The sequence below is a fragment of the Helicobacter sp. T3_23-1059 genome, from assembly GCF_053654515.1.
Genome location: NZ_JBSIUV010000003.1, coordinates 1 through 109,959, shown reverse-complemented (window position 1 = coordinate 109,959; position 109,959 = coordinate 1). Strand labels below are relative to the sequence as shown.

General features: G+C 37.3%; 101 protein-coding genes, 1 other RNA gene, 6 pseudogenes and 1 CRISPR repeat array. Of the genes and pseudogenes, 41 read left to right on the top strand and 67 right to left on the bottom strand.

Going from position 1 to position 109,959, the window contains the following annotated elements:
- Window positions 1-112: 112 nt before the first annotated feature.
- The gene (locus ACWIX0_RS01785) at window positions 113-865 is read right to left on the bottom strand and encodes an outer membrane beta-barrel protein (RefSeq protein ID WP_454171431.1); all 753 of its coding nucleotides are present in this window, start codon (window positions 863-865) and stop codon (window positions 113-115) included.
- Between the two features lie 461 nt (window positions 866-1,326).
- A complete protein-coding gene (locus tag ACWIX0_RS01780) occupies window positions 1,327-2,250 on the bottom strand; it encodes a menaquinone biosynthesis family protein (protein ID WP_454171429.1) in 924 nt (307 codons plus the stop codon).
- A 310-nt stretch (window positions 2,251-2,560) separates the two neighbouring features.
- Between ACWIX0_RS01780 and metK the strand changes: the two genes are divergently transcribed.
- From metK to ACWIX0_RS01750, 6 genes and pseudogenes are all read left to right on the top strand, one after another.
- Entirely contained in the window at window positions 2,561-3,724 is a 1,164-nt protein-coding gene (metK, locus tag ACWIX0_RS01775; protein WP_454171427.1) for a methionine adenosyltransferase, read from the top strand.
- Window positions 3,725-4,113: 389 nt separating this feature from the next.
- Window positions 4,114-4,710, top strand: coding sequence for a beta-ketoacyl synthase N-terminal-like domain-containing protein (locus ACWIX0_RS01770; RefSeq protein ID WP_454171425.1), 597 nt, complete (start codon window positions 4,114-4,116; stop codon window positions 4,708-4,710).
- Window positions 4,698-5,279 carry a hypothetical protein gene (locus ACWIX0_RS01765; RefSeq protein ID WP_454171423.1) on the top strand — a complete coding sequence of 194 codons (582 nt, stop codon included), beginning with the start codon at window positions 4,698-4,700 and terminating at the stop codon, window positions 5,277-5,279. The genes ACWIX0_RS01770 and ACWIX0_RS01765 overlap by 13 nt, the downstream gene beginning before the upstream one ends.
- 160 nt (window positions 5,280-5,439) lie before the next feature.
- Window positions 5,440-5,529, top strand: a pseudogene (locus ACWIX0_RS01760) (IS1595 family transposase); the annotation flags it as partial.
- Between the two features lie 339 nt (window positions 5,530-5,868).
- A complete protein-coding gene (locus ACWIX0_RS01755; protein WP_454171421.1) occupies window positions 5,869-6,660 on the top strand; it encodes a radical SAM/SPASM domain-containing protein in 792 nt (263 codons plus the stop codon).
- Window positions 6,661-6,687: 27 nt separating this feature from the next.
- The gene (locus ACWIX0_RS01750; protein WP_454171419.1) at window positions 6,688-7,527 is read left to right on the top strand and encodes an FkbM family methyltransferase; all 840 of its coding nucleotides are present in this window, start codon (window positions 6,688-6,690) and stop codon (window positions 7,525-7,527) included.
- A 42-nt stretch (window positions 7,528-7,569) separates the two neighbouring features.
- On the opposite strand, the gene ACWIX0_RS01745 is transcribed toward ACWIX0_RS01750, so the two are convergent.
- From ACWIX0_RS01745 to ACWIX0_RS01640, 22 genes are all read right to left on the bottom strand, one after another.
- Window positions 7,570-7,899 (bottom strand): PIG-L deacetylase family protein, encoded by a 330-nt coding sequence (locus ACWIX0_RS01745; protein WP_454171418.1) that lies wholly within the window; start codon window positions 7,897-7,899, stop codon window positions 7,570-7,572.
- 39 nt (window positions 7,900-7,938) lie between these two features.
- A complete protein-coding gene (locus ACWIX0_RS01740; RefSeq protein WP_454171417.1) occupies window positions 7,939-8,088 on the bottom strand; it encodes a hypothetical protein in 150 nt (49 codons plus the stop codon).
- Between the two features lie 37 nt (window positions 8,089-8,125).
- A complete protein-coding gene (locus tag ACWIX0_RS01735) occupies window positions 8,126-8,284 on the bottom strand; it encodes a PIG-L deacetylase family protein (protein WP_454171415.1) in 159 nt (52 codons plus the stop codon).
- 2 nt (window positions 8,285-8,286) lie between these two features.
- Window positions 8,287-8,742 carry a hypothetical protein gene (locus ACWIX0_RS01730; protein ID WP_454171414.1) on the bottom strand — a complete coding sequence of 152 codons (456 nt, stop codon included), beginning with the start codon at window positions 8,740-8,742 and terminating at the stop codon, window positions 8,287-8,289.
- Window positions 8,705-9,133 carry a capsular polysaccharide synthesis protein gene (locus tag ACWIX0_RS01725; protein WP_454171412.1) on the bottom strand — a complete coding sequence of 143 codons (429 nt, stop codon included), beginning with the start codon at window positions 9,131-9,133 and terminating at the stop codon, window positions 8,705-8,707. Before ACWIX0_RS01725 ends, ACWIX0_RS01730 begins: the two co-directional genes overlap by 38 nt.
- 9 nt (window positions 9,134-9,142) lie before the next feature.
- Window positions 9,143-9,976: a capsular polysaccharide synthesis protein gene (locus ACWIX0_RS01720; protein ID WP_454171439.1), complete on the bottom strand. Its 834-nt coding sequence runs from the start codon at window positions 9,974-9,976 to the stop codon at window positions 9,143-9,145.
- Window positions 9,977-10,051: 75 nt separating this feature from the next.
- Window positions 10,052-11,050: a hypothetical protein gene (locus ACWIX0_RS01715; protein WP_454171410.1), complete on the bottom strand. Its 999-nt coding sequence runs from the start codon at window positions 11,048-11,050 to the stop codon at window positions 10,052-10,054.
- Window positions 11,051-11,131: 81 nt separating this feature from the next.
- A complete protein-coding gene (locus tag ACWIX0_RS01710) occupies window positions 11,132-12,121 on the bottom strand; it encodes a radical SAM protein (RefSeq protein ID WP_454171408.1) in 990 nt (329 codons plus the stop codon).
- A 61-nt stretch (window positions 12,122-12,182) separates the two neighbouring features.
- Complete coding sequence (locus tag ACWIX0_RS01705; protein ID WP_454171406.1) at window positions 12,183-14,513, bottom strand: FkbM family methyltransferase; 2,331 nt, start codon at window positions 14,511-14,513, stop codon at window positions 12,183-12,185.
- Between the two features lie 17 nt (window positions 14,514-14,530).
- On the bottom strand, window positions 14,531-15,256 hold the full coding sequence (locus ACWIX0_RS01700) for a methyltransferase domain-containing protein (protein ID WP_454171404.1): 726 nt from the start codon (window positions 15,254-15,256) through the stop codon (window positions 14,531-14,533).
- 12 nt (window positions 15,257-15,268) lie between these two features.
- Window positions 15,269-16,369 carry an aldo/keto reductase family protein gene (locus tag ACWIX0_RS01695; RefSeq protein ID WP_454171403.1) on the bottom strand — a complete coding sequence of 367 codons (1,101 nt, stop codon included), beginning with the start codon at window positions 16,367-16,369 and terminating at the stop codon, window positions 15,269-15,271.
- 60 nt (window positions 16,370-16,429) lie between these two features.
- Complete coding sequence (locus ACWIX0_RS01690; protein ID WP_454171401.1) at window positions 16,430-16,714, bottom strand: hypothetical protein; 285 nt, start codon at window positions 16,712-16,714, stop codon at window positions 16,430-16,432.
- A gap of 23 nt (window positions 16,715-16,737) precedes the next feature.
- Window positions 16,738-17,169 (bottom strand): protein-export chaperone SecB, encoded by a 432-nt coding sequence (locus tag ACWIX0_RS01685; RefSeq protein ID WP_454171399.1) that lies wholly within the window; start codon window positions 17,167-17,169, stop codon window positions 16,738-16,740.
- Window positions 17,129-17,773: a hypothetical protein gene (locus tag ACWIX0_RS01680; protein ID WP_454171397.1), complete on the bottom strand. Its 645-nt coding sequence runs from the start codon at window positions 17,771-17,773 to the stop codon at window positions 17,129-17,131. The genes ACWIX0_RS01685 and ACWIX0_RS01680 overlap by 41 nt, the downstream gene beginning before the upstream one ends.
- Before the next feature lie 26 nt (window positions 17,774-17,799).
- On the bottom strand, window positions 17,800-18,234 hold the full coding sequence (locus ACWIX0_RS01675; protein WP_454171395.1) for a hypothetical protein: 435 nt from the start codon (window positions 18,232-18,234) through the stop codon (window positions 17,800-17,802).
- Window positions 18,235-18,387: 153 nt separating this feature from the next.
- Window positions 18,388-20,502 carry a glycosyltransferase gene (locus ACWIX0_RS01670; RefSeq protein ID WP_454171393.1) on the bottom strand — a complete coding sequence of 705 codons (2,115 nt, stop codon included), beginning with the start codon at window positions 20,500-20,502 and terminating at the stop codon, window positions 18,388-18,390.
- Window positions 20,495-21,496: a glycosyltransferase family 2 protein gene (locus tag ACWIX0_RS01665; RefSeq protein WP_454171391.1), complete on the bottom strand. Its 1,002-nt coding sequence runs from the start codon at window positions 21,494-21,496 to the stop codon at window positions 20,495-20,497. The genes ACWIX0_RS01670 and ACWIX0_RS01665 overlap by 8 nt, the downstream gene beginning before the upstream one ends.
- Window positions 21,489-22,493 (bottom strand): glycosyltransferase family 2 protein, encoded by a 1,005-nt coding sequence (locus ACWIX0_RS01660; protein ID WP_454171389.1) that lies wholly within the window; start codon window positions 22,491-22,493, stop codon window positions 21,489-21,491. The genes ACWIX0_RS01665 and ACWIX0_RS01660 overlap by 8 nt, the downstream gene beginning before the upstream one ends.
- Entirely contained in the window at window positions 22,486-24,012 is a 1,527-nt protein-coding gene (locus ACWIX0_RS01655) for a caspase family protein (RefSeq protein WP_454171387.1), read from the bottom strand. The genes ACWIX0_RS01660 and ACWIX0_RS01655 overlap by 8 nt, the downstream gene beginning before the upstream one ends.
- A gap of 25 nt (window positions 24,013-24,037) precedes the next feature.
- Window positions 24,038-24,517, bottom strand: a complete 480-nt coding sequence (locus ACWIX0_RS01650; RefSeq protein ID WP_454171385.1) for a hypothetical protein — start codon at window positions 24,515-24,517, stop codon at window positions 24,038-24,040.
- Window positions 24,514-26,052 (bottom strand): hypothetical protein, encoded by a 1,539-nt coding sequence (locus ACWIX0_RS01645; RefSeq protein WP_454171384.1) that lies wholly within the window; start codon window positions 26,050-26,052, stop codon window positions 24,514-24,516. The genes ACWIX0_RS01650 and ACWIX0_RS01645 overlap by 4 nt, the downstream gene beginning before the upstream one ends.
- Window positions 26,049-27,173 carry a nucleotidyltransferase family protein gene (locus tag ACWIX0_RS01640; protein ID WP_454171382.1) on the bottom strand — a complete coding sequence of 375 codons (1,125 nt, stop codon included), beginning with the start codon at window positions 27,171-27,173 and terminating at the stop codon, window positions 26,049-26,051. Before ACWIX0_RS01640 ends, ACWIX0_RS01645 begins: the two co-directional genes overlap by 4 nt.
- A 261-nt stretch (window positions 27,174-27,434) precedes the next feature.
- Between ACWIX0_RS01640 and ACWIX0_RS01635 the strand changes: the two are divergent.
- Window positions 27,435-28,237 (top strand): annotated as a pseudogene (locus ACWIX0_RS01635) (transposase); the annotation flags it as partial.
- Window positions 28,238-28,259: 22 nt separating this feature from the next.
- On the opposite strand, the gene folP reads toward ACWIX0_RS01635, so the two are convergent.
- From folP to ACWIX0_RS01610, 5 genes are all read right to left on the bottom strand, one after another.
- Window positions 28,260-29,576, bottom strand: coding sequence for a dihydropteroate synthase (gene folP / locus ACWIX0_RS01630; protein WP_454171380.1), 1,317 nt, complete (start codon window positions 29,574-29,576; stop codon window positions 28,260-28,262).
- Window positions 29,577-29,629: 53 nt separating this feature from the next.
- Window positions 29,630-30,253: a DNA polymerase III subunit delta' gene (locus tag ACWIX0_RS01625; RefSeq protein WP_454171378.1), complete on the bottom strand. Its 624-nt coding sequence runs from the start codon at window positions 30,251-30,253 to the stop codon at window positions 29,630-29,632.
- Between the two features lie 56 nt (window positions 30,254-30,309).
- Entirely contained in the window at window positions 30,310-30,864 is a 555-nt protein-coding gene (locus ACWIX0_RS01620; RefSeq protein WP_454171376.1) for a HobA family DNA replication regulator, read from the bottom strand.
- A 136-nt stretch (window positions 30,865-31,000) separates the two neighbouring features.
- Complete coding sequence (locus ACWIX0_RS01615) at window positions 31,001-32,314, bottom strand: aspartate kinase (RefSeq protein ID WP_454171375.1); 1,314 nt, start codon at window positions 32,312-32,314, stop codon at window positions 31,001-31,003.
- Window positions 32,314-32,778 (bottom strand): RNA pyrophosphohydrolase, encoded by a 465-nt coding sequence (locus ACWIX0_RS01610; protein WP_454171373.1) that lies wholly within the window; start codon window positions 32,776-32,778, stop codon window positions 32,314-32,316. The genes ACWIX0_RS01615 and ACWIX0_RS01610 overlap by 1 nt, the downstream gene beginning before the upstream one ends.
- Before the next feature lie 420 nt (window positions 32,779-33,198).
- Between ACWIX0_RS01610 and flgB the strand changes: the two genes are divergently transcribed.
- From flgB to ACWIX0_RS01540, 14 genes and pseudogenes are all read left to right on the top strand, one after another.
- The gene (flgB, locus tag ACWIX0_RS01605; RefSeq protein WP_454171371.1) at window positions 33,199-33,648 is read left to right on the top strand and encodes a flagellar basal body rod protein FlgB; all 450 of its coding nucleotides are present in this window, start codon (window positions 33,199-33,201) and stop codon (window positions 33,646-33,648) included.
- Window positions 33,649-33,705: 57 nt separating this feature from the next.
- The gene (flgC, locus tag ACWIX0_RS01600) at window positions 33,706-34,200 is read left to right on the top strand and encodes a flagellar basal body rod protein FlgC (RefSeq protein ID WP_454171369.1); all 495 of its coding nucleotides are present in this window, start codon (window positions 33,706-33,708) and stop codon (window positions 34,198-34,200) included.
- A 72-nt stretch (window positions 34,201-34,272) separates the two neighbouring features.
- Entirely contained in the window at window positions 34,273-34,578 is a 306-nt protein-coding gene (gene fliE, locus ACWIX0_RS01595; RefSeq protein ID WP_454171367.1) for a flagellar hook-basal body complex protein FliE, read from the top strand.
- Window positions 34,579-34,709: 131 nt separating this feature from the next.
- Entirely contained in the window at window positions 34,710-36,647 is a 1,938-nt protein-coding gene (locus tag ACWIX0_RS01590) for a peptidoglycan D,D-transpeptidase FtsI family protein (RefSeq protein ID WP_454171365.1), read from the top strand.
- Between the two features lie 52 nt (window positions 36,648-36,699).
- Window positions 36,700-37,620: a hypothetical protein gene (locus ACWIX0_RS01585; protein WP_454171363.1), complete on the top strand. Its 921-nt coding sequence runs from the start codon at window positions 36,700-36,702 to the stop codon at window positions 37,618-37,620.
- Window positions 37,621-37,751: 131 nt separating this feature from the next.
- Complete coding sequence (locus tag ACWIX0_RS01580) at window positions 37,752-38,699, top strand: hypothetical protein (RefSeq protein WP_454171361.1); 948 nt, start codon at window positions 37,752-37,754, stop codon at window positions 38,697-38,699.
- Window positions 38,700-38,810: 111 nt separating this feature from the next.
- Entirely contained in the window at window positions 38,811-39,224 is a 414-nt protein-coding gene (locus ACWIX0_RS01575) for a hypothetical protein (RefSeq protein WP_454171359.1), read from the top strand.
- A gap of 361 nt (window positions 39,225-39,585) precedes the next feature.
- Window positions 39,586-39,744: pseudogene (locus ACWIX0_RS01570) on the top strand (cytochrome C biogenesis protein); the annotation flags it as partial.
- 796 nt (window positions 39,745-40,540) lie between these two features.
- On the top strand, window positions 40,541-41,785 hold the full coding sequence (locus tag ACWIX0_RS01565; RefSeq protein ID WP_454171357.1) for an amidohydrolase family protein: 1,245 nt from the start codon (window positions 40,541-40,543) through the stop codon (window positions 41,783-41,785).
- Between the two features lie 333 nt (window positions 41,786-42,118).
- The gene (gene motA, locus ACWIX0_RS01560; RefSeq protein ID WP_454171355.1) at window positions 42,119-42,889 is read left to right on the top strand and encodes a flagellar motor stator protein MotA; all 771 of its coding nucleotides are present in this window, start codon (window positions 42,119-42,121) and stop codon (window positions 42,887-42,889) included.
- Window positions 42,890-42,965: 76 nt separating this feature from the next.
- A complete protein-coding gene (locus tag ACWIX0_RS01555) occupies window positions 42,966-43,775 on the top strand; it encodes a flagellar motor protein MotB (RefSeq protein ID WP_454171353.1) in 810 nt (269 codons plus the stop codon).
- A gap of 61 nt (window positions 43,776-43,836) precedes the next feature.
- Window positions 43,837-44,040 carry a hypothetical protein gene (locus ACWIX0_RS01550; RefSeq protein ID WP_454171351.1) on the top strand — a complete coding sequence of 68 codons (204 nt, stop codon included), beginning with the start codon at window positions 43,837-43,839 and terminating at the stop codon, window positions 44,038-44,040.
- A 299-nt stretch (window positions 44,041-44,339) separates the two neighbouring features.
- The gene (locus tag ACWIX0_RS01545; RefSeq protein WP_454171349.1) at window positions 44,340-44,486 is read left to right on the top strand and encodes a hypothetical protein; all 147 of its coding nucleotides are present in this window, start codon (window positions 44,340-44,342) and stop codon (window positions 44,484-44,486) included.
- On the top strand, window positions 44,443-47,700 hold the full coding sequence (locus ACWIX0_RS01540; RefSeq protein WP_454171347.1) for a TonB-dependent receptor plug domain-containing protein: 3,258 nt from the start codon (window positions 44,443-44,445) through the stop codon (window positions 47,698-47,700). Before ACWIX0_RS01545 ends, ACWIX0_RS01540 begins: the two co-directional genes overlap by 44 nt.
- 145 nt (window positions 47,701-47,845) lie before the next feature.
- Here ACWIX0_RS01540 and ACWIX0_RS01535 read toward each other — a convergent pair whose 3' ends face one another.
- The 9 genes from ACWIX0_RS01535 to ACWIX0_RS01495 all read right to left on the bottom strand — a co-directional run bounded on the left by ACWIX0_RS01535 (window position 47,846) and on the right by ACWIX0_RS01495 (window position 57,553).
- Window positions 47,846-49,270, bottom strand: coding sequence for an SH3 domain-containing protein (locus ACWIX0_RS01535; protein ID WP_454171345.1), 1,425 nt, complete (start codon window positions 49,268-49,270; stop codon window positions 47,846-47,848).
- Between the two features lie 4 nt (window positions 49,271-49,274).
- The gene (locus ACWIX0_RS01530; RefSeq protein ID WP_454171343.1) at window positions 49,275-49,661 is read right to left on the bottom strand and encodes an arsenate reductase family protein; all 387 of its coding nucleotides are present in this window, start codon (window positions 49,659-49,661) and stop codon (window positions 49,275-49,277) included.
- On the bottom strand, window positions 49,658-50,212 hold the full coding sequence (locus tag ACWIX0_RS01525) for a low molecular weight protein-tyrosine-phosphatase (RefSeq protein WP_454171341.1): 555 nt from the start codon (window positions 50,210-50,212) through the stop codon (window positions 49,658-49,660). Before ACWIX0_RS01525 ends, ACWIX0_RS01530 begins: the two co-directional genes overlap by 4 nt.
- Complete coding sequence (locus tag ACWIX0_RS01520) at window positions 50,184-51,089, bottom strand: hypothetical protein (RefSeq protein ID WP_454171339.1); 906 nt, start codon at window positions 51,087-51,089, stop codon at window positions 50,184-50,186. Before ACWIX0_RS01520 ends, ACWIX0_RS01525 begins: the two co-directional genes overlap by 29 nt.
- A gap of 53 nt (window positions 51,090-51,142) precedes the next feature.
- A complete protein-coding gene (locus tag ACWIX0_RS01515) occupies window positions 51,143-52,555 on the bottom strand; it encodes an N-acetylmuramoyl-L-alanine amidase (RefSeq protein WP_454171337.1) in 1,413 nt (470 codons plus the stop codon).
- Between the two features lie 3 nt (window positions 52,556-52,558).
- Window positions 52,559-53,650, bottom strand: coding sequence for a nitronate monooxygenase (locus ACWIX0_RS01510; RefSeq protein WP_454171335.1), 1,092 nt, complete (start codon window positions 53,648-53,650; stop codon window positions 52,559-52,561).
- Between the two features lie 18 nt (window positions 53,651-53,668).
- Window positions 53,669-54,907, bottom strand: coding sequence for a tyrosine--tRNA ligase (gene tyrS / locus ACWIX0_RS01505; RefSeq protein ID WP_454171437.1), 1,239 nt, complete (start codon window positions 54,905-54,907; stop codon window positions 53,669-53,671).
- Between the two features lie 101 nt (window positions 54,908-55,008).
- A complete protein-coding gene (locus ACWIX0_RS01500) occupies window positions 55,009-57,156 on the bottom strand; it encodes a RelA/SpoT family protein (RefSeq protein ID WP_454171333.1) in 2,148 nt (715 codons plus the stop codon).
- Window positions 57,157-57,310: 154 nt separating this feature from the next.
- Window positions 57,311-57,553 (bottom strand): DNA-directed RNA polymerase subunit omega, encoded by a 243-nt coding sequence (locus tag ACWIX0_RS01495; RefSeq protein WP_454171331.1) that lies wholly within the window; start codon window positions 57,551-57,553, stop codon window positions 57,311-57,313.
- Between the two features lie 232 nt (window positions 57,554-57,785).
- Here ACWIX0_RS01495 and ACWIX0_RS01490 point away from each other — a divergent pair, with 232 nt between their 5' ends.
- Window positions 57,786-59,285 (top strand): CCA tRNA nucleotidyltransferase, encoded by a 1,500-nt coding sequence (locus ACWIX0_RS01490; protein ID WP_454171329.1) that lies wholly within the window; start codon window positions 57,786-57,788, stop codon window positions 59,283-59,285.
- Window positions 59,286-60,107 (top strand): ribonuclease HII, encoded by an 822-nt coding sequence (locus ACWIX0_RS01485; RefSeq protein WP_454171327.1) that lies wholly within the window; start codon window positions 59,286-59,288, stop codon window positions 60,105-60,107.
- Between the two features lie 162 nt (window positions 60,108-60,269).
- Here the strand turns inward: ACWIX0_RS01485 and ACWIX0_RS01480 are convergent, their stop codons facing one another.
- The 8 genes from ACWIX0_RS01480 to ACWIX0_RS01445 all read right to left on the bottom strand — a co-directional run bounded on the left by ACWIX0_RS01480 (window position 60,270) and on the right by ACWIX0_RS01445 (window position 66,437).
- On the bottom strand, window positions 60,270-60,560 hold the full coding sequence (locus ACWIX0_RS01480; RefSeq protein ID WP_454171325.1) for a type II toxin-antitoxin system YafQ family toxin: 291 nt from the start codon (window positions 60,558-60,560) through the stop codon (window positions 60,270-60,272).
- Window positions 60,557-60,844 (bottom strand): hypothetical protein, encoded by a 288-nt coding sequence (locus ACWIX0_RS01475; protein ID WP_454171323.1) that lies wholly within the window; start codon window positions 60,842-60,844, stop codon window positions 60,557-60,559. Before ACWIX0_RS01475 ends, ACWIX0_RS01480 begins: the two co-directional genes overlap by 4 nt.
- A 414-nt stretch (window positions 60,845-61,258) precedes the next feature.
- Window positions 61,259-61,825 carry a hypothetical protein gene (locus ACWIX0_RS01470; protein ID WP_454171321.1) on the bottom strand — a complete coding sequence of 189 codons (567 nt, stop codon included), beginning with the start codon at window positions 61,823-61,825 and terminating at the stop codon, window positions 61,259-61,261.
- 11 nt (window positions 61,826-61,836) lie between these two features.
- Window positions 61,837-63,474: a hypothetical protein gene (locus tag ACWIX0_RS01465; protein WP_454171319.1), complete on the bottom strand. Its 1,638-nt coding sequence runs from the start codon at window positions 63,472-63,474 to the stop codon at window positions 61,837-61,839.
- Between the two features lie 22 nt (window positions 63,475-63,496).
- Window positions 63,497-63,952, bottom strand: a complete 456-nt coding sequence (locus ACWIX0_RS01460) for a hypothetical protein (RefSeq protein WP_454171317.1) — start codon at window positions 63,950-63,952, stop codon at window positions 63,497-63,499.
- Window positions 63,953-64,265: 313 nt separating this feature from the next.
- A complete protein-coding gene (locus ACWIX0_RS01455) occupies window positions 64,266-64,850 on the bottom strand; it encodes a hypothetical protein (RefSeq protein WP_454171315.1) in 585 nt (194 codons plus the stop codon).
- A 66-nt stretch (window positions 64,851-64,916) separates the two neighbouring features.
- Entirely contained in the window at window positions 64,917-65,912 is a 996-nt protein-coding gene (locus ACWIX0_RS01450; protein ID WP_454171314.1) for a tetratricopeptide repeat protein, read from the bottom strand.
- Between the two features lie 21 nt (window positions 65,913-65,933).
- On the bottom strand, window positions 65,934-66,437 hold the full coding sequence (locus tag ACWIX0_RS01445) for a hypothetical protein (protein ID WP_454171312.1): 504 nt from the start codon (window positions 66,435-66,437) through the stop codon (window positions 65,934-65,936).
- A gap of 425 nt (window positions 66,438-66,862) precedes the next feature.
- Between ACWIX0_RS01445 and ACWIX0_RS01440 the strand changes: the two genes are divergently transcribed.
- Entirely contained in the window at window positions 66,863-67,978 is a 1,116-nt protein-coding gene (locus tag ACWIX0_RS01440) for a Cj0069 family protein (protein WP_454150780.1), read from the top strand.
- Between the two features lie 16 nt (window positions 67,979-67,994).
- Here the strand turns inward: ACWIX0_RS01440 and ACWIX0_RS01435 are convergent, their stop codons facing one another.
- Genes ACWIX0_RS01435 through ACWIX0_RS01425 form a run of 3 tightly spaced genes read right to left on the bottom strand, consistent with a single transcriptional unit; the run spans window position 67,995 to window position 71,005 of the window.
- A complete protein-coding gene (locus tag ACWIX0_RS01435) occupies window positions 67,995-68,342 on the bottom strand; it encodes a RidA family protein (protein ID WP_454171310.1) in 348 nt (115 codons plus the stop codon).
- Between the two features lie 16 nt (window positions 68,343-68,358).
- Entirely contained in the window at window positions 68,359-69,645 is a 1,287-nt protein-coding gene (locus ACWIX0_RS01430; RefSeq protein WP_454171308.1) for an MFS transporter, read from the bottom strand.
- A 22-nt stretch (window positions 69,646-69,667) separates the two neighbouring features.
- Window positions 69,668-71,005 carry an NAD(P)/FAD-dependent oxidoreductase gene (locus ACWIX0_RS01425; RefSeq protein ID WP_454171306.1) on the bottom strand — a complete coding sequence of 446 codons (1,338 nt, stop codon included), beginning with the start codon at window positions 71,003-71,005 and terminating at the stop codon, window positions 69,668-69,670.
- 632 nt (window positions 71,006-71,637) lie between these two features.
- Between ACWIX0_RS01425 and ACWIX0_RS01420 the strand changes: the two genes are divergently transcribed.
- Window positions 71,638-71,877, top strand: a complete 240-nt coding sequence (locus ACWIX0_RS01420; protein ID WP_454171304.1) for a hypothetical protein — start codon at window positions 71,638-71,640, stop codon at window positions 71,875-71,877.
- Here the strand turns inward: ACWIX0_RS01420 and ACWIX0_RS01415 are convergent.
- The 9 genes from ACWIX0_RS01415 to ACWIX0_RS01375 all read right to left on the bottom strand — a co-directional run bounded on the left by ACWIX0_RS01415 (window position 71,849) and on the right by ACWIX0_RS01375 (window position 81,964).
- Window positions 71,849-71,974: a hypothetical protein gene (locus ACWIX0_RS01415; RefSeq protein WP_454171302.1), complete on the bottom strand. Its 126-nt coding sequence runs from the start codon at window positions 71,972-71,974 to the stop codon at window positions 71,849-71,851. The genes ACWIX0_RS01420 and ACWIX0_RS01415 overlap by 29 nt on opposite strands.
- A 46-nt stretch (window positions 71,975-72,020) precedes the next feature.
- A complete protein-coding gene (locus ACWIX0_RS01410; RefSeq protein ID WP_454171300.1) occupies window positions 72,021-73,793 on the bottom strand; it encodes an McrC family protein in 1,773 nt (590 codons plus the stop codon).
- The gene (locus ACWIX0_RS01405; protein WP_454171298.1) at window positions 73,786-75,558 is read right to left on the bottom strand and encodes an McrB family protein; all 1,773 of its coding nucleotides are present in this window, start codon (window positions 75,556-75,558) and stop codon (window positions 73,786-73,788) included. Before ACWIX0_RS01405 ends, ACWIX0_RS01410 begins: the two co-directional genes overlap by 8 nt.
- A gap of 163 nt (window positions 75,559-75,721) precedes the next feature.
- Complete coding sequence (locus ACWIX0_RS01400; protein ID WP_454171296.1) at window positions 75,722-76,438, bottom strand: hypothetical protein; 717 nt, start codon at window positions 76,436-76,438, stop codon at window positions 75,722-75,724.
- A 376-nt stretch (window positions 76,439-76,814) separates the two neighbouring features.
- Complete coding sequence (locus ACWIX0_RS01395) at window positions 76,815-77,573, bottom strand: fumarate reductase iron-sulfur subunit (protein WP_454171294.1); 759 nt, start codon at window positions 77,571-77,573, stop codon at window positions 76,815-76,817.
- On the bottom strand, window positions 77,573-79,543 hold the full coding sequence (locus tag ACWIX0_RS01390) for a fumarate reductase flavoprotein subunit (protein ID WP_454171293.1): 1,971 nt from the start codon (window positions 79,541-79,543) through the stop codon (window positions 77,573-77,575). The genes ACWIX0_RS01395 and ACWIX0_RS01390 overlap by 1 nt, the downstream gene beginning before the upstream one ends.
- A 1-nt stretch (window position 79,544) precedes the next feature.
- On the bottom strand, window positions 79,545-80,315 hold the full coding sequence (locus ACWIX0_RS01385) for a fumarate reductase cytochrome b subunit (protein ID WP_454171291.1): 771 nt from the start codon (window positions 80,313-80,315) through the stop codon (window positions 79,545-79,547).
- A gap of 634 nt (window positions 80,316-80,949) precedes the next feature.
- Window positions 80,950-81,047, bottom strand: an RNA gene (ffs, locus tag ACWIX0_RS01380) — signal recognition particle sRNA small type.
- A 740-nt stretch (window positions 81,048-81,787) separates the two neighbouring features.
- A complete protein-coding gene (locus ACWIX0_RS01375) occupies window positions 81,788-81,964 on the bottom strand; it encodes a hypothetical protein (RefSeq protein ID WP_454171290.1) in 177 nt (58 codons plus the stop codon).
- 291 nt (window positions 81,965-82,255) lie between these two features.
- On the opposite strand from ACWIX0_RS01375, the gene ACWIX0_RS01370 reads away from it, so the two are divergent.
- The 4 genes from ACWIX0_RS01370 (at window position 82,256) to acpS (ending at window position 84,494) form a co-directional block, all read left to right on the top strand.
- On the top strand, window positions 82,256-82,612 hold the full coding sequence (locus ACWIX0_RS01370) for a hypothetical protein (protein WP_454171288.1): 357 nt from the start codon (window positions 82,256-82,258) through the stop codon (window positions 82,610-82,612).
- A complete protein-coding gene (locus ACWIX0_RS01365; RefSeq protein ID WP_454171286.1) occupies window positions 82,569-83,354 on the top strand; it encodes an RsmD family RNA methyltransferase in 786 nt (261 codons plus the stop codon). Before ACWIX0_RS01370 ends, ACWIX0_RS01365 begins: the two co-directional genes overlap by 44 nt.
- A 24-nt stretch (window positions 83,355-83,378) precedes the next feature.
- The gene (locus ACWIX0_RS01360) at window positions 83,379-83,933 is read left to right on the top strand and encodes a flagellar basal body-associated FliL family protein (protein WP_454171284.1); all 555 of its coding nucleotides are present in this window, start codon (window positions 83,379-83,381) and stop codon (window positions 83,931-83,933) included.
- A 201-nt stretch (window positions 83,934-84,134) separates the two neighbouring features.
- A complete protein-coding gene (gene acpS, locus ACWIX0_RS01355) occupies window positions 84,135-84,494 on the top strand; it encodes a holo-ACP synthase (protein ID WP_454171435.1) in 360 nt (119 codons plus the stop codon).
- A 138-nt stretch (window positions 84,495-84,632) separates the two neighbouring features.
- Here the strand turns inward: acpS and ACWIX0_RS01350 are convergent.
- Window positions 84,633-85,349 (bottom strand): annotated as a pseudogene (locus ACWIX0_RS01350) (IS1595 family transposase).
- A gap of 110 nt (window positions 85,350-85,459) precedes the next feature.
- Between ACWIX0_RS01350 and ACWIX0_RS01345 the strand changes: the two are divergent.
- Window positions 85,460-86,068, top strand: a complete 609-nt coding sequence (locus tag ACWIX0_RS01345; RefSeq protein WP_454171282.1) for an alpha/beta fold hydrolase — start codon at window positions 85,460-85,462, stop codon at window positions 86,066-86,068.
- On the opposite strand, the pseudogene ACWIX0_RS01340 reads toward ACWIX0_RS01345, so the two are convergent.
- The 3 genes and pseudogenes from ACWIX0_RS01340 to ACWIX0_RS01330 form a co-directional block, all read right to left on the bottom strand.
- Window positions 86,055-86,820, bottom strand: a pseudogene (locus ACWIX0_RS01340) (IS1595 family transposase). The gene ACWIX0_RS01345 and the pseudogene ACWIX0_RS01340 sit on opposite strands and share 14 nt — an antisense overlap.
- Before the next feature lie 328 nt (window positions 86,821-87,148).
- Window positions 87,149-90,154: direct repeats of the CRISPR family, unit length 36 nt; unit sequence ATTTTAGCATAAGAGAATTTAACAAGCGACTAAAAC.
- A 764-nt stretch (window positions 90,155-90,918) separates the two neighbouring features.
- Complete coding sequence (locus ACWIX0_RS01335; protein WP_454171281.1) at window positions 90,919-91,710, bottom strand: SDR family NAD(P)-dependent oxidoreductase; 792 nt, start codon at window positions 91,708-91,710, stop codon at window positions 90,919-90,921.
- A 100-nt stretch (window positions 91,711-91,810) separates the two neighbouring features.
- Complete coding sequence (locus tag ACWIX0_RS01330; RefSeq protein WP_454171279.1) at window positions 91,811-92,089, bottom strand: hypothetical protein; 279 nt, start codon at window positions 92,087-92,089, stop codon at window positions 91,811-91,813.
- Between the two features lie 512 nt (window positions 92,090-92,601).
- Between ACWIX0_RS01330 and ACWIX0_RS01325 the strand changes: the two are divergent.
- The 6 genes and pseudogenes from ACWIX0_RS01325 to ACWIX0_RS01300 form a co-directional block, all read left to right on the top strand.
- Window positions 92,602-92,790 (top strand): annotated as a pseudogene (locus ACWIX0_RS01325) (J domain-containing protein); the annotation flags it as partial.
- 3 nt (window positions 92,791-92,793) lie between these two features.
- Window positions 92,794-93,828 carry a J domain-containing protein gene (locus ACWIX0_RS01320; RefSeq protein ID WP_454171433.1) on the top strand — a complete coding sequence of 345 codons (1,035 nt, stop codon included), beginning with the start codon at window positions 92,794-92,796 and terminating at the stop codon, window positions 93,826-93,828.
- A 50-nt stretch (window positions 93,829-93,878) separates the two neighbouring features.
- Window positions 93,879-94,922 (top strand): NAD(+)/NADH kinase, encoded by a 1,044-nt coding sequence (locus tag ACWIX0_RS01315; protein ID WP_454171277.1) that lies wholly within the window; start codon window positions 93,879-93,881, stop codon window positions 94,920-94,922.
- A 250-nt stretch (window positions 94,923-95,172) separates the two neighbouring features.
- A complete protein-coding gene (locus ACWIX0_RS01310) occupies window positions 95,173-96,819 on the top strand; it encodes an AAA family ATPase (RefSeq protein WP_454171275.1) in 1,647 nt (548 codons plus the stop codon).
- 52 nt (window positions 96,820-96,871) lie between these two features.
- Window positions 96,872-98,353: an NFACT family protein gene (locus ACWIX0_RS01305; RefSeq protein WP_454171273.1), complete on the top strand. Its 1,482-nt coding sequence runs from the start codon at window positions 96,872-96,874 to the stop codon at window positions 98,351-98,353.
- 103 nt (window positions 98,354-98,456) lie between these two features.
- Window positions 98,457-98,798, top strand: a complete 342-nt coding sequence (locus ACWIX0_RS01300) for a hypothetical protein (RefSeq protein WP_454171271.1) — start codon at window positions 98,457-98,459, stop codon at window positions 98,796-98,798.
- Between the two features lie 178 nt (window positions 98,799-98,976).
- Here the strand turns inward: ACWIX0_RS01300 and ACWIX0_RS01295 are convergent, their stop codons facing one another.
- The gene (locus ACWIX0_RS01295; protein WP_454171269.1) at window positions 98,977-99,297 is read right to left on the bottom strand and encodes a hypothetical protein; all 321 of its coding nucleotides are present in this window, start codon (window positions 99,295-99,297) and stop codon (window positions 98,977-98,979) included.
- Between the two features lie 377 nt (window positions 99,298-99,674).
- On the opposite strand from ACWIX0_RS01295, the gene feoB reads away from it, so the two are divergent.
- From feoB to ACWIX0_RS01275, 4 genes are all read left to right on the top strand, one after another.
- Window positions 99,675-102,092, top strand: a complete 2,418-nt coding sequence (feoB, locus tag ACWIX0_RS01290; protein WP_454171268.1) for a ferrous iron transport protein B — start codon at window positions 99,675-99,677, stop codon at window positions 102,090-102,092.
- A 60-nt stretch (window positions 102,093-102,152) separates the two neighbouring features.
- Window positions 102,153-102,755 carry an rRNA maturation RNase YbeY gene (gene ybeY / locus ACWIX0_RS01285; protein WP_454171266.1) on the top strand — a complete coding sequence of 201 codons (603 nt, stop codon included), beginning with the start codon at window positions 102,153-102,155 and terminating at the stop codon, window positions 102,753-102,755.
- 66 nt (window positions 102,756-102,821) lie between these two features.
- Entirely contained in the window at window positions 102,822-102,992 is a 171-nt protein-coding gene (locus ACWIX0_RS01280; RefSeq protein WP_454171264.1) for a hypothetical protein, read from the top strand.
- Window positions 102,993-103,272: 280 nt separating this feature from the next.
- On the top strand, window positions 103,273-103,473 hold the full coding sequence (locus tag ACWIX0_RS01275) for a hypothetical protein (protein ID WP_454171262.1): 201 nt from the start codon (window positions 103,273-103,275) through the stop codon (window positions 103,471-103,473).
- A 554-nt stretch (window positions 103,474-104,027) separates the two neighbouring features.
- Here the strand turns inward: ACWIX0_RS01275 and ACWIX0_RS01270 are convergent.
- The 3 genes from ACWIX0_RS01270 to ACWIX0_RS01260 all read right to left on the bottom strand — a co-directional run bounded on the left by ACWIX0_RS01270 (window position 104,028) and on the right by ACWIX0_RS01260 (window position 106,518).
- On the bottom strand, window positions 104,028-105,725 hold the full coding sequence (locus ACWIX0_RS01270) for a phosphoethanolamine transferase (protein WP_454171260.1): 1,698 nt from the start codon (window positions 105,723-105,725) through the stop codon (window positions 104,028-104,030).
- 282 nt (window positions 105,726-106,007) lie between these two features.
- On the bottom strand, window positions 106,008-106,202 hold the full coding sequence (locus ACWIX0_RS01265; RefSeq protein ID WP_454171258.1) for a hypothetical protein: 195 nt from the start codon (window positions 106,200-106,202) through the stop codon (window positions 106,008-106,010).
- 85 nt (window positions 106,203-106,287) lie between these two features.
- Complete coding sequence (locus tag ACWIX0_RS01260; protein WP_454171256.1) at window positions 106,288-106,518, bottom strand: hypothetical protein; 231 nt, start codon at window positions 106,516-106,518, stop codon at window positions 106,288-106,290.
- A 111-nt stretch (window positions 106,519-106,629) separates the two neighbouring features.
- Here ACWIX0_RS01260 and ACWIX0_RS01255 point away from each other — a divergent pair, with 111 nt between their 5' ends.
- Complete coding sequence (locus ACWIX0_RS01255; RefSeq protein ID WP_454171254.1) at window positions 106,630-106,758, top strand: hypothetical protein; 129 nt, start codon at window positions 106,630-106,632, stop codon at window positions 106,756-106,758.
- 484 nt (window positions 106,759-107,242) lie between these two features.
- On the opposite strand, the gene ACWIX0_RS01250 is transcribed toward ACWIX0_RS01255, so the two are convergent.
- A partial coding sequence (locus tag ACWIX0_RS01250) for a hypothetical protein (protein ID WP_454171252.1) occupies window positions 107,243-109,959 on the bottom strand: 2,717 nt, incomplete at its 5' end.

The following is a 109,959-nucleotide window of genomic DNA, read 5'->3' as shown; positions in this document are numbered from 1 at the left end:
AAATATTTTTTCATTTTTCGCTTGCAGGGGTAGTTTGCGCTTATAAGGCTAGCACGACACTGCGCACAAAATCTTTGTCATTTTTAAGCGTAAGGACAAAGATTTAAGCGATTTAAAAGCTAACCACATAGCGCAAACTAATGCTATATGGATTATGCAGATTGTCTTTGCGAAATTCTCGCTCTGTGTTATAGCCTTCTTGCGCATTTGTGGCACTTTTGTTTAGTATCGTTGTAGCGACAAATGGCACTCGTGCCACTAGCTCTATGCCGTGATATTTAGCGATATTTGCCCTTAGTCCCACATTTAGCGCGACATCAAACCCTGTTTTATTTAGCTTCCAGCCATATCCATCGCTATCGATAAATTTTTGATAATCATCTATGCTTTTTCCTAGCCAAGTGTTTGCGCCAAGCCCAAGCCCTACAAACCCACCAAAATCAATCTTTTCTAGCGATATAAAATTCCCCAAAAAATCCACATTCACACCATAATTTAGCATTGTCGCGCTTACTTTTTTCCATTGATTTGCTACATTTTCTTTAGTAGTCAAAGAGGGGTGCATAGCAGAGATATTTGCATAAGCCCTTAAGCCAAGTTTTGGCGTGAAAAAATGTTTATAACCAACGATAAATCCGTATTTTACGCCTCCGCCGTCATATTTGGTAGTCCAACTGCTATTATATGTTTGAGCTGTGCCTATGACCGTCTCACTATATGAGACATAATCTCGCACGCTAGCCCCACCATATCCTACTTCAGCTCCTATGATGACTCCGCTTTGCTCTGCTAACGCGCTTTGACTAGCCAGCGCGCTTGCCACGCTTGATGCTATGGCTATTTTTAAAATTTTTGACATATTCATTGTCATTTCTCCTTACTTAGATTTTTTTGTTTTTTTTTCAAATTTTCAAAAAAACAAGTGCGTATTTTACCCCCCCCCCTTTTTAAATTTTGCTTAAAAGCAAAAAAAAAAATTTTAAATTTTTAAAAAAATCTTGTTTTGTAAGAAATTATGAGAGGTTTTATGAATGTTTGAAAATGTAAAAAAAAGGGGGGAAGGTTTTGCAAGAAAGATTTTGTAAAAAAGATTTTATAAGAATGTTTTTTGGCATTATGAATGGCTAGAATCTAAGATATTTTAGATTCTATTGTGTGGTTTTTGTTGTTATTACAGGGAAGTTATTGCAAGTAAAGTGGTTGTTTAAGTAAGGCATTTACGCAAAACAAAAGCAAAGCAAAGAAAAGAAAAGTAATTATGCAAAATCAGAGCATTTTACCCAAAGCAAGGCGGTTACTCAAAATCAAAACATTTACGCAAAGTGCTTAGCTATTTCGCAAATCCACATATTCACGCGGGATAAAAAACTCCTCCGCATTTATCGCTTTGTCGTATCTGCCGTGTTTGTAGCCAAGCGCAAAAAGCACATTTAGTGCTAAAATCTGCTTTTTGCTTAATGAGATAGATTCTGCATTTGCGTAAAGATTTAGATAGGTGTCTAGTTTGTCGGCATTTACGCGGATAAGATTGCGTCCTAAAAGCATAGAGCAAAGCAAGGGTTTATTATTTGTGGCGATTTGCACGGCTTTTGTGAGGATAGATTCTACCTCTATGGCACGATTTAGCGGGAGGGAGCGGCGCAGAGCCATACCGCCTAGTGGCAGTGGCAGACATTCATTTTCGCTCAAATCCTTTTGCTCCCACAGCCCCTCTAAATCCTTTGCAAAGGACTCTTTTGCGATGTCGTTTGATAGATTGTGCCATATATCCCATATTTCACACTCCACTTCTAGCTCATCGCTAAAATCTAAAATCGATTCGTGGATTAGCACGCCTGCATCGACTTCGCCATTTAGCACAGCTGATTCTATCTCTAAAAAATTTTTATACACTACGCGGGCTTGCGGATAAGCTATGCCAAAAAGTAGCGCGTTTGTGGTGTATTTGCCACTTAGGGCGACTTTGAAATTATGCTTTAGTTGTTTGTCTTTGCGTCTTACTAGCTTTGGTCCATAGCCATTGCCAAAGCTAACCGCCGTGCGCAAAAGCGCGTAAGATTCTCTCACAAGCGGATATAGCCCAAAAGAAATCGCACTCACATCATAGATTTCATCGATTGTAGCGCGGTTTAGGCTTTCTATATCTAGCGCGATATTTTCGTATTTGACATTTGTATCCACCCACCCAAACTTTATCGCATAATACATAAAAATATCATCAGCATCGGGGCTATGAGCGATTTGTATCATTTTGCTTCCTTTTTGTAGATTTTGGTGTAGATTTTTTGCGTGGATTTTGGTATGGATTTTTGCGAGCGCACATTTTGCAAGCGCATAAAATTGTGGATTCTAGCATAAGTTTTTATACAAAATCTAAAAGCGATATGTTGTAGATTTTTTGCGCAAACTCATATTGTGTTTGTGCATTTTATTTATAAAATTTGGTTAGCATTACGGGCAAAAGTTTGAAAAAAATGATAAACACAATATGAGTTTGTTATTTTTTATGATACTTTTTGGCAAATGTTATGCTAAAAACCAATAAAAAAGGAGAATCCAAATGGCGACAAAATCTTTTCTTTTCACAAGCGAGTCCGTTACAGAGGGACACCCAGACAAAATGGCTGACCAAATCAGCGATGCGGTGTTAGACTATATCATAGGGCGCGATAAAAGTGCGCGTGTGGCGTGCGAAACGCTACTAAGCAATGGATTTTGCGTCATTGCAGGTGAGCTAAAGACGAGCATTTACGCACCTATGCAAGACATCGCGCGTGAAGTAGTGCAAGACATCGGCTACACAGACGCGCTATATGGCTTTGACTACAAGTCCTGTGCGGTGCTAAATGGCATAGGCGAGCAAAGCCCTGATATAAATCAAGGCGTGGATAGGGAAGATGGCGAAATCGGTGCTGGCGACCAAGGGCTTATGTTTGGCTATGCGTGTAGGGAGACGCCTAGCCTTATGCCACTGCCTATTTGGCTCTCACACCGCTTGACAGAAGGTTTGGCAGCAAAGCGCAAGGACGGCACTCTGCCGTTTCTCCGACCTGATGGCAAATCTCAAGTAACCGTGCGCTATGAAAATGGCGTGCCAAAAGCGATTGATACGATTGTGATTTCTACACAACATAGCCCTGAGACTGCGCAAAATCACTTAAAAGACGCCGTGATAGAGGAAATCGTCCAAAAAGTCCTGCCACGCGAATATCTAAGCGATAATATCCGCTACTTTGTCAATCCCACAGGCAAATTTGTCATCGGCGGACCGCAAGGCGATGCGGGGCTTACAGGACGCAAGATTATCGTGGATACTTATGGCGGGAGCTGTCCGCACGGAGGCGGTGCATTTAGCGGTAAAGACCCTAGCAAAGTCGATAGAAGCGCGGCGTATGCGGCTCGCTATGTGGCAAAAAATCTCGTGGCAAGTGGTGTATGCGACAAAGCGGTGGTGCAACTCGCTTATGCTATCGGCGTGGTAGAGCCTGTATCGATTTTGGTAGATACGCAAGGCACGGGTAAAGTGGAAGATTCTGTGCTGACTGAATGCGTGAAAAACACCTTTCGCCTCACACCAAAAGGCATAATTGAATCGCTTGACTTGCTTCGCCCAATCTATCGCAAAACCGCAGCGTATGGACACTTTGGACGCGAACTAAGTGAATTTAGCTGGGAAAAAACCGACAAAATCGAAGCAATAAGGGATTTTTGTAAGATTAAATAATATTTATTAGCTTAATTTAGCCGTTTAAAATGGCATTTAAAAAGGGTAGGTTGCATTTTGTTGCATTTTGTTGAGTTTTGTCAAATTTTATTGCATTTTAATGTAGGGGTGGCATTTGTTTGATTTGCATTTATCCACTTTTTGATTTGTTGTGATTGTTTTTTTTGTATAATGCGTGGTTTTTGTTTTTGATTAAAATTTATCCTAAGATTTTGCAAAATTTTAGGATAAAAATTTTGGGCAACATTTATTTAAAAAAATGATAAGGAATAGACAATGACAAAAAGGCAGGAATGGCAAGAAATATTTAGGATTCCAAAATGGGTACAAATTTCTTTGGTAGTGTTTAGTGCTTTGGCGATTGTGCTTTTGGCAAGTCGTGGGCGCAGATGAGAGACAATCTAGCAAAGGGCAAAAACGCGACTACTTACATAAAAGAGTGGGAAATCCACAAAGAATTGCGCTCAAAACTTGCTTGCCCGATAAAAAACTACGCTCCGCCAAGTCATTGGAGCAGGAAACAAATGCGAAGCTGTGGCACAATCTCTCTTTATGCCATAGAAGCCGCAGGGCTAGCATTGCAAAGCGCAGGATTAGCCCAAAATGGCGAAATAAACCAAGAATGCCAAAACGGCTCTATGGGCGTAGCAAGTGGCTCTAGCACGGGTAGCACAGATTCTACACTTCAGCTAGCAAAAATGTTTTTAGGATTGCCTCATAATTGCAATGCCAATACTTACATAAAATGTATGCCCCACACTACCGCTGCAAATATCGCTATTTTTTATGGGCTAAATGGGCGCGTTATCCCCACTTCGTGTGCGTGTGCTAGCGGGAGTGTCGCCATAGGGCAGGCGTATGAGGCGATAAAATTTGGGCTTATAGATTCTATGATAGCAGGGGAGCTGAAGAGCTATGCCCTAGTCAAGCCTACACTTTTGATTTTCTCTACGCGACAAGTCAAAAAAACGATATGCCTAAGCTAACCCCCGCACCTTTTGATAGTGCGAGAGATGGGCTAGTCATAGGAGAGGGGGCGGGATATGTCGTGCTAGAGAGTGAATCTAGCTTACAAAAACGAGGAGGAGTGCCTATCGCTGAAGTGGTGGGATTTGGCAGCAATTGTGATGGGGCGCATAGCACCCACCCACAAAGTGAAACGATGAAGCAAGCAATGCTAATGTCCCTAAAAGATGCGAGGCTAAGCCCTAACCAAATAGGCTATGTAAATGCCCACGCTACCGCTACGCAATGGGGAGATATAGCCGAAGCAAAAGCGACAAATGAAGTCTTTGGGGAATCTATCCCCATTAGCTCGCTAAAAAGCTATCTAGGGCATACGCTTGGGGCGTGCGGTAGCATAGAGAGTATCGCTAGTATAGAGATGATGAGGGATAATCTTTTTTATCCTACGATAAATTTGAAAGAGGTGGATAAATCTTGCGCTTCTTTGGGGTATTTGCGCGAACCAAAATCAATAAACACAGATTTTGTGATGAATAATAATTTTGCATTTGGCGGGATAAATACTTCGCTGATTTTTAAAAGAGTGTGAGAAAATCTCAAAAAACGCAAGACGAGATAAAAATAGATGAACGCAGGGATTTTGATATAGATTTTGGGCACAAAGAGAGTGTGAGGCAAAATAGATAGAGAAGCAGGCAAAAACCATTGTTTTTTTACTTCCATATACTCGTAAGGTAAGCCGTTAGATAAAGGATCATTATCGAGTCAAGCACTCTAAAAATGAGTTTAAAAAAGGCAAAAATCATATCAAAGGCATTCAAAGCTTGTGTAGTTATGATTAACATAGGCTTACTAAATTTAGTGGAATCAAAAAAGAGAATTTATTGCTTCACTTTACTTTTAAGTTTGAGTATGTTATAATCCCATGTTTCATCTTTGTGTTTTTGAAAAATTAAGGAGCTATTGATATTATTGATATTGTTGAAAACGCACGAGACAAAGTCAAAAAATATGCAAGGTGGATACCTATAAGCAAATATAGGCGTGATTTTAGGAACACAATATTAGAAGCTTTGGATAAATCCCAATATATAGCTTTGGGACAATATGCTAACCTTATAACGCCCCCCCCCCCCAATAATGATAGATAGCTAAAAAAGCAAATTTTCAAGCAAAATGTGCGTATAATCGAAATAGAAATCGCATCTTTTTGTAATCGTAAATGTTGGTTTTGTCCTAATTCTCTTATCGATAGGAAGTCTCAAAGCATAGAATTACCAGAGGCAACTTATCTAAAACTCATAAATAATCTAGCAGAAATTGATTATGATAAATTGTTTAATTTTCATCGCTTTAATGAGCCTTTGGCAAATAAAGATTTAATTTTAAAGCGCGTAAAACAGGCTAGAAGTGCACTGCCACGCGCAAAGCTTGGGATTTATACCAATGGCGATTATTTAGATAGAGCATATTTAGACGCGCTACGCGATGCAGGTGTTACACTCATAGTAATGTCTTATTATTTTGAGAAAAATAAACAATTTGATATTAAGAGCGTAGAGACAGCAATGGAGGCAAAAGCGCGTAAATTAGGGCTACAATACAAAATTACCCGCAATGATATAGCAAGATATGAATTAAAACTACTCTATAAAGGCATAGACATAATCTACCAATGCTGGAATCCAGACGCAGAGATGGTAAATCGCGCTGGGACATTGGAATCTAACAAAAAGAAACGAACATATCCTTGCTATGCGCCGTTGCACGAGATTTATATCGATTACAATGGACTTGTGATGCCCTGTTGTAATATGCGTAGCGATGAAAAATCTCATCAAAATTTTATACTTGGCGATGCAAATAAAAGTGATATATTTGACTTATTTATGAATGAACGCTTTATAAAAATGCGCAAAGATTTGATGAGCAATGTGCCTAAATACGCACCTTGTGAATATTGCACATAAACACATTTTAAAATAAAAGGATGGATTATGTTTAAAAAAGTAAATCATAGCAATGGTAGGCGCGAGATTTTCTTTTGTAATAAGAAAATTTTTGAGTATGTGAAAAGCACAAAATTTGCTAATTTTGTTGAGGGTAGATTCAATCAAACTATTTCAAAACAAGACTTAAATGTATTTTATGATGTAATGAGAAAAAATCATAGATTAGATTCTAATCAAAGTTTTTATGCGTTTAGATTCTTATTAAATCGAGCCCATATTGCCTATAAATACCACAAAATTTTCTATGATTTTTATTTGCGTTGCCAAAATGGCGAATCGCTAATTTTCATCGATGGCGGTTGCCATAATGGCGTTTTTAGCGATATTGCCCTTGCTTGTGGCGGAAGTGTCTATGCCTTTGAGCCAAATGTCTATCTTTGCGCGTTTTTGCGCAATCTCTACAAAGACAATCCGCGTTTTATTTTGAGTGAATCTGCGATTGCGACTAAAAATGCGAAAACAATTTTTTATACTTTGCTTGATGATATGGTAAGTCAAGGTGCAAGTATCGTGGAGTTTGGGACAAATTATTGCGAAGAGACACAAGAGAGTAGTGGCTATGAAGTGGAGATGATTGATTTTTGTGCGTTTGTGCGTGAGATTGTCGCAAAGCACGGCAAGATTCACTTTATAAAGCTAGATATTGAAGGCGCGGAATTTGAAGTGTTAGACGCCTTTATCGCGCAAGATTTGCATAAAAATGTCGAGTATATTATGGTAGAAACCCACGAGCGATTGTTTGACAATCCAAATGCGAAAATATCCGCATTAAAGGCACAAATCGCGGATAAAAATATCACAAATATTTATTTGGATTGGGAATAAAATTTCTAATTACATTTTAAATTAGCAAATGATTTTCTTTTGCTATTTGTATTTTTTTATCCTAATTTTTATCCCAAGAAATTTTACAAACACTCTTTTTTCAGTCCTTACGATACAAAAGCCAAATTTTTGAGCAAAAGTTTGCTCCATCAAAAACGCTTTTGCATATTGCAATCCAACGCGTAAGCCTCGATAATGATTTAACGATATGGCTTTGTTTGCATAGTCGTTGTGTTTGATTTGGCTTTTATAATGCGAAATTAACTCACGCTTTTTCTCTACAATATCACTAATATCTAAATACAAGTTTGGATTTGGCAATGGCGACCACACTTCATAGGCAATTATCTTTGTCTTTTGCCAAAATCTCAAAATCCGCTTTACACAAGACAAAATAGGGTGATGGTCTATTTACATCTCATAGCCATTTGGCACAAAAACATAGTCATATTGCTTTAAATTTAGAGTATCGATTTTGTCTAAATTTTTATGCACTTCCCTATCTTTTATCATCAAATTGCGATAGGTTTTGATTTTGGCAAAAGTCATCGTTTCTTGCAACTCTTTAAGCCTTGTCGCAATGATAGATTATTCACTATCATTTTTGCCCCCCCCCCTTGCCACCATCGGTCAAAACTACGACTTCAAAATTATTTGGATATTTTAGCAATAATCCACCACAGCCGATACTCTCATCATCTGCGTGTGGGGCTAAAACTAAGCATTTGTCATTTGGTTTTATTGTTATAAAGTCCATTTTTATTCCTTCTTTAAGATGATTTTCAAAATGTTTGCAAGTGTATTGTCTTGCTCTAAAAATTCTTTTTCGCTCATTGTGAGAAATTTTTGTGGAGTCCAAGAATTATGCAGTAAGATTATGCCTTTTGTCTCTTTCATCACTTCTAGCGAAAAATCATTTTCAAAATAAAAATGTTGATAATTTCTAATAATATATTGCGAATCTTTGAGATATTCATTTTCTGGCAAAGCATTGATTTTATCTCTATTGATTTTCACATATCCATTTTTTGTTTTCAAATATCTACTCAACAAGCTATTACCGATATAATCCCACTGCCCAAGCCTTTTTGCTATGCGGTGTTTTTTGCGATTTACTAAACGCCATAAAATTTTGTGAAATTTGGTTATTTTTAGCCTATGAATCTTTAATGCGATTTTAATATCTATAAGCCAAGATTTTAGTATGTAGTTCACCCCCCCCCCCCCCAATAGTTGCTTTGATAAATGCCAAATGAGAATCAATCATCACAACTTCTGTTTGAATCTCTAAAATCTTTCTTATATCATTTGAAGTAATAATAGTATCCGAATCTAGCCAAAGCCCACCATATCGGTGCAAAAGCGCACACCTTATCGCATCAGCCTGCATAGGCAAAGAAAAATCACTATACAAAATCTCATCAAAAAATCCCCTCCCAAGCCATCTATCAAGCGTAGAGTAATCTACAATGATTATTTCATATTCGGGCAAAAATTTGCGCCAAGTTTCTATGCAAAATTTGATATAAGGGGGCATATTTTGGGATGGTTCCCAAAAGGTAAAAATCCTTTTGTGTTGATTTTGCTGTGTGCTTACTGCGTCCAAATCTGTTCCTTATATATTTTCAGATAATAATTTTGACAAAGTATTATTTTGTCGCAAAATCTCATCTCTTGTGAAAGTGGCGTATTTTCTAGGCATCCACGAGTGATTTAAGATGATTAGTCCATTATTATTTGCTTTTGCGTAGTCGCTAAAATCATTTTTGATATAAAAATGATTAAATCCTTCGCTAGGATATTTTTCAAATTTTCTGCGATTGCATTGTCTATCCCACAAAATATCAGGGTGGGTTTTTGACTCTGCTATGCTTATGTTGTTTAGTAAATTTTTGTTTTTTGTTTTGAGTAGTTTTCTTAGAATCCTATTGCTAAGATACTCCCAATCAAGCATATTGCGCGTTTGGTAAGGAAAATATTTGAAATAAAAGTCAAATAAATGCTTATATTTAAAAAGATTAAATCTAATCCCACGAATCCATTTTTTTAGGATTTTGGCGTGTTGTTTGGCTTTTATGCAAGCTATCCTATACTCAAATATATTTAGCTCAGCTCTATCATCAAAAAGATTCTCTATATTTGGGCTTGTAGCGATAGTGGAAGCATCTAGCCAAATCCCGCCATATCTTTCAAGCACGGCGGCTCTAATGGCGTGAGATTGCTGAAAAATGGTAAATTTTTCAAACAAAATCTTGTCGTAAAAATCTTTGCCAATATACTCATCTAAATTTGAATAATCCAAAATGATAATCTCATAGTCTGGCAAGTGCTTTTTCCAGCTATCAATGCACATTTTGATATACTCAGGCATTTTGTTTTTGTCAGCCCAAAATGTGAAAATTGTTGGTTTCATTGTTTTCTCCTTGACACTAATATAACTAATCGAAATTTTAGCATTATTTGATTTATATTAGCTTAATGGCACAACAAAACGACACACGATACAACTAAATTATCTAAAAATTTACAAGATTTTCTTTTTAAGCTTAATCCTTAGCCCAAATAGCGTAACAACCTTGCGGACAATATTTTCATTTTGCTCATTTTTGACTGAAAATAGCCTTTCAAAGATATTGTTATATTTTACTTTTTTGCATACGCCGTAATTGCCTATATCCCAAATATGCACAAAATCCATACTTTGATAAAAATTTGAAAAAGTAGAAACAAAATCAAGCCCACCACATCGGCAGTTTGCTATAAGAAATCTACATTTTGATAGCATAACCATAGATGCTAGATATTCCATACCTAGTCTATAGTTATGATTTTCACGCCCTATTTTTACTTCCGCTAAAAACTTCGTATCCGCATTTTTATATCGTCTATACATATATTGTGTATTTGGTAGCATTAAGTCGCCAAACTCTTTTTTAAATTTATCATAAACATCCAAATCCTCCGTAGCGACATATATTTTTGTGTAGCCAAATTTTTCTTTGAGTTCTTTTGCTTCTTTGATGAGTTGTTCTGGTGTGGCAGGTATTTTGTGTGCAAATGGGCGTTTATATACATAGTCCGTTCCCCTACACAAAATCCCAAGCACTTTTTCATCTTTGCCAATTTTACCAAATGCTCTAATTATATTTTTATCGACAAAGGATTTTGCTTCATCGCTCAAACCAAAATACTTACCGATAATAGCTTTATGCGGAAAATTATCCGCTTCATCTTTTTTTCTAGGCACTTTTATAGGGACATATTCGCCTCTTATGAAATAATCTTGTGTAAAAATTCTAATTTGAGCATTATCTTTTATCCTTGCAATGTTATCAAGATTTACCCCGCAAGGTTGCTTGAAATAATACTCCCAAACATTATCTTTAAATTTTCGTCCATCTTTGAAATATTGATTGTCGTGGTGTTGCATATCAATTATTGGCGTATATCCAAGCCTTATTGCCTCCGCAATCATATTTATACCGACACTAAAAATCCACGCCAATCCACTATCATAATACACCCAAGGGATAATTACTCCATAAGTTTTATGGCAGGCATCATCTCGCCCCCCCCCCCAATTTCAGTAGCTATTATGTTATTTCTATCCATTTTTTGCCACCTCTTGAATCGCAGGATTTATTTTCTCATCAGACAAAATACAATGCCCACACGCATCATAAGTGTCGTTTTGATAAAACTTTATCAAATCCTCTTTTAGATTCGTAGAATTTACTATATCGATAAAGTCTTTAAAATCAAAAAGTCCTAACTCCCTAGCCCCAGCACTTTTTGAGCAAATATCTAGCTTACCATTCATCACGCAGTTGCATTGTGAGCGAAAACACTTTTTTATCTTGTGTCTTGTTGCTTCATCGCTACTTTTTTGTTTGGCAAAGCCTTTTTCGCTTACCCATTCTTTGTTTTCAGCCATTTGAAACTTTATGTCGTTTTGTTTTAGCGTCTCTTTTATTTCATCATATTTGAGAATCTTTTTTAGATTTTCATTTATCGAATAATCACTCAAAGAAACATAGCATTTTTTATTGTTTGATTTTAGGGATTGTAGAAGTTTATCTTTTAGCCTCATCGTGCCATTGCTTATCACTTGCACAATAAAGATTTTTTCTTGCTTACAAGCATAGTCTATCATTTGTGGCAAATGTGGATTTAGTAGTGTTTCACCGCCTAGTATGACAAAATGGCGGATTAGATTCACATTCCCCCCCCCCCCATTATTGTCAAGAAGTCTGTCTAAATATAGCTTAAAATCCTCAAAAGACATATCTATATGACAAGATGAATTAAATGAAGGTATCAAAGCGCAGCAATCTTTGCATTTTAGTGTGCATTTTGTAGTGATACAAAACTCTACTTGGGGGATATTTAAAATCCCTTTGTTGTAGAAATCATCACATTCTTCCTTGCAATAGTTTTGCAAAATCTCATTTTTTTTCATAGGATTTATGAATCTACCCTCTTTAAAAAATAAAAATTTATGCATCTCCATTCCGAGTCTTTGTCGCGCGTTTTCTTGTATGTATCGTTTGAAAAATACATCATCTATGTTGTATTGTGCCATTAGTTTTTCCATAGCTTTATCCTTAAAATTTTAGTTGTTGCCACAAAAGCCAAAAATTATAACAAAATATTTGTTAATTGTCTATCTTGTTTATTTCACACACTAGCAAAGTCTCAACTGCTATGGGACCACTATTTTGCACACCTTGAAATAAGCTAAAATCATAGCCTAGATTCCAACCTTCAATCATTGGCTTTATTTTGTAAAAATCATCATAATTATGATAAATGCTGATAAGCAAAATCGGGCGTTGTGATTTTATCGTTTCTTTCGCACCTTTTAAGAAGTTTTGCTCAAAACCCTCAATATCGACTTTGATAAGCCCTACTTGTATATTATGTTGCGCCACATATTTATCCAAAGTTGTTATTTGGACTATTTCATTGCCATTTTGACAGATAGCATTTTCGCAACTTTTCAAAAGATTATCGTTAGATTGGATTTTTAGCTCACATTCTTTGTCTCCAAGCCCTAGATTTTCTATCTTAACATTTTGTGTATTATTTAGTTTGATAGTTTGCAAAGCCATTTCATAGTTGATTTTAGAAGGCTCAAATGAATAAATAGGATTGTTTGGAAAATCTGCTCGAAACACTATCACACTATCAGCAATATGACAGCCGACATCGATGATGGCTTTGTCTTGTATTGCACTTTTAGTTTTTAGCGTATCGATGCCGTGTTTGTAATAAAACACCGAAGATTCAAAGAGATTCACGGGCAATTTATAGTCCTTGTAGCAAAAATAATGTTCTCTTTTTTGTATGGATTTTTCAAACTCTTTGACTTTTTCAAGTTGAGCTAATTCTTGTTTTGTGTAAATTTCGCGAATCGGAATCATCTTTTTGCCATAGCATTTTTCAACCTTTTGGACTATGTTAAATGGGTCGTTTAGATTTTTGGTAAGATTTTTTACATTTATATTATGTGTATAATCGTTTATATGAGCGCGAGAAAAAGAAGCAGTGCGAAAGTGTAACACAAAGCGAGAGATTAGATAGTGTCTATTCCCCCCCCCCCCAACGATATTAGCACTAGTAGAATTTGCTTTGATTCTATTTTTTAGTAGCGCAGCATAGTCTTTATACTCTTTTTGCTTATGCGTCTTGCCAAAGTTTGTAAGGTGAATCCTACGAAGCGCAGAGACAAAATCTAACTTTTTAATTTTTAGATTATGGTTAGTCATTTTTGATTGCCAATCGATGATTTCACCAGCCATTATAGATTCATCAAATAACCCAATTATCTCAAAAACTTGTCTTTTGATAAGCGCACAAGAGCCAAGACGCCCAAAATAAGGTTCTTTTTTTATGATTGTTTTTTCTTGCTCTTCTTTTGGGATTTCGGGTGAGATAAAATCTTTTGTTTTTGTCATTACAGCCATTAGCTCACTATCGATTTCAAATTCTTTTAGCATTGTTTGCAAAGCATTTGGCGTAAGCAAATCATCGTGGTCGCAAAACATCACAAATTCCCCACCACCATTGCTATCTATATATCTTAATGCGGTGTTTTTTGCTATGACTTGCCCTTTGTTGTGCTCGTGTTTGATAACTATACAGCCTAGATTTTGGGCTATATCAGCTGTATTATCCGTAGAGCCATCATCCACTACGATGATTTGTGTCTCTATATTTTGACTTTTTATCGAATCTATTGCTTCTTTTATGTAGTTTGCCCCGTTTTTTACGGGGATTATTATGGATATGAGGGGATTATTTTTGCTTTTTTGCCAAGAGTTTTGCGCGGAGGATTGCGGAGTAGTCTTTGTTTTCTTGGTTTTGCATTGTCCTGCCCATATTTGTGGTATGGAGTCGGCGCATCGTTGTGATAAAATCAAGCTTTTTAGTCTTAAATCCCCCCCCCCATTAGCATTATCACATCTTAGTAAAAAATCTACACCCTGCCCTGTTTGTAGAGATTCATCAAATCCACCTACCGCTTCAAATATGGTTTTTCTAAACAAAAAAGCACCTGTCAAAAGCCCACCATAAGGCTCTTTTCGTGGTTTTAGTTTGACTTTTTCATTTTGTGGCAATTCAGGCGAGATAAAATCTACTAATTTACCTTGCGTATATCCAAGCGTATCATCACTTACCAACTCATCATATAGCGTTTTTAGCGCATTATCACTCATCACATCATCGTGGTCAAGGAATAATATAAAACCACCTTTGGCATTTTTTAGCCCTACATTTCGCGCAGTTGATAAACCAGAATGTGCTATGCTATATACCCTAGCTCCGCTTTGTTTGGCAAGATTTGCCGTGCCATCAGTAGAGCCATCATCTACGACTATTATTTCGGTATCCATTTCTTGCCGTTTCACGCTATCGATAGCTTCTTTTAGATAATTTGTCCCATTTTGACAAGGGATTATGACGGATATTAGATTGTCGTTCATTGTGCTAGTCCTTATTACTATTTGGTTACAACAAAATAAAAATCATCGCAGGATTGGCATTTTGCTTCAATAGCTTCCAGCTCATCATTAGTCAATTCCCCCCCCCCCTCATAGGTAGCAGAATCAATCATCTTTATATTAAAAGATTTACTATAAATATCTAAAAAATCTTGTCCAAATTTACGCAAATGGTCAGCTTGTCCGTAATATTTGATTCTATCCTCGTCCGTTGTCTTGGAATCATCACATAAATCATTTGGATAATACGGAATCGAGGCTATAATTATGCCATCTTGCTTTAATACCCTTAAATTTTCTTGCAACAATTTTATGGGATTAGGCACATGCTCTAATATATGATTATGAATAATAATGTCAAATGAATCATTTTCATAAGTTAGGTTGCAACCATCTTGCTTGTCGATATTTTTGATATATGGATAGTTTTTAGGCTCCAAATCACAAGCAGTATAAGCTAAATTTGGATTTTTAGATATTTTGTCATATATACACTTTTCAGGTGCAAAATGTAATACCCTTAATGGTTTATCCGTATTTAAAAAAAGATTTTCATACACGAAATACAAAAATCTTTGTCTTTCAAATGAAGCGCATAAGGCACACATTTTTATCCCAGCTTTGATATTTTTGGGAGAAATTGTCATTCGATTGCAGTAAGGACAAAAAAACATATTTTTGTTTGCTTTATGTTTTTGTATGATTTCCACAGGTATAATAGGCATTTTAGCTCCTTATTAAAGAAAATCTTTGGGGATTAGTGTAAAATCGTTAGGGTATTTTGATTCTTGGCTATATCTAGCCCTCCGATAATACATCTTGAAATTACAAAACTTCTTGGGTAAAAATAGTGGAATTAACTTAAAAAACCATATCTTGTAAATGTTGGTAGAAATATCAATAGAAACTATTGTAACCTTAAATAACTTAATTTTCACTTTATAAACCTCTTTTCTATTCCAGTCAGCGCGTCTCCAAACATTAAACTTATCATCTGGCAACCCCCATTCCGCAGAAACGGGATGAGAATTTAACTCATCTAGTATGGCAACCTCTTCATCTGAAATATCAAAATCCATTATGTCTAAATTAGATTTTATGTGTTGCATATTTGAACTTTTTGTAATTGGAACAACCCCCCCCCTTAAACAATATTTTAACAATATCTGCATTGGAGTTTTGTTGTATCGATTGGCGATTTCGATGACTTTTTTATTATCGCGTAAATTGTTACCGCCTACATAAAAACCTTGCAAAAAAATCCCATTTTTTTTGCAAAAATCCACAACTTCACGCTGTTGCCATTGGGCTGAATACTCTATTTGATTTACGCAAGGCTTTATTTTGGCAGTTTTAAATAATTCTGTCAAATGATGAATCATAAAATTTGACACGCCAATATGTTTTATTTTGCCACATTTGACCATATATTCCATTGCACACCAAGCTTGTGCGTTTAAATCTTTCCAGCTATCATCCGGCGTTACTCTTGGCAAGTGGATTAAAAATAAATCAATATAATCTAGCTGAAGTTTTTGCAAACTTTCATTTATATATTTTATGGTATTTTCATAAGTATTGACACGATGAGAACTCAGCTTTGTGGTAATAAAAAGATCATCTCTAGTTGCGATTTTATCCTCAATGACTTTTTTTATTGCCATCCCCAATTCTTGTTCATTATAATAAGACTGCGCTCCGTCAATGGCTCGAAAACCACACTTTATGGCATTATAAACATTATTCACTGCTTCTTCGCCTGAAATGTGTAGCATTCCATATATATTCGTTGGGAAATTTTTGATTCCCTCCAAAGTATTTTTTATTTGACTATTCATTTTACACTCCATATTAAAATTTGACTCAACCCACCTTAAGCGGATTCTTTATTATCATTTTTAACAAAGTTTATACAAAAACCTACTTTTGAATTTTGACTTTATGCCTAAATTTTGCCTTATCTCACTAACAATGCCAAAAGACGATGAAAATGGGCATTTTAGCGCGTTATCACTTTTCTCAGTTACTAGTGAAAAGTGATTTGCCTTATCGCCAAAGATAAAATACTTCACTTCATCGACCTTGTGCGCGTTTAGCTCGGCAAACTCCACACTATCAACTCCACTAAATGGTATTTCTACTATAACTTTATACGCTCTTTGGATATGGGCTGACAAGTTCATCAAATCTCTTTTTTGTTAAAATTTTAGCTATCTTTGTGCTTGACATCGACTTTGAAATTTTCAAAGTTCAGTGGTGGCAAATCAAGCGGAGGTAACTTTGCCATAACGGTCATTTGAGCTACCAAAGGGCGCAAGTAAGAATACATTATCGCCACCATATTATTAAGAAATTTTTCATTGAAATTAGACTCAACTCCAATCACACCGACTATGGCAGACTTGATATAAAATATTTCTTGCTCTCCTTGTAAAAACGAAATATCTATGTTTGATTGAATTATGTAAGTGTTTTTATCTTTTTCTGCAATAGCACCAACCCCTTGTTTTATCTCAATCGACTTACCTTTGCCAAGTTTCCCAACTTGTTTAAATTTAAATTCTCCCACTTGAATGGTTTTTATTTGAAACGCATTGCTAGGCTGCGCTTGTGAAATAGCCCTTTTTGCCTTGTCCATTTGCAACTCCTTTATCTATTTTGTAGATATTTTTAGATACATTGTCAATTTTATCAACTTGTGGTAAATGCAAAATATTGAGAATATTATTACATAGCGTAACACTATCTTTAATTTGTTGAATTGCAATATTTTCTACAAATTCTCGTTTATTTTCAATATTTTTAGTACCAACATATAAATTATCATCAACTTTATATTGGTTATCCATTATTTCATTTGTTAGTTTTTCTATATATTCGTCTATACTTTTATTTTTGATTGTAAAGAAAGTATCTTTCTCTGGCAATACTTCATTAGACAAATCTATATATAACATTTCTTGTATAATTGCCTTGTCCCAATCAATCAAATCAAGCAAAAATATCTTATCTGATTTTTGAATAAAACTATCTATACTTAATTTTCCTTCTATGATTTGAATCAAAGAATAGCTATCGCATTTTGCTAAAATATATTTATAGTCCCTATCATTATAGCATAAAGCCAAATACCTTATATTATTGTCATCTAAACATACGAATATAAAAGGTATGTCTAGTCTAGCTAATTCTTGCTCCATAAATATATTTCCAAAGTCATTTATGCTTACCCAATGTTCCATCACTTTTTCCTTTCTATGAAATTCTACTACACAAACTCAAAATCTCCTACTACATCGGCTTTTTCAAACAAAAACCAATCTATATGCTCTTTCTTTTTATTTACAAGTATGGGACCATTTCTAAATTTCAAAGTTCCTTTTGCTATTTTGCTCTCACCTTTATCTATTCGACTCTTTAAATTTGTTACTTTTTCAAGCAATTTTTGTTCAGTAAAAAAACAAGAGCAACTAAACATTGTAAGTGCAACTTTTTTGGGTGGATTTCCAAATTTTCCACCTTGTTTTTGCGCTTGTGAATAAAAATCACTTTTTTCAATATATTGTTTGGTTTCACTAACATTCACTGCCCTATAAGCCTTAACAGCCTTGTATATGTATTGGATACTTGATTTGACCTCAGCTTTTTCATTCATAAACGCATCTCGCAAAACACTAGAAAATCTATCGCAATACTTTTTCAACTTCTTTGTCCCTAACTTAAAAAGTAGAAATATATTGAGAAATTATAATTTTAATTTAATTAAAAGTCAAGTAAATCATATTTTATGCTTTATATTTTATCCTATCAATTCACAAAGACTCAATCTAATCCACCACTTAAGGCAGGTTGAGCCTTATTTTTTTAGAGATTCAAAATAAGATTCTCTAGTTTCAATCAACAAATCAATAACCTCTTCGATTTCGCAAGGCTTGTTCGTTTTGAAGTTATAATAACAGCTAAACATAATATAAGCTATATAAAAAACTTCTTCTAATGTCCTTTTTTGTGTCCTCCTTGCAAGTTTTTGATTGTCAATAGTTAGACCCCAATTTGCATAAAACGGCAAACCAAAAGTATGGACTTCTTTTCCGCACATCAACGCTTCAAAACCAAATTGTGATGTGCAAACATAGACTTTATCTACATATTCAATCATTGAAATAGGATTTATCATATCGGTAATTCGGTAAATATTATCTTTTGTTTGAATGTTTTGATAATAGCATTGTGGCCTTAAAGATTTTTCACTCAAAGTATCAGGGTGGGTTTTAATTAAAATATCTGCATTAGGATTTTCTTTAATCGCAGTATCTAGCATTAACTTAAATGTATCATAATCAGCACCACCTTTGATAATCGAATAATCAGCATAGGATTGGTCAATAACTAAAACTTTTTTTACTCCATCTCTGCCAAATTTAGGTTTATAGATTGGCTGATTATTGTATTTTGTGATTTTATTGTCTATTATTTTTTTGATTATTTTCCTTGCTCGCTTTATCTGTAAATCATCTATCTTAAAATCAGAATTTAAAACCAACTCCATACGACTTAATCGAGTCGAATCATAATAAGCAGTCAAATCATCTACAATATATCCAATTCCTGTGATATATTCTTGATGAAACTTGCTAAAACTACTTGCTACATTAACAATGCAATGCAAAAAAGATGTTTCTACTATATACAAGTCTTTTTGATTGTGGATTTTTGCCAAAATGCCTTTTAAATCTTTAATCCCCCATAAAAAATTGCTATTATTTAGCAACTTTTGCAAATGATATTTAGGCTGTGTTTCTATTAATATTTTGATCAATACTTCTTTTAGCTCATTGATGTTACAAGGATTTTTTGCTCGTTTTTCATATAAAGTGTCCAAATATTTATCAACCAATATTGATTGCTCTTCTTGTTCTGTTTTTCGATTTTTAATTAGGAAATTTCGTATTATATTGTGTCGTTCTTCTTTAGATAAATGATGTTGAACATTTTTTTCTAAATTTTCAAATGTCTGTCTATTTTTATAATAACCAAAATCCATTTTAATTGAATTTAATTTATTTCGACTCCTTTTTATTCTAAAAATATGAATGTGCCTCAATAATTTTTTGCTTTCATTTTCATTTAATGTATGACAAATTAAATATTGATAAAATGGTGTCATAGTTGCATAGTGCCAAAATAATTTATGGTTTGGCATCAAGTGTTCTATTTCATAATTAGTGGCAATCTGCCAAGGTTTATAATTGCCAACAAAGTGACATATTATTAACTCCTCACTATCTATTTTTATTTCCATAAAATATTTATTTAAGAAATTATACTTTATTGGCAATTCTTTATATTGATTGTTATTAAAAAACAGATTTAGGACATCTTGGTCTGCCATTTGTATTCTATCTTTATTTTCAATTACATTTTGTAAGATAAGGTTCGATACATTATTTTCTCTCCATTTTTTAATATTTATTAGCAATACTCCTGCATTAAAATATTTGTGAGTTTCCGTTAATTGCAAATATCGTCGCCTATCAATATTAAAGCTATTTTCACCATATACTTCCCAAACAGCTCCAATCATATAATCATCTAAAGATTCATTATACAATGTGGCAATATCTCCACATACTATAATATCCACATCTAAATAAATACATTTATCGATGTTTGGTTTTAAATTCGGGATTAACAATCTATTATATGTTGATATTGTTACATATTGTGAAGCATTTTGATATTCTATATCTTTAAATTCTTTTTCTACATCAATCCTTATAAACTCAATCTCAAAGTTGCTAAATTGTTTTTTTAGCTCACAGATTTTGGCTTGATTTTCCTGTGTAATTCCGCCATCTAAGATATAAAATTCGCAAAATGACTTTGTGTTATCACATATACTTGCGATTGTCGTGGCGACAAATGGAGCATAGTTATTATCGCTTGATAAAAATATGGGGATATTAGGCATTTGCACCCCTTTTTGTTGCTCTAAGTCTAGCAAATATCATTTTTTTATGGTAATTGGTTTGCAATGCGGATTCATCATCGTTTAGCACAGCATTAAAAAATTCTAATTCTATCTCATTGTATAAATTGTGATTTGCAAATACCTTATCTTTGATTCTTAAAAAATAATTTTTTAGCTCTTTGATAAGTGCTATTTTTTCATCTAAACTACCAACGATATTCAGCAAAACAAACAACTTAATATTTGCAGTTTTTAATAAACCTTTTTGCTCCAAATCATCTACCACTTTATGAAAAATTTTTAACAAGTCATAGTTATGATGAAGTCGATTTGATTTGAAATTTTCCATTATGCTGCCTTCCCTTGCCACATAGTGATATGCCCCCCCCCCCCTCATTACATAGACTTTGTCTAATTGTGCCAAAGTTATCGCCTGAAAATACATATCTTCTATGACATATCCTTGTGGGAATCTCGCGTTTATGCTATCTAAAAATGATTTTTTCCATAAATACGCGCAAGCATTCCAAATCACATTCCACACGCATTCATTAGCTGGTAAAAAAACATTAGAAATGTTGTTTTTTGTCAATTCTGGCATGTGTTGAGATTCTCTACCATTTATTTTATAGAGTATGTTAGTATTTAGGACGACTTTTGCATTATTTTTTACCGCTTCGCTTACCATTTTTTCTATATAGTCTAAATCTATCCAATCATCGCTATCGATAAAATAAACATACTCGCCACTTGCTACTTCTAGCCCTGAGTTTCTAGCGGCGGATAGTCCGCCGTTTTGCTTTCTATCTACGATGCGGATTCGGCTATCTTTGGTGGCGTATCTTTGGCAGATTTTTAGGCTATCATCGGGGGAGCAGTCATTTACACAGATAATTTCTAAATCTTTGTAAGTTTGATGGCACACGCTATCTAGGCATTTTGGCAAATATCGCTCGACATTGTAGATGGGGATTATTATGGAGACTTTAGACATTTTTATCCTTTGTCATATAAGATTCTCTTATCAAGGAAAATATTCTTTTATTGTGTAATTGTTTAACAAATCTTATATACAGACTCAAATCATCTGTTGCCAAAATTTTCGCAACTTTTGTGTATAACTCGCTATCATTTAGTTTATTTTCAATTACCAAAGAGAAAATATCATTTTTAAATCCCGCATAGAATTTTTCCTGCAAAGATTCATCTAATTCTAAAATAAACGGCACACAATCACCAAAAAATCTCATTGCTACCAAACTATAATCATTCATTGATAATTCTACGCTACTTATAAATTCAAACACCATTTTATGATACGCGAGAAAACTCTGCATAATTCTCTCATTTTTTTTGCTTTTAGTTATAGAATCATTATTGTGTCGATAATGATAAAATGTCCCATCTGCAATGCTTAATTTATTTGTATAGTAGCTTGATTGCAATGGCAACATTCTGTCTTCACCATATATCAATCCATTAGTAAATCTTATTGCGTATTTATTTAGCAAGTGTCTATTATATATTGCCAAAGTAAAAAGTTCAGAAAAAACCATTTTATTTTTACTAACTTGCTGTAAAAAATTATCAACTAATATATTTTTTTGCCTTGTTCCATTTTCATTTTCTATGTAGCATCCCCCTATGGCAACTTCCGCGCCTGTTTCTACTGCCTTGTTATAAAGTTTCTCATAAAAATCCAAGTCTATATAATCATCACTATCCACAAAGCCTATATACTCGCCCTTTGCTTCATCTATGGCGGTGTTTCTAGCCACAGCTACGCCTTTGTTTTGTGCTAAATTTATGAGTTTGATTCGATTATCTTTTTGGGCGTATTCTTGTAAGATGTGTAGTGAATTATCAGTGGAGCAATCATTCACACAAATGATTTCTATATCTTGCAAAGTTTGATTACAAACACTATCAAGGCATTTACGCAAATACTTTTCGGTGTTATAGACGGGGATAATGACGGATATTTTAGGCATTATTTGATTTCCGTGCGTTAGTTTTTTTATCTATTGTCTCATCTTGTTGGATATTAGCATTAGCAATTATTTTATCTATATCAACTTTAATTTCTTGGTAGTATGTTCGTAAAATATCTTTTATTAAACTATCTATTTTATCTCTTTCTCCAAAGGTGCAAACATTTTTTATCCAATCCTTTGTTTTTAAATTATCCCAGCTATCCCAACTATTCCTATCACATTTTATTAAATTGCTATATAAAACAATATTGATATCATTATGCAAAGTTACAATATTAACAATATATCTACTCAAAACATTTAAATTTTTTTTAGGAATAAATGTTACAGAGACACCTATTGGTGTAATATCATCGTTTGCCGAAAAACCACTGACAACTTTTCTAACCTTTTCTACTTCTTTTTCGACATATTCTTGGTTTATTTCTGCCCAAATATTATAATACGACCCAAACAAGTTGTTGCGCTTTTTTGGTTTGGGAACCATTTCAATGGTTTTATATTTTTCATCTTTATATGTAATATTTATGAAAAATTTTTCTTTATTTTTTTCTACTTCGTTGTATAACTTTTCTATATTTTTGACACAAGAATAATTATTGTATGGTTTAATATCAAACTCGTATAGATTAGTTTCGATACATTTTTTTATAGATTCTTCTTTAAATATATTGCTGATAATACTTTTTGCTTCATCTTTGGTAATATAATTTTTAGACAAAGATTTAAGGATTTTAGCCTCATCGACTTTGTCGTTTTCTTTTGCTGTATCTATTGTATTGCTATTTATTTTTGAATTTGATTTAGATTTTTCTTTAATTATTTTTAAATCTGGTAAAAAAATTTCAGTAGCATCTGCTTGACTAACAAAAAAAGGTGTTTGCTCTTGGTTTTGAAAAAAGTCAGCTATATAACTTTTAACATCTCTATAGCGAATGGAATTTTCGGTATGATTTAGTATTGAATCTATAATAGCAACCGTAAATTTACTTCCATCTTTATCGCCATAAGAAGATTGATTGCTTAATGATGAAAAGAAAAAATACAACTTATTAAAACTATGTTTTTCTTTCTCAAAATATTGTTTGATTATATCTGCATCTTTGTCTTTAATATATTGTTGCCCAGAATGACAAGCATCTATAATTTTCACTAACAATTTAGCATTTAAGCTTTTGAGCATATCATCAAGTTCATCATTCGATAAACTTGTGGTTTCATATCTTTTTTCGTCAAAATTGATAGGCAAATAAGAAAATTGTTTATTAAAAGTGCCGTGCCCTGTGTAATAAAACAGCAAATCATCTATTTTTTGATTGCTTTTTTGATTGTCTTGGATAAAACCTGCTAATTCCTCTTTTAATTTTTCACTTTTATAATTTTCAAATACTTTAATTTCAAATTTTTTGCTTAATTCTAATACTTGTCGCATTAGGCTAATATCCTTATTGCAACAAGGCAACTTATCCAAACTTTCATAGTCAGAATTACCAATCAGAATTGCGATATTTTTCATTCCACCCACTCAAATCTAAAAATTATCATTCACTATCTTCCATTTTCTTTTCGCGTTCTGCCGTTTGTTCTTTGGTATAGCCGATAGAGTCTTTTTCTGGTGTCCAGCCTGTGTCCTCTTTTACCTCGTGGATAGGGTCTGCTAGAAGTAGCTCTTGGGCGTCATCGTATTCTTTGACATCAAGTTCGTATTTATCCTCTTTGGCGATAGCTTCATCTAGCTTGACTTCTGCGCTCGAATCTGCGCTAGATTCTACCAAAATACCATAGCTTAGCATAGAATCTACAAATTTTTTGAGATTGTTTTCAAAGTCTGCGGGGATATTTGGGATTTTTTTAGCTACCTCTAATATAGCCTCCATACTTGCCCCAGCGACTAGATTTTCATATACTTGTGTGCCAAAGGCGTTTAGCCCATAGTAGATACCTGTCTCAGAGTTGATGATGATAGCGATACCATCGGTTACATCTGCAAACATTTTTTCGTCATTTAGCATATAGCTCATTTTGATTCTCCTTTATTTGTGGCATTTGGAGTGATTAGCTCTATCGTGCCAAGTTTTTCGTGTTTTAAAAAAGAGATATTGTAGTGATTTTCGGTTAAAAAGTCAAATTTGATATTTGGCTCGTTATTTTGGCTTGTTTGTGGGGCTTTGCTACTAAGCAATCCAAGCGAATGTAGCTCGTGGGCTAATTTATCCACTTGCCATTTGATATTGTGCTTTGTGGCGATTTTAGATTCTATCGCACTTATGATTGCTTCTTTTGAAACGCCTTTGATGAGATTTTCATAGATATTTGTGGCGGTTTGATTCATCGTGTAAATGATTCCATTCTCGCTATCGATGATATTTGCTATATCAAAGGTAATGTCTATGAGCCATTTTTCTAGCTTTATGTTTGATTTTTGGCGTTTGTAGTGGGTGATAAAATCACGCAAACACTGCGTATTTTGCGCTATGTCGCTACAAAGATTGATTTTGTAAAATTCAAAGTCTTTTACCATATCGATGAGTTTGAGTATGGTGGCGCGGTCGTTAATATCTTGCACTTGGGATACTGTGGATTGGATAAGCTGGGTGATAGCGCGTCCTTTTTCTTGTGAATCACATAAACAAATCGAAGGCTTTGAATCAGCGACTATCTCAGGAAATACGCAGACTTCTATGGGATATTTGCGCCGAAATTGCTGGTGGTATTTGGCGATATTGATGACATATTTGTCTTTTCTGGCGTTGTTTGAGACAAAGCGAGTGCCTTCTAGCTTCTCATATAGCTCGTTATACATTCTAGGGGAGAGTGTGATTATCGAGTATATGGGGTGTGTATATAGAGATTTGCCATCTTTTTCTAGCACGAGATAATCATCTGAAACATACTCAAAGCCCTCCATCATCGATAAAACCGCTAGTGTGGATTTGCCCCGCTGTCCTCTAGCACAAAGCAAAATGCCCTTATCGTCTATGCCTACAACTGCGCCGTGAGCTAGGTTTGAAGTCAGCGTGCGTAGAATTTTGTTAAAGATTTGGACAAAGATATGTCCTTGTTTGATAAACTCTTCTGGCTCTAAATTTTGCGCTCCATAAAAGTATGTATTTGTATCTCTGTCAAAAAGATTGACAAAGGTATCGTGTATATCCATAAGCGGAATCGTATGCGAATAGTTCTCATCAAAAACTGACACGGCTATATGTTTTTGTTTTGAATAAATCATATCTATGCGCAATCTCATATTTTTCTTTGGGTCAAATTCTTTATCTAGCATTTTTGCAAATTCATTGACATTGTTTTCTTGCCATAGCACTATGGTGGCATCATAATTTGGTGCAGAATCTTTAAATTCACTAAAATCTTTAAGCGTGTAAGTGAGCTGTTTTTGCATAAGTGGCGTAAAGTTTTTTGAATAGTTTAATATCTGCACGATTTTAGTGCCTAAATCTACAAATTTTGTCTCAACTAGTGAAAAATTTGCCTCAATGTGCTTGTTTATGCGCTCAGTCCATTCTTTTAGCTTCTCTTGGCTAAGGTTTTTGATAATCATCGCCTTTTCGTCCTTTCTCGTTGATTTAGTAAAAATTCCTTTGTTTTGATAAAATCTTTGTTTGCTATATATTTGCAAAACTTATAATATAGCTTTATTTTAGCATAAGAATATAACGATATTTTACCCTGAGCGATAAAGCTAAATTTGATTTTGCGCACCACTTTTTGTAAAGCGCGAAAATATCTAGTAAATAAAATACCTATACAAAATTTTGTTATATTCTCTTGGTAAAATTCTTGTGGAATTAAATCTGGGATAATGGTATTGATAAATTTTGCACCAAAGCCAACAAAGCTTTCTGTTTGAGTAATTTTGGCATTTTGCGACACTATGTTGAAATCAAAATGTGGCTGTTCTAATAAGTATTTGCAATCAAATAGCACATATAAAGTACTCGCTTTGCTTGTGTTATCTCGTAGATTTTTAGATAGATTGATAAGAGATAAAAAAAACAAATCTTCATTGCTTGGGATTAAAACATCTAATCCATTTATTTTTGCTTGTTTAGCTCTTTTTAGCAAATATTTGTTTAGGCGTTCTCCTTTTCCATTGTCTATATTTACCCACCTATGTATATCCAAAACCCCCGCTTCTGAATCTGGCTCATGTATATCGATAGAATGTGGCTCTAATGACATTCTATACCCCATTTTTTGGATAATCTCATAAGATTTGATAAAATCTCGCCCAAAAGTAAGAATATCTATATCGCCCATCGCTCTTGACAAATCTGGTCTTAAACACTTCATTGCAAAGCCTTTTAAAACCATCATTTCAATGTTATTTTCTTTGAAAATCTTGCCAATTTTAATAAATTCAGATATTAGCTTTAAATTTTGAAATCTATAAAAATTCAATAAGCCTTTTAGTCGCGGTGTTTCATAAGCGGTAAATTTAAGATAAGGATGCATTTTTGCAAAATATGCCAACAACAACGCTTTGTAACTACCAGCTACTTCAATGTCATAAGTGGGCAAGAATTTATCGACTTGTTCTTGGGTAGGATTTGGAGAAAAAATCAAATGAAGTAAATCTAAATCATTCTTAGATAGTCTACTAGATATATAAAACTCAATTAAGTCAATGTCTGCCTGTCTAATTCGAGTAACATTTGTCATACCACGCTTGCCTCACTTTTTTTCAAACATTAAAAACAATTTAGAAAGCTGAAATTTTACCACATTTTGTAAAAGATTTGGTTACACAACTGTATTACATAACAACAATACACCTATAAGAGTATGCCTCAATCCAACTTAATCTCAAACAAAGGAGTCTTAAGTTATGATGTCAGCGATAAAAAACAAGTATATTGATACACATAAAAACCTTTGCAAGAATTTAAGAGGCTAAGAGAATCAAAAACAAGATAGATTTAAAAAAAGATTCTTAAATATATTTCTACTTCGCTTACATTCGTAGCTTTTGCAAGAAGTCTTGATATTGAAGCCATTAAAATTGCAAAATTAAGCAACATTTCTCGCCAAAGTGTCAATAAAATCATCAATCAAATCCGCATTTTAATCGCCAAAGAATATGAGAAAACTTCTAAAATGCAAGGTGAAATTGAAGTTGATGAAAGCAACCTTTTGATATAGATTTTGGGTGCTAAAAGAGTGAGAGGCAAAAGAGGGCGTGTAGCAGATAAGAAAACTTCTGTATTTTTGCTTTATTTTGCTTACAACTGCAAGCAAAAGGTATGCTAAAACGAAATAATTGTGTTTATACTCAAATTGTAAAACATTGCTTGGCAGAGGAGCTTTTGCCTATAATAAGGGATTTAAGCAATATAAGTGAAACAGAATTTTATAGTGATTATTGGGGGGCTTATGATGGATTAGTAGATTTCTTTGCTTTGCTTACAACTGCAAGCAAAAGTGGCAAAAGCACATTATCGAGTCAAACACTCAAAAAATGAGTTTGCAAAAGGCAAAAATCATATAAATGGCATTGAGAATGTTTTTGCTTCGCTTTTGCTCGCAAATGTAAGCAAAATTGGCTATGCAAAACATAGATTTGCTAAATTTATGGGAATCAAAAAAGAGAATTTCTTGCTTCACTTAAAAGAAACAGAATTTAGATACAAGGCTAGCAGTAGCATTGAAATGTCAAAATACAAAAGCAAGATTTGTATAAAATCTTGCTGAAAATGATAAGAAAACAACCGCTTAAGTTGGATTGAGCTATAACAAAATATATTTAAATCAATCTACAAACGCCTGTCCATCATAAAATGCGCTAAAAATCTTTAGCATATCGATATGCTCGCTAAAATCGTGTGTGCGGATAATATCTGCGCCATTTTGCAACGCTAGCAACGATATAGCCAAACTCCCGCTTAATCGCTCGCTAGGATTTTGCCTGCCTGTGATTTCGCCTATGCTACTTTTGCGACTAGCACCGATTAAAATCTCAAACCCAAAATGCTTAAAATGCGCTAGATTTTGGATAAGGGCGAGATTTTGTGCGTGGGATTTTGCAAAGCCAAATCCTATATCTAGCACAATTCTGCTTGCGTTTGCTTTTTCTAGCTCATCGATTTTGCGTGAAAAAAACTCATCGATTTCGCTAAGCAAATGTTGATAATGCGTATGGCTAGCCATATCTTTTGGCGTGCCTCTTGCGTGCATTAGCACCACTTGGGCGTTGTAATGTTTGATTACTTCAAACATTTTTTTATTGTTTAGCCCGCTTACATCATTTATCATCACAAACCCGCTACTAAGCGCAAAATCTGCCACGCTAGGATTATAAGTATCGATAGAAAAATCTACCCTCTTAGCTAGATTTTCTTTGTCGATAAAAGCGCATATTTCTTTTAGTCGCTTTTTTTCCTCGCTTGGCTTTATTAGCTCGCTTCCCGGTCGCGTGCTAGCTGCGCCTATGTCTATTAGTGTTGCGCCAGATTCTATGAGGGAGATTATGGTTTTTATGGCTTGGGAGGTAGAGTGTCTAGAGTTGGCATAAAAACTATCAGGGGTTATGTTGATGATTGGCATAATGATTTTGGGGAATGTTTTGACATTGTTGGCAAGATGAGATTCTAGTTTTTGGGCGATTTTTTTTAGCCCAAAAGGTTGGATTTTGCATTTGTAGATTAGCTTTTCTAGTTGCGTGCAAGTAGCTATGAGTGCCGCGCTATAAGATTTTTTCTCCCCTAGTATCGCCTCTTTTGGCGTGGCTAAATCCCCTCCCGCGCTTAAAGCCTCTTGTTTTAAAATATGTAGCGCGGGCAGATTTAGATTTTGTAGTAAAAATATAAAAATCTGCCCCTTTTTTTGCATAATCTTTGCGCCCATTTTGTCTGTGCCTATTTTTGTAAATGCCTGTGGCAACAGTGCGCAATTTATCCGCTCCAAAATAATATCTTTGCAAAAATCTTTGCAAAAATCTTGGCTTTTTTTGGGGTTAGATTTTGGGGTAGATTTTGAGGGGGACTTTGAGCTATATTTTGAAGTAGGTTTTGGGCTAGAATCTAGCGCATTTATCAAATCTCGTGTTTGTTTTGTTTTTTTTGGCATTTTGTCTCTTTTTAAGGTTAGTTTTTCTTTTTCAAGTTAGGGTTACTAAAATCTTATGAATTTTTGTTTTTTAGCAGTAGCATAAGTAGCAGTGGCGTTATCACAAGTGAGATTCTGCGGTAGTTTTGTAGCTCCAAAAGCGCGTTATCAAACATTTCTAGCTCATTTTCATTTAGCTTTATGCCCGCGCTATGTATGGCAAGCAGGAGTGATTCTATCATTTCTTTGCTAGCACTCTTGCTACTCTCACCCGCATTTAACCCTTTTACAAACTCAAAGATTTTGCCTAAATCTAGCTTTGTTATATCAAGTCCAAACGCCGCTATTTCGCTTTTTTCGCGCAAATCTTCTACCACCAAACGAGAGCGAATCGTAGGCAAAAGCGCGGTTTTGTTGCGCGTGATGATGATAAAATGGATATTATTAGGTGGCTCTTCTAGGATTTTTAGCAATGCGTTTTGGGCTTCGTTGCGAAAATTTTGCGCTACGATGATGATGGTTTTTGTCTCTTTTTCTGCGATAAATGCCTCTGCGATAATATCGTGCGCATCGTCCATTTTTAGCTCTTCGCAGGCAAATTCACGCACGATTTGATTTTGGGATAAAATCTGTTGTTGCAGATTTTGCGCTTTTTCAAAAATATCATTATGCAAGATGATTTTTCCAATATGTTGCATTTATCCTCTTTTGTATTTGTAGTGCTAGAAACTGCCACGATATGAGCTAATACGCGCTATTCTAGCACGACTTTGCCTAGCACGCTAGCATACAATGCTTTTTCAAAAAGTTGTAGCATTTCAAGTAATTTATAATCCAAAAATTCATCATTTTCTCTAAGGGCAAAAGATTGCCTAACCCCCTCATTTAGCACCCAAAAAAGCCCATTTCCTTTCCCCATACACAAATCCGCCATAAGCGTATCGCTCCTGCCGACATACCAAAACATATAGTCTTTATATGCGATTTTTAGCATATTGCGGATATTTTCCATATTTTCTTTTTGCAGGACAAAATGCGCGGGAAAAAGACTTTTTAGGCTAAATATGGGCAAAATAGGTCGTGGCTTGCTTAAATCATAAAATCTAGTTAGCGCGTAAGAAATAAACCAATCCCTTCTCTCATCAGTAGCAAGAAGCAAAGCCCCCCCATCTAAAATATGCTTTATCACAGGCAAAGAAGTATCTGCCCAAACATTTCTTGCTACTTCAAGCCATAGCCTATCGTTTGTCCATTTTTTGCAATCATTGCGGATATTTTCTAATAGCCACGAGCGAAAATCTAAAACCATACGCACTCCTTATTTTTTGCATTGATTTTGTGTTGTTTTTGTAGATTAGTTGGCATTTATAATCGATGATTTTTCACACTTTGCGCTTTATAAAATCCACTTTATAAAATCTGCTTTCATAATAAAAATCTAAAATCTACCCCACAGGGCAAGAATCTAGCTTATACGCACTATGCAATGCTCTAACGGCGTTTTCTGCGGAGCGAAGCGCGATTATCATAGAGACTTTTATCTCGCTTGTAGAAATCATCATTATGTTGATATTTTCGCTCGCTAATGCGCTAAATCCCACGCTTGCCACACCGCTATGAGATTTCATACCAACCCCCACGATAGAGACTTTTGCTATATCGCAATCATAATCGATAGATTCCACATCTTTTTTAAATGATTCTAGCACTACTTTTGTCTGCTCTATGTCTGTTTGAGGAATGGTAAAATCTATATCTGTCTTGCCATCTCGCCCGATAGTTTGGACTATCATATCGACATTGATATTTGCATTTGCTAGCGTGCTAAATATCTCTGCTGCCACGCCCGGTCTATCGATGACATCTGCTATGCTTACTCGTGCTTGATTTTTATCTAGGGCGATTCCGCTTACGATTGGTTTTTCCATTATATTCTCCTCTTTTGTGATGAGTGTGCCTTCTTTTTGGGTAAAAGAGCTTCTAGTTACAAGCGTAACTCCCCATTTTTTTGCTAACTCTACGGAGCGATTTAGCAAGACTTTTGCCCCCATAGATGCAAGCTCTAGCATTTCATCATAGCTGATTTTATCGATTTTCCTCGCGTTTTTTTCTATGCGCGGGTCGGTGGTGTAGACGCCATCGACATCAGTGTAGATTTCGCATAAATCCGCCTTTAGCGTGCCTGCTAACGCCACCGCAGACAAGTCGCTACCACCGCGCCCAAGCGTGGTCGTCTCTCCACTTGTGCTTACCCCTTGAAATCCAGCCACCACGACAATGTAGCCTTGAGAGAGTAGCTCTTTTATGCGCGTGGTATTTATCGATTCGATTCGCGCTTTTGTATGCGTGTCATCTGTGAGTATGCCTGCTTTTTCGCCACTTAGAGACATCGCTTTGTAGCCTTTAGATTCTAAGGCTATGGCTAAAAGTGCTGCAGTGATGCGCTCCCCTGCGCTTAGTGCCATATCTACTTCGCGCTCATTTGGGAGTTTGCTAAAATATTTTGTGTAGTTGATAAGCGCGTCTGTTTGCCCACTCATCGCAGAGACTACGACTACAAGTTGGTTTTGTTCTTGGCTTTGTTTAGGATTTTGAGTGTCTAAATGTTGCGTATTTAGATTTTGCGTAGAATCTACTTCGTTAGATTGTAGATTTTGGCTAGGCGATATTTTTAGCGCGTCTATCACGCGATTTGCCACATTGTCGATTTTTTCGCAATCCCCCACACTTGTCCCGCCATATTTTTGCACGATTAGCATTATAAATACCCCTGCGATTTGAAATAATTTAGCACCTTGCTATACACTTCTTTTTTAAAGCTTTTGACAAGTCGAAAAACTTCTGCGATTTCCACAAAGCGATATGAGAGAAACTCTGGCGTGTCGGTTTGGAGGTTGATTTTAGCATTTGGCTTTAGTCGCACAAAAAAATATCGCTGATTTTGCCCATCAAAAGGTTGCATTTTTACCCTCACTTCTTCTGGAAAATCATAGCTTATCCATTGTGGATATTCGCCCAAAATCTCCACCTCATCAGTGCCTATCTCTTCTTTTAGCTCGCGCATTAGGGCTTCTTTGGGATTTTCCCCCTCATCTATGCCACCTTGTGGAAACTGCCACGCTTCAGGCATATCGCTCCTCTGCCCTAAAAAAAACTCACATTTTTTGGGATAATGCGCAGATACAATGATAGCTGCGACATTTGGGCGGTAATTTTTTGCCATTTGTTACCTTTTTTGGATTTTGTTAGATTTTACTTTTTCTTGGATTTTATGATTTATTGCATAAAGATTTTGGATAAAAAAGCGTATTGTAGCATATTTGCATATATCTTGGCATTTGTTTTTGGATTGGCATCAAAGCATTACAATCAAATGGTTTTATGCAAATGGCTTTATGTATGTTATGGTTTTTTTGGATATGTTAGCCTTTTTTAGATTCTAGTTTTGTTGCGTTTGCCTAAAATCCATAAATTTTTGTTTGTTAATTTTTCTAAATCTTTCTTTTTTATATTTCACATTGTTGCAAAATCTTAAGCATTATTTGGAATATATTTTGCTTTTGTGCGTAGTGTATAAAAGCAACGACAAAGCGTGTGAGAAGCGATTTAATGCGACAAATATAAAACTTACGGAGAATGTGAGATGATTTCCTTTGCAGTAGAATCAAAAGTCTATCCATTAGCGCACAAAGCCCTTGATTATCGCTCTTTGAGGCAGGATTTAATCGCGGGCAATATCGCCAACCAAAACACCCCATATTATCGCCCACGCGATATAGAATTTACCCAAGCACTTGCCTTGCGACAAGATGAAATCCTCTACAAAAAGCCATCAAGACAGCTTCATCTAGCCCAAAGCCACAATGGACACTTAAGCCTAGAATCCTCTCGCACAGCGAAGTTTGAGCATAAGCCAGATTTGTTTTTCCGCGATGGACATTTGGCTAGAAATGACGGAAATAGTGTGGATTTAGACATTGAGACAAGTGAAATGGGCAAAAACTCCGTAGTCTATCAAGGACTAACCGTAGCCCTAAAAAAGCACAAAGGTATCCTAAACTACGCTATCGAAGCGGGCAAAAATATCTCATAATGCTAGATTTTAAGCCAAAAATATAGAATCTAAAAAGACAAAAATTAAGGAGCAAAAATGAACTTTTTTAATTCATTTGACATAAGCGGGTATGGCTTATCAGCACAAAGAATCCGTGCTAATCTCATCTCATCAAATATCGCCAATGCCAACACAACGCGCACTGATGAGGGGGGACCATATCGTAGGCAAATGGTATCATTTCGCGCATTTGATTTTAACAAAGCATTAAATGAGCGATTAAGCAAAGAAAGTGATGAAGCAGAATATGAAGACCCGCTAAATGAGGGGGATTTGGGGAAATTACCAAAACCTGCTATAATGGGCGTTTATATCGATAAAATCGTGCGTGATGATAGGAGTCCTATTATGAAATATGAGCCTAGCCACCCTGATGCAAATTCTGAAGGCTATGTGGCATATCCAAATATCAATCCTGTCGTAGAAATGGCGGATTTAATCGAAGCGACAAGAGCGTATCAAGCAAATGTCGCAGCGTTTCAAAGTGCTAAAACAATGGCAGGCAATGCTATACTAATGATGCAGGCTTAAGCATTTTGGATTTTAGGTTTTTACAAAATATTACGATTTAAGATTTTATAGAAAAACATAAGGAGCTATCAAATGGACGACATAAAAAAAGTCGGGCTAAGCAATCCTATAAGCCCAAAGCTAAATATCACACCCGCTCAAAGCACAAATGGCAATGATGGTGAATTTACCAAACTGCTAAAAAAATCCATAGATGAGCTAAACCAAGTGCAAGAAAGCTCAGATAAAGCCCTAGCTGATATGGCAAGCGGACAGCTAAAAGATTTGCACCAAGCCGCTATCACCATAGGCAAGGCAGAAACAAGTATGAAACTAATGCTTGAAGTGCGCAACAAAGCCCTAAGCGCGTATAAAGAAATATTGCGAACTCAAGTGTAGTTTCTCTAAAGCGTAGCTTTTAATGCAAGTGTATAAATTGTGCGATTAGAATGTTGCTTTGCCAAAAAAGTCAAAAAAAGCCATAAAAAAACCAAAATCCACACAGACAAAATAGATAAAATCTAATCGCTATGCCACCTAAATACCTTCCCCAAACCCCTCAAGCAAATCCACGACAAAATCTACCCACACGCAACCCCCTAAACCCAAATACCTCAAACCATATATTGCGCCAAAGACGCCAACGATTCCCAAATCACATAACCATAGCCAAGTCTCGCAAAATCCTAGCCATATTTTTAGTCTTTGTGCTAATTGCGATTATTTTCCTTTTTAGCGTGTATTCCAAAGTGGCGTTGCCTAGAGAATCTAAAATGCCAACGCTTAGCATCTCAAAAGAAGATGTAGCTGTGCGGGGCAATATCTACACCGCCAAAACCTACCAAGATAGCGAGGGCTACTCTCTAGCAAGGAGCAACAAACTCTACAAACTAGGATTTAATCCACGCTCCATTGATCCAGACAAAAAAGAGCTGTTTATCACGCTTTTAGAGATTTATAGTGGTGTGCCTAGATATGCCATAGTAGAGAAGCTAAAACACCCAAAATACCAAATCCTATCTTACAAAATCTCGCCAAATGTCGCAGCGAACTTGCGTGCGCTAAATGCGAAATTGCTAGCGTATAATGTTTTCCGTGAATATATCGATGAATACGGCAAAGTAGTAGGGAAAATAGGGCTTAGCGTGGAAGTAAGCGGAGTAAGCCGAGAATACCCATACAACGATATGTTAGAGCCATTTATCGGCTATGTAACCAAAAGTGAAATCGGCAGGCTTACTATGCCCATAGGAGTAGATGGCATAGAAAATGCACGCGAAAATATATTGCGAGAAAAGCAAAATGGCGAGCTAGTAGGCAAGCGCGACATAGGATTTAATATTATCCAAAGCAAGCAAGCACATTTCACGCCACGAGAAGATGGCTTTAGCGTAAGGCTTGGGATTCCCTTTAGTCTGCAACAAAAACTAGAAGAGGTGTTAGATAATGCAAAAAAAGAATACCAATCCCAAGAAATCATAGCAGGGATCATAAATCCAAAAAACGGGCAGATTTTAGCCATAGCCACGACAAATCGATTTAATCCAAATGCTATAAAAGAACAAGACAAACCACATTTAAAAATCCGCGCCATCGCAGAATCTTTTGAGCCCGGTAGCACCATAAAACCCATAATCTATGCAATGCTACTAGAAAAAAAGCTAATCAACCCACAAAGCCAAATCGATTTAGGCAATGGATACTATATGCTAGGCAAACATACCATAACCGATGATAGCATAATGCCCCAAAATCCAACGATTGAAGATGTGCTTTTGCACTCTAGCAATGTGGGTATGATTTTGCTATCAAACCGCTTAAATGGGCAGGAATTTTATGATGGACTCCGCTCATTTGGGCTAGGAGAGCGCACGGGGATTGATTTGCCTAGAGAGCAAAATGGCATTATCCCATCTATCAAAGAGCTATCAAAGACGCAAGGCACTACCAAAAAATCCGTATCTTTTGGCTACGCTACTCGCGTAACATTTATGCAGCTTTTGCGGGCGTATAGCGTGTTTGCAAATGGTGGATACTTGATAACCCCCCATATCACTCAAAGCTATATCGCCCCTGATGGCAAAATCTATATCCCAACCACCCACACGACAAAGCCAACCCAAGCTATCACTGAATCCACCGCCAAAAAAATGCAAAATCTACTTATCAAAGTCGTAGAATCAGGCACGGGAAAAGCCGCCAAAGTCGAGCAAGCTGGAATCATCACAGGTGGCAAAACAGGCACAGCTAGAGAAATCGCTCAAAGTGGTGGCTATGGACAAAAGCATAATGGTTCATTTTTTGGATTTGCCACAGATAGTCAAAACACCTTTGTCATCGGGGTTGTTACCTTTGGGGCATCTGGACAGCATTATTATGGTAGTCAAAATTCTGCCCCTGTGTTTAAAAAAATAGTCGATATACTAATTGCGCAAGGTTACTTGCAACCAAAAACCAAAAAACGCTAACTCTAAGCGAAGTCTAAAACACCAAACTATGCGAAATCTATAAGGAGAAAAAATGAAACCACAACATATCCAATACCCTAAAAATAGCATAAATAAAGGCAATCTAAACGCTAGCAAAATCTACCACTCCATAAAATCTAATGTCGCTAGGCTAAAAAACTCGGCTAGATTTTATTCTAGGCATATCACGCCTTTTGTTCCGCTAGCTTTTTTTGCGAAATATTCACAAAAAAAACGCGCACTTTTTTATGTGCTATTTTTAAGTCTTTTTGTGCTTATCCCCATAGCCCTCCACGCCAAAGATTCGCTAAATACAGGCGCATTGCTTGAGACGCTAAAATCTAGCGAAATCGCAAATGCAAAAATCATAAGCACGCAAGATTCTAATATCAATGGATTTTCGTTTGTCATCATTCAAAAAGACAATTTTCAAATCCCATTTTTTGCTAGCAATGACGGAAAAACGCTAATGATACTATCTAAAGAAGCCATTATTAGTCAAAATGTGGGATTTACAAAACTACTAGAATCTACCAACAAAAAAGTCCAAGATTTTAATGAAAAAGCTAGAGAAGATGCCGTCATAGCGATTTTTCAAAAATATCCAAATATGGTTTTAAAGCTTGAAGGAAAAAATAAAGATTCTAAAAAATCGACTACATATCTTGTGCTAGATACAAACTGCCCTTATTGCAAACAAGAGCTTAATAAAATTGATGGCTACCTAGCAAATGGGGATTTGCATATTTTGGTAGCAGGTGCGCTAAGCCTAGAATCCACCAAAAAAGCCGCATTTTTTTACACCAAGCTAAATGAGCAAAAAACCCAAGCAAGCAAACTATCCTACCTCAAAAAAGCCTTTGAGCCAAACTACAAAGCAGATGCAAATATAAACGCAGATAAGGCGATGAATATTTCTCACGAACTAGGAGAAGCAGGACTTCAAGGAGTGCCTTATATCATCAAACGATAGTTTGCAGTTTTGCAAGGGATAAAAGCGATATTTTTGTGTTTTTGCGTTGTAGTTAGTTTTTTTGCTATACAATCTTGCATTAAACCTTTTTGCAAAGTTTTTTGCATCAACCTTTGATAAAGGAGCAAACTATGATACAAGCATTTAATACCACAAAAAAAACCGCTCTAAAGCAACTTGCTTTTTTTGCATTTAGTGCTTTTGTCGCGCTAAATCTAAGCGGGTGTGCTTTGTTTCAAAATCTACAAAGCAAGGCAAAATCACAGGAAAAAACCGCTTCGCAAACCAAAGTCAAAAAAGCAAATCCAAATGTATTTGGTGGGCAATTTAGCGAAGAATCTAGAGAAGAATTTCGTCAGCTAATGCAACTTTATGCAAATGCTTATTATGAAGTCGTAACAAATGAAGACTACGGAAAAGCTACTCAAATGCTAAATGAATCTTGCAATCGAGGGCTAGGCACTTCTTGCTTTTTACTTGTGTCGTTTGAAGACTATGATGGCGAAGAAGAAAGACGAGAAGAAGACATCGAAATCGCCGCAGAAAAGCTAAAACACGACTGCTTTGCGCCAAAACCTACGATTAGGAGCGGTGCTAGCTGTGCGACACTAGCCGAGCTAGTCAAAAAAGAAAAGGTAGAATACGCTGAAGTCATCGAGCAGGCATTGTATGACAAAGGTTGCCAGCTAAATGACCCGCTATCTTGCGCGAGATATGCTGCAAATTATCTCAAAAATGAAGAGCCAGATTTATACAAACGATATGCCAACAAAGCCATACGCCAAGCAGCACTAGGGTGCAATCACGGAATGGGATTTTACTGCTTGCTTGCAGCAAACACTATCCAAATGCTCTACCAAGAGGATAAAGACGGCAAGGCAAAGGGATTTTGGAAAAGAGGCTGTGAGCTAAAAGATGGCTCAAGCTGCTATATGGTAAAAAGTATCGAGCAAAGAGAAAAGCTAGAGAGAATGCTAAAGCAAAAACAAGAAGCAGAAAAAGCCGCCCAAAAAGAAGCTAGCAAACGAGGGACGCAGACAAAGACAGATTCTAATGAAAGCGAGGTAAAAACAAACTAGCAAAGACAAGTAGATTTTGTTTTTTAAATTTTGCTCTTTTGACTTTGCAATGTTTTTAAGTCTTTAGATTTTAGTAGTATAATAATCTAAAGAAAAATAAAGGAGTAGAAGATGATGCTTACAGGGACGAAAGCGATGATTCTAGCAGGCTCTATGGTAGCTAGCGGTGGGGCGATGTATTTGGCTTACAATTATGACAAGATGTCTTTTGGCAGTAGCACACAATACACGCAACAAGAAACACAACAAATAAACGAAGATGAGTTACTGCCTATGGTGCAAGAATCCTGCAAAAAAACGATGAATGAGGAAATCGGCAGGGCGATAGGGGATAACCAAGTGCTAAAATATATGACAGATAGCGACAAAGCAGCTTACACGCTCAAAGTCTCTATCACTTACAATACATTCTATGGGCATTGTGTTCATCATTATATGGAAAACCTAGAATATCCTAATGATACTTCGATGTCAAAAGTGCTAAAAGATTTCACAGAAGAAACAGGTGGCATATCTCACAACTAAGCACATTAAATCATTTTGGTAATGTGTGGGATTGTGATTTTGTTATGATTTTGTGTGGCGTTTAAGAGGTATTTAAGAAGTGTTTAAAAGGCATTTTAGAGAATCTTAAATACCTAAATAACAATGAGATAGCCCAAAAATCGCAAAATATTTTGCTTGAAAAATATCTTGCTTGATAAGTCGCAATACTTAATAAACCCACGACTTGCCATACTTTTTTGTGTGTTTTGCTTCTATCATTTAAGTGTTGATTGAAAAGATTTTATTTCAATGATTTTTAAAAGATTTTGATTTAAAAATATTTAAGCAGGCCTCTTGTGATTTTTTTGTGATTTTGCGTGAATTTATAAAAAGGCATTATATGGAGCAAGCATTACTAGAATATTTTTATAGCAGTATCACGGTCGCGCCATTTTTTATCGCCTTTATTGCAGGTGCTTTATCGTTTTTATCCCCTTGCACATTGCCACTTATTCCGTTTTATATGTCTTATATTTCGGGTATTTCGCTATCAGAGCTGACTTCCTTGCATTCCCCACAAAATCTCAAAAACCACGAAAATCCAACCTCTGATACTTTGGATTTTGCCCACAAAACCACTACTAAAAACGCTACCAAAATCACCTACAAAACCACTACCAAATCTCCCCCAAAAGATTCCAAACAAAATCTATCCACTATCCGCTATCAAATCTTTATGCGCTCTTTTGCCTTTGTCATAGGATTTTCATCTGTGTTTATTGTGCTAGGCTCGGCATTGCGCAGTGTGTTTTTTGTGCTAGATTCTAGGATTTTAGAGATTATTGCAGGGGTTTTCGTGCTGATGTTTGGGGTGCATTTTTTGGGGATTTTGCGTTTTAGATTTTTGTATGCTACCAAAAAATTCAACTTAAAATTTGATGTTTCCAAAGATTTTCCATTAAAATCATTCATAAAGCCAGCCCTAAAGATTCTAGCCCCATTTTTGCTAGGTGTGAGTTTTGGGCTTGGGTGGAGTCCTTGCACGGGTCCTATTTTTGGCTCTATCGCGCTTATGGCTAGCACGACCGTAGTAGGTTTTGCCCTGCTTTGTCTTTATGCGCTAGGTTTTGCTCTGCCTTTTTTGCTTATCGCACTTATGTTGGAGAGAGGCTTTGAGCTAGCAGATAGGCTAAAGCCACATTTGCGAAAAGTAGAGATTTTATCAGGTGTGTTGCTTATTATCATTGGTGCATTTATCATTAGCGGAGATTTGGGTAAAATGATTGAATACTTTAGCCCCACATAATCTAGCAATCAAAAATCCTAACAATAAAATCCACCACAAAAGGAACAAAATGCTACTAAAAAATGGGACAATATGTGATTATAGCCAAGAGAGAAAAGCTGATGTCCGCATACAAAACGCTATGATAAAAGAAGTCGCACCAAACCTCACTCCAAATGCAAATGAGCAAGTCATAGACTGCAAAGACAAAACAATCTTGCCAGCCTTAATCGACATAGCCTACCCCAAAAACAAATCTCTATGTCGCAACACGCTACAATCTCTTAGCCAAAAAGCACTGCAAGGCGGTATCGGAAGTATCTTGCTTAGGGCTGATACTAGCCCTAGCATTGATTCAGAAGCCATTATCGAGCTTGTATCTAGCCTAGATTCCGCACTAAGCGTGCATTTTTTTTCTACGATTTTGCCTACCAAAAGCACTCCAAAAAATCCAAACGACACGATTTTGCAAGAATCTATCACTGAAATTGCCTCTCTTGCTAGCATAGGCGCGCACGCGATTTATCTGCCGACTCCCACTATCACAGGCTATGCCCTGCATAAAATTGCCCAATACGCTCAAATGCTACAAATCCCAATCATAGCCACCGCCAATGAAGCAAGCCTAGCCGATGGTGTAGTAGCCCAAAGCGAGATAAGCTCTATTTTAGGATTGCCATCAATCCCCTCTTTATCGCAGACTATGGAAGTTGCTAGACTCAGCGAGCTAGCTAGATTTAGCCAAACCAAATGGATTTTTGATTCTATCACGCATACTCAAAGCCTAAAAATCATCGACAATTTTAAGCAAATGGGCGCAGAGATTTTAGCACAAACGCCTATCCATCACTTGATTTTCACGCACGATGATATTGGCGAATACGACACACGCTTTAAGCTATTCCCCCCGCTTGTTAGCAAAGAGGAGCGCGACTTTTTGTGCGAAAATCTTATCTCTCAAATCGATATGCTTACTTGCTTGCAAAGCGATTCTTACAACTCGCTAAAAGATCAAGTATTTGAAAATGCTAGCTTTGGAATCAATGCGTTTGGATTTTATTTCCCGCTAGGTTTTACCCACCTTGTCAAAAGCGGATATATCTCTCTCTCACGATTTAGCGAGCTTACCTCACACGCCCAAGCACAAGCATTTGGGCTAAACAAAGGCGCGATTGCTAAAGGCAAAGATGCAGATATGATTATCATAGATTTACAATCACACACGCAGATAAATGACGCCGTTAGCCCATATCACGCGACCACACTACAATCTAAACTAATCCACACCATAATCAACGGCGACATAAAAATCTAAGATTTTTTGAGATTTTTTAATATTTTTTTTGGTTTTTTAGTGATTTCTTGCTATTTGTTGTTTTTATCATATTTTTTATCATATTGAGGTAGCGAAGTATCCACATATTTTGCAATGTTGGGATTTAATAAAAAATTGCGCTATGTTGCAAAAACTTACTTTTTTGGTATTTTAGTTTTTTTACAAAACCTAATCCACACAAAAAATCCCAACTTTTTAACCCCACGCCCTAAAAATTATTTCGCTTTATTTTTACTCTGTCTTTGGCATACTTTTTGCTAGCAAAATGGCGATTTTCGTATATGCGACTACTCCAACACTAAGAGAGCAAAAATGGATTTAACCTCGATTCTAGGCTTAGTTTTAGCCGTTGTATCAATCTCGGTAGGGGATATACTAGAGGGCGGAAACCCCCTGCATGTCGTGCATCTAAGCTCGTGTATCATCATTATCCCCACGACTATGTGCGCTTCTATGGCAGCTACGCACGCTTCTGCGGTGAAAGCTGCGTTTAAAGAGTTTAAAATCATTTTTATCCCTCCAAAAGTCGATATGGGTGCTAGGGTAAAAGAGATAGTCGAGCTATCTTCGGCAGCTAGACGTGATGGGATTTTGTCTCTAGAGGGACGCGCAGCAGGGATAGAGGACGATTTTTTGCGTGAGGGGCTAAATATGGTTATTGACGGACGGGAAGCAAAATCTGTGCACGAGGATTTGGAGATAAAGCTAGAGCAAATGGAGCATTACTACCACACAGCCGCGCATTATTGGCTACTAGCTGGCGAGTCCGCTCCTACATTTGGGCTAGTAGGTGCGGTTTTGGGGCTTATGCTAGCGTTGCAACTACTTGATGACCCACAAGCGATGGCATCAGGTATTGCGGGGGCATTTACCGCGACGGTTACGGGGATTATGACTTCGTATGCGATTTTTGGACCTTGGGGGCAAAAAATGAAAGCAAACGCGGGCGATATGATAAAAGAAAAAGAAATGATGATGGCAGGCATACTAGGCATAGCAAATGGCGAAAACCCGCGCAACCTAGAAGCAAAGCTATTTGGATTTTTACCACCGGGTGCGCCTAGAGTGTCTCAATTTGAATAGCGTGGCGTTTGAGTAGCGTAGCATTTGGATAATGCAAAGCAAAATCTAAGCAAAATAGAATCTAAAAAGGCAAAAAATGGCAAAAAAGAAAGCGGCAGAATGTCCCGCAGGCGAGAAATGGGCTGTCCCTTATGCGGACTTTCTTTCCTTGCTACTCGCGCTATTTATCGCACTTTGGGCGATTTCAAACACTGATGCTTCTAAAGCAAAGGCGATGAGCGATGCGATGATAAATGTGTTTAATGTCCCTCGCCCTAGCGTTACATTTCAGCCACTTATCCAGCGACCGCCAGACCCAGGGCAAGTGCGAGAATCCACAGAGGGCAGTATGCCTCATACCTCTGATGGTGCTTCGCCCTCCTTTGCTAGTGCGGGTGCAGTCTCTCAAATGCAAATGGCTATCCAAGATGGCGGGGTGCTAGAGCAAATAGAGCAGGGGATCGTGCTTAGATTGCCCGTTTTTTTGCCATTTGAGCAGGGCAAAGCAGATATTGCTTATAATGAAAACACCCTCTCTGTCCGCAGAATCGCCGAAGTGCTAAACAAACTCCCAGAAGAAGTCAAAATCGACATACGAGGCTACACAGATGATAAACCATTGCCAAAAGGTTCGCCATTTAAAGACAACTATGATTTAGCTGCCGCACGCGCTAGAGTCGTTACAGAGGGGTTATTTAAAAACGGCGCAACGCATAGCAATATATCCTACTCTGCGCACGGGGCTTCTAGCCCATCTGTGCCAAATACCACCGCTCAAAATCAGCAAAACAACAACCGCGTGGAGATTTTTATATTTACCTCGCCCACAGGACTTAGAGGGCTAAAATCCGTGCTAGATGAAAATATGAGCGGGACAACGCTAGAAGATGGCACACCATTTAACTAGGCTTGATTAGATTTTTTTTGTCATTGTGAGTGAAAGAAAATGAGTGCGGTAATATACCACCTTGTCATACTTAGTTTTCGCAAGAAACCAAAGTATCTTAAAATCTAAAAACGCAAATATAGATATTTCGGTCATTTTACTCTCTCAATATGACAATGCGTTTTTGTCATTGCGAGCCGTGCTTTCAGGGCGTGGCAATCTATTTATGGGATTTTGTCAAATGTGCGTTTTAGCATTTTATAGCGATAGATTACTGCGATTCTAGCCTTTTTGACAAAAGCCTAGAATCTCGCAATGACGGCAATCCTTATTGGGCTAAGTATTGCACAAAAATTCACAATGACAAATTATTTTTCAAACCTGTAAATCTTGCAACAACTGCAAAATCCAAAATAACACCCACAATAAAACAACAAAATTTTCTTATTAAAACAAGCATTTTAAGACTTTTATGAGAATTACGCGCATTTTTACTTTTTTGTATTATAATCCCCCGCGTTTTATCAAAGCAAAATAAAAACTGCTTTTGATAAGATATAAAATTATCCCTCAAAGGAGCATAAAATGTGCGTAAATCCTAAAAACATAAAAGATAAAAATATGGCGAATATTTCGCTGAAAATTTCGGCGATTTGTTTTACACTGCTTTGTCAAAGTCTAGCTACTAATGCGACTTTGGCTAATAACGAGAGAGAGAGAGAGAGAGAGTAACTCCGCGCTAAATCTTTCTAATGCCATTCTAAACAATGACGATAAAAATTCCACCTCCCTTGTAAATAATAATTCCACACTTTCCCCCTCCCTTGCGGAGGGGGTTAGGGGGTGGGTATCTCATCATTGCGAGCGTTGCAACTCCACGCGTGGCACAAGCCCACAGCTACAAAGTAGCAATTTAGCGCGTAAGCGCGAGTGGGCGCAGTTGCGCAAGCAAAATCTATATAGTAATGCAAACAAGGCAGATTGCCACGAATTTGCTAACGCAAATTCTCGCAATGACGAAAGCAAAATAAACCCACAAAAATACATAAAATTAGCCAAAATAGATTCTATTCGCACGGATTTTATGCAAGCATATTTACCACAAGAGGCAACAACTTCAAAAATAAATTCTATACAAAAAGATTTGCCACAAACCACAATAGATTCTATGCAAGTTGCAAACAACACAGCAAATACACAAAACAATGTTTTCATAAATAATTATAGAGATATTTCGCGCTACGCGCTCAATATGACAAATGATATAGATTCTATGAAATCAACAAAATCTATACAAACAGATTCTACAAAAATAGATTCTACGAAAAATTCAGCAGATTTTACTCAAACAAAATCTATGCAAGTAGAATCTATGCAAACAGATTCTACACCACAAACATTTGACAAATCCTCCCGCTACAATAAACTAAAAAAATCACAAGAAACTTCTAGCCAAAATCTGCAAGATAGCCAAAATCCACAAAAAAGTGAAAATCTACAAGAAAGTCAAAATCTACCAACAAATAAAAATCTGCAAGAAAACGAGAATCCACAAAAAAGTCAAAATCTGCAAGCAAACGACTTAGAATCAATAAACTTAGAAGCAAAAGATTTAGGCAAAATCGTAGCCACAGGGCATAAAACCAATATAGATACTATCACACAAAGAAATATCCAAATCATAAACAAAGCCGACTTGCAAAACAAAGGCTATACAAACCTCCAACAAGCCCTAGAGACAAACCCAAATATTAGCTTTTATGATAATGGATTTGGGCAAACCATCGACATTCGTGGACAGGGCGAAGATGCAAATCGCGCTGTAAAGATTTTGGTAAATCAAGTGCCAATCAACCTGCTTGACACTTCACACGGAGTATCGCCATATAATGCCCTAAATATCGAGGATATAGAATCCATAGAGATAATCCCCGGTGGTGGCTCTGTCATCTATGGCAGTGGCACGCGTGGAGGAGTGGTAAATTTTGTAACCAAAAAGCCTAGCAAGGATTACACAAGGGCTAGCATAAAATTTACAACCGCTGAGGCAAAAGGTTTGCAAGGTGGTAGTCTAAATCTAGGGATAGGGCAAGCAGTCAATAAAAGATTATTTTTGCGTGGTGATATGGCAATCAGCTATGTGGCAAATCCTAGAAATACAAGTGGCAAATCTTATGACTACTGCTTCCCAAAATCTAACACCAATGCCGATGGGAGCTGTGTAGGCACGGAAGGATACAGCGTAGAAAAAGTATTAAACGGAAAATCTTATAGCGATAATGCGAAAAATATCTATGTGGCATTTGGTGCAAACTATGACATAAGCCAAAGGCAGAATGTGGATTTTAATGTGAATTATACTAGAGGTTATGTGGTGCGACCAAGAGAGAGGCTTACACTTGCCAAAATCGTCCCATCTGCTGTGGATGGAAGTGTGGTATTTTTTGACAAAGAAGAGCTAAAAGATAGGCGATATAGCCCTGATGATGAGAGTATCAAATACACTACAAATGCCCTGCAAAGTAGCCTAACTTACAAACTAAATGCGCTAGAGAATCTAAAATTTGAAATGCTTGGATTTTTTCAAATGAGTAATTTGGTTTATAGCGATTATGAGTGGCTTGCAAAGAGCGATGGCATACAGGGCGATACAAAAATGAGTCAGCTAGGCTCTAGTTTTGCAAACTATGGTGGCGGGCTAAATTTTAGACTTAAACACATAAAAGGATTTAAAAACCTAAAAAATACCGCTATTGTCGGGTATGACTTAGGATTGTTGCATTCAAATCGCACAAATCACGCTACAAGGACTTATTCACACGGATATTTTTTGCAAGTGCATATCAATAGTGTGGGTAGCAAAATCCAAAATAGTATTTATATGCTAGATAATTTGCAATTTAATAAATATATTGACTTTACGCTAGGTGGGCGATATGAGCTAGCAAACTATCTCATAACAAGCGATCAAAAACGAACCACAGGAATGCCAAATGACATAGAAGAAACTTGCCCTGGAGCACCTACTTGCCACATTAAAGGAGTGCAACATTTTAGAGATTATCGGCAGGCTTATGCGTTTGAGATTACGCCTAGATTTTCATATAGCAATGATGGTAGCGTGTATCTAAAAGGCGAGGTAGGCTACATAAGCCCTAGCCCATATCAGATGGTGGATTCTGCTAAAATGAGCACGGCGTTTAATACGGATTTAGAACCTGTATATATCAACAATCTAAAAACCGAGCAACATATCACAGGCGAAGTTGGCATAGCGCAAGATTATCATATAGGCGAGGTTTTCAGCGGTGGCGTGTCTTTTGTGGGTTTTTATACGCATACTTTTAATGAAATCTATATTTATGATCAAGAGCATACGCTAGGCACAGCAAGGTTTGGAAATCTAGGGGCTACGCAAAGAGCGGGTTTTGAAGCTAGTGCAAATCAAACATTTTTCCAAAATCAATCCTTGCGCTTAAGCGAGGGAATCAACTATATTTATAGCAATGTGCTAGAAGTGGGGCTAGCTAGCACGAGCTATGACAAAGACGCACAAAAACTTATGCTAGGAGTGCTAAAAGGACAGCCTGTGCCTTTTGTGCCATTTTTTAAAGCTAGCTTGAAAATCGAAGCAGATTTTATCAACCACAAGCAGATTTTGCTAAGTGGATTTTGGCATAATACTTATGTAAGTGAGTCTAGCACGGCATTTGGCGTAAATAAAAAGCGGTATGATAATATTATGAATAAGGGTGGGTATGTGTTGGTTGATTTGGGGCTAAATATGCGCTATAAATATTTGAGATTTAATGTGGGGATTAGGAATTTATTAGATTCTTTGTATGCGACTTGGCAGACTTACTATATCGATGATCAGCCAGAGAGGGCGATGTATATGCCTGCGTTTGGGCGAAATTATTACGCAGAATTAAAATGGGAATTTTAGTATTTTGCATAAAATTTCATAAATAGATTTTAGGCAAATTGATTTTTGCTTAAACTTGATTATTTTTAAATCTAATTGCTTCAAACTTGCAAAGATTTACTAAATTTGATTTAGAGTGATAAAAATCATTGCGCATTCTTTCTTGCTAGTCTTGGAGTTTGTAAAGCAGGTTTGAAATCCCACCGATTCTATCGATTAGTAGCGTGTAGTTATCTTTTGCGTTGTTTTCTTCGCCTGCATATAGGCTAGTGATGACTACGCCTCCTAGCAGGCTTTTTGTAAAGACGCGTTTTTTCTTTGTGCGCACACTCCACGAGCTATGAGCCACCATAGCTTTGCCTTTATACTCGCCGATATATAGCATTATATGCCCTTTTAGCCACAATATACTTGCAAATGGCACACCATTTTCTAAAATATATTTCTCTTTTTGCGCTCTATCTAGTTTGTCTAGCTCTACCATATTTCTTGCCCATCTGCCTTGTGAATACGAGTTTCTAGGCATATATAGTCCAAAATTTGCAAACACATCACGGATAAAAGCTGAACAATCTCGATTGCTTAGATACCCGCCCCAGCCGTATTTATGCCCTATCATTGTGTTTATGATTTGAGCACTTAGCATAGGGGAGAAATTCTGTGGAAATTTCATAAAATCTTTTTGCTTTACTCGCGCTTCGATGAGCGTGGCTTTGCCTAAAATCTCTCTTTTTGCGATGTAGATTACATAATCGCTTCGCACCTCTTTTGCCACGCCCAAAATCTGCCCGATTCGCGCATAAGTCAAAAAATCGCCCTTTCTGTCATAAATAGGGATTTTATCTCGCACGGGCAAGATATAAGTAGAGAGTTTGCTTAAAATCTCGCGCTCATTTGCGTTTATGATAGCTAAATCTCGCACTTTTACCCACCCATATACAAAGCCACTTTGGATATGTGCCCACTCCTTTGAAGTGTCATAATGCGTAATCATCACAGGCGTATTTGCAAAAATCAGTGAGTTTTGCCATTGATCAAATGGATAATCATCAGCCCTTTTAAATCGTGGCTTATCACTTGGCACAGCGCGCACATCGGTTGTTTCTGTGATGATGGCTTTTGTAAGTGTGCTAGGGTAGGCTTTGATATTCATTCGTTCATAGATTTCTTTTGTCATTTCTAGAGAATTTGGAAATAGATTTTCCCCAAATCCTGTGTTTTTTAGCAACGAATCCTGCGCCCAAAACACCGCTTTTTTATCAGGATTTGCCTTTGTGAGCTCCCACGCAGAAAAATGCTCTTTTATGTAATTTTTTGCTAGGGATTCTAGCTTTTGTTTGGTTTGTTTGTCGGGTATTTTGTTAGATGATTTATCAGCTTTGCTAAGGTAAGTTAGAGCATCTTGGGAGTAGATACTTGGGTCTTTTGCAGGCAGGTTTATTTCTTTTATGCTACAACTTGTCAAAACAAAACAACAAGCAAGCAAAAGCACATTAGCAACTATATTTTTTATAAAATTTTTCAATGCGTATTTGTATAGCGCGTATTTAGCACTACTTTTAGCATTTTTATAATCGCTAAAATTAGCCATAAAATTAACCAAAAATCTCTGCGTATTTTGCTTCATCAAAACCTATGATACAAGAATCTGTTTTTAAGATTTGCCCTTTGTCTTGCGAGGCGTGATAGACTTCGATTATGGGGCGTTTGATAAGCGTTGGGTGCTGGCACATAAGGTTGATTTTGGCGTTTGTATCTAGCGTTTGTGTGGATAATTGTAGTTTTTTGTAAGTCATTCCTTTGGTATTGATAGTCGCCTCACCAAATGCGCTAAGCCAACGCGTAATATCCTCTTTGCTAGGCGGAGTTATCTTAAAATCAATAAATTCAAAATCTAGCCCCCTAGATTCTAAAAATCTAAGCCCTTTTTGCACACTTCCGCAGTTTTTTATCCCATAGATTTTGATTTTTTGTTTCATCATTTTTTTAGCTCCTTTAGCATATTTGTGATTCCTTCTTCTAGCATTTCATACACTTTGATAAATCCCTCGCTCCCACCATAATATGGGTCAGGCACTTCCTCGCCATCTAGCCCAAAATCCCCTAAAAGCGCGACTTTGTCCCTATCAAACCCAAACTGCAATAAAGAGGCATAATTTTGCCTATCCATCGCTACAAACAAATCTATATCGCTATGGCTATATGGGCTTACTTGCTTGCTTTTGTAATGTGAAATATCTATGCCGTGCTCTTTAGCAATGGCAATCGAGCGAGAATCTATGCTATCGCCATTATGAAAACCAGAAGTCCCAGCCGAGCTAAAATCTAGCGCGAAAGTTTGCGTAGAATCTGTATTTGATTTTGCATTAGATTTTGGGTTTATCTGCTTGGCATACAAATGCTTTGCTATGCCCTCTGCGAGAGGCGAGCGACAGATATTGCCCATACAAATAAAACATATTTTTTTGGTGTTTTTGATAGGATTTTTCATAATGTATTCTCTCTTATTTATTGGATTTTGTAGATTTTGCATTGCTAGTTGTTTTTCGCGTTGGCAATAGCTCTTTTAAGGTGCTTGGAGCAAATTTACCATTGATAATCCCGCTCATAAAATCCCCACACCACGCCATTAGCGCGATGATAAGAAACAAAATCCTAGCACTGCTATAATCCGCTTGAGCGATGATTTTGGAGCTAGCACTAAAAAAGATTACCCCCACTACAAGCCATAAAATATTTGCGTATTCATAAAAAGAAAACAGCTCTTTATTGCGCCAAAGCGATATGATAAGCAGTAATAACGCCACATAAAACAACGCTATATCAAAATAAAAAAAGATATTTTTTTTTGCATAGTAGGGCTGCAAAGCAAGCGCAAATAGCACAAAAAGCGTAGCACAAATGGAGGGCTTATATTTTTCAAGCAGTTTTCCCCACTTACTAAAAGGATTTAGACGCAGTTTAAAAGCAAGCAATAATAATGGCAAAAATATCAAAAATCCATAGCTAACACAATATAGCCCAATATCAAAAATCTGCCACAATATTAGCCCGCTTATCGTGTCATTTACTGCGTAGTTTATGCCGTAGGCTTGATGTTCAAGCTGTCCTTTTAAGATACGCAAAACAAGCACTATGCTTACAAAAATCGCCACTACAATGCTAAGCAAAGATTCTATGGATTTGTGTTGCTTTTTTTTGCGCATATAAAAGCAAAATCCAATACACATAGCCACCCACAAAAAAAGCAAAATATTGCTGATAAAATCAAACGCACGATGAGGGGAGGAAAAAATCAAAAAAAGTTGGTTGAAATTTTGGGAGATTTGAGAGACAAGTAGTGATAAAAACACAAACACTGCAAAGAAAAAGAAAAGTGAGGAAAAAATACGCACACTAGAAAAATTCATCACTACTCCTTAAAAAATTTATCAAAATATTGCTTACAAATGCTCATTAAATGTTATTTGAAATTTTTTGCTACAAAGCTATCTATGCCATCAGCAATGCCAATAGATAGCACCCTTTGATACGAATCATCATTAAGCCTTTGGGATTCTAGGGGGTGAGAATTATACCCTACTTCTACCAACACAGAGGGCATTAACGCACCCACTAGCACCCAAAAAGGTCCCTCTCTTACTCCATTATCTATAATCGTGCTTGGTGGATAGTTTGCTTGTAGATTTTGTTTGATTCCCGCTTGTATGTCGATAGCTAGGCGATTTGAAGCGATGATACGATGAGTTTCTAGCGTATTTAGAAATTGCAATTTTTGATACTTTGCCATCGTTTCCGTGTCGGCTTTGTTTTCTTGATCTGCGACATTTCTAGCATCTTCGCTTCTAGCCGCAGACAAAAAATAAGTCTCTATGCCACGAGGTGAGGTTTTGCCTTTGGGGACAGAATTTGCGTGGATAGAGATAAACAAATCTGCTTTTTTGTCATTGGCAAATTTGGTGCGTTCAGGCAGTTTGATAAAAATATCTCTATCGCGTGTAAGGTAGCTTTCATATCCGCGCTTTTTTAGCTCATTATGCACTTTTAGGGCGATTTTTAAAACAATATGCTTTTCACATACTTTTGTAACGCCTAATGTCCCACAATCCACGCCTCCGTGTCCCGGGTCGATTACGACTTTTATACCCTGTCTAGAGCTAGGCGTAGCAAGCATAGTAGATACAATCGTGCGAGGTGTAGGGGGCGTGTTTTTGGGAGTTTTGGCATTTTTGGTAGGGGATTTATTTTTAGCAGAATCTTTTTTTTGGGTTTCTTGTTTTTTAGCTTCCTTTTTGGGATTTTCTTTTTTTTGTGTCTTGGGAGTTTTTTTTGATTCTTGTTTAGCAGAATCTTTTTTTTGATTTTGGGTAGATTTAGCGTCTTTGTTTGCAGTGGCGTTTTGTGCGTTTTGAGGTTGGGTAGGTTTTGGCTGTGTTGGTGGGGTTTGCGTAGTTTGATTGGCTGGGGGTTTATTTTGGGTAGTTTGCGTGGCTTGTGTGCTTTGTGCGCTCTGCGTAGAATCTACAAATGACAAATAAAGATTTTTTTGCATTTGTTTTAGCTGGTAGTTTGTATTATTGCCATTTGTGATGACGATGCGGACGATTTCTGGGGTGTTTTGAGCGATTGTTACTTGGGCATTGCGCGGGAAAAAATACACTTTTCTGCCAATATCAAGCACGGCTTTTATATCTACATAATATGAGTTTTGATTTAGCTTGATAGGCGTGAGTGTGAGAGAATCTATATCGCTAGAAAAGACGATTTTTAGGCTACTTGCACCAAATGGAATCGCATTTGTTATGTGTGGATTTTGCGCCACTAAAGCAAGCGTGCAAGCAAATAATGCGGCTAGGGCTAGCAAAATCTGCCTCATAGCCTAGCCTTTTGTGAGTTCTTCTATTAGTTCTTTGACTGAGATGATTTTGTCGATTTTGTAGCCATTTGCACCTGTGAAATACAACCCCTCATCAATATCTCCTAAATGTGCCTTGCCAAGAGAATCCGCGATACAATACCCCACCTTTTTTGCCTCTGTGCCCCTTTGGCAAGGGGCTACGCAGTTGCTTATACATTTGATTTTGGGCGCATTGCCCTCTTTTAGTCGCTCTAAGACACCGATTTTTATCGCCCTTGCGGGATAGCCCACAGGGGATTTTACAAGCTCTATGTCATCTTTTTTTACCTTTGGCATTATGCGTTGATACACTTTAGCATCGCATTCAAAAGTGCCTAAAAATCGTGTCGCCATTTGCACGCCACTTGCTCCAAGTGTCAAAAATTTATCAATATCACTTCTATCCCAAATCCCGCCTGCAGCAATGATAGGGATATTTCCCCATTTTTTTGCTTCTTCTACTATGGGGGGCAAAATCGCTTCTAGCTGACATTCTGGCTTAAAGCAGTCTTCGTATTTAAACCCTTGATGTCCGCCACTTAGCGGTCCCTCTACGATAAAAGCATCGGGGATTTTTTTGTATCGCTCTTCCCACCTCTTGCATATAATTTTTATCGCTTTGATAGATGATACGATAGGCACAAGCGCGACATCAGGGAAGTTTTTGGTAAATTCTGGCATATTAGTAGGAAGCCCCGCACCCGTAACGATGATATTTGCCCCCGCTTCGCACGCATCGCGCACCACCCTGCCATAATCATTGATTGCGTGCAATATATTTGCCCCCAAAGGCTTCTCGCCACAGATTTTGCGAGCGTTTTTAAAGATTTCATTTAGAGCGATTTTTGAGTAGAAATTTAGCGTTTCAAATGGTTTGTTTAGCACGAGTTTTTCCACAAACTGCATTTTGTGATAATACCCCGTGCCAACCGCAGAAATAATCCCTAGCGCACCCTCTTTTGAGACATTTCCCGCTAGATTATCCCAGCTAATGCCAACACCCATTCCACCCTGAAATATGGGTAGTGCTATGCAGTGTTTGCCGATTTGTAATGGCTTTAGCTTGGTTTTCACTTAAGTCCTTTGTTGTGGTTATTTGATAATGGCGTTTAAAAATCTTCGTTTGCCTACTTGGATAATATGAGAGCCTTTGCCTAGTTTTAGATTCTCATCGGTGATTTTTTCTTTGTTGATTTTTAATGCTCCTGCTTTTATCTCTCGCCTTGCTTGTGAGCTAGATGGGCAAAGTCCGCTTTTTGCGAGAATCTCACATATCCACACCCCGCTTAAATCCGCATTTTCACAATCTTTTATCAAAAATGTGGATTTTGCAATATCTTGTGGAATCTCTTTATTTGCAAATACTAAATCAAACTCTTCTTTTGCCCTTTGTGCTAGCTCTAGGCTATGAAATCGCTCTGTAATCTCTAATGCTAGCATTTCTTTTGCTACTTTTGGGTGGAGTTTGCCATTTTCTACACTATGCTTTATGTCCTCTATTTCGCGGATATGTCTAGCACTAAGCAGTTCATAATACCTCCAAGACAGCTCATCAGAAATGCTCATAATTTTAGCATACATTGTGTTAGGATTTTGCGTAACTCCAATATAATTCCCTAGAGATTTACTCATTTTTTGCACACCATCTAGCCCTTCAAGCAGTGGCATTGTTAGAATGGATTGTTCTTTTGGCACTCCATAAGCCCTCTGCAAAGCCCTTCCCACAAGTAAATTAAACTTTTGGTCATTCCCCCCTAGCTCAATATCTGCTTGCAAAGCCACAGAATCATACCCCTGAAGCAATGGATAAATAAACTCAATAATGCTAATGGGTAGGTTATTTTGGTATCGTTTGGTAAAATCATCGCGCTCTAGCATTCTAGCGACTGAAAAATGTGCTGTGAGATTGACTAGCCCACCTATGCCAAGCTCATTTATCCATTTAGAATTAAAGCAAACCTCCGTATATTTTGGGTCTAAAATCTTAAATACTTGATTCTCATAAGTCTTAGCATTTTGCAAAACTTCCTCTTTGGTTAGTTGTTTTCGTGTCTGTGTCTTGCCGCTTGGATCGCCGATAGTCGCGGTAAAATCCCCGATCAAAAACTTCACACTTCCGCCGTATTTTTGAAAAGTAGCAAGTTTATTTAAAAGCACCGTATGTCCCAAATGCAAATCAGGCGCAGTAGGATCAAATCCCGCTTTTACGATAAACCTCGCCTCTTTAGAATCTTTGCATTTTGCTTTTTTGCTTTGGAAATATTTTTCTACAAGTGAGGCGATATATTCCTCTCCGATAAACTCACTAACCCCGCGCTTTATATCCGCCATAGCCTCCAAAGTCTCTTTAGATAATGACGCAGATAATGGCGTCTTGCTAGCAGAATCTATTTTAGAATCTTTTGGCATTTTTGTCCTTGTGTGTTGCATATCTAGCCTTTATAGGCGTCTTTAAAATTGCTAAATTCAATAATACTAAATTTTGTGTTAAGTGTATCCTTAATTTTTTTGTAATTTTTATCTTCTGTGTCAAAAATCACTTCGCAATATGACGCCGTTTGTGAATTATACCCACTATAATTGATACTTAGCACATTGCACCCCTGCTTTGCAAGGGTATTGATAAACAAAGCTAGCATTCCTTGCTTATCCTCTAGTGAGACGATGACTTTATGGACTTGCTTATCGATTTGCGCCCATTTGGTTAGCACCATTGGTTGCCCTTCTTTTATGGTGTCATTTAGCTTGTCGCATAGCTTGTGGTGGATTATGACTTTTTGGTTTGTTAGCACGCCCATTATGGAGTCGCCATATTTTGGACGACAGCAGTAGTCAAACCCCACTCCATTTATGGTGTGGTTGCTACAAAAGATAAAATTCTCTAGTTTTATTTGTTTTGGGGCTAGCATATTAAAACGGATTTTGACAAAGAGATTTGAGCCGAGCGAAAAGCTATCTTTGATTTTCTCGCACGCTTCGATTAGGTGTTTTTCATCGCTTACACATTTTACCAAATCCCTATCAAGCCCTTTTATGCTCAAATATCGCCCAAAAATATCAGGGTCTTTGCTAAAAATCGTAGCCAAAATATTGATAGCGGCTTTTTTTTCGACTTCTTTTATGCGATTTTGGGCTTGGATTTTTAGCTGATTTTTAGCACGAGAGGTTTTGACAGCATCTATCCAAGTGTATTTTGGATTTTCTTTTTCATCGCTTAGGATTCTCACTATATCGCCACTTTTTAGTCGCTGAAGCAGGGAGGATTCTTGATTGTTGATATAGGCTACTTTTGCGTGGTCGCCTAGCTTTGTGTGGATAAGGTAGGCATAGTCTAGTGCCACTGCCCCCAAAGGCAGGCTAAAAGTATCGCCATCGGGCGAAAATACGACTATATCTTCTCGGTATAAATCATTTTTTGCTAGCTCATAAAACTCCTCAATATCGTTATTTTGATATTGCAAGTTTTGTAGCCACTCTAGGCTTGGTGCGATAGAGCCATCACTTTTATATTTCCAATGCGCCGCCACGCCAAATTCTGCATTTTTGTGCATATCAAAAGTGCGGATTTGCACTTCAAATACGCGTGATTTATCAAACACCGTGGTGTGAATGGTCTGATAAGCGTTTTCTTTTGGTAGGGCTATATAGTCTTTGAAGCGCGATATTATGGGCTTAAACTCATTATGAATAATCCCTAACACCTTGTAGCAATCTAGCACACTCCCCACAATCACTCGCAACGCAAGCAAGTCCAAAATCTCATCAATGCCTATGCCTTTTCTTTGCATTTTTAGATACATTGAATACGGCCGTTTTATGCGGTATTCTAGCTTAAAGTTTGATTCTGTAAAGCCATTTTGTAATAACAACGCTTGAATGGTTTGTGAAAAATCATTTAACTGCAAAGTTAAGGGTTGATTATTATCTTTCAAAAAATCTTGGATTTTGCCATATTCTTGCGGAAAAATATAAAAAAAGCTTTTGTCCTCTAGCTCATTTTTTATGCTTGAGATTCCTAGTCTATGAGCGATTGGGGCATATACTACTAGCGTTTCTTTTGAAATTCGCAGTCGTTTTTCCTCGCTTAGTGCCTCTAGGGTAAGCATATTATGCAATCTATCGCTGATTTTGATTACAAGCACGCGCGGGTCATTTACCGCTGCGATTAGCATTTTGCGAAAAGTTAGCGCGCTTATGGCAAGTTTTTGGTTGGCATTTTTTGTGCCTAGCTCTTCTTCGCGGATTTCATCGATTTTGGTAAGCCCATCTACAAGCAGGGCGACTGCCTCTCCAAAATCATTTTTGACATTATCTAAATTGATTTGCGTATCCTCTACCACATCGTGGAGCAATGCCGCACATACCATTGCTTCATCGCCACCATAAAAAGCCACCAAACACGCCACACACATAGGATGCACGATATAAGGCTCGCCACTTTTGCGAAACTGCCCCTCGTGGCTACTTTGCGCACAAAGTATAGCGCGTTTGATATTTGGCGTAATCTTACAAAGGGTGGATAAAAATGCCTTTGCATCAGCAAATGTTTTTAGTTGTTGGATTTGTGTGAAGATTTCCAAAATGGATTCCTAAACAATGAAAATATATCAAACGAAGGCAAAATCCTAAACCTCTTAGAATCTAACTAAATATTTTTCATTAACGATTTTTATATCAAAGATTCTAGGAGGTTTGCAAGTTTATATGAAACTTGTATAAACTTGCACAAAAATCTTAAAAAAGATTTTCGCTTGGGTTGTCTATGCGCTCTAAGACTAGCTTGCCCTCGGCTATCTCGCGCAGCGCAATATCAGTTAGCTTTTCTTTTCTAGGGTTTGCTTCTACTAGGATTTCAGCACCATTATTTAGCTGTTTTACGCGCTTAAAAATCATATTTGATAGAATGTAGCGGTCGTTATTTACCCGCTCTAGCGCAGCTGCTGTGATTTCCTCGCTTCTTTTTGCATTTCGTCTCATTGGTGTCCTTTTTGTGAGGTTATTAGCCTAGTTAGGCTTTTGTTGCTTTAAAAGCGCGTATTATACAACGATTTTACTTTGATATTCCTTTATAATTTGATAATTCCTTAAAGATAATCACTCTATAATTTCGTATTTGATTTTAAGATTTTAGTGTAGCGTTGCTAGGCGTTAAACTAGCGTTGCAAAGGCTTTTTTAGATTTTTATTTGGATTTTAGCGCAGGAGTTTTTATGGATTTGCACGACATATCAAGTTTGTTAGACGCATTTGTAAAATCCATAGACAAAGAAGTGCTAAGCGCGATAAATACGCTAGAATCAAATGGCTTTATGGCGTTTGTGGTGGGGGGTTGCGTGCGAGATATATTGCTAGAAAAAAAGCCAAAAGATTATGACATCGCCACAAATGCAACGCCTAATGAGATTTTAAAAATCTTTACTAACGCAGGACATAAATGCCTAGAAATAGGCAAAAGCTATGGCACAATCTCCATTTCAAAATCGCCCATAAAACATTGTAAAAAAACTAAACAAAATCTAGCACAAAATTTAACGCAAAATCTAGCAAGACAAGATGGGCAATCTAGCGATTTTATCGAGGTTACGACATTTCGCAACGATAGTGAGTATGTCGATGGGCGACACCCAAAAAGCGTGGAATTTGGGGATAATATTATGCAGGATTTAGCTCGCAGAGATTTTACTATCAATGCCATTGCCTTTAGTCCTAGCAAATGCACGCTAATTGATACATTTAGCGGGCTAAATGATATAAAATCTAAAACCATATCTTGCGTAGGAAATCCAAATATTCGATTTAGCGAGGATTATTTGCGAATTTTGCGGGCTTTGCGCTTTAGCTCTACGCTTGGATTTAGGATTGGACGCAAGACAAAAAGCGCGATAAAAACGCATATAAAAATGCTAGATTCTCTCTCAAAAGAACGCATAAACGCAGAATTTAGCAAGCTAATTTTGGGGGATTTTGCTTGCGAGGTGCTTAGCGAGTTTAGCGAGGTGGTGGGCATAGTCTTTAATGTGGATTTAAAAAATAGCGAGATTTTAGGCAATATTTCTTTGCTTAAGCAAACGCCAAAAGATTTGATTTTGCGCTTAAGCGTGCTAAGCTATGGGATTTTTGGCGAGGGGAGCAATGCTAGCAAAAAAGCAAAATTTGCTCTAAAAAATCTGCGATATAGCAATGAAATCATTGAAAGCGTTTGCTTTTTGCTAGATTTTGTGCTTAGTGCGTTTGAGTGCGTTTGCAAAAATGCAAACAAAAATAGACAAGCACAAAAAATCGCCCTAAAAATGCTACTAAAAGATTGTGATAAAAACGGCGAAATCGCGCTAAAAAAGGCAAAATCTTTGCTAGATTTTTTAGAAATTATTTGTGAAAAAAGTTGTAAAAAAAATCAAAAAACGCAAGTAAAAAATGCAAAATCTATGTTAAGGCAAATTATGGATTTTCAACAAATTATGGATTTTCAAAAAGTAGATTCTAAACATATAAAAGAGTGCTTTTGTTTAGCGCAACTAGCAATCAAAGGCGATGAGGTAAAATCTATCCTGCAAACTCAAAATGCTCCACAAAATCAAAAAATACAGGGCAGACACATTGGCAAAATCTTAGATTTTTTGCTTTTAGGCGTGATAAAAGAGCAAATCCCAAATGAGCAATCCGCCCTAAAAAAAGCGATAATAAACTATCTAAAATCCAAAGGGGCATAAGTGATAATATGTGGAATCGATGAGGCAGGCAGAGGATGCTTGGCTGGCTCGCTTTTTGTCGCGGGCGTGGCGTGCAAAGAAGCAGTGCTAAAAAATGGCTTAAATGAAAATCTAATAAAAATGGGCATAAAAGATAGCAAAAAACTAAGCAAAAAAAAGCGATACGCGCTAGAATCTAGGCTAGAAACAATGTCGCATTTATGCCATTTTGTCGTAGAAAAAACCGCTAGCGAGATTGATTCTAAGGGCTTAAGTGTGTGCTTAAAAGAGGCATTAGAAGAGATAATAAAATGTGTGATAACGCAGGATTTTAAAAATGATTTGTGTGCGAAAAAAGCGCAAAAAACGCAGTTGCAAAATCCGCAAAATCCACAAAATCAACAAAATTCACAAAATCCGCAAAAAAACCAAAATCCACAAGATTTTAGATTTTATTTCGATGGCAATAGCACATTTGGCGCGAGCGTGGCAAACGCTCTAAGATGCATAAATCTAGCCCAAACAAACGACATAAACGCCACACTAGAATGCGTAATCAAAGGCGATGAAAAAATCCCGCTAATCTCGTGTGCGTCAATCTATGCTAAATGTGCCAAAGACACCCAAAGCGCAAATTTAGCCAAAATCTATCCTCAATATGACTTCGCCACAAACGCAGGCTATGGCACAAAAGCACATATCAACGCTATCTTAAAACACGGAATCTCGCCTATTCACCGCGCTAGCTTTTGCGTAAAATTTGTCGATAGTGGGGAATCTAGGGTTTGTGGCGATTCTAGGCAATTTAGCTATTTTGCAAAATCTAGCGACACTAAAATCTAACAAGCCAAAATCTAGCAATTATAAAATCTAGCGACACGGATTCTAGCAATTTGGATTTTAAAATCATAAAAATCTAACAAAATCTAAAATAATCTCAAATCCACAAAAAGCGCGAAAAACGCAGGATTTTAAAAACCATTTTTGAAGGTTATACAAAATCAATCAATATTTTTTAAATATGTCTTGGTGCCTGCCTATTCTTGTTAGATAGAGTATATCAGCTTCTATTTTGTAGATTAGCAATAAATTTGGTTTGATATGACACTCGCTAAACCCTGCGTAATCGTGCTTTAAAAAATGATTGCGGTGTTTTGGCTCTAGTGGCTGATTGTTTGCCAAACGCTGAATAATCTTGTCAATCTCGGCGATTTCTGCTTCTTTGATAAAACCTTGCTTTGTAGCTTTTTTAAAATCCTGCTTAAATGAATTTTTGGAAACAATCTCTTTAATCATTTTTGTGCAAGCTCTTTTAGATAATCTGCGATTTTTTCTACCTTGACTATATCATCGTTTTTGCTGATTGTTTCGCATTTTTTCATCGCTTTGATAGTTTCTTTATTTGGCACATATTTTTCTTTAAGAGCCTTTTTTATTTTGCTTTCTTTTTCTAGCCAAGCATTCAGTTTTTTTTCCAATGCTTTTTTTTCGTTTTGGATAAGCGTAATTTTATTCCTTGTGCTCGCAAGGTTATCTAGCAATCTACGCTCGCTGTAATTATTATAATTAGCCGTTGTCATCGTTATTTCCTCTGTTTTTAAAATGCAACATAATCAAATGGATAAATTTCAAAAGTATAGCATTAGGTATGATAACAATAGCCCAAATATGCACAAAATCTAACAAAATCTAAAATCCCTAAAAATGCGTGATAAATCAAGCCATAAAAATGACTTGATTTGTGCGGGGGTGGGTTTAAATCTGTTTTGTGGCGGATTTAAACCTGTTTTTACTCGCTTTTTAGGCAAATTTAGGCTAATTTCGCAAATTGTTTTAAGCGAATGATTTAGCCCAAAAACTTGCGTGCAAATTGATTATTACGCAGATGATTTTATGGCAAGCTATTTTATAAAATTAAAAATATTTAAACCCAAACTTGCTAAAGATAGCATAATGGCAATCCACGCTAGAATCGCTAATGTCCCAACTTTTCGTTATTGCTTTAAAACAACAAATATAGCAACGGCAGATACAATAATCGCCACAATCCCAACGCCTAGCACAATCCATAGCGCACGATTTGTGCTTTGTTTATTGCTTTTTATTCCATATTCAATTTGCCGTATATGTTTTTTCATATCCTCATCTACTTGCTGAACTTCGCCATAGACATTGATAAATCCCTCTTTTGTTTTCTTTGCTAATTCCTTTATCATTAGCTGATTTAGCATTGCCGAAGCTGCCGCAAATCTAATACTATCTTGAACCAAATCCGCTAATTGCGCAATCGCATCGCCTTGCAATCTTATAGCACGAGTATTTAAATCAGCTTGTTTCTCTACTCTGCTTTTGCCACCAGCAAATGGTATAAAGCGTCTTTTATCGCCTTTTACATATTGCGCTTCAGCAGTTAATGCCTTTGCCTCTTTTAGATTTTCGCATAATTGACTGATATTTTGCATTATAAAATTCGCTTTTTCTTGCGCAATAACCTTTAATTCGCCCTCATCTTTTGGTAAAACCTCAACATTTAATTCTTGCGTTACTAATTCGTTAGCCATTTTTATCCCCATTAATTTTTATTTCTTTTTAAAGATTTAAGCGTTGCGCCCAAATCATCTATCGCACTCATCGTATCTTTTGCGCCACTATATACAGCTTCTTGTGCATCTTTTAACACAAACCACGATTGTATAAGTTTGTATTGCACCACTTCGCCAGATTTTGTCATAATTTGGATTTGCAGTTTAGCTTCTTTGTCGCCACTTGCCCATTTATCCATATAATAAATAGCGATTGTGGATAGCAGTCCGCCGATAATCGCTGATAAAGTCGTAGATAAAATCGTGCCGATAGATTCGTTTATCACAGGCACGGGAAATGCCATTATCGGTGCTAAGACAGGGACAGATAGCAAAAGTTTTTCTATGCCCTCTGCTAGCCCTAGCGATAAAGCCCCTATAAGTCCTGTGGTTAGAATCTTTAGCGCGGCAAATCCCACTTCATCTTTTGACATATCTTTGGGCGGATTTGCCAAAATCTTTACTGCTTGAACTATGGATACAAACCCAGCGCGAATCACAGAAACTACACGCTTCAATGTGGTAAAAAATAGATTTATCACAAATACTACGATATTAGAGCAAAACGCCATTATCCCAGCTTCAATCGAGCCACCCACAATCTCTTTCCATTTTGCTTTGATATTTGCCAAAATCTTTTTTAATCGCTCTTTGAATCGATTAAAAATTTCTTTCAAACTCTCGCCCTTGTTTTTAAAAGTCGCTTTTATCTCATCAAAAAGTCCAGCCACAAGCTCACGCAAAATCACGCCGATAGCCGAATAAGCTGCCATTTTTGCTGCGTCTTTGCCACCTGTGGCTAGTAACTCACTAGAATATTTTTTAAGCGTAGCGGTATCAATCTCATTATAGACATATTTTCTAGCTTCTTTGTCCTTTTGCAAGGCTTTTTCTTTGTCTATGCCGTATTTTTCGCCTTTGGTTTGCCCTGTCTTTTTATCGTGTTTATCTATCCATTCGCTCATTTTATTGTCGCCTTTGGATTGATTTGAACTTGCTTCGCTCCACGCTAGATTTTTGTCATTTGTGGCGATTTTTGCCCTTTCCTCCACACTCAAAGATAAATGCGCTTTGGCATTTGACTCTATTTCTTTTGCAGAGACGATATGGTCTAAATGCGCCCTGCCGTCTTTTGGTAGTTCCTTGCCCGAATATGCGTCAATGATTTTATCTTGCGTTTGAAATGCCTTTTTTCGCATTTGTGGTAGTGGCTCATCATATCCTGCATTTTTGCGCACTTCGCTCCATTTGTCCTCTTTGCTTGCCTTGTATGCTTGATATTTTGCTTCATCTGCCTTTGTAGCTACCACACCTTTTTCAAAATTATGCGCTGTGGTTACATTGCCACCATCTTTTGAAGTAATCACAAGACTTGCCAAGCCAAACTGCCCTTCAATCGTTTGCAAAACATTATCTTTGCATAGATTTAACAAAGTCGCAGTTTGATTTTTAGGGAGTTTAGATTTTAGCGATTCAAGGTCTTTCATCGCCTCTTCTAGCCCACTATTTATCTCTATGCGTAGTTGCTCTTTTTTAGAGAAAATCTCCAATTCATCTGCCATTGTGTCAAAATCTTGCCTCTGCCAATTTGCAACTTCCGTTTCTATCGTTTTCGTGTTTTGTGTCATTGTAGCTCCTTTGTTTTGGGGTTTATTTGACTAGATTTTCATAGCAATGCGGTGGGAAAGAGATAAGATTTTCTAGCGAATTTAGCTTAGAATATAGTTTGTTTAGAGAGTCTTTGTCTAGTCGGGTGCTTATCTCTTGCTCGCCAAAAGAGGATTCCATAATAAAAGCGATTTCGACATCGCTAAATTTTGAAGCCCTATCTTTTGCGATACATTTCGCCACAGAGGGCGGGATAGGCGTGCCATTTTCTAGCAGGGGGAGCATTATTTCTAGCTTGCTAGCTATTTGCTTTTCAAATTCTGTTTTTATATCTTTGGGAGTAGGATTTGTGCTTTGTGAGAGATGGGAGGAAAGCCCGCTTTGCACATCATCGCAGGCATTTAGACAAAATACACAAATAGAAAGTGCAAGATAAGGCAGGACAAAAATAGATTTTGTGTGGAGCGTGCTTTGGTGTGCGTGATTAGTTTGCTTCATAGATTCCCCGATACAAATATAAGCCTTTGGCAAAATCTTGCGTTTATTTGGTGAAATTTTGCATAAAAAACGCAAGATAAACAAGGCATTATACTAGCCCCCCCCCCCTGAATGAATAGTAAATGAAAACACAATAAATGAAAAAATCTAAGATATTTTTGGTTTTTTATCACAAAAATGGGCAAAATCTAAATCCACAAAACGCAGAATAAGCGCGATGAGTGCTACAAAAATGACAAAAAGTGATAAAAAAAATCGATAAGTAAAAACTTAGCTTAAATTGCTTGAGATATTTTAGAATCTGCAAGCAGTTTTATTGCACATTATTTAGCATACAGCCTAGTTCAATATTTTTTTCTAATCGCTTATGTTTTGCTATGTTTGATAAAATGCCAAAAGCTTTCACTTTTTGTTGATAATTTAAGTCAAATACGGTTTTTCCTTGCGGTATTTGAGATATGAAATTATCTAGCGCATAAACAAGCCTTGCAAAATCCTTATCATCTTTTTCATTTTGCTCTTCTTGCTCAAATTCTTGGTCTAATATTTTTATTTTTTGCAAAATCTTTTTTATGTCATTATCGACTTCTTGTTTGCTTTTCCCTAGCGATAAAAGCTCTTTTTCGATTTTTATATCGTCCATATATTTTTGCTTTTCTTTCATATATTTTTGTTTTCTAAAGTCGTCATAAGTGCCACTCGAAGTTGGAGTATTTATCGCATTTTGCACTCTAAGAAATTTCATCATCCCTTCAATACAACTCCAAAATCCTTTTTGCTCCAAAACAAAATCTAGCATTTTCAAATTCTCATCTATTTGACTTTTATTTGTTTGCGAAGGATTTGCACTCGCCAAAAACGATACGCACAACATAAACGCAACTACTAATGTTTTCACTTTATCTCCTTATTTTTGTTAGATTTTATTCATAGATTTTAAGCTAGATAATATACAAACGCAGAACTACTGCAATTCTATGCGTTTTTCATTTAGCTCTCTAAACTTCTCACAGCCAATTTCCTCTCCCAAATCACAGCCCTTGCCATAATGCTCTTTCGCTTCTAATAGGCTTTGTCGCACGCTTACACCGCGTTCATAAAACACCCCCAAATTTACACACGATAGCGCGTAATTAAGAGCGCAAGCGGTTTTATGATATTGCGCTGATAGTCGCAAGTTTGCATTGATTGATTCTCCATTAGAATACAAAACACCTAAATTGTAGCAGGCAGTTGATTTGACTGCTATGTTGCCTTTATCGCAAGCTAGATTCCAATATTTAATCGTATTAGTAGAATCTGGGTCATCATAATATAAATGATAATAATTCCCTAACATTAAACACGCTTCATAATTTTTACTACTACACGCTTTTGCTAGTAATGCTTGCTCTTTTTGCTCATTTGCTTCCATTTCTTCTTCATTTGGACATAGATAATATGTCGCACCTTGATTGTAAATATCTGCGCTATACTCACGCGTAACAGGGGCAATATGCGTGGTAGTAGTATTCGTGCTACCAAACACATAAGAACCAAATATTTTTGTTTTTGATGCGCTATGTGTGCTAGACATTCCCACGACTTCCATTCTAGTCTCTTGCCAATGAGTAGTGTGTGAATACTCTGCATAGACGACAAAAAGATTTGATTTTACGCGCTTTGCTTTTATCTCTGCATTGTATATATCGTTTAGCTCACCACTAAAATGCGACTCTCCAATGAGATAACAGCCAGCTTTTATAAACTTGTCGTTTGCAATTTGTAGTAAGCCAATATTTTTTACTCTGCTTACAAAGCCTAGTTCTTTTAGTGTGGGGTAGGATTTTTCTTGCTTCATTTGGGTTACTTGCTCTTTGTCTATGTGAGAAGTATAAAACTTCGCAAACGGGTTTGTAGCACAGCCCGAAAAGATGATAATAGGCAAAATCCAAAAAAATATATGATTTCTTTTTGACATTTTTACTCCCTTGTGTGGATTTTAGTTTATAGATTTTATATTTGCAATATCTAGCTTAGAAAACCACTCCAAATCCTGCTCTAATTTAGCAATAATCGCTTCTATATCGTAATTTGGGTAAGGGAAATATGCGTCTTGATAGTTTTTTTCATTGTATGTTTGCACTTGTTGCTTTGCTACAAAAATAAATGATTCCTTATAAGAAGTGTTTATGCTTACTTCTATTTTTTTAGATTCTGTGTTGCATTTATGAAAGCACACTCTGCAATATACGCCACGACTAGCTTTGATATTTGGCGTATCGCTTCGTATAAACACTATGTATGGGTCATTTGTCATACACCCACTGCCAAAGGAGCATTTTGCAAAGTAACCATATTCGCCTAAAAAATTGTTGATAGTAGAATCAATCTGTGAGGGACATAAACCCTTTGTTGTTTGTTGATTTTTATTGCTACGGTCAAAAAATATTCCTAATGCTTTTTGCAGTTGTCCTCTAGCGTGTGTATCAAATTTTATTGACATTTTGCAATCCTTATTTTGTAGATTTTGCTTTGTGCTTACAAAACTTAGGAAAATCTTAGTAATGTATAAAATTTTCGCCAAATTTTTAACAAAGGCTATGCTACAAAAAAAAAAAAACAAAGTTTTAATACGCATTTGCAAATAAACATTTTTATAAAATTTATGTTGCTTGCTAATATTTCCTTATTTTTTTGCACCAAATATGTTTTGATATTGCCTACCAGATATGTTTTTGCTGATTTTGCAAAATCCCAAAAAGTCGTTATTTGAGAGAATATTTCTATTTTTTCGCTAAAATCCTAAACGCTTGAATTTGTGGAAAAATCATTGCTCCACGCAAATCCACTAGCTCAAGCAAAAGTGCTAGCGACTTAAAAACGCAAGTGTGGCGACACCAAACGCAAAATCTACTTAAAGGAGATAAAATGAAAAAGAGCATTGTATTTTTTGAAGCAAAGGGCGGAAGCGACAAAGGACCTGATGGGTATCGTAAAGACACGATGCCTATGGTAAATGCGCTTAAAGCAAAGGGTTGGAATGCAGAGGTAATCTTTTTTACCGATGAGATTTTGCGCGATGAATCTGCGCGCAATAAAATCTATGAGGAAGCAAAAGGCAAGTTTGATGGCTATGTCTCGCGTGTGAATCCGGGCAACTTAAAAGAGGAAAAACTCTACTTTGATGTGCTTCGCAAACTCTGTGATGCGGGGCTAGTGGGTATGCCTCACCCTGATGCGATGATAGGCTATGGCGCAAAAGACGCGCTTACCAAGCTCCGCAATACCGAGCTTGTGCCAACAGATACGCTAGCGTATTATGAGCCAAACGAAGCAGCGAGAATCGGCGTGAAATGGGAAGCAGGTGGCGAGCACGACTTTAAGAAAAATTTCCCCAAAACTTTAGCAAAGGGCGAGCGCGTGCTAAAGCAAAATCGTGGCTCCACAGGCGAGGGAATCTGGCGCGTGCGTCTAGAATCTTCTAGCGAATATGGCAAGGTGGATTCGCTACCTCTTGATACCAAAATCATCTGCACGGAAGCCAAAGACAACCATAGCGAAAACCGCCAACTAGGCGAGTTTATGGATTTTTGTGAAGCGTATCTAAAGGGCGATAATGGAATGCTTGTGGATATGACATTTTTGCCACGCATTAAAGAGGGCGAGATTAGAATCCTAATGCTGTATAAAACGCCTGTGTATGTCGTGCATAAAAAGCCAGCTGAAGGCGGAGATGCGTTCTCTGCGACACTCTTTAGCGGAGCGAAATACCGCTATGATGAGCCAAAAGATTGGCAGAGTTTGATTGATTGGTTTTTAGCGCAGTTGCCTGAGATTCGCCAAAAGCTTGGCAACTATGACTTGCCACTCATTTGGACGGCGGATTTTATCCTCGATACAGATTCTGCAGGCAAGGATAAATATGTGCTAGGCGAGATAAACTGCTCGTGCGTAGGATTTACAAGCCCTGCGGAATTTATGGAAAAAATCGCGCTAATGGTGGGGGACAATATCGTAGAAATCGTAAGCGAGAAAAAGGCGTAAATAAGCCTTAAAATGCTTAATGCGATAGATACCCAAATATTTGGATTTCGATTTTATAGCCTTTTGCTAGTTTAGAGCCTACACAGGCTCTAGCAGGCTTTGGGCTATTTTCTAGCCACTTTTCATACACTTCATTCATCTCATCAAAATCATTCATATCATTTAGCCAAATTTGCACTCTTGTGATATGTGATATGCTCGCATTGATTGCGCTTAACATAGAATCTATTTTGTCTAAAATTTCCTTTGTTTGCTCTGCGGTGCTTAGATGATGATTTTCACTCACTTGCCCAGAGCTTTCAAAAAATTTGCCATACACTACAAGCTGACTTAGGCGATGATTTTGCTCATATCTTTGTATCATTATTACTCCTTACTATTTATGTGTTTTTGGGGGCGAAAATTTGACAAAATACCCCCGCAAAAGCCACTGTGGCAAACACTATCCACAATGCTATTGAGATAGAGAATCTCTCTGTCATGATGGGTAAAAAAAATGTCCCAACCGCCCCACTTATCCTAGAGCAAGCAATCACTAGCCCCACACCAGAAGCCCTCAAAGCCACAGGAAAAAGCTCAGGCGTGTAGGCAAACTCAAGCACTCCAGCCCCAGCAAGCACGCAGGAAAATAAGCAAATCAACAAAACAACCAAAAATGATGGCAATAAATCGCTAAAGCCAGCCAAAACCGCCATAATCATAGCTAAAAGATAAAAACTCCCCACCACAAAGAATCTGCGTGAGATTTTGTTGATAACATAAAATCCTAACACAGAGCCTATAAACAAAAAAAGGTTATACACTATCCCGCCAAGATAGGGATTTTCTACTTTTAGCAATTCTAAAATCACGGGTATAAAAGTGCTTATCGCAAAATATGGAATCACTTGTGCCGAGTAAAAAACTATGCCTACTAATGTGGTTTTTATCCATTTGAGATTAAAAAGAGCAAAATACCCGCTTGAGTGTGGTTCATCGATATGACTTGGCAGTGCGATATTTTCCCCAAAATATTTTTGCACCATTAGTTGTGCTTTTTTGTGTTGTCCTTGCTTTATTAGATAAAATGGGCTAGATGGGCAGTTTATCCTTAATAGCGCGACTATAAAGCTAGGCAACGCAGAGCTAAGTAAAATATATCGCCAAGCATTTTCGCCAAAGTCTTGCATCATATATCCTACGAAGTATGCTAGGGCATAGCCTCCTACCCAGCCTATCATCATCGCGGAGAGAAGTGAGCCTCTGTGTTTTTTGGGTGTTAGCTCACTCACTAGAGAAATCCCCACCACATAATCTGCCCCCAGCACAAAACCCAAAACAAGTCGCAAAATAAAAAGCTGTAATGCAGAATCTACAAAAAATTGTGCCACAGAGATGAGACAAAATAATGGCATAGTCCATACAAAAATAGGTTTCCGCCCGATTTTATCTGCTACCACCCCCATAATCAAAGAGCCAAAAAATAATCCTAAAAGCGAAGCTGCTCCTATCGCCCCTAGCCACCAAGAAGTAAGCCCTAAAGATTTTTGCGCTAGCAACATAGTAATACCAATAATGCCTAGTATAAATCCATCGCAAAATTGTCCTCCAATACCTCCAAGTCCTATGCGCAAATGCGTCTTGCCAAAAGGTATTTCTTCAAATGATATTGTTTGTGTTTTTTGCATCGTTTTTTCCTTATGAGTCTTATCAAATATCGCCTGCGGCGTTTTTTTGCTCATACCAAAGACGCAGTTTTGCGCCAATGCTACGCAACGGCTCAGGTGGCATATAGCTTGCCTTATTGTTTGCTAAGATAAAATCCAAATTCTCTCCTTTTTCCCCCGCGATTAAATCCACTAAATAATGCGAAAGATACACGCCCTTTGCCATTCCCACACCATTACTTCCGCCTATGACATAGACATTTTTTGCCACTTCTCCAAAGATACTTTGACGATTTAGTGTCATACAGAGCATTCCGCCCCAAGTGTATTGAAATGATTTATGCGCTAGATGTGGGAATCTAGCTTCAAAAGAATCCCTAGTGCTTTGATACGCCCTCGCTAAATCCGCTTTTGTGCAGGATAATTGCGGGAAAAAATCTAGTAAATTGCGCACAAAGATTCTCTTATCAGGCGTAAATCGCAATGTCGTGCCTGCAGGGTGTGCGCTTGTTAGTCCATAGGGTTTCACATTGTTAAAATATTGCTTTATTTCATTATCGCTTAAAGGTTCGCTTAAAGAGGCATAAGTAAATATAGGTGCGTGCTTGTTTTTGACATAGCCAAACTCTTCTAAATGAGAATCTAGAGTCAAAATAAGTGTCTTGCATTTTACTTTTCCATTTGGAGTTTTTAGAATCTTGTGGCTGTGATTTTCTACCACTTCTATCACAGGGCTTTCCTCATACACTGCGATATTTTTTGGCAAGTGTTTTGCTAATCCACGCATTAGCGCACTTGGATTTAACAAAATATTATCAGGTGTAAAAACTGCTTGCTTGTAATAATCCGTGCCAAGCCTTGCTTGTAACTCTTTGTCGCTAAGTCGCAAAAACTCAAATCCACAAGGGGCTAAGTGCTTTTGAAACGCATCTAGCCCTGCGATATTTTTGCGTTCATACGCGCACATATATTTGCCAGCTTTTTGCCATTGACAATCGATACCGTAGCTTTCTACAAGGTTTTTTACAAATTTGATTGCAAAGCAATTTAGCTCATAGATTTTTTTATCGTGCGCGATATTTGGCTTGCTCCCATCAAGATTGTGCGGTAAATCAATCATAAAACCAGCATTTCTAGAGCTTGTGCCTTGCCCGATTTTTAGAGCTTCTATAAGGGCTATTGTGGCGTTGGGGTATTTGCTAGAGAGTGCATAAGCAGTGCTAACTCCAGCTATTCCAGCTCCTATTATGGCAAAATCCACTTGCTCATCGTGGGTTAGTGTTGTGCCTATTTTTTGCTCTTTATCCTTGCAGATTTCAAACCAGCCAATTTTTCCATCTATACTATCAAGGCGAGGTAGTCTTTTTATGTATTTTTGCATTTGATTATCCTTGTCTTTTGTGGTTTCTTGCTTTTAGCATACATAAAAAACTGCGCAATTTAAGTCAAAACCAAAAAAAAAAAAAAAACAATTTTTACCAAAAGTAACAGATTTTGCAAAAAATCACTTAAAAATTTCTTTGCTAAATATGAAGTTTAAGAGAATTTTTTTAATTCTTATGTGTGGATTTTTTCGTATGCAGGTGTGAATGTAGCGCATACTAAATTTATCTAATTTATACAATTTAGGATTTACGCAATTTAGGAGGAAGCGTTTTTTTTTTTTTTTTTTGAGGCAAAACTTTTAACTATGGTGTGAATGTGGTTTGAATACTATCGAAAAATGCGGTTTTTGGGATTTTTTAGTATGACAGTTGTTGATTTGGAGGGTTTGTAGGGTTAGGATTTTTTGGGTGATACTTAGCATAGAAAAAATATAGACGATACCAAAAATAGCGCAAAAAAGACTTGTTGGAGATATAAAAGATTTTCTAAAATCCTAAGTATCCAAAATCTACAAACACAAAAGAGATATTTCGGTCGTTTTACTTCCTCAATATGACAAACATTTTATCATTGCGCTTTTTTATCATTGCGGGCAATTAGATTCTGTGTCTTTGCAGAATCTAATGCGTGGCAATCCAAAACCACGCCGTCATTGTAGCAAGGATTTTGTTTTTGTCATTGCGAGAATCTAAGTTTTGTCAAAAAGCTAGAGTCGTGGCAATCTATCGCTATAAAATGCCAAAAACACGCTTTTTTACAAAAACTAATAAATGGATTGCCACGCGGGTTTTTGACAAATCCGCTCGCAATGACGAGATACTTCGGCTACTTACGAAACCTAAGCCCGACAAGATACCCACCCCCTAGCCCACTCCGCAAGGGAGGGGGAATCTTTATCATCATTGCGAGCAATTAGATTCTGTGTTTTTGCAGAATCTAATGCGTGGTAATCTATCGTAATCATTGTGAGAATCTAAGTTTTGTCAAAAGGCTAGATTTGTAGCGTTTTTTTATGATTTTGCTTGCAATATATAACGAGCAGAATCTTGTGGATTTTGGCAATCAAAAAAGTAGATTTGCAAAGTAAGATTTTGCTTTTTGTGGGTTTTTGGATTTTCTTTTTGATTCTCATTAAGTTGTTTTTCATCAAATCGATTTTCATCAAAAAAGCAAATGCGTGCTTTGTAGATAAATTCTCGTGGGATTTGTGCCTCTTGCGTGGAGTTAGATTCTCGTGTGCTTGTATCCGTGATTTTTGGGTAGATAAGATAGCCTTTTTCGCACTGATATTTCGCCAAATACGCAAAGAGCTGATATAAATCGCCCTGTGAGATTCCATAATCATTTCGACTAGAATCTAAAATCTTCCACTTGGTATCAGCGATAAAACGCGCGGATTTTGCGCCGTTTTTATAGCACACTATATCGGGGTTGATTTGAAATTTTCGCTCACCATTTATCTCTAGCAAATATTTGCTTTTTTCCTGTGCTTTTATGCTGTGCCCCTCGCCACACGCCCTTTTGAGATGAAATGCTACAAAACTCTCAAACAGCGCATTCATATCAAAAAGTAGCGCGAATGCCTTATCCCCGCCTTGATAGGGCATAAAATTATGGCGTTTGAGGAAAATTTTGCACCACAAAAGCAAAATCTCATAACTCTTAAAATGCCGTAGATTCTCGCATTTTGCGAAGTCTTTGTCATAATTTTGACTATGCGCGATGCCCTCAAACACAAAGCGACTTTGTAAAATGCGCCCACTTGTTTTGGCACTGAAATTACACTTGCTTAGAAGCAAAAGTGTGCTGACAATAAGGCGATTTGGCGCAATATCGGCGATAAATTCATCACTTGCGGTGAAAAACCGCTCTTTGTGCGCGAAATTTTGCTTTAGATTCTCGCTAAAAAGCAATTTGCCTTTGAGAAACGCGCGATTTTCCTCGCGCACGACATAATCGCTCTTTATGCCCCTTTTGATAAGGCACTCTAACTCATCTAAAAACATATTGGCAAAGATTTCAAGCAAGGGCAGTTTGCGCGTTTTGAGGTTTGAAATATGGCTTTGCTTAAATGGACTTTTTTTCAAAGTTTTAAGCATATTGAGTAAAATCTGCTTTGCTTCACACACTTGGCATTTTGTGCGCTTATTTGGCAAAGATTCCCCCTCCCTTGTGTGCGGGTGGCGCAGGGGGTGGGCGTTGTCATTGCGAGCCGATTTGTCGGCGTGGCAATCCATTTTTTTATCATTTTGAGCTGTAGGTAAAAAATTTACATTGTCATATTGAGGTTTCGTAGAAACCGAAATATCTCTATTTTTATTAAGGTTTTGAGATACTTCGCTACGCTCAGTATGACAAGAAAATAAGTTTGCTTTGTCTTGCAATGACGAGCAGGCGCAATTTTGAATTTTAAAGCCCTCATTTTCATTTGCTGTGCGAAAAGTCTTTGGCAAAATTTCAATGCAAAATCCACTTTTGGTTTGGATAAGCCCGACATAGTTTCGCGCTTTAAGGCGATTTTTGCCATAAGAATTTAAAAATATGTGGTTGCCTTTGTCATCAGCGAAATTTTTAAGTTCATTGAAAAACTTTTGGGCTTTGTCGTGTAGTTTTTCTTTGTCATTCTGAGGGAGCGAAGCGACCGAAGAATCTAAAACAGCGTGCAAGTCTTTATTATCGTTTTTGGATACTTCGCTACGCTCAGTATGACAAAGCACCTGAGCTATATCCTCCACGCCAAAGCTCTGCCACTCGGCGATACAAAGGGTGTTATTTTTACTCATTGTCGCTAGATTCGCGTGAATCGTTTGATTGGTAGATTTTAGTGAAAGTCAATGTATCCCACGAGTTAGAATCTGTGATTTCATACACGACTTTTTCACTATCTATTTCATCGTTAAATTTACCCAAAAAATCGGGTTTTGGCTTTGATTGAATCATTTGATTATCATTTAGCACGGCTTGGATTTTCTTATAATCATCATAAAAATACTCTTGCAACAGCGGGATAATCTTTAGCCCAAAGACTTCGCGTAAATCCTCCATAGAATCCACGCCGATAAAAAAGCTATGCCCAATGGTATGCTCTCTATCAAGCAAAAATTCGATTCGCGCATTTATAGATTGTAGCAAGGATTGCAAATCCACACCCTCGCAATCCGTGCGTAAAAGGCTAGGATTTGGCATCATCTCTACAAACTCAAATCGCCTGCGAAGCGCGGTATCAAGCAGGGCAATACTTCTATCAGCCGTATTCATCGTGCCGATTATGTAGAGATTGCTCGGCACTCCAAAGGTTTCGTTGCTATATGGCAAGGTTACGCGCAGTTCCTCACTCGCGCCGATTCGCTTACTAGGCTCGATAAGCGTGATAAGTTCGCCCAAAATCTTAGCGATATTCCCACGATTGATTTCATCGATGATGAGAATGTAGGGCTTTAGCACTGCTTTGCTTAAATCTATTTCACTACTATCTTGCCAAGTTGCTTCAAACTCTTGCATTTTTGTAAAAAACGCGCTGTAAAATCTATAATCTTCAATGTAGCCTTTGCGATTCCCGCTTGATGGAATCTTAAAATTATTGTCTGCCTTAAAATCTTTGTAATACGCTTTAATATTATCTGGTGTCAAAAATTTAGGCCATTTTGCTAAATATCCATTACGCGTAAAAATTCTTATAGTTTTATAGTTTGTATTTTTATACGGTGCAATCTCTACAAGCCAATTTTTATCACTCTCATCATTTTGTTTTAAAACATATTCTTTGCCCTGTTCTTGTTCATTTTGGATATGTTCGATAAAGGCTTCAAATAAATTAGATATTTGATTTTCCGCATTTAGCGTATTTGTATCTTTTAGCGAATTTTCCAAATTTTCTAGCGCGTTTTTGCAAAGTTGCTTAAAAATTCCGCTTTTGATTTGATATTCCATTTGGCTTGATTGTGCGACTTCGCTAGAATCTATAAGTTTTGGCTTTATGCCCTCGACAAATTCCTCATAAGAAAAACTTTGATGAAAGGTTACAAACGCGATTTGCCCACATTCTTTATATTTTTCAAAAATCGCCTTTTTATCCTCTCTAGATTCGGGAATCTGCATTGACTTATCATAATAATGCAAAATCTCCAAAGCCCTATCAATCGTGCTATAAGTCTTGCCCGTCCCCGGCGGTCCATAGAGGATTTGATTAAGTGGCGGATTAGTTATCACATTTTTTCCTTTTGGTTTAAGATTATTTTGTGTTATTTGTGGCAACATATCCTCGTAACCTTTTGGAACGGCGTAGATTTTGCAATTTTCATAAATTTGTTCAATATCTTTACTATTTATTGTGGTTGTTTTAATATGCGTAAAAATAGGAGACTGCCATATCACGCTAGAATCTGCTTCTACTTTATCCACAAAAGCACCATTTTTGTGAATATGTGCTATCCACCCACCACTTTTTACGACTTCATTTTTAAATTCGTTTTCATCTTGTGGGTAATGAAAATATTGATTGCCTCTAATTGTTACTTTGCTTTCTTTCCATTGTATTTGCTCTGTCATTTCAACCCCTTATTTTCAGTTAATTTTGTATCGTGTATTTTTATGTCAAAAGCACAAAACACGACGCATTATAACAAAAAAAAAAAAAACGATTTGCGCTAGAAATCGATAGATTTTTGAGTGGATTTTGTTTTGCTCGTTTTGCAAAAAAGACTAAAAAACGCTAGATATTTCTGCGCTTTTTGATTTTGAAGTGAAAGATATGTGTCTCATCATTTAGCGTGATTTTTAGCTCTAAGATTCCGTTTTTGTTTATGCCTTTTTTGGCGATAGCCACAAAGCCACCTTGTGCTTTAGTGTTTGGCTTTAGGGTTGATTCTCTTAGGTAATTCATCAAAAATACTTTCAATGCCCCGCGCTTTTCTTGCATATAGGCAATCGAGCTAGGACTTTGGCTAAAAAATGGACTCATCATCGGCGGGTAAAATAAAAATCCTTGATAGCCGTAGTAATACAGAGGCGAGATATTGTAGAAATTGTTTTGCTGGACACTTGGCGTGGGGGTTGGGATATTGTATTGCTGCAAAATGTCGATGAAATTTAGCTCGCTATTTTTTAGCCTATCGTAATGATAGACTCTAAGTGCCTTGCCCTCGAAATTTGCGCTTATGTCATCTGTGCTAAAAATGAGTGCCTTGCCACTAAGCAATTCCGCGCTGATATACACGACTACTACGCCATCTTGCAAATCTTTTTGGGCAAATTCTGCTTGGACTTTGGAGTGGGGTTTGGCAGAGTGCAAAACCTGCACGCCTTTGATGAAAGTCGCTTCATTTTTGGGCGTGATAAAGTAGCTAGCACACCCACTAAACACGGTCGCTAACGCAATCACAAACATACAACACGCAAGATTTTTGCTACTAGAAAAAAGAGATGGCATAGATTTTCCTTAAATAGTAAAGATTTGCAAAATATATATCTACAAAGTAAATATAACCACAATTTTAGGCATTTATTTTGTGGATTTTGGCAGATATTTTGGGTGGGGGTGGAAATGGTTTTTTGGTGGATTTTGTAAGTTTTGGGTTGGTTAAGTAGATTTTGCAAAAAGGGTATTTGATAGATTTTAGGTATTTTAGATTTTGTCCAAAATGTGGATTTTGTAAGGATTTTATAAGTTTTTTTTAAAAAAGGCTAAAACATACAAAAACGCTAAAAAAAACCAAAATCTAGCGTGTAAAATCAAATAAAATCCACACGCTAGATTCTAGGCATTTAAGCGCGTTTGCTAAACGGTTTTAATTCGCGTTTAATTCTTAGGCATTTGCCTTTTTTGAGCCTTGCTCTACGCTTACCATTTTTCTACGCAAATACGCGATTTTGCTTTGCAATGGCAAGTTTTTGGGGCAGGTATCGTGGCAAGCGATAAGGCTCATACAGCCAAATACTCCATCATCATCGCCTACGATTTCATACCATTCCTCATCGGTGCGTTTGTCGTGAGAATCTATCATAAAGCGCACGATTCTATTCATACCCGCGCCACCGATAAAATCATCGCGCATTATCTTTGTCGCACAGCTAGCGATACAGCACCCACACTCGATACATCTATCAAGCTCAAACACTTCATCAGCTTCTTTTGGCTCGATAGGTTTTTCTAGCTTGGAAATATCAACTTCCTCATTGGTATGCACCCAGCTCTCCACGCGCTTTGTCATACCAGCAAACCATTCGCCTGTATTGACACTCAAATCTTTGATAAGTCTAAACGCAGGCAATGGCATAAGCGTAATCACGCCATCAGGGAAATCTTTTGTCAGTGTGCGACAAGCAAGTCTTGGGCGTCCATTTATCATCATAGAGCAGCTTCCGCAAATCCCCGCACGACACACGAAGTCAAAACTCAAATCAGGGTCTTGCTTCTCGCGTATCATATTTAGCACGATAAAAATCGTCATAGAGTCGGTTTCTTCGATTTTATACTCGGCAAAATGTGGCTTAGACACCGCGCTTTTGGGGTCAAATTTTAGTGCGCGAATGGTTAGGGTTCGTCCTTTTTGTTGTGTGCTCATTACTTATCTCCTAGTCGTTGGTTTCTAGCCTTGTATTTTGGCTGCAAGTTAAAATCCATTAACGCTTCTTGTAGCTCGTATCTATCGCCACCTTTAGCTTGGATTTCGGCAGTGATTTTATCGATTTGCTCTTGGCGTTTGGCTGATAGAGGATTTTCGATAATCATACCTTTTGCACCATATCCACGGAATCCGGGCGCAATCTCCATTTTCATAATGTCAAGCTCCTCATAGGTTACCGTAGGCATTGTTTGTGTGGGGTCTTCCCAGCTTGTGAGTGTTCGTTTTAGCCATTTTTCATCATCGCGTTTTGGGAAGTCTTCGCGTGTATGCGCCCCTCTAGATTCTGTCCTATCAAGCGCACCTTTTGCTACACAAAGTGCTAGTTTTAGCATTTTTGGTGTGCGATATGCGTCCTCTAGCTCGGGGTTGTTGTGTAGCTTTTTATTGGAGATACCGATATTTTTAGCTCGTTTATATAGCTCCTCTAGTCGCGTTACCGCATCTGCTAGTCCTTTGCCATCGCGGAAAATCCCCACATCTTCTTCCATTATCTCTTTCATAGCGTTTTTAATCGTATAGACATTTTCATTGCCACTATTATTGACAAGAGATTCTAGGTATGCTTGCTCTTTTTGGACAAATTTTTCAAGCACAGAAGTGTGGATATTTGCTTGAGATTCTACGCAGTGTTGCGCGAAATAATCCCCGATAATCATACCTGCTACCACCGCTTCACTTACAGAGTTTCCACCGAGTCGGTTAAACCCGTGCATATCCCAGCACGCCGCTTCGCCTGCAGCAAAAAGCCCTTTTAGGTAAGTTTCGCCTTTGTAGTTGGTGCGGATACCACCCATTGAGTAGTGCTGCATAGGTTTGACAGGTGCCCATTTTTCTGCGGGGTCAAGCCCTGCAAATACTTCACAGATTTCTTGGACATCGCGCAGATTTCGCTCGATATGCTCTCTACCCAAAATCGTAATATCAAGCCACAAATGGTCGCCATAAGGAGATTTTACGCCCTTGCCCTCGCGGATTCGCTGAATCATTCTGCGTGAAACAACATCTCGGCTTGCAAGTTCTTTTTTCTCAGGCTCATAATCAGGCATAAAGCGATAACCATCGACATCACGCAAAATCCCACCATCGCCGCGACAACCTTCTGTCAATAAGATTCCGCTTGGGAAAAGTGGGGTGGGGTGGAATTGCACCGCCTCCATATTTCCTAACTTTGCCACACCTGTTTCAAGCGCGATAGCAAGCCCTATGCCTTCGCAGATTACGGCGTTGGTAGTGTTTTTGTAGATTCTGCCATATCCACCTGTGGCGATTAGCGTGCCTTTTGATACATACGCGATTAGCTCGCCATTTTCCAAATCCCGCACCACAGCCCCATAGCATACGCCATCTTGATGGATAAGAGCGATTGCTTCTTTTCTGTCTTGTATGTCTGCGCCGTGTTTGTAGGCTTCATTTGCTACGGCATACAGCATAGAATGCCCTGTGGCATCCGAAGTGTAGCAAGTGCGCCATTTTTTTGTCCCACCAAAATCGCGTGAGTGGATATATCCGTGCCTAAAATCCTCTTCAGTAATGGTTGTTTTTTGGGCATTGATAACCGCTGTCCTATCGCCTTTTTGGATTCTAGTCCAAGCAACACCCCAAGAGGCAAGTTCTCTAATCGCCTTTGGTGCGGTGGTTACAAACATTCTAGCGACATCTTGATCACAACCCCAATCGCTACCTTTGACCGTATCTGCAAAGTGCAAGTCTTCATTATCGCCATCGCTCATTTTTGAGTTACCTAGACTTGCTTGCATACCGCCTTGCGCAGCAGCGGAGTGGCTACGGCGCACAGGCACGAGAGATAGGACAATCGTGCTAAGCCCTTTTTGTCTAGCAGCTACTGCTGCGCGAAGCCCTGCTAAGCCTCCGCCGATGATTAACGCGTCTGAATATACTACTTTCATCTTACTCTCCTCTTCCTTGTGTTTGTTCGTCTATGACTCTATAATCGTGTATGCTTTTATGCGCGTCTAAATCTAACCCAATTTTGACATAAGCTGCATAGGAGCATAGCCCAAGCACGATAAAAAACACAGACATTGCCCATTTGATACTTCGTAATGTCTTTAGTCCTAGCCCTTCAAACCAACCCCATTTGATACATAGTCGATATAGCCCGATAGAGCCGTGTAGCTCGACTGCAAAAAGTAGGAAAATATAAAGTAGCCAGAAGTTTTGTTGCACAAAGCGGAATGAAGAAGTAAGTGGTCCTATGTTTTCAGGTTGAGTGAGATTGACAAATAGATGTGGCATAGCAAGGAAAAACATCGCAAATCCTGTGCAAGCCTGTATCGCCCACAATGTAGTGTCGCCGTGATTCATAAGGTTTTTGTGTGTTTTTAGCTTGATGAATTGGCGGTAATTGATAGGAAATTTTCTCATCGCTAAAAATGCGTGTGCTACAAACGCCACAATCACAATAGCCGCTATAAATGCCACGATTTCGGGTTTGCCTGCTTCACCAAAAATGAAACTCCCCTCAAACATTTTGGTGATAAAAAACATCGCTTCTTTGCTAATAAGTATGCTAGATACAAAAAACAAATGAGCAATCATAAACAGCCCCAAAAACAGCCCTGTGGCACTTTGCCACCAGTCTAGCCTTGCGGGCATTCTGCTTTTTTTGCGCTCTGTGGTAACGCCCGTATAGCTTTCGATAATCCTTTCGTCTCGCATATTCTCTCCTTTCACTAAGACTTAGAATCTAAAGGCACAAAATCTCGCCCCAAAAACACCCACAACACACGGAATCTAGGAATCAAAATCTACAAATCTCATAAAATCGCTTATGCGGTATTTTTAAGAAATCTAGCGTGTCAAATCCTAAAAACCAAGTAGAGTAGCATTCTCAAAAACGATGCCAAAATTATAATATAAATCAATAACAATTTATCAAAAAATTGGGAATTTTGCGAAAAATTTGTTAATAATTTGTGAAGTTTATGTGCATTTATTGTGCGTTTGTGATACTAGATGAAAGTATGGAATATATCGATTAAATATCGGTGTATAAGTTGTTTTATGCGAATTTGTAGAAAAAATGATTTGCAAATATGGGCAAAATTTGCGAATAAAATCTTGTTGATTTTGCTAGTTTTGCCTAAAATCAAAATAATAGCAAATATGGCAAATACAAACGCTAAATTTTATATTTGAAAATATGTAGTTTTGTGTCATTTTGGCGATGGTTTTGATAGAAAAAATATGAAAGCGCAGATTTTGTGAATGGATTTTGTGTTTTTATAGTGGATTTTATGTTTTTTGCTTTTTTTTGCTTAAAGTAGATTTTGTGAGTATAGGCGGTAAAAACTCCTCTTTAGATACCTACGGCACAGGCAAAATCTAAGTGCTCTGCTGTGTTTCCACCCTGAAGCGTTGCCTAGAATCCACCTTGCATAGGTCTAAAAAGGAGCGGGGGGATTTTAGCCAAAATCTACTTAAAAATGCTTTAATTATATTGAATAAAACTTTGCACATGTTTGGATTATTTATGGTGGCGAGCATTTGGCAACTACTTATCTTTGATAATCTAAAGGTAAGAAAAACAGCTTTTTCATCAAAAAAGGCATATTAAATCCAAAAAGCCCACATTTGTTTGTGGCTTACGCAGGCTTTTATTGCTAGATTGCTTTTTTGATTTTGCAAAGGTATTTTAAGCGATAAGTAGAGGGAGGGGATACAACAGCTTAACAGCTAGCCTTTTGGGCGTTGTAGGGGGTTACGCTTAAAAGATTGCGCGATTTTAAGTAAAGAAAATATTGCGTAGAGAAAATGCTAAAAGTGCGTAAATAACGGGATTGTGTCAATTTAGTATTTATTGAAAAGAAAAGAAAAAATCTGCGCAGTCTCACACGCAGAAAAAGAAAAGATTTTAATGAGGTTTTTAGCGCAATGCGCAAAAATGGCAAAGCCTTGCGATATTTTTAACAGCGCGGACAAAAGCCCGCGCAAAAATATCGCGCTACTTCAAAAAAGTAAATGCAAGTAAAATTAACAAAAAAAAGGGTTTTTACGATAAAAGATAAGGGTTACAAAGCTATAAAATGGATTTTAAGGGGTATGTGTAAGATTTTTTAAGGCTAGAATAGCCCTAGCCTTAAAAAAAATGTGTAAGGACAAAAACAGACTTAACAATGCAATGAGAAAAATTATTTTTTACACTTTTGCAAACAGGGGCAGTATTGACATTCATCTTCTGGTGTAACAACAACACCAACAGTATTGCACTGACAAACTTCATTATTCTCAATCTTTTCAGCCAAATCCTCACAAGCATTAAAGCTAAAAACAACAAGACACAAAATAAATAAGCGAGCTAACTTCATAGTAAATCCTTTGCAAGAAATTTAATAAACCAAAGTATTGCAAAAAAAAAAAAAAACAATTTGTGAATAAAAATTGCAAAATTTTTGAAAACGCACCCTCGCGACCTGTTTAATTATTAGTTCATATATATGTATGGTATGTGAATAAGTCCTCAAAATATCGATATGTAGGGCATTTGAAACGGTGTTAAAGGCTAGACTAATATTGATTCCTCTTAAAATAGCATTTAAGATAAAAGCGTATAATGCCATTTGCATAAGCAAAATCCTAAAAAAAGCAAGGAAACACGAATGAAAATCGCCATAATATGTGAATCTGAGCTTCTCCAAAAAAGCCTAGAGCCATATCTAAAAGACTATCAAAGCTCGCTAGAAAAATGCGATTTTGTGCTTTCGGACTATCAGGCTTGCGATATGAAGCCCGTGTGTTTGGTAGGCAATTTTAGCGGAGCGCATATCAAAAAGCCATTTACCCCAGAGACGCTAAAAGCAAACTTGCGGATTTTTTATGAGCGATATTGCAAAGCCGAACCAATCACAAAACTTAGCCCAAAAGATGCAAAAACATTTGCCAAAATAGACACACTTATCCAAGAAACCCTAAATGACTTCCGCCAAAAACTCTATGAAATCCTATCCCAAAAATAGCACACGAATAAACAAAAACACCTCTCATCAAAAATCTAAAAGAGAATCAAAAGAAAACAAAACACTTCGTGTAGTGGGTGGCAAATACAAAGGATTAAAGCTATATGCCCCATCTAGCGCACGCCCTAGCAAATCGATATTAAAAGAATCTTGTTTTAATATTTTGGGAAATTCTATTATCGGGACGCAGTTTATCGAGGCATTTAGTGGTAGCGGGAGTATGGGCATAGAAGCGTTAAGTCGGGGTGCAAAAAAAGCAATTTTTTTTGAGCAAGACAAAGAGGCATTAGAGGTGTTGCGAAAAAATCTAGCACTTTTAGAGAGGCATAAAGATTCTAGCTTGCAAACATATTCTAGCTCGTCAAAATCTATCCAAAATCTAGCCACAAAAAATAGCGAAAAAACACCACAAACAAGCAATCAAAATCTATATCAAATCATAGAGGGCAATAGCCTGCAAAATCTACCGCCATTTTTATCGACTTTAGAGCATTTGGCAAAATCTAATATTTTATACATTGACCCGCCATTTTTTATAAGGCAAAATTATGCCGATATTTATGAAAAATGCGCTAATATTATCGCTCACATTCACTCCTCCGCATTGCAGCTTATCATACTAGAGCATAGTAGTTTGTATTCGTTTGAGGAGTGCTTAGGGGAGTTTTTTAAGATAAAGCAAAGGGCATTTGGCAAAAGCACGATTACTTTTTTTGCCCCACATTTAAAAACGCTTACATAAAATCTAAAAAGCAAAGGAGAAACAATGACAGAAGAAGAAAACAGCCAACAAGGAGAGGCAAAAGGCGGAAATAAGATGATGCTTTTTATCATCTTAGGTGCGGTGCTACTTCTCATCATCATAGGCATCGTAGTGATAATGCTAATGAGTGGCGGACACGAGGAAGAGGAAGTCGAAGAGGGAGCAAAAAAACAGCCCGCTAAGCAAGAAAAATCCATCAAAAGAAATGCAAATCTTAGCAGTGAAAGCGCGGTATTTCTAAACCCCGGACCCATTTTTCCAATCGTTGGGCAACCATTTCTTATCAATCTCGCTGGGCAAGGACGCACAGCGTTTTTGCAAGTAAGCGTATCTCTCGTTCTAAGCGATGCTAAGCTCCAAGCCGAAGTGGAGCGCAAACTAGACATCATCAAAGCCACAATCATAGAAGTCCTAAGCACAAAAAGCCCTGAAGAGCTAAACACCACAAAAGGCAAAAATCGCGCATTAAATGAGCTAAAAGATAGGTTTAATGAATACCTAATGGATGGCGAAGTAAGCGCGGTGCTTTTTACCAACTATATTATTCAAGTTGGATAAGTTTGGTTTAGATTTTGCGTATTTTTGTGCTTTTTGAAAATCAACATTTAGATTTTGTAATATTTGCAAAATGTATGTAGCCTAGCAATGCAAAACAAAAAAAAGCACAAAAAACATAGCAAAATCGCTATCTTAAAGCACGCAGATAAAAAAACAAAAAATAGTATAGCCACAGATTTTGGCAAGTTTAGCGGGATTAGCATAGGCGTGGATATAGTCCAAATCGTGCGCATAGAAAAAATCTTAGCAAAGCATAAAGACGCATTTTTGAAGCGATTTTTGCGCAAAAGTGAGATAGGATTGCTAGAAAAAAAAGGCTTTGCATTTGCGAGTGTGGCGGGGTTTTTTGCTAGCAAAGAAGCGTGTAGCAAAGCACTTGGAGTAGGCATAAGCAAAAATCTAACATTCAAAGATATGATTCTCTCATACTCAAGCACAAAAGCCCCCCAAATCGCCCTATCCAAACGCGCAAAAAAAATTTTTGGCGATAAAATATTTGCATTAAGCATAAGCCACGATGGCGGTTTTGCTATCGCTGTGGTGTGCGCGTATAGCCTTTAGACAAAATCCAACATTAAATCCATCAAATCCATTTCAAAATCTTAAAAACACTCTTGCTAGATTTTTCACTACAAAACTACATTTACAATTCGTTTTTTTTTTTTTTTTGTAGGATTGCTTTTTTTAAAATTTTTTGGCTCAAGACAACTTAAGCGGATTATTTTTTATCAATTTTAGTAAGATTTTATACAAATCTTGCTGTTTAATTTGAGTATTATACCTAAATTCTGTTTCTTTTAAGTGAAGCAAGAAATTCTCTTTTTTGATTCCTTTAAATTTGCTTAATCTATGTTTAGCATATCCCCAAAAATTTTCGATTCCATTTATGTGATTTCTACCTAACGCAAACTCATTTTTTGAGTGTTTGACACGATAATGTGCTTTTGCGCCGAAATCCACTAATCCATCATAAGCCCCCCAATAATCACTATAAAATTCTGTCTCATTTATATTGCTTAAATCTCGTATTATAGGCAAAAGCTCATCTGCAGAGCAATGTTTTACAATTTGAGTATAAACACAATTATTTCGTTTTAGCATACCAAATACGGGTGTTTTTTTACCTGCTCCTCTGCCTCTTTTGCCTCTTACTCTTTTAGCAACCAAAATCTATATTAAAAGGTTGCTTTCATCAACTTCAATTTCACCTTGCATTTTAGAAGTTTTCTCACATTCTTTGGCGATTAAAATGCGGATTTGATTGATGATTTTATTGACACTTTGACGAGAAATTTTGCTTAATTTTGCAATTTTAGCAGCCTCAATATCAAGACAAAAAAGTTTAAGAATCTCTCTTGTTTTTGCCTCTGAAATTCTTGAACGAATGATATACTTGTTTTTCATCGCTGACATCATAACTTAAGACTCCTTTATTTTGTCTTAAGTTGTCTTGAGCCAATTTTTTAAAATGCGCTTCGCACTTCAATGCAACACAAACAAAATTCTTAACAAAAAGGAATATGACAATGGCAAACTACGCACACCAATTAAGTCCGCATTTAGTGAGAAAGTTTTTGGATTATGCAAAATGTGCGGATTGCAGTTATAGCGATTCAAAACACAAAACCATAGATTTTCAAAATCGCTTCAAAATTTTAGCTTACCAGCCAGACACCGTTAATGGATTTTCAGCCACATTATTTAAAGATACTTTTAATCAAAATCAAAAGATTTTAGCTATTTGTGGGACAGAAGGCTACATAAAAGATATAGCAGCAGATACAAAAATGTCTATGGGCGAAGTGCCGATACAATGCTATGAATTAGCGCGATTTTATGAAGAAACAATCAAACGGCAAATAGGCGATAAAAAATTGATTGTTGTAGGACATTCTCTTGGTGGCTATTTGGCGCAGGCTTTTTGCTTTATGTATCCTAGCGCGGTAAAAGAATGCTATACATACAATTCCCCCGGATTATTGAGAGATATTACAAAAATGATGATAAACATAATTTCATATACAAATTTTGTTACAAAAATGATAAAAATAGTTCCTGAGCTTTTGGAAAGTAAGACAGAGCATTTGCGTAAATACGAAAGCGTCATAGAAAAACTAAGGCTCAATTTAACTTAAGCGGTTGATTTCTTATCATTTTTAGCAAGATTTTATACAAATCTTGCTGTCTAATTTGAGTATTATACCTAAATTCTGTTTCTTTTAAAAGAAGCAAAAAATTCTCTTTTTTGATTCCTTTAAATTTGCTTAATCTATGTTTTGCATAACCCCTTCTATTTATAGTTGCGAGTGAAACGAAGCAAAAACATTCTCAATGCCATTTATGTGGTTTTTGCCTTTTGCAAACTCATTTTTAGAATGTTTAATGCGATAATGTGCTTTTGCACCGAAATCCACCAATCCATCATACGCTACCCAACAATCGCTATAAAATTCTGTCTTGCTAATGTCGCTTAAATCCCTTATTATAGGCAAAAGATCATCTGCCAAGCAATGTTTGACAATTTGTGTATAGACACAATTATTTTTTTTAGCATACCGAAAACAAAAGTTTTCTTACCCGCTCCTCGCCATATTTTGCCACGAACTCGCCTAGCTCCCTCTGCTTGCAGTTGCGAGTGAAACGAAGCAAAGAAATAACTCTCATCAATCTCTATTTCACCATTTAATGTAGAGATTTTTTCGCATTCTTTGGCAATTAAAATGCGGATTTGCTTAAAGATTTTGCATAAAGTTTGCTCTGATATTTGAGTAATTTTTGCAATTTTTGAGGCTTCAATATCGAAGCAAAAATACTTCAAAATTTCTCTAAATTTCTTTTCAGAAATTCGGGAACGAATGATATACTTGTTTTTCATCGTGTGAATCATAACTTAAAGATCCTTTGTTTGAGCTTAAGTTTAAGAGAGCCAAACTCAAATACGACAATCCCGCTTTTATTTAGTAATTTTTAGAAAATCAAATATGATAAAACAAGAGACAAAAGAAGTAAAATCACAAGAAAAACGAATCAAAAAAGAAGTAAAAAAAAGAAAATCTAGGTTTTTGTTAGGGATTGTAACCCTGCGGGAGAACCTAGAAACTCCCTTGTTTTAGTCGCTTGCTAATCTCTCTTATGCTACAAATATCGCATTTATGGATATTTAGATATGTCAAATCCTCTACAACGCCCTTAAATTCGATATTTTCTCGTAGCCTATTTTAGCATAAGAGAATTTAACAAGCGACTAAAACCAAAAGAGGCGTAATCATAGCACCTTCGCCATTTTAGCATAAGAGAATTTAACAAGCGACTAAAACACAAGAATTAGCCAAAAATACTTACTTTTAAATTTTAGCATAAGAGAATTTAACAAGCGACTAAAACCAGGTTCGGCTCAACACGAACCCGCTGAACATTTTAGCATAAGAGAATTTAACAAGCGACTAAAACGCGTTTTTTATACCAATCTGCCTGCGCTGCATTTTAGCATAAGAGAATTTAACAAGCGACTAAAACCTGATTTAGCAAATGCTGGCGGTATGCAAGATTTTAGCATAAGAGAATTTAACAAGCGACTAAAACTAAGATATTAGATACATTTAAAACAGATAAATTTTAGCATAAGAGAATTTAACAAGCGACTAAAACAATCACTTGCAAGATATATTTACCGACTTGATTTTAGCATAAGAGAATTTAACAAGCGACTAAAACGAAAGCCATATATAAAATTCTCTAAGAAATGATTTTAGCATAAGAGAATTTAACAAGCGACTAAAACAACACAACTAAGAGTTTTCTTTCACTAAAAATTTTAGCATAAGAGAATTTAACAAGCGACTAAAACTTCATCAGGTCTTTCTATTTCACCCAGTAGATTTTAGCATAAGAGAATTTAACAAGCGACTAAAACTCTTGCACTATCTTTTCTCATAGCACACCTATTTTAGCATAAGAGAATTTAACAAGCGACTAAAACCGATTCCCCCACAATCAAGAACAAGTGATTATTTTAGCATAAGAGAATTTAACAAGCGACTAAAACCAGGTTCGGCTCAACACGAACCCGCTGAACATTTTAGCATAAGAGAATTTAACAAGCGACTAAAACCACAGAAGTGAACTTAAGATGCCACAAACCATTTTAGCATAAGAGAATTTAACAAGCGACTAAAACGGAATGTTGTTTGTAGTTGTTTGTGTGCGAATTTTAGCATAAGAGAATTTAACAAGCGACTAAAACGCTAAAAGATAGCGATAACTGGACTTACGAATTTTAGCATAAGAGAATTTAACAAGCGACTAAAACGTGTAGTAGGTTTTTCTGTATTTTTGTATGATTTTAGCATAAGAGAATTTAACAAGCGACTAAAACCGATTCCCCCACAATCAAGAACAAGTGATTATTTTAGCATAAGAGAATTTAACAAGCGACTAAAACCTGGCTCGGCTCAACATGAAGCTGCTGAAATTTTAGCATAAGAGAATTTAACAAGCGACTAAAACCCTATCTCGAGTGCTACATACCTTTCGTCAATTTTAGCATAAGAGAATTTAACAAGCGACTAAAACCGGGTTCTGCTCAACACGAACCCGCTGAACATTTTAGCATAAGAGAATTTAACAAGCGACTAAAACTCTTTGTTCTTTTAAATCTTTATTCTTATGATTTTAGCATAAGAGAATTTAACAAGCGACTAAAACGTCTTATGTGGCAAAGCCACGCGTTACTAAATTTTAGCATAAGAGAATTTAACAAGCGACTAAAACTTTGAAACGCCGCGCACAAAATACCCATTTATTTTAGCATAAGAGAATTTAACAAGCGACTAAAACAGCAAAGTCATCAGGTGTTGAAGTAACTTTATTTTAGCATAAGAGAATTTAACAAGCGACTAAAACGTCATGGTGTCGGTGGAATTTCTGATAGAGATTTTAGCATAAGAGAATTTAACAAGCGACTAAAACCGCTAGAGAGCGGACTTGATGCGAGCGACAATTTTAGCATAAGAGAATTTAACAAGCGACTAAAACAAGGTAGTGGTATTGGTGTTTCTAATTCTATTTTAGCATAAGAGAATTTAACAAGCGACTAAAACCGCATTGGTTATCGTTTATAAGCTCGCGTAATTTTAGCATAAGAGAATTTAACAAGCGACTAAAACAGAGATATATAAAACACTATGTGATTATGAATTTTAGCATAAGAGAATTTAACAAGCGACTAAAACGGCAAAAGCTGAACAAATTTCAAAGGAACAATTTTAGCATAAGAGAATTTAACAAGCGACTAAAACCGCGATATGTATGATTTCGCTAAAAAGAATATTTTAGCATAAGAGAATTTAACAAGCGACTAAAACTTAATATCTCTTTTTTGATGTGCGGGGATAATTTTAGCATAAGAGAATTTAACAAGCGACTAAAACCGCTTTGTTTCGCTTTTAATAAGATTTCATATTTTAGCATAAGAGAATTTAACAAGCGACTAAAACCCCCCGCTCGCAATTATATCTAAATTGCGTATTTTAGCATAAGAGAATTTAACAAGCGACTAAAACCCCCCGCTCGCAATTATATCTAAATTGCGTATTTTAGCATAAGAGAATTTAACAAGCGACTAAAACTTAGAATGTATAACATAATCTTTAATGAGCATTTTAGCATAAGAGAATTTAACAAGCGACTAAAACTGCCATTAGTTGCACCTTACGCGTGATTTTATTTTAGCATAAGAGAATTTAACAAGCGACTAAAACAAATAGGTGGGCTTATGGATTTAATAGCCTATTTTAGCATAAGAGAATTTAACAAGCGACTAAAACCTATATTGATAATAAAGAATCTACTGCTTTATTTTAGCATAAGAGAATTTAACAAGCGACTAAAACCTATATTGATAATAAAGAATCTACTGCTTTATTTTAGCATAAGAGAATTTAACAAGCGACTAAAACCTAAAAATTGCTTTTGTGTAGGTTTTATTTATTTTAGCATAAGAGAATTTAACAAGCGACTAAAACAACAAGAGCAACTAAACCAGCTCCAAAAATATTTTAGCATAAGAGAATTTAACAAGCGACTAAAACAGGACCAGCCACCAATTGCCCGTTAAAAGTATTTTAGCATAAGAGAATTTAACAAGCGACTAAAACCCCTTTGGCATTACTATTTTGAGGGTTTTTATTTTAGCATAAGAGAATTTAACAAGCGACTAAAACCAGTTTGCTATCAAATCCCGCCTGTATAATCTAAACTCTTTGTCATAAAAAAGAGATTAGATTATACAGGCGCGAAATTTTTAAATTATCAAAACCCCTCATCACAATTTGCAACGCACAGCAATCTATACTACCACAAATAGATTGCCACGATTTTGCGATTTTTAACAAAGTCGCAAAATCTCGCAATGACGACACTACTTGCCATATTAGCGTAGCGAAGTATCCAAAAGATTTTGTAAGGCTACATTATGTTGCAAGATTGTGTTTTTTAAATGGGCTTTTGGATACTTCGGGCTTAAAAACCCTTAAAGATAATAATATATTGTGAGATACTTAGGCTTTTTTAAAGCCTAAGAGCCTAAGTATGACAAAATATTGGCTTATGATACTTCGTCGACTTTGCTTGCTAAAGTATGGCAAGAACCCACCCCAAAACTTCCTCCACAAAGGTTGGGGAACAAAAGAGTATCCAAAACCACCAACGAAATGGAGGGGGAATCTTTGTTATCATTGCATTCAATTTAGTATGACAAATATTTTCTCATTCTTTGTATAGTCGAGATTCTCTTGTTCCCCCCCTCCCTTAGCACGAGGGGGTTAGGGGGTGGGTTCTTGTCGGACTTAAACATAGCCTACTTTTATATATTGTCATATTTAGACAAAAAAAAGAAATCGAAGTATCCAAAAATAGATTGCCACGCCGATTTTGTCAAAATCCGCTCGCAATGACTTGATTTTGCTTAGATAATCCAAACTAGATTTTAGGATTTATGCACCGAAAGGGCAGATGGGGCTTGGCAAGTAGGCATCATCTCTAGCCGATTGATATTTACGCGAGGGGGCAAGTGTGCCACCCAGCATACCGCTTCTGCTATGTCTTGTGGGGTTAGGGCTTGTGCGCCTTCATATACGCTATTTGCCTTTTTTTCATCGCCCTTAAAACGAACGAGCGAAAACTCACTTCCCCCAGAGAGTCCGGGCTCAATGTCTGTTACGCGAATATTTTTGCTAGATAAATCTGCGCGTAAATTTAGGCTAAATTGCTTTACAAATGCCTTGCTAGCACCATATACGGTGCTCCCGGGATATGGGTAGCTTCCTGCGATTGAGCCTATGTTTATGATATGCCCAGATTTTTTTGCCACCATTTGGGGCAAAATCGCCCTTGTCAAGCGAACTAAAGATAAAATATTCACCTCTATCATTCTCTCCCAATCGCTTATATCACTCTCATCTGCGGGACTAAGCCCTAGTGCTAACCCTGCGTTATTTACTAGCACAGATATGCCATCGCAAAAATGTGCATCATTTTTTCGTTTGGATAGAATCTCTTGGAGTGCGGATTCTACTCGTGGGGTATCGCAGACATCACAAGCGATGATTTCACACATTTGAGCTAGGTTTGTGTTTGTAAGCGCGGCGATTTCTTGTTGCAATGAGGCTAGATTTGATTCTCTCCTTGCAAGTGCGATGATAGCATCTCCCCTCTTGGCAAACTCTATCGCACACGCCCTCCCAAATCCTACCGAAGCACCTGTAATCAATACTAGCATCTTATCTCCTAATGATTTTTATAGCGATTTGTGGCAAATGGATTTTGCAGAATTTTTGCAGATATTTTGCGTAGATTTATAAAATCTATTTTTCTAAAATCTAGTTGCCAATCAAATCATCAAATGGGGTTTTGGGAGGTTCTCTCTCCCTCCCGCCACTTTTGCCACCGCCCCACATTAGCTCTTCTTTGCGTTGGAAATAGTCTTTGTTTGGGTCTTTGGGCTTTTGTTTGCGGATTTGTCGTAGATTTTCGAGGTTTTGACTCATTTTTTTATCGCGCCTACCGCTATCATTTGAGGCATCATAGACTAAAAGTGATATTCCTACTAATATCAAAAGTGCTAAACCTGCTAATATGGCTTTTTGTATGCTACTCATATTTTCCCCTTTGCAACTCCTACTTGCTTGAAAATTATAGCATTTTATGCAAAATCTATTCACAAGCTAGCCAAAATCTATCACGCGTTTTGCTTAAATTTGCTAAAAATAATGTTTAAAAATAGGCTTTATAGGCGTAAAGTAGGATTTAGAAATCGGTTTTTTGCATATAAAATAAAATGCTTTATCAAAATATGCAAAAAAGACTTTGAGTTTATCAAATAAGGCACAAAAATAGCTTAAAAAATCTATGCAAAATCTATACAAAAAAGTTGCGGATTTGTTGTAGATTTTGGGTTTATCTGCCTTTAGGCTACAAAATCTCACAAAAAAACCGAATCTAGCTTGTAGCAAAACTTTAAAAAACTTGTGGTAAAATCCGCAAACTATGACTACATAGCGGATTTTGCGGGTTTGTGTTTTTATCTTGTGATTTTATTTGGTGTAGCAATGCTTTTTTGTAGCCACAAAAGCGTAAAATACACAAAAAATGGTTTGATAAGGATTTTGAAATGTATATTACTTGTTGTGATAAATTTGTCCAAATCGAGCTTACGCAAGGCTCTAGGCTACTAAAAAAAGTCCTAGAATACGCCAACAAACACTTCTCCAAACGATACCACCTCTCTAGCTCGCTTCTTATCCTTGATGATGGGGAGCGATTTAAAAAAGATTATTTGATAAATTGGACTTATCACGCCACGATGCAAAGCGTCGCTTTTTTGGAAAATGCAAAAAATACTACACAAAATCCTAGCCAAAATCTTAGTGTGGATTCTAGCGAGTTCCTAACGCCTAATCAAACTAGCGACAATAATACAAAATCTACAAAATCTAGCAAAATAGCAGATGAAAACAAAGAAAAAAAATCTACCAAACAAAAACGAAAGCCTAACGCAAAATCTAGCGATAAAAAATCAAAATCTATAAACGATGATAAAAATGTGGCTAAATCTATGAGCAGTGAGGCTAATGAGGCTAATGAGATTGCGGAAATCGCCAAAAAAGATGCGCAAGATTTTAGCGATGATACAAAAAATGCTAAAAATGCAAAAGAAATGGCATTACAAAATAGCGATTTTGATAGCCAAAAAAATGCACAATCCACACCAAAATACAACGATGAGCTAGCAAATATATTATCATATAGCCATCTCCCCATACGCATAAAAATCACTAATCCAAACACCCTACTAAAACGCATAAAAGTGCAAATCCACCTATCAAATCTAGGGCAAATCCTCGTGCGACTCCCCGAAAACAACCGCGTGGCACGGCGATATATCCGCGCGATTTTTGGCAGTAATATCCTCTATGAAGTGGATAATGAGTTTTGTATCAGTGCGGTAGGATACACGCAGTCTATGTGGGAAGGCGTTATGGGGCTTATTAGCTCGCGCATTATCCACAATATCGCGCTAGATTTTGAGTTTAACAGCAATAAAGATGAGGATTTTGAGACAAATGGCTTTGGTGGAGAGGGATTTGATAGCTTTTTGACACGAGAGGAATACCTGTTGCGAAAATGTTATAGCGAGCTAAATGTAGATTTTAGGGATAGTTTTGCAGAAGTGAAAAAACAATATCTAAAGCTAGCAAAAAAATTTCACCCCGATAACGCGCAGGGCAAAGATAGCGCGGAGGTTAAGATTTTTGAAGAGAGGTTTAAAAAAATCTCGCAGGCTTATAACACCATAAAAGCCTCGACTACCCCGCTTGCTGATAAGACAACTGCTTAGTTTTTATATTTTGGCATTTGTATAGATTCTCACAAAAAGTAAAATCTAAAATGAAAAATTTGCAAAAACCCATAAAATCCGTAGCCCTGCTTGTGCGCCCGCATTCTCCACAGCTAAAAGACAAAGTCATAAAAATCTTAGAGATTTTCTCTAAAAGTGGCATAGATGCGATAGTAGAGAGCGAAAATGGCAAGATTTTGGGCTTGCCAAAAACATATAGGCTAGAGGGCATAGAAAAGATTTTGGGTGTAAAATCTATCAAAGAATGCGCCAAAAAAAACAATCCCAAAGCCACAAAATCCGCTCAAAAAACCCCCGTATCTACACAAAGATTTTCCCCCAAAATCGATGCGCTAGTAAGCATAGGAGGCGATGGGACGCTCATCTCTGCGGTGCATAAAAGTGCGGGGAGTGGATTGCCTATTTTTGGGATAAATATGGGGCATTTAGGATTTTTGACAGCGATAAATCCTAGCGAGCTAGAAGGCTTTGCTAATGATTTAGCACAGGGCAAGTATGTGCTTGAAAAACATAGATTATTAGAGGGGCAAATCCGCCATTCACAGGGCAAAACCTCATCGCCATTTTACGCGCTAAATGAGATTTTAATCACCAAAAAAGACATATCGGGTATGATTCATATCGATGCAATGATAGAGGGGGAGTTTTGCAATAGTTACCGCGCAGATGGGCTAATCATCGCCACTCCCACAGGCTCTAGCGCGTATAATATCTCTGCGGGTGGCTCTGTGGTGCATCCACAATGTCAAGTGCTACTTTTAACGCCTGTGTGCGCGCATTCTCTCACCCAACGCCCGATGGTGATAAGCGATAAATGGGGGCTAGAGTTTTGCATACATAGCACGCATATAAGCCCTAGCAAAGATAGCGCAAAGCTAGTAAAAAGCCTAAATGCAGAGGATACAAACGACATAGAGGGAATGATAATGATAGATGGGCAGCAATGTGCTAGCTTCAAAAAAGGCGAGGTGCTAGAAGTCAAAGCTAGCACGCAAATAGAGCTAATCCAACACCCAAAACGAAGCTATTTTGCGGTATTGAGAGAAAAATTTGGACTAGGTGCTAGAATCTAAAAATTTAGGGCGTGGATTTTGTAGCCTAGATAGCTAGCAAAAAATCTAAGCTACAAAATAACTAAGCTAATGTTTTTTATCTAGCAAGCAAAATCTTGGCATATCTACCTAAAACTTGCATAAAACTTGCATAAAATTACCCGAAAATATCTGTCATATATTTTTAAGATATTTTTTTGATATAATACCCCCTTTATTTAGATTTCACACCTTTTATCAACTTCCAACAAATATGGCTAAAGGCTTTTAGATGATTACCAAACTTAGCATAGAATCTTCCCCCATTTTTGGCAATTTAGAATTGCGATTTAAAGAGGGATTTTGCGTATTTAGCGGGGCGAGTGGCAGTGGCAAATCCGTGCTTATGGAGTCATTGCTATCTTGCTTTGGGCTAAAAGAACCAAATGCGCCAAATATCGAAACAGATTTGCTTTTATCGCCCAAATTTTTAGAGGAGCTAGGCTTAGAGGGCGAACTGCTAAACATAAAAATCGTAAAAAAAGACAAGATTCGCTATTTTGTAAATTTCGCTCCCATCGCAAAAAAAACGCTTAGCGACTTGCTAGGACAGCATATTAAGCATATCCATTCACGCGGTGGCGATGAGCTAGAGGGGGCTAGTTTGGTTGGTTTGCTTGATAGCTATTGTGTGAAATCCGCCCCCAAACATACGCAGGATTTAGAGCGATTAAAGAGCGATTTTGCAAGGCTAAAAGAAGCAAAAATCGCCCTAAAAGAGCTAGAAGCAAAACAATCCCACACCGCCCAGCTAAAAGAAATGGCAGAATTTGAAATCAACAAAATCGCTAGCCTAAATCCAAAAGAAGGCGAATATGAAAATCTGCTAATCCTAAAAAAAACCCTCTCTCACAAAGAGAAAATCAAAGAAGCCATCTCCAAAGCTAGCGTGGCTTTTGGCTACACAGGCGAGATTTTGTCCGCGCTAAATGCGCTAAATATCGCTAGCGAGCAAGACACGCAACAAAACCAAGACAACACCCAAAACGAAGTAGAGGAAATCCACACGCGACTAAGTCAAGCTCTAAATGACGCACAAAGTGTGCTAGAGAGGGAGCAAAGCAGGCTAGATGAGCTAGATGAGCTAGATAGTGAGGCTATGTTGCACCGCATTTCTAGCTTGAGTGAGCTTATCCACCGCTATGGCGGTATCAACAACGCCCTTGCCACCCTAGAATCTAAAAAAGCCGAGCTAGAAACTTTGCAAAATTTTGATACGCACAAAAAAGAACTACACTCCCAAATCGCCACCCTAGAATCTAGCCTAAAAAATCTATGTAGCGAGCTAAACGCAAATCGCGCTAAAGCCCTCCCCACCCTAGAATCTAGCCTAAAAAATCTATGTAGCGAGCTAAAACTCCCCACCCCTAGCATAAAGCTAATCCCAAAAGAGCTAGAATCTAATGGCGATTTGGGCGTGGATTTATGCTTAGCAAATAGTGCCATCGACACTCTTTCAGCAGGCGAGTTTAACCGCCTAAGACTAGCGATAATGTGCCTAGTCGCTAGGCTAAATAAAGCACAAGGCGTGCTGATATTAGATGAGATTGATGCCAATCTAAGCGGGGAAGAGAGCGAGGGGGTAGCAAAAGTGCTAAAAGAGCTATCAAAATCCTATCAAGTCTTTGCCATTTCACACCAAATGAATATGCCAAGCCTTGCGGATGCGCATTTTTTGGTAGCAAAAAATAATGCGGATTTTGTGGATTCTAAGGATTGCAAAGAAGCAAAATCTAGCATAACGCTACTAAACTATGAAGGGCGCGTGCGCGAGCTAGCTAGAATGGTAAGCGGGGCAAATATCACAAACGAGGCGATAGAGTTTGCAAAAACCCGCTTAAGCGAATATGTAAAGGGTGGAGAAAATCTACCAAACTAAGCCACTCTATCGTTTTTAGCACATAAATATCACAACAAAATGCGGAGCAAGTATGAAGCTAGCGGAGCTAAGGGCGATAAGTGCGTATATTTCTAGCTTTGATAGGCTATATCACATAAAGCGCGTACAAGATAATGTGCTAAAGCTAGAATGCACCAAGCCAGATACTTCAAAAAAGCCCAATCAAACAAGCGACATTCACGCTTCTAAATCAAACGCAAAAAACCTAGCACAAACAAAGCAAACACCCATTCAAACCCCATATACCCCACATTTTCCCCACCAAAAAGAAATCTTTTATATGGATTTGTCTCGTGGGGATTCTAGCGTGTATATGGCGACTTCGCCTATCATATCTGCCAAAAAATACTTAGCACCTTTTGATATTGTGCTATCTCGTCTAAATGGAGCGGAGATTTTGGGCTCTGAAGTGGTAGGGGGAGATAGGATTTTGAGGCTTTTTTTAGCGATTCGCCATTCTTACAAAAAGCAAGAGCTGTATTTGCAGCTAGAGTTTTGCGGGAAGCATACCAATGCGATTGTTTTGGATTCTCGCTTTGTCGTGCTAGAGGCATTGCGACATATTTCCCCACAAAAATCTATGCGCCCTGTCAAAATCCACCACCCACTCCCCCCAATGCCTAGCAACCCAAATAAAAATGTAGATTCTAAGGATTTGGATTTTGGTATGGATTTGGGCGATTTTAGCGACTTTGAGGCGACAAAAAAAATGCTTATTTCAAAATACGCTAGCAAGGAAGCTAAAAGCCTGCAAAATACTAGACTAAGCATTTTAAACAAGCTAGAGAGGGCAAAAAAATCCCTAGAATCAAAAAGAGAAAATCTACAAAGTGCAAGCGAGCTAGAAAAATGCGCAAAAGGGCTAAATAGCGATGCTAGCCTAGCATTAGCCCATATTTCTACGCTAAAGCCTTATGTGCGCGAGGTGGTTTTAGAAGAAATCGATTCTAACAAAAAGCGAAAGATTTGTCTGCCACCATCTCCCACCCCCCAAGAAGCGATAAATCAAATGTTTAGAGAATCTAAAAAACTAGCCAAAAGGGCAAAAAATATCCATTTAGAGATAAACAACCTAGAATCTAAAATCGATTTTTTAGCCCGCCAAATCGATTTTGTAACAACTAGCCAAAACCTAGATACGCTAAAAATCCTAAAACCCAAAAACAAAAGCACAAAAGATTCTCAAATCGGGCTAGTGCTTTTTATCGAGGGGTTTAAGCTATCTATCGGGCGCAACAAAAACGAAAACAAGATTTTGCTAGAAAATGCTAGGGCTGATGATATGTGGCTACATATCCGCGATGTCCCCTCCTCGCATTTGTTTATACATTGTGGTAAGCAGGCACTCCCTGATAGTGTGCTACAAAAAGCTAGCGAGATTTTGGTAGGAATGTGTGCAAAAAATGGAGGGGATTTTTTTGTGGATTATACAAAGAGGCGGTTTGTCAAAATAGGCGATGGGGCAAATGTCGTATATGCCAAACAAAAAAGCATATTTGTGCGAAAATCATAAAATCTTAGGATTGTTTATTATAAATACGCTACAATATGCGTTTGGATTTTTGCTGTATGGGCAAAATCTATCAAAATAAAATCCGCAAAAATAAGGAGAGAAAATGAAAAATATACGAGTGTTTCATATCCTAAAGCACACCCCAACAAGAACAAAAGTGCTAGAAGTCATCTACGCAAAGCAGACAGGCGAAGCCATAGAGGCTTTTGCGAAATATGCGGGGTTTGTCTGCACCAAAAACAGCCTACGAGATAAGCCCTGCGGCACACTTTATAAAAATAAAACGGTAAATGCTGCAAATGAGCTAAGCGTGGCTTTGAAAGGAAAATGTGGGGATAAACCAAAATATGAACTATCGATTATTTTGCGCAAAGATAGGGAGGATTTGCCAAACAAAAAACAACGAGGCGTAAAGCAAAAAAAGGAAAATATTATAAAATTTTAGGGGGTTTTTATGGGGGTTTGTAAGTTTTTTTGCGTCATTATATATGTGGCATTTTAGCGCGTTTGTTATATTTAGTCGCCATAGCTAGATTTTTGCGAGAATTTGCATTTTTGTCATTGCGAGTTTTTGCCACGACTTTGCCAAAAGCTACAAAAATCTAACACACGGCAATCCACACTCACTCCGTCATTGTAAGCAATTTGATTTTACTTCCGTCATTGCGAGCGTGGCTATGCCACGCGTGGCAATCCACAAAAACAAAAAAACATTTGTCATACTGAGGCTTTGAAAAAGCCGAAGTATCCCTCTTATTGTCATATTGAGTGCGCAAGCGCGAAATATCTCTATTTGCATTTTTAGATTTTATAAAGAAGCTACACTTTGAGATACTTCGGGCTTCACCCTCAGTATGACAAAATATAATGAGTAGATTGCCACGCGGATTTTGCCAAAATCCGCTTTCAATGACGGCAATACTTGTCGGACTAAGATTTCGCAAGAAACCAAAGTCACTCTCAACAGGCTACAAACTAGAGATATTTTGGTTTGGTATAAAAACTTAGTATGATAAGTCTTTGAAATTAAAAATCCTTGCTAGATTCTCATTATTTGTGTCTTTTTGATAAAAGTTGATAATTAAACTCAAAATAATGATTTTTATATTACAATAATAGCTTACAAAATACATAAAAGTGTTTTCAAGTGTGTCAAACACAAAAATAATTTTTGCACAAAAACGATTTTGCGCAAAAATTATTTTTGCGCTTTTAGATATTTTTGCAGTGGGTTTCATAAAAACAAAACAGCAAAAAAAAAAAAAACGCAAAATCTGCTTAAAAAACAACACTAATTTAGCAATACTTAAGGAAGTAATCTATGACAAGAAAATCTAGCCAAAGCACAAAATCCACCAAAAACAAAACACAGCTTACCATCGCCCTCGTAGGACAGCCAAATGTCGGCAAAAGCTCTCTTATCAACGCCATAAGCGGCGCAAATCTAAAAGTTGGCAATTTTAGTGGCGTAACGGTAGAAAAAAATGAAGTGCGCTTTAGCTATAAGGGCGTGGATATAAATATCATTGATTTGCCCGGGACTTATAGCCTAAATGACTATTCGCCAGAGGAAAAAATCGCCAAAGATTTTTTAGAATCTAGGAATTATGACATTGTGCTAAATGTGCTAGATTCTACCAATCTAGCGCGAAATCTCGCCCTAAGTGCGCAAATAATGGGGCTAGGGGTAAAATGTGTGCTAGGGCTAAATATGATAGATGAGGCAAAGCGCGATGGTATAGACATAGACACCGCGCTTTTAAGCGAAATATTAGGCGTGCCTTCTATCGCCATATCTGCACAAAAAAAGCAAAATCTAAACACGCTTTTTGACACCATAATAGATATGCACAATAAGCCATTTTGCGAGCCAAAGCGCATTTATGGGGATTTGCTAGAATCTAGCATTGAAAAGATTGATGAGTTTTTGTTGCAAAAAAGTTTTTATGAGCTAAATGCCTATCCAAGCCAAAAAGAAGCCCTATCAAGCAGAATCATTGCGATTTTATTGCTACGGCTTGATAAAAGGCTGTATGCGTATTTGCACGATAAGCCTTGCTACACGCAGGTTACGGATTTTGTAAATGAAATCAGTGCTAGGCTTACAAAGCAAAGTGGAGAGGAAAATATCCAAAGTATTTTTAATCAAGATTCTATTAGTTTCGCACAGGGTGCAGCCCAAGAAGTCATAAGCTACCACGAAGTAGAAAATCAAGCAAATCAAGTAAATGATGAGGAGCAAAATCTAAATAATGCCAATCCAAAATCTATCAACGATTTTTCTGCGAATTTTGCAAACTCACAGCCACAAAATCCACAGCCTAAAAATTTGCGAATGCAAAACTTGCAAGCCACAAAATCTCCCGCAACATTGAATGCAACAAAATTTAATAAAGCATTTGGTTTGCCAAATTCCCTAGAGCGCACCAAGCGCATAGATTCTATCTTGCTTCATCGATTTTTTGGACTGCCTATTTTCTTTTTGCTTATGTTTTTGCTTTTTGAGATGACTTTTTATGTGGGTGGATTTGCTAAAGATTACATAGAAGATGGGTTTGCTAGTTTTGGGGATTTTTTGAGTCAAGCACTTAGCGAGCATCCGCAGATAACCTCACTCATTTGCGATGGAATCATCGGCGGAGTTGGCACGGTGCTAGCGTTTTTGCCTCTTATTGCGGTGCTTTATTTTGGGATTGCATTGCTTGAGGGGAGCGGGTATATGGCAAGGGTTGCGTTTTTGTTTGATGGATTTTTGCATAAATTTGGCTTGCACGGCAAGAGTTTTATCCCTATGATTGCGGGATTTGGCTGCTCCGTGCCTGCGTATATGGCAACCCGCACGCTAAAAAACCAAAATGAGCGACTTATCACGCTTTTTGTGATTGGCTTTATGAGCTGTTCGGCTAGACTTCCTATTTATGTGCTTTTTGTGGGGGCTTTTTTCCCTGATAAATACGCTGGATTTGTGCTTTTTGGGATATATATTCTTGGTGGAGTGGTGGCGTTGTGTATGGCAAAAGTGCTAAAACTATCGCTATTTCGTGGCATAGATGAGCCATTTGTAATGGAAATGCCAAAATATAGAATCCCAAATTTTCGCACCGTGTGGTTTAGTATCTGGGGCAAGGTTGTTATGTTTCTAAAAAAAGCGGGCGGATTTATACTCATTGCCTCTGTGGCGATTTGGTTTGCTTCGCAATACCCCAAAAACCCTCAAATAGAAGAAATCTACGAATCCAAAAAACAAGAAGTGCTAGAATCTAAATCTCTAAATGATGAGCAAAAAGATGAGGAAATTGCGCATTTAGAAAATGAGGAAAAAGAAAAATTGCTTAGGGCGACTTATTCGGGCAGGGCAGGGGAGATAATCGAACCTATTTTTGCGCCTATGGGGTTTGATTGGAGGCTTTCTATTTCGATTATTACAGGATTTGCAGCAAAAGAAGTGGTGGTTTCTACGCTTGGTGTGCTTTATGCGCTTGGCGAGGAAGTGGAGGAGGATTCTAGCTCATTGCAAGAAATGCTAAAAGATAGCATTTCTTTTCCTAGTGCGGTGGCTTTTGTGGTGTTTGTGATGTTTTATATCCCTTGTTTTGCCGCGACTATTAGCTTTGGGAGAGAGGCTGGAGGGATAAAATTTGTGGGATATTTGTTTGTTTTTACCACGATTGTGGCGTATATTTTTTCGCTTGTGGCGTATTGGGTGGCGTATCTTGGGTATAGCTTTTTTATGGGGTAAATTTTAAGAGAATTTTTGTAAAATTTGTAGATTTTATATTTTACATTTTGGGACAGGGCTTTGCTAGAAATCTACAACCATACAAAAATCACACTGCCAACCACACTAGAATCTACATTAGATTTTGCGCTTCAAGTTGCGCTGGATTGCGTATTTGAAGGCGCATTGAATGATTTGAGTAGTGTGGCTAATGAGATAAAATCTATGCGCGAAAAAAGCCATAGCAAAGAGCATGTTCATATTGAGATAATGTTTGTTGGAAGCACAAAAATGCGAGAATTTAATCGAGGATTTTTAGGCAAAGATTATGCCACCGATGTGCTTAGTTTTCCGCTTGAAAATACCACAATGCCTAATTTTAGTGCAAAATCTAGCAAAAAAATAGAATCTAGTAGCTTAGATTTTATAGATTTTCTTGGAGTGATAGTGATAAACCTCCCCTTAGCAAAGCAAAATAGCAAAAAATTTAAGCATAGTTTGGAAGAGGAAATCATCATTTTATTTATCCACGCGGTGTTGCATTTGCTAGGCTTTGACCACGAGAGCGATGGCGGGGAGCATAGGGACAAAGAGCGCGAGATAATGGCAAAAATAGGATTTGAGGCAGGATTATCACAAAATCTACAAAGCCTCATTTATCGCGCAAACTCACCTTGCAAGTAATATTTGGCTCAAGACAACTTAAGACAAAATAAAGGAGTCTTAAGTTGTTTTGAGCCATATATTTTTGTGGAAATTGTTGTTATATTGAGATTTTGTCATTTTTGTCATACTTATTTGTCATATTCAGCGGATTTTGACAAATCCGCTCGCAATGACGGAGTTTTTGTCATATTGAGTGTTAGTGAAATATATATATTTGTGTTTTTAGATTTTGAGATACTTTGCTTATGCTATTAACTTTGCAAGAAGTTTAGATATTGAAGCTACAAAAATATTAAAAATCACTCAAATTTTAGAGGTTACATTATGCTAGAATTTTTAAGCAAGTTATAGAATCTTAATCGCCAAAGAATGTGAGAAAACTTCTAAAATGCAAGGTAAAATTGAAGTTGATGAAAGCAACCTTTTAATATAGATTTTGGGTGCTAAAAGAGTGAGAGGCAAAAGAGGGCGAGGAGCTGGCAAAAAAACTTCTGTATTTTTTGCTTCGCTTTGCTCGCAACTGCAAGCATAAAGTATGCTAAAACGAAATAATTGCGTTTATACCAAAATTGTAAAGCATTGCTTGGCAGATGATCTTTTGCCTATAATAAGAGATTTAAGCAATATAAATGAGACAGAATTTTATAGTGATTATTGGGGAGCGTATGATGGTTTGGTGGATTTTTTGTTTCGCTTTGCTTGCAACTACAAGCAAAAGGGGCTATGTAAAGCATAGATTAAGCAAATTTAAAGGAATCAAAAAAGAGAATTTCTTGCTTCATTTAAAAAAACAGAATTTAGATAGCCATCACCAAAATCAAAGGACAAGATTTGTATAAAATCTTGTTAAATTTGATAAGAGAAAAATCCGTTTAAGGTGGGTTGAGATTTCTAATATTTTTGTAAAATTTATCACACTTTTCATCGATAGTTTTTGTGAAATTTTACAAATTTTTGCAATTTTAACAGCCTTAATATCAAGACTTCTTGCAAAAAACTCATAGCGTAAGAGAAGTAGAAACATATTTAAGAATCTTTTTTTAAAATCTCTCTTGTTTTAGTCTCTTAAATTCTTGCAAAGTTTTTATTAGTGGTGATATACTTTTTTTGTTATTGTTGAAAATCATAATTTAAGACTTTTTTGTTTGAGGCTTGGGTTGGTAAACTTGTTGCAATTTCTTAGTAAAAACAATACTCAAAAGAACCCGAATCGTAACAGCCATAATGTAAATCCAAAAACAAGATGGATATAACCTACAAATCATTAAAAAATCAGCCTAAGGTTTTAGATTATTGTTTATATTCAAAGGTCAAATTATCTCCATTTTTATGCACTTCAATGTAGCCATTTTCGCCTGATATAGTATTACCGTTTATATAATAAGTATCTTTTTGAAACTCGGGATTATTTATAGTATAGCCTAGCAAGTTTGTGATAATTAGCCCTAATTCATAATGCGTAGGCGCGTGAATCTTATCTATTTGGGATAAAAATTGCGAATCTTTGCCCGTTCTAGCATTATCATATTGTGCGATAAAGATTGGGATATTTGCTACATTTGGGCTTAAAAATGTATGTCCCCATTCTGCATTGCCTTCTTTGCCTATTTCGCCCATAGCTTCGCCGTGGTCAGGGATAAAAAAGAGATAATTCATATTTTTGCTTGAATCTTTGAATTTTCTAAAAATACTTGCGATGATGAAGTCATTAAATATCATTGTGTTATCGTAGCTGTTGATTTTATATTGCGTGTTTGTTTTATTTGTGATGGGGAAAACTTGGGCTTGTGGATAGGCTCTGTATCCACGCTCATAAGGCGAATGTGCGCTTCGCTGATGAAGGACGATAAAATTTTTGTCATTTTGATTTATTTGTGGAAAATGTTTGTCTAATTCTTCTAAAAGCACCATATCGCCGATTTGCTCTGAGCGCAAAAGATAATTTTCTTTTGTGGATAAAACATCAATATAATTCCCTGCCATTGCCCTTGATTCTGCTTCGGTTTGATTAGAAATGTAGTAGGTTTTAAATCCAGCGAGTTTTGCTAGTTTAAATAAATGCGTGGTTTGTGTGTCAATGTGGCGGATATTTTTGGGGTGATAGGCGATATTAAAAAACATAGGCAAGGATACACGCGTAAGCACCGAGCTAGAAATTCCTCTCTTTGCAATAAAATTACCCTCTTTGGCAAGAGCTGATAATAGCGGAGTGGTATTTCGCTCATATCCAAGCAATGCGATGTGATTAGCATTTACACTCTCGCCTAAAACAATGACAATATTTTTTGGAGTGGTATTTTTGTATTCATAAGTATAAGGTCGGTATTTTGCAATAGGTGTGTGAGAATCCAAATGATTTGGCAAATAAATGCAAAAATAAGCACTAAACACCACCAAGTCATTATAAAGACTTACGCTATTGTTGCTTGGCATAAAATTATTAAGACTGCGTGTTTTAAAAATCGCTTTGTATGGTAGAATGCTAAGTAGGGATAACATCACAAAAGACGCGATAAAACTTTTTGGCAATCTTTTATCCAAGCGCAAAAGTGCATAAATAAGCAAGGTATAAGCACACACGATAACTAGCATAGGATACAAACCTTGTGGCATTGCCATTTTGGCACTCTCTAGCACCTCACCTACTTCACTACTAAATAATGCCAAACTAAATACACTCAAAGGTGCTCCAAACCAAAAAAGATGCCCAAACTGAAAAAACTCCATTATCATAAAAAGCACTAAAATAGCAATGCTTAAAAATCTAGGCTTCATTACGGGTAGAGCGATACTAGCGGGGATAAATGCGCATAAAAAGATAATATCTAGGCAGAAAGAATATTGTGGATTTATCAGCATAAAAAATGCGCTTGGCGCAAGAAAAACGCCAAAGCATAGCACGCTCATAAGTCCCCAAATAACAAAGCGATTATTAAGAAATTTCATAAACATTTTTTCGAGCTTGCGGTTTTGCAAATCTTTATACATATTTTATTCTTTAGCTTGAGTATTGGTTGTTTGTATTTTGAGTATGGCACACTAAAGCAATATAAAACAACGGCAGGTATGCTACAAAAAAAAATAAACATTAAATAAGGCTTTTAGGGGTTAGAGTAAGTTTGATTAAGATGAAATGAGGTTAAGCTATTTTGTCGGTCTTGGGTCGCAAACCCAAATTAAAAAACAATAGAAGTATTTTGTGCAATAAAAAAACCTTTGTTATACCGATACGCTTGAAACAAGCCGAAATATCCAAATATTTTTGCAAGTTCAAACTAGATTGTAGGGTTGTATTATCTGCAAAAATTGCTTTTTGGATACTTCGGTTTCTTGCGAAACCTCAGTATGACAATGTTTTTTTTGCTTATAGATTGCCACGCAAGTCTTGCGACTTGCTCGCAATGACGGCTTAGGTGTGGATTGCCACGATTCTACGCTTTTTAACAAAAGCCTAGAATCTCGCAATGACGGGATACTTCTGGCTTAAAAGCCCTTAGTATGACAAATTATTTCGTCATTGCGAGAATTTGCGAAGTAAATTCGTGGCAATCTATGATTTTTGCTTTACATTATGGATTGCCACGCCGTGCAAGCACGGCTTGCAATGATGAGATACTTCGGTTTCTTGCGAAACCTCAGTATGACAAATGTTTGTTAGATTTTGAGATGCTTCGGTTTGCTTAGTATGACAAGATACCCACCCCCTAACCCCCTCCGCACGGGAGGGGGAAATCAAAGGCAAAATCATCTGCAAGGGAGGGGGAAATAAAAACCCCTCCATAAGTCTAAACCTAAACTCAAATAAACCTAAGTCCAAGATTTACTCACGCCAAAGTTCCCTCGTGCTAAGGGAGGGGGAAAAGGCAAAATTCTCCGCAAGGGAGGGGGATTTATGGATTGCCACGAATCTAGGCTTTTTAACAAAAGCCTAGATTCTCGCAATGACGGGATACTTCGGTTTCTTACGAAACCTCAGTATGACAAATGTTTGTTGGATTTTGAGATACTTCGGTTTGCTTAGTCCGACAAGATACCCACCCCCCTAGCCGCCTCCGCACGGGAGGGGGAAATCAAAGGCAAAAACATCTGCAAGGGAGGGTGATTTTAGATTGCCACGCGTGGCGTAGCCACGCTCGCAATGACGGCAGTGGAATGTTTGCCCACAATGACAAAATTTTCTTTGTCATTACTTGAGCGAGTGAAGTGAGTGAAGTATCTCAAACATTAAATGAAAAATAGAGATACTTCGGTTTCTTACGAAACCTCAGTATGACAAATGTTTGTTAGATTTTGAGATGCTTCGGTTTGCTTAGTCCGACAAGATACCCACCCCCTAGCCCCCTCCGCAATGGAGGGGGATAAAAGGCAAAATCATCTGCAAGGGAGGGGGGAATCAAAACCCCTCCAAAAGTCCAAGCACAAATAAGCCCAAATAAGCCTAAATAAGCCTAAATAAGCCTAAACCCTCTCTTTACAAACGCTCCAAGATTTGTCCAAAATAAGATTTACCCATCAATGTAATAAACCTTTTTCTTAGACTTCTTTTCTTTCTTTTTCTTTGACTTTTTGGACTTCTTAGACTTTTTGCCTCCCTCGACTATGGAGCGAGATACGGCGTTGCCGTCTTTGTCGGTTACATAGTCGCTCCCACCAAACCAATAAGCGTATTTAAAGTTTAGATTTGTCGTTACGCCGTTAAACCAATCGCTTGTAGCCTGCCCATTTTCTTTGGCAAAAGTGCTAGCATAGAAAAGCCCATCATAGCCAAAAGATAGCTCGTGGTTTTTCTTTATCATCCATATTAGATCAAACCCTAGATTTCCATACACCGCAGGCAGAGTGATTTGCCCCTTATCTGGCAAATTACCAATTCTAAAGTTGGTTTCTTGCTTGTTTAGCATATTATACTTTACGCCAGCTTTGAAGTTTGTGCGGAATTTATTGCCATACATTTTGTAGTAGCGCACATGCACGCCTAGTTGAGGCAAGTGCCAATAAAACGCATCATATCTCTCATCAGCTCCAAGCGGGCGATATTTGGTATTAGCTAGATATGCTTCAGGCTTTGTTATCCTTGTGTTATTTGAGGCTAGCATATCATAGCTTAGAGATACTTCAGGGCTTACATAACTATTTCGCTTAAATTGATAGAAAGTTACCCCACCTTTGACTTCCGCGCCGATATTGTATATTAGCGGGATTGCGTTTTTGTCAGCGGATTTTAGCTTCAGCTCCCACGCACCTGTTTTGGCAGTAAAGGTTGGCATATCTACCCCACCTCTTATGCTAGCTTTGATAAAGCCTTCCATCACTTTGCCCGGGATAGAAAAGGTTTTAAAATAATTCAGCCCCGCTTGCAAGCTATTGTTTTGGATACGCGTATCGATATTGCCTCGCAAAGTCGTATCCGTATTTACAAACTCATATCCCAAAAATCCACCAAAAATCCCTGCTGCTCTAAGATTTCTTTGCATACCAAAGAGTGCGCCACCTGCAAATTCATTTGCATTGCTAGTGCCTAAATCCACATAGCTATGTGTCGCATAAGGCACAGCAAAGAAACGCCAATCCCTACGCCCAGTGTATGGGATAAAAATGGCATCTAGTTGGTCGATGACTTCAAAGTTATTATAGCCTTTATCTAGATTTTGCCCCTTGCTTTGCTCTAAAGTTAGCTTAGCGATTTTCTCACGCGTTTTATCTAGCTTTTTTTGATTTTTGCGTGTGTTTTTGGCAAATTTGCTAGAGCGATTTGTAAGGCGAGACATATCATATTGCAATAGCCGTAGCTCTACTTCTTGATTGTAGTATCTATCGCTATGGAAAGTCTTTGTCGTCATCGTATCTAGGATATTTTGGGTATTTACCGTCCTGCGCAAGCTAGATAGTGTGAGTGCGCGAAAGACATTTGCCCCATAGCTATCAGCCACATCAGCTACTAGGACGATACCTTTTTTGCCATCTCGCTCCACATGCTTTAGCTGAAGCCCTGTGGAAGCGACCAAGTGGCGATAGCCTAGCCTAGATTCAAAGCTACCTTGCTCGCCACTGCCATTGCCTGCCTTCGCATTTTTTACGATATTTTTATACTCATAGATTTCATTTGGCTGGATATTTTCCCCAGCATTTATGGTGATAGAGTTATCCGCGATACCGATGACATTTCCACCACCTAAGATATGTTGCCCAGCTACTGAGCCTCCATTCCAGCTAGCTGCATCGCCATCTATGGTGATAGAGGCATTTAGCAGGGCGATGTAGTTTGTATCTGCGGTAGTAAATTTTCCATTCACTCCACTAAAACTCGTCATAAAGCCAGAATTTATGACATCTCTATTACCTATTTGTAGGTTGCCGCTTACTGTGCCTGTTATGCTTAGGTTATTTACCAGAGAGCCATCGCGGATAGATATGCTAGCAGTATCCCTGTCTGTGCCTGCATTTGTAGCGTTTATCGTGCCACCTATGGTGAGGGAGTTTATGAGAGAACCATTTGTGATAGCTAGCCCTTGAAATGTGCCAGATTTTAGCTCTAGGGAGTTTAGCCTAGAGCTACTTACAGAGACGGTGGCGATGGAATTTTGTTGAGTGAGGGTAAAGCTCGTATTTGGCGCATCAAAGTTTTCAAACTTTAGCGTGCGTCTTGTGGAGGCATTTGGGAATTTCTCACTGCTTTGCCACCACGCACGCCCGTTAAAATTTGCTTGTCCAAGAGTATAAGAGACATTGCCCGCATCTGTGCTACCACTAAGAGTGAGTGTCATATCTCGCCAATAATCTGTGTTTGATAGGCTTTGCCGCTGTATCTCGGCTAATGAAGTATATCCCGTGCAAGCACTAGTCGTCCAATACCCGATACCCCCCTCATCTCTATACCCTGTGCTACGACAGCCAGCCGCTAGACTATCTAGGGCGATACCAGCTATAATCGCACTCGCAGCTAGAGAAATCGCTAGGCGTTTTTTGGGTGTTGTTTTTGCATTTTTGGGGATTACATTTGCTTTAAAAGCCCCCTCCCTTGCGGAAGAAGCCCAAAAAGAAGCCCCCTCCCTTGAAAGAGTGGCAACGCTTCTTAAAGCCCCCTCCCTTGCGGAGGGGGTTTGGGGGTGGGTAGATTTTGCGCTCGCAAAATTTGCATTATTAGATTTTGCATTTGCAATATCTGCCTTGCTAGAATCTGCTTTTGCAATATCTACTTTGCTAGAATTTGCAATGCTAAAAT

Bases quoted from the DNA above. Each gene is read 5' to 3' on its own strand.
- ACWIX0_RS01785 (WP_454171431.1), bottom strand. From the start codon at position 865: ATGAATATGTCAAAAATTTTAAAAATAGCCATAGCATCAAGCGTGGCA.
- ACWIX0_RS01780 (WP_454171429.1), bottom strand. From the start codon at position 2,250: ATGATACAAATCGCTCATAGCCCCGATGCTGATGATATTTTTATGTAT.
- metK (WP_454171427.1), top strand. From the start codon at position 2,561: ATGGCGACAAAATCTTTTCTTTTCACAAGCGAGTCCGTTACAGAGGGA.
- ACWIX0_RS01770 (WP_454171425.1), top strand. From the start codon at position 4,114: ATGAGAGACAATCTAGCAAAGGGCAAAAACGCGACTACTTACATAAAA.
- ACWIX0_RS01765 (WP_454171423.1), top strand. From the start codon at position 4,698: ATGCCTAAGCTAACCCCCGCACCTTTTGATAGTGCGAGAGATGGGCTA.
- ACWIX0_RS01750 (WP_454171419.1), top strand. From the start codon at position 6,688: ATGTTTAAAAAAGTAAATCATAGCAATGGTAGGCGCGAGATTTTCTTT.
- ACWIX0_RS01735 (WP_454171415.1), bottom strand. From the start codon at position 8,284: ATGGACTTTATAACAATAAAACCAAATGACAAATGCTTAGTTTTAGCC.
- ACWIX0_RS01710 (WP_454171408.1), bottom strand. From the start codon at position 12,121: ATGGAAAAACTAATGGCACAATACAACATAGATGATGTATTTTTCAAA.
- ACWIX0_RS01705 (WP_454171406.1), bottom strand. From the start codon at position 14,513: ATGAACGACAATCTAATATCCGTCATAATCCCTTGTCAAAATGGGACA.
- ACWIX0_RS01700 (WP_454171404.1), bottom strand. From the start codon at position 15,256: ATGCCTATTATACCTGTGGAAATCATACAAAAACATAAAGCAAACAAA.
- ACWIX0_RS01695 (WP_454171403.1), bottom strand. From the start codon at position 16,369: ATGAATAGTCAAATAAAAAATACTTTGGAGGGAATCAAAAATTTCCCA.
- ACWIX0_RS01690 (WP_454171401.1), bottom strand. From the start codon at position 16,714: ATGAACTTGTCAGCCCATATCCAAAGAGCGTATAAAGTTATAGTAGAA.
- ACWIX0_RS01685 (WP_454171399.1), bottom strand. From the start codon at position 17,169: ATGGACAAGGCAAAAAGGGCTATTTCACAAGCGCAGCCTAGCAATGCG.
- ACWIX0_RS01680 (WP_454171397.1), bottom strand. From the start codon at position 17,773: ATGGAACATTGGGTAAGCATAAATGACTTTGGAAATATATTTATGGAG.
- ACWIX0_RS01670 (WP_454171393.1), bottom strand. From the start codon at position 20,502: ATGCCTAATATCCCCATATTTTTATCAAGCGATAATAACTATGCTCCA.
- ACWIX0_RS01665 (WP_454171391.1), bottom strand. From the start codon at position 21,496: ATGTCTAAAGTCTCCATAATAATCCCCATCTACAATGTCGAGCGATAT.
- ACWIX0_RS01660 (WP_454171389.1), bottom strand. From the start codon at position 22,493: ATGCCTAAAATATCCGTCATTATCCCCGTCTATAACACCGAAAAGTAT.
- ACWIX0_RS01655 (WP_454171387.1), bottom strand. From the start codon at position 24,012: ATGAAAAATATCGCAATTCTGATTGGTAATTCTGACTATGAAAGTTTG.
- ACWIX0_RS01650 (WP_454171385.1), bottom strand. From the start codon at position 24,517: ATGAGCTATATGCTAAATGACGAAAAAATGTTTGCAGATGTAACCGAT.
- ACWIX0_RS01645 (WP_454171384.1), bottom strand. From the start codon at position 26,052: ATGATTATCAAAAACCTTAGCCAAGAGAAGCTAAAAGAATGGACTGAG.
- ACWIX0_RS01640 (WP_454171382.1), bottom strand. From the start codon at position 27,173: ATGACAAATGTTACTCGAATTAGACAGGCAGACATTGACTTAATTGAG.
- folP (WP_454171380.1), bottom strand. From the start codon at position 29,576: ATGCCAAAAAAAACAAAACAAACACGAGATTTGATAAATGCGCTAGAT.
- ACWIX0_RS01625 (WP_454171378.1), bottom strand. From the start codon at position 30,253: ATGCAACATATTGGAAAAATCATCTTGCATAATGATATTTTTGAAAAA.
- ACWIX0_RS01620 (WP_454171376.1), bottom strand. From the start codon at position 30,864: ATGGTTTTAGATTTTCGCTCGTGGCTATTAGAAAATATCCGCAATGAT.
- ACWIX0_RS01615 (WP_454171375.1), bottom strand. From the start codon at position 32,314: ATGCTAATCGTGCAAAAATATGGCGGGACAAGTGTGGGGGATTGCGAA.
- ACWIX0_RS01610 (WP_454171373.1), bottom strand. From the start codon at position 32,778: ATGGCAAAAAATTACCGCCCAAATGTCGCAGCTATCATTGTATCTGCG.
- flgB (WP_454171371.1), top strand. From the start codon at position 33,199: ATGATTTCCTTTGCAGTAGAATCAAAAGTCTATCCATTAGCGCACAAA.
- flgC (WP_454171369.1), top strand. From the start codon at position 33,706: ATGAACTTTTTTAATTCATTTGACATAAGCGGGTATGGCTTATCAGCA.
- fliE (WP_454171367.1), top strand. From the start codon at position 34,273: ATGGACGACATAAAAAAAGTCGGGCTAAGCAATCCTATAAGCCCAAAG.
- ACWIX0_RS01590 (WP_454171365.1), top strand. From the start codon at position 34,710: ATGCCACCTAAATACCTTCCCCAAACCCCTCAAGCAAATCCACGACAA.
- ACWIX0_RS01585 (WP_454171363.1), top strand. From the start codon at position 36,700: ATGAAACCACAACATATCCAATACCCTAAAAATAGCATAAATAAAGGC.
- ACWIX0_RS01580 (WP_454171361.1), top strand. From the start codon at position 37,752: ATGATACAAGCATTTAATACCACAAAAAAAACCGCTCTAAAGCAACTT.
- ACWIX0_RS01575 (WP_454171359.1), top strand. From the start codon at position 38,811: ATGATGCTTACAGGGACGAAAGCGATGATTCTAGCAGGCTCTATGGTA.
- ACWIX0_RS01565 (WP_454171357.1), top strand. From the start codon at position 40,541: ATGCTACTAAAAAATGGGACAATATGTGATTATAGCCAAGAGAGAAAA.
- motA (WP_454171355.1), top strand. From the start codon at position 42,119: ATGGATTTAACCTCGATTCTAGGCTTAGTTTTAGCCGTTGTATCAATC.
- ACWIX0_RS01555 (WP_454171353.1), top strand. From the start codon at position 42,966: ATGGCAAAAAAGAAAGCGGCAGAATGTCCCGCAGGCGAGAAATGGGCT.
- ACWIX0_RS01545 (WP_454171349.1), top strand. From the start codon at position 44,340: ATGTGCGTAAATCCTAAAAACATAAAAGATAAAAATATGGCGAATATT.
- ACWIX0_RS01540 (WP_454171347.1), top strand. From the start codon at position 44,443: ATGCGACTTTGGCTAATAACGAGAGAGAGAGAGAGAGAGAGTAACTCC.
- ACWIX0_RS01535 (WP_454171345.1), bottom strand. From the start codon at position 49,270: ATGGCTAATTTTAGCGATTATAAAAATGCTAAAAGTAGTGCTAAATAC.
- ACWIX0_RS01530 (WP_454171343.1), bottom strand. From the start codon at position 49,661: ATGATGAAACAAAAAATCAAAATCTATGGGATAAAAAACTGCGGAAGT.
- ACWIX0_RS01525 (WP_454171341.1), bottom strand. From the start codon at position 50,212: ATGCAAAATCTACAAAATCCAATAAATAAGAGAGAATACATTATGAAA.
- ACWIX0_RS01520 (WP_454171339.1), bottom strand. From the start codon at position 51,089: ATGAATTTTTCTAGTGTGCGTATTTTTTCCTCACTTTTCTTTTTCTTT.
- ACWIX0_RS01515 (WP_454171337.1), bottom strand. From the start codon at position 52,555: ATGAGGCAGATTTTGCTAGCCCTAGCCGCATTATTTGCTTGCACGCTT.
- tyrS (WP_454171437.1), bottom strand. From the start codon at position 54,907: ATGGCGGATATAAAGCGCGGGGTTAGTGAGTTTATCGGAGAGGAATAT.
- ACWIX0_RS01495 (WP_454171331.1), bottom strand. From the start codon at position 57,553: ATGAGACGAAATGCAAAAAGAAGCGAGGAAATCACAGCAGCTGCGCTA.
- ACWIX0_RS01490 (WP_454171329.1), top strand. From the start codon at position 57,786: ATGGATTTGCACGACATATCAAGTTTGTTAGACGCATTTGTAAAATCC.
- ACWIX0_RS01480 (WP_454171325.1), bottom strand. From the start codon at position 60,560: ATGATTAAAGAGATTGTTTCCAAAAATTCATTTAAGCAGGATTTTAAA.
- ACWIX0_RS01475 (WP_454171323.1), bottom strand. From the start codon at position 60,844: ATGACAACGGCTAATTATAATAATTACAGCGAGCGTAGATTGCTAGAT.
- ACWIX0_RS01470 (WP_454171321.1), bottom strand. From the start codon at position 61,825: ATGGCTAACGAATTAGTAACGCAAGAATTAAATGTTGAGGTTTTACCA.
- ACWIX0_RS01465 (WP_454171319.1), bottom strand. From the start codon at position 63,474: ATGACACAAAACACGAAAACGATAGAAACGGAAGTTGCAAATTGGCAG.
- ACWIX0_RS01460 (WP_454171317.1), bottom strand. From the start codon at position 63,952: ATGAAGCAAACTAATCACGCACACCAAAGCACGCTCCACACAAAATCT.
- ACWIX0_RS01450 (WP_454171314.1), bottom strand. From the start codon at position 65,912: ATGTCAAAAAGAAATCATATATTTTTTTGGATTTTGCCTATTATCATC.
- ACWIX0_RS01445 (WP_454171312.1), bottom strand. From the start codon at position 66,437: ATGTCAATAAAATTTGATACACACGCTAGAGGACAACTGCAAAAAGCA.
- ACWIX0_RS01440 (WP_454150780.1), top strand. From the start codon at position 66,863: ATGAAAAAGAGCATTGTATTTTTTGAAGCAAAGGGCGGAAGCGACAAA.
- ACWIX0_RS01435 (WP_454171310.1), bottom strand. From the start codon at position 68,342: ATGATACAAAGATATGAGCAAAATCATCGCCTAAGTCAGCTTGTAGTG.
- ACWIX0_RS01430 (WP_454171308.1), bottom strand. From the start codon at position 69,645: ATGCAAAAAACACAAACAATATCATTTGAAGAAATACCTTTTGGCAAG.
- ACWIX0_RS01425 (WP_454171306.1), bottom strand. From the start codon at position 71,005: ATGCAAAAATACATAAAAAGACTACCTCGCCTTGATAGTATAGATGGA.
- ACWIX0_RS01415 (WP_454171302.1), bottom strand. From the start codon at position 71,974: ATGATTACGATAGATTACCACGCATTAGATTCTGCAAAAACACAGAAT.
- ACWIX0_RS01410 (WP_454171300.1), bottom strand. From the start codon at position 73,793: ATGAGTAAAAATAACACCCTTTGTATCGCCGAGTGGCAGAGCTTTGGC.
- ACWIX0_RS01405 (WP_454171298.1), bottom strand. From the start codon at position 75,558: ATGACAGAGCAAATACAATGGAAAGAAAGCAAAGTAACAATTAGAGGC.
- ACWIX0_RS01400 (WP_454171296.1), bottom strand. From the start codon at position 76,438: ATGCCATCTCTTTTTTCTAGTAGCAAAAATCTTGCGTGTTGTATGTTT.
- ACWIX0_RS01395 (WP_454171294.1), bottom strand. From the start codon at position 77,573: ATGAGCACACAACAAAAAGGACGAACCCTAACCATTCGCGCACTAAAA.
- ACWIX0_RS01390 (WP_454171293.1), bottom strand. From the start codon at position 79,543: ATGAAAGTAGTATATTCAGACGCGTTAATCATCGGCGGAGGCTTAGCA.
- ACWIX0_RS01385 (WP_454171291.1), bottom strand. From the start codon at position 80,315: ATGCGAGACGAAAGGATTATCGAAAGCTATACGGGCGTTACCACAGAG.
- ACWIX0_RS01375 (WP_454171290.1), bottom strand. From the start codon at position 81,964: ATGAAGTTAGCTCGCTTATTTATTTTGTGTCTTGTTGTTTTTAGCTTT.
- ACWIX0_RS01370 (WP_454171288.1), top strand. From the start codon at position 82,256: ATGAAAATCGCCATAATATGTGAATCTGAGCTTCTCCAAAAAAGCCTA.
- ACWIX0_RS01365 (WP_454171286.1), top strand. From the start codon at position 82,569: ATGACTTCCGCCAAAAACTCTATGAAATCCTATCCCAAAAATAGCACA.
- ACWIX0_RS01360 (WP_454171284.1), top strand. From the start codon at position 83,379: ATGACAGAAGAAGAAAACAGCCAACAAGGAGAGGCAAAAGGCGGAAAT.
- ACWIX0_RS01345 (WP_454171282.1), top strand. From the start codon at position 85,460: ATGGCAAACTACGCACACCAATTAAGTCCGCATTTAGTGAGAAAGTTT.
- ACWIX0_RS01335 (WP_454171281.1), bottom strand. From the start codon at position 91,710: ATGCTAGTATTGATTACAGGTGCTTCGGTAGGATTTGGGAGGGCGTGT.
- ACWIX0_RS01330 (WP_454171279.1), bottom strand. From the start codon at position 92,089: ATGAGTAGCATACAAAAAGCCATATTAGCAGGTTTAGCACTTTTGATA.
- ACWIX0_RS01320 (WP_454171433.1), top strand. From the start codon at position 92,794: ATGCAAAGCGTCGCTTTTTTGGAAAATGCAAAAAATACTACACAAAAT.
- ACWIX0_RS01315 (WP_454171277.1), top strand. From the start codon at position 93,879: ATGAAAAATTTGCAAAAACCCATAAAATCCGTAGCCCTGCTTGTGCGC.
- ACWIX0_RS01310 (WP_454171275.1), top strand. From the start codon at position 95,173: ATGATTACCAAACTTAGCATAGAATCTTCCCCCATTTTTGGCAATTTA.
- ACWIX0_RS01305 (WP_454171273.1), top strand. From the start codon at position 96,872: ATGAAGCTAGCGGAGCTAAGGGCGATAAGTGCGTATATTTCTAGCTTT.
- ACWIX0_RS01300 (WP_454171271.1), top strand. From the start codon at position 98,457: ATGAAAAATATACGAGTGTTTCATATCCTAAAGCACACCCCAACAAGA.
- feoB (WP_454171268.1), top strand. From the start codon at position 99,675: ATGACAAGAAAATCTAGCCAAAGCACAAAATCCACCAAAAACAAAACA.
- ACWIX0_RS01275 (WP_454171262.1), top strand. From the start codon at position 103,273: ATGCTAAAACGAAATAATTGCGTTTATACCAAAATTGTAAAGCATTGC.
- ACWIX0_RS01270 (WP_454171260.1), bottom strand. From the start codon at position 105,725: ATGTATAAAGATTTGCAAAACCGCAAGCTCGAAAAAATGTTTATGAAA.
- ACWIX0_RS01260 (WP_454171256.1), bottom strand. From the start codon at position 106,518: ATGGAGGGGTTTTTATTTCCCCCTCCCTTGCAGATGATTTTGCCTTTG.
- ACWIX0_RS01255 (WP_454171254.1), top strand. From the start codon at position 106,630: ATGGATTGCCACGAATCTAGGCTTTTTAACAAAAGCCTAGATTCTCGC.